The sequence below is a fragment of the Streptomyces sp. NPDC090083 genome (assembly GCF_044747445.1).
Lineage (GTDB): Bacteria > Actinomycetota > Actinomycetes > Streptomycetales > Streptomycetaceae > Streptomyces.
The window spans coordinates 1-113458 of sequence record NZ_JBIVED010000005.1 but is presented as its reverse complement, the minus strand read 5'-3'; the positions used below and the strand labels follow the sequence as shown (position 1 = coordinate 113458).

103 protein-coding genes and 5 pseudogenes are annotated in these 113458 nt (G+C 70.4%); 78 read left to right on the top strand and 30 right to left on the bottom strand.

Going from position 1 to position 113458, the window contains the following annotated elements:
- Positions 1–91: 91 nt before the first annotated feature.
- Positions 92–964: pseudogene (locus tag ACIPTO_RS19940) on the bottom strand (transposase); the annotation flags it as partial.
- Between the two features lie 485 nt (positions 965–1449).
- The gene (locus ACIPTO_RS19935) at positions 1450–1719 is read right to left on the bottom strand and encodes a hypothetical protein (RefSeq protein WP_401193908.1); all 270 of its coding nucleotides are present in this window, start codon (positions 1717–1719) and stop codon (positions 1450–1452) included.
- Between the two features lie 29 nt (positions 1720–1748).
- Here ACIPTO_RS19935 and ACIPTO_RS19930 point away from each other — a divergent pair, with 29 nt between their 5' ends.
- The gene (locus ACIPTO_RS19930) at positions 1749–1907 is read left to right on the top strand and encodes a hypothetical protein (RefSeq protein ID WP_401193905.1); all 159 of its coding nucleotides are present in this window, start codon (positions 1749–1751) and stop codon (positions 1905–1907) included.
- 336 nt (positions 1908–2243) lie between these two features.
- Here the strand turns inward: ACIPTO_RS19930 and ACIPTO_RS19925 are convergent, their stop codons facing one another.
- Positions 2244–2972 carry a TetR family transcriptional regulator gene (locus ACIPTO_RS19925; protein WP_401193902.1) on the bottom strand — a complete coding sequence of 243 codons (729 nt, stop codon included), beginning with the start codon at positions 2970–2972 and terminating at the stop codon, positions 2244–2246.
- 80 nt (positions 2973–3052) lie between these two features.
- Here ACIPTO_RS19925 and ACIPTO_RS19920 point away from each other — a divergent pair, with 80 nt between their 5' ends.
- Both ACIPTO_RS19920 and ACIPTO_RS19915 read left to right on the top strand, forming a co-directional pair.
- Positions 3053–4222 carry an acyl-CoA dehydrogenase gene (locus tag ACIPTO_RS19920; RefSeq protein WP_401193900.1) on the top strand — a complete coding sequence of 390 codons (1170 nt, stop codon included), beginning with the start codon at positions 3053–3055 and terminating at the stop codon, positions 4220–4222.
- On the top strand, positions 4219–5097 hold the full coding sequence (locus tag ACIPTO_RS19915) for a 3-hydroxybutyryl-CoA dehydrogenase (RefSeq protein ID WP_366325932.1): 879 nt from the start codon (positions 4219–4221) through the stop codon (positions 5095–5097). Before ACIPTO_RS19920 ends, ACIPTO_RS19915 begins: the two co-directional genes overlap by 4 nt.
- Positions 5098–5899: 802 nt before the next feature.
- Here ACIPTO_RS19915 and ACIPTO_RS19910 read toward each other — a convergent pair.
- The 3 genes from ACIPTO_RS19910 to ACIPTO_RS19900 form a co-directional block, all read right to left on the bottom strand.
- Positions 5900–6838 (bottom strand): LysR family transcriptional regulator, encoded by a 939-nt coding sequence (locus ACIPTO_RS19910; protein WP_401193898.1) that lies wholly within the window; start codon positions 6836–6838, stop codon positions 5900–5902.
- Between the two features lie 4 nt (positions 6839–6842).
- Entirely contained in the window at positions 6843–7931 is a 1089-nt protein-coding gene (locus ACIPTO_RS19905) for a YeiH family protein (RefSeq protein ID WP_401193895.1), read from the bottom strand.
- A gap of 94 nt (positions 7932–8025) precedes the next feature.
- Positions 8026–8646: a TetR/AcrR family transcriptional regulator gene (locus tag ACIPTO_RS19900; protein ID WP_401193892.1), complete on the bottom strand. Its 621-nt coding sequence runs from the start codon at positions 8644–8646 to the stop codon at positions 8026–8028.
- Between the two features lie 104 nt (positions 8647–8750).
- Between ACIPTO_RS19900 and ACIPTO_RS19895 the strand changes: the two genes are divergently transcribed.
- The 3 genes from ACIPTO_RS19895 to ACIPTO_RS19885 all read left to right on the top strand — a co-directional run bounded on the left by ACIPTO_RS19895 (position 8751) and on the right by ACIPTO_RS19885 (position 11733).
- Positions 8751–9110 (top strand): carboxymuconolactone decarboxylase family protein, encoded by a 360-nt coding sequence (locus ACIPTO_RS19895; protein ID WP_366325924.1) that lies wholly within the window; start codon positions 8751–8753, stop codon positions 9108–9110.
- Positions 9111–9203: 93 nt separating this feature from the next.
- Positions 9204–10652, top strand: a complete 1449-nt coding sequence (locus tag ACIPTO_RS19890) for an aldehyde dehydrogenase family protein (RefSeq protein ID WP_401193889.1) — start codon at positions 9204–9206, stop codon at positions 10650–10652.
- 10 nt (positions 10653–10662) lie between these two features.
- Positions 10663–11733 carry a zinc-binding dehydrogenase gene (locus ACIPTO_RS19885; protein WP_366325920.1) on the top strand — a complete coding sequence of 357 codons (1071 nt, stop codon included), beginning with the start codon at positions 10663–10665 and terminating at the stop codon, positions 11731–11733.
- Positions 11734–11984: 251 nt separating this feature from the next.
- Here ACIPTO_RS19885 and ACIPTO_RS19880 read toward each other — a convergent pair whose 3' ends face one another.
- The 10 genes from ACIPTO_RS19880 to ACIPTO_RS19835 form a co-directional block, all read right to left on the bottom strand.
- A complete protein-coding gene (locus ACIPTO_RS19880) occupies positions 11985–12575 on the bottom strand; it encodes a hypothetical protein (RefSeq protein WP_401193886.1) in 591 nt (196 codons plus the stop codon).
- Positions 12576–12579: 4 nt separating this feature from the next.
- Positions 12580–13344: an enoyl-CoA hydratase/isomerase family protein gene (locus tag ACIPTO_RS19875; RefSeq protein ID WP_401193883.1), complete on the bottom strand. Its 765-nt coding sequence runs from the start codon at positions 13342–13344 to the stop codon at positions 12580–12582.
- Positions 13341–14540: a CaiB/BaiF CoA transferase family protein gene (locus ACIPTO_RS19870; protein ID WP_401193881.1), complete on the bottom strand. Its 1200-nt coding sequence runs from the start codon at positions 14538–14540 to the stop codon at positions 13341–13343. Before ACIPTO_RS19870 ends, ACIPTO_RS19875 begins: the two co-directional genes overlap by 4 nt.
- Positions 14541–14550: 10 nt before the next feature.
- Positions 14551–15291 (bottom strand): enoyl-CoA hydratase/isomerase family protein, encoded by a 741-nt coding sequence (locus tag ACIPTO_RS19865; RefSeq protein WP_401193878.1) that lies wholly within the window; start codon positions 15289–15291, stop codon positions 14551–14553.
- Entirely contained in the window at positions 15288–16502 is a 1215-nt protein-coding gene (locus tag ACIPTO_RS19860) for a CaiB/BaiF CoA transferase family protein (RefSeq protein WP_401193876.1), read from the bottom strand. The genes ACIPTO_RS19865 and ACIPTO_RS19860 overlap by 4 nt, the downstream gene beginning before the upstream one ends.
- Positions 16499–17440 carry a CoA transferase gene (locus tag ACIPTO_RS19855; protein WP_401193874.1) on the bottom strand — a complete coding sequence of 314 codons (942 nt, stop codon included), beginning with the start codon at positions 17438–17440 and terminating at the stop codon, positions 16499–16501. The genes ACIPTO_RS19860 and ACIPTO_RS19855 overlap by 4 nt, the downstream gene beginning before the upstream one ends.
- On the bottom strand, positions 17437–18306 hold the full coding sequence (locus ACIPTO_RS19850) for an ABC transporter permease (protein WP_366325906.1): 870 nt from the start codon (positions 18304–18306) through the stop codon (positions 17437–17439). Before ACIPTO_RS19850 ends, ACIPTO_RS19855 begins: the two co-directional genes overlap by 4 nt.
- The gene (locus tag ACIPTO_RS19845; RefSeq protein ID WP_366325904.1) at positions 18303–19133 is read right to left on the bottom strand and encodes an ABC transporter ATP-binding protein; all 831 of its coding nucleotides are present in this window, start codon (positions 19131–19133) and stop codon (positions 18303–18305) included. Before ACIPTO_RS19845 ends, ACIPTO_RS19850 begins: the two co-directional genes overlap by 4 nt.
- Complete coding sequence (locus ACIPTO_RS19840; RefSeq protein ID WP_401193871.1) at positions 19130–19930, bottom strand: IclR family transcriptional regulator; 801 nt, start codon at positions 19928–19930, stop codon at positions 19130–19132. Before ACIPTO_RS19840 ends, ACIPTO_RS19845 begins: the two co-directional genes overlap by 4 nt.
- 109 nt (positions 19931–20039) lie before the next feature.
- Positions 20040–21113: an ABC transporter substrate-binding protein gene (locus tag ACIPTO_RS19835; protein ID WP_401193868.1), complete on the bottom strand. Its 1074-nt coding sequence runs from the start codon at positions 21111–21113 to the stop codon at positions 20040–20042.
- A gap of 185 nt (positions 21114–21298) precedes the next feature.
- On the opposite strand from ACIPTO_RS19835, the gene ACIPTO_RS19830 reads away from it, so the two are divergent.
- From ACIPTO_RS19830 to ACIPTO_RS19795, 8 genes are all read left to right on the top strand, one after another.
- The gene (locus tag ACIPTO_RS19830; RefSeq protein ID WP_401193865.1) at positions 21299–22915 is read left to right on the top strand and encodes a thiamine pyrophosphate-binding protein; all 1617 of its coding nucleotides are present in this window, start codon (positions 21299–21301) and stop codon (positions 22913–22915) included.
- Positions 22915–24270 (top strand): FAD-binding oxidoreductase, encoded by a 1356-nt coding sequence (locus ACIPTO_RS19825; protein WP_401193862.1) that lies wholly within the window; start codon positions 22915–22917, stop codon positions 24268–24270. The genes ACIPTO_RS19830 and ACIPTO_RS19825 overlap by 1 nt, the downstream gene beginning before the upstream one ends.
- Positions 24271–25246: 976 nt before the next feature.
- Positions 25247–26428 carry an ROK family protein gene (locus ACIPTO_RS19820; RefSeq protein WP_401193860.1) on the top strand — a complete coding sequence of 394 codons (1182 nt, stop codon included), beginning with the start codon at positions 25247–25249 and terminating at the stop codon, positions 26426–26428.
- Positions 26429–26772: 344 nt separating this feature from the next.
- Positions 26773–28296: a sugar ABC transporter ATP-binding protein gene (locus ACIPTO_RS19815; protein WP_401193858.1), complete on the top strand. Its 1524-nt coding sequence runs from the start codon at positions 26773–26775 to the stop codon at positions 28294–28296.
- The gene (locus ACIPTO_RS19810) at positions 28293–29330 is read left to right on the top strand and encodes an ABC transporter permease (protein ID WP_401193855.1); all 1038 of its coding nucleotides are present in this window, start codon (positions 28293–28295) and stop codon (positions 29328–29330) included. Before ACIPTO_RS19815 ends, ACIPTO_RS19810 begins: the two co-directional genes overlap by 4 nt.
- A gap of 144 nt (positions 29331–29474) precedes the next feature.
- Complete coding sequence (locus tag ACIPTO_RS19805) at positions 29475–30521, top strand: substrate-binding domain-containing protein (protein ID WP_401193853.1); 1047 nt, start codon at positions 29475–29477, stop codon at positions 30519–30521.
- A gap of 65 nt (positions 30522–30586) precedes the next feature.
- Positions 30587–31801, top strand: a complete 1215-nt coding sequence (locus ACIPTO_RS19800; RefSeq protein WP_401193851.1) for a Gfo/Idh/MocA family protein — start codon at positions 30587–30589, stop codon at positions 31799–31801.
- Positions 31802–31837: 36 nt separating this feature from the next.
- Complete coding sequence (locus ACIPTO_RS19795; RefSeq protein ID WP_401193848.1) at positions 31838–32845, top strand: sugar phosphate isomerase/epimerase family protein; 1008 nt, start codon at positions 31838–31840, stop codon at positions 32843–32845.
- 238 nt (positions 32846–33083) lie between these two features.
- On the opposite strand, the gene ACIPTO_RS19790 is transcribed toward ACIPTO_RS19795, so the two are convergent.
- Positions 33084–33218, bottom strand: a complete 135-nt coding sequence (locus ACIPTO_RS19790; RefSeq protein WP_401193845.1) for a hypothetical protein — start codon at positions 33216–33218, stop codon at positions 33084–33086.
- A gap of 98 nt (positions 33219–33316) precedes the next feature.
- On the opposite strand from ACIPTO_RS19790, the gene ACIPTO_RS19785 reads away from it, so the two are divergent.
- The 12 genes from ACIPTO_RS19785 (at position 33317) to ACIPTO_RS19730 (ending at position 46649) form a co-directional block, all read left to right on the top strand.
- Positions 33317–34468: an inositol-3-phosphate synthase gene (locus ACIPTO_RS19785; RefSeq protein WP_401193843.1), complete on the top strand. Its 1152-nt coding sequence runs from the start codon at positions 33317–33319 to the stop codon at positions 34466–34468.
- Positions 34465–35553, top strand: a complete 1089-nt coding sequence (locus ACIPTO_RS19780; protein WP_401193840.1) for an SCO3242 family prenyltransferase — start codon at positions 34465–34467, stop codon at positions 35551–35553. Before ACIPTO_RS19785 ends, ACIPTO_RS19780 begins: the two co-directional genes overlap by 4 nt.
- Entirely contained in the window at positions 35550–36428 is an 879-nt protein-coding gene (locus ACIPTO_RS19775; protein ID WP_401193837.1) for a sugar phosphate isomerase/epimerase family protein, read from the top strand. Before ACIPTO_RS19780 ends, ACIPTO_RS19775 begins: the two co-directional genes overlap by 4 nt.
- Positions 36425–37051: an EboA domain-containing protein gene (locus tag ACIPTO_RS19770; RefSeq protein WP_401193835.1), complete on the top strand. Its 627-nt coding sequence runs from the start codon at positions 36425–36427 to the stop codon at positions 37049–37051. Before ACIPTO_RS19775 ends, ACIPTO_RS19770 begins: the two co-directional genes overlap by 4 nt.
- Entirely contained in the window at positions 37051–37899 is an 849-nt protein-coding gene (locus tag ACIPTO_RS19765; RefSeq protein ID WP_401193833.1) for a TatD family hydrolase, read from the top strand. The genes ACIPTO_RS19770 and ACIPTO_RS19765 overlap by 1 nt, the downstream gene beginning before the upstream one ends.
- A 3-nt stretch (positions 37900–37902) precedes the next feature.
- Positions 37903–39072, top strand: a complete 1170-nt coding sequence (eboE, locus tag ACIPTO_RS19760) for a metabolite traffic protein EboE (protein ID WP_401193831.1) — start codon at positions 37903–37905, stop codon at positions 39070–39072.
- Positions 39069–40451: a nucleotide pyrophosphatase/phosphodiesterase family protein gene (locus ACIPTO_RS19755; protein ID WP_401193828.1), complete on the top strand. Its 1383-nt coding sequence runs from the start codon at positions 39069–39071 to the stop codon at positions 40449–40451. Before eboE ends, ACIPTO_RS19755 begins: the two co-directional genes overlap by 4 nt.
- Positions 40452–40504: 53 nt before the next feature.
- Positions 40505–41668, top strand: coding sequence for a sugar phosphate isomerase/epimerase family protein (locus tag ACIPTO_RS19750; RefSeq protein ID WP_401193825.1), 1164 nt, complete (start codon positions 40505–40507; stop codon positions 41666–41668).
- 205 nt (positions 41669–41873) lie between these two features.
- Positions 41874–43994, top strand: a complete 2121-nt coding sequence (locus tag ACIPTO_RS19745) for a PQQ-dependent sugar dehydrogenase (protein WP_401193822.1) — start codon at positions 41874–41876, stop codon at positions 43992–43994.
- A gap of 222 nt (positions 43995–44216) precedes the next feature.
- The gene (locus ACIPTO_RS19740) at positions 44217–45329 is read left to right on the top strand and encodes an ArsR/SmtB family transcription factor (protein WP_401193820.1); all 1113 of its coding nucleotides are present in this window, start codon (positions 44217–44219) and stop codon (positions 45327–45329) included.
- Between the two features lie 79 nt (positions 45330–45408).
- Positions 45409–45900 (top strand): hypothetical protein, encoded by a 492-nt coding sequence (locus ACIPTO_RS19735; RefSeq protein WP_366325864.1) that lies wholly within the window; start codon positions 45409–45411, stop codon positions 45898–45900.
- A gap of 185 nt (positions 45901–46085) precedes the next feature.
- Positions 46086–46649, top strand: coding sequence for a DinB family protein (locus ACIPTO_RS19730; RefSeq protein ID WP_401193817.1), 564 nt, complete (start codon positions 46086–46088; stop codon positions 46647–46649).
- Positions 46650–47184: 535 nt separating this feature from the next.
- On the opposite strand, the gene ACIPTO_RS19725 is transcribed toward ACIPTO_RS19730, so the two are convergent.
- A complete protein-coding gene (locus tag ACIPTO_RS19725) occupies positions 47185–48219 on the bottom strand; it encodes a Gfo/Idh/MocA family protein (RefSeq protein ID WP_401193814.1) in 1035 nt (344 codons plus the stop codon).
- Between the two features lie 690 nt (positions 48220–48909).
- On the opposite strand from ACIPTO_RS19725, the gene ACIPTO_RS19720 reads away from it, so the two are divergent.
- The gene (locus tag ACIPTO_RS19720; RefSeq protein WP_401193811.1) at positions 48910–49164 is read left to right on the top strand and encodes a hypothetical protein; all 255 of its coding nucleotides are present in this window, start codon (positions 48910–48912) and stop codon (positions 49162–49164) included.
- A gap of 152 nt (positions 49165–49316) precedes the next feature.
- Here ACIPTO_RS19720 and ACIPTO_RS19715 read toward each other — a convergent pair whose 3' ends face one another.
- The 5 genes from ACIPTO_RS19715 to ACIPTO_RS19695 form a co-directional block, all read right to left on the bottom strand.
- Positions 49317–49784, bottom strand: a complete 468-nt coding sequence (locus ACIPTO_RS19715) for a hypothetical protein (RefSeq protein ID WP_366325859.1) — start codon at positions 49782–49784, stop codon at positions 49317–49319.
- Positions 49785–50145: 361 nt separating this feature from the next.
- Positions 50146–50790 carry a glyoxalase gene (locus ACIPTO_RS19710; protein ID WP_401194716.1) on the bottom strand — a complete coding sequence of 215 codons (645 nt, stop codon included), beginning with the start codon at positions 50788–50790 and terminating at the stop codon, positions 50146–50148.
- 188 nt (positions 50791–50978) lie between these two features.
- The gene (locus ACIPTO_RS19705) at positions 50979–51599 is read right to left on the bottom strand and encodes a GNAT family N-acetyltransferase (protein WP_401193809.1); all 621 of its coding nucleotides are present in this window, start codon (positions 51597–51599) and stop codon (positions 50979–50981) included.
- A gap of 455 nt (positions 51600–52054) precedes the next feature.
- Entirely contained in the window at positions 52055–52888 is an 834-nt protein-coding gene (locus tag ACIPTO_RS19700; protein WP_401193807.1) for an NAD(P)H-binding protein, read from the bottom strand.
- Between the two features lie 473 nt (positions 52889–53361).
- On the bottom strand, positions 53362–53592 hold the full coding sequence (locus ACIPTO_RS19695; RefSeq protein ID WP_401193805.1) for a hypothetical protein: 231 nt from the start codon (positions 53590–53592) through the stop codon (positions 53362–53364).
- A gap of 215 nt (positions 53593–53807) precedes the next feature.
- Here ACIPTO_RS19695 and ACIPTO_RS19690 point away from each other — a divergent pair, with 215 nt between their 5' ends.
- The 24 genes and pseudogenes from ACIPTO_RS19690 to ACIPTO_RS19575 all read left to right on the top strand — a co-directional run bounded on the left by ACIPTO_RS19690 (position 53808) and on the right by ACIPTO_RS19575 (position 83224).
- The gene (locus ACIPTO_RS19690) at positions 53808–54698 is read left to right on the top strand and encodes a BTAD domain-containing putative transcriptional regulator (RefSeq protein WP_401193802.1); all 891 of its coding nucleotides are present in this window, start codon (positions 53808–53810) and stop codon (positions 54696–54698) included.
- A gap of 193 nt (positions 54699–54891) precedes the next feature.
- A complete protein-coding gene (locus ACIPTO_RS19685) occupies positions 54892–55863 on the top strand; it encodes a glycoside hydrolase family 25 protein (protein ID WP_401193800.1) in 972 nt (323 codons plus the stop codon).
- A 40-nt stretch (positions 55864–55903) separates the two neighbouring features.
- Complete coding sequence (locus ACIPTO_RS19680; protein ID WP_366325844.1) at positions 55904–56188, top strand: hypothetical protein; 285 nt, start codon at positions 55904–55906, stop codon at positions 56186–56188.
- A 713-nt stretch (positions 56189–56901) separates the two neighbouring features.
- A pseudogene (locus ACIPTO_RS19675) lies at positions 56902–57404 on the top strand (DJ-1/PfpI family protein); the annotation flags it as partial.
- 444 nt (positions 57405–57848) lie between these two features.
- Complete coding sequence (locus ACIPTO_RS19670) at positions 57849–58865, top strand: hypothetical protein (protein WP_401193797.1); 1017 nt, start codon at positions 57849–57851, stop codon at positions 58863–58865.
- Positions 58862–59068, top strand: coding sequence for a hypothetical protein (locus ACIPTO_RS19665; protein WP_366325838.1), 207 nt, complete (start codon positions 58862–58864; stop codon positions 59066–59068). Before ACIPTO_RS19670 ends, ACIPTO_RS19665 begins: the two co-directional genes overlap by 4 nt.
- 23 nt (positions 59069–59091) lie before the next feature.
- A complete protein-coding gene (locus tag ACIPTO_RS19660) occupies positions 59092–61197 on the top strand; it encodes a phage tail sheath C-terminal domain-containing protein (protein WP_401193795.1) in 2106 nt (701 codons plus the stop codon).
- Positions 61198–61252: 55 nt separating this feature from the next.
- Positions 61253–61723, top strand: a complete 471-nt coding sequence (locus ACIPTO_RS19655) for a phage tail protein (protein WP_261702309.1) — start codon at positions 61253–61255, stop codon at positions 61721–61723.
- Positions 61724–61733: 10 nt separating this feature from the next.
- Positions 61734–62528 (top strand): hypothetical protein, encoded by a 795-nt coding sequence (locus ACIPTO_RS19650; protein ID WP_401193793.1) that lies wholly within the window; start codon positions 61734–61736, stop codon positions 62526–62528.
- Positions 62525–62698: a hypothetical protein gene (locus ACIPTO_RS19645; protein WP_401193790.1), complete on the top strand. Its 174-nt coding sequence runs from the start codon at positions 62525–62527 to the stop codon at positions 62696–62698. The genes ACIPTO_RS19650 and ACIPTO_RS19645 overlap by 4 nt, the downstream gene beginning before the upstream one ends.
- Positions 62699–62726: 28 nt before the next feature.
- On the top strand, positions 62727–64325 hold the full coding sequence (locus ACIPTO_RS19640; RefSeq protein WP_401193787.1) for a hypothetical protein: 1599 nt from the start codon (positions 62727–62729) through the stop codon (positions 64323–64325).
- Positions 64326–64330: 5 nt separating this feature from the next.
- Positions 64331–66166 carry a hypothetical protein gene (locus ACIPTO_RS19635; protein WP_401193784.1) on the top strand — a complete coding sequence of 612 codons (1836 nt, stop codon included), beginning with the start codon at positions 64331–64333 and terminating at the stop codon, positions 66164–66166.
- On the top strand, positions 66166–67962 hold the full coding sequence (locus ACIPTO_RS19630) for a hypothetical protein (protein WP_401193782.1): 1797 nt from the start codon (positions 66166–66168) through the stop codon (positions 67960–67962). Before ACIPTO_RS19635 ends, ACIPTO_RS19630 begins: the two co-directional genes overlap by 1 nt.
- Before the next feature lie 8 nt (positions 67963–67970).
- The gene (locus tag ACIPTO_RS19625) at positions 67971–68720 is read left to right on the top strand and encodes a hypothetical protein (protein WP_401193780.1); all 750 of its coding nucleotides are present in this window, start codon (positions 67971–67973) and stop codon (positions 68718–68720) included.
- Between the two features lie 15 nt (positions 68721–68735).
- Positions 68736–69053 (top strand): hypothetical protein, encoded by a 318-nt coding sequence (locus tag ACIPTO_RS19620; protein ID WP_401193778.1) that lies wholly within the window; start codon positions 68736–68738, stop codon positions 69051–69053.
- A 1-nt stretch (position 69054) separates the two neighbouring features.
- Entirely contained in the window at positions 69055–70236 is a 1182-nt protein-coding gene (locus ACIPTO_RS19615) for a hypothetical protein (RefSeq protein ID WP_401193775.1), read from the top strand.
- Between the two features lie 13 nt (positions 70237–70249).
- On the top strand, positions 70250–70888 hold the full coding sequence (locus ACIPTO_RS19610; protein ID WP_366325821.1) for a phage baseplate assembly protein V: 639 nt from the start codon (positions 70250–70252) through the stop codon (positions 70886–70888).
- A 28-nt stretch (positions 70889–70916) separates the two neighbouring features.
- Positions 70917–71282: a GPW/gp25 family protein gene (locus tag ACIPTO_RS19605; RefSeq protein ID WP_352184113.1), complete on the top strand. Its 366-nt coding sequence runs from the start codon at positions 70917–70919 to the stop codon at positions 71280–71282.
- Positions 71283–71286: 4 nt separating this feature from the next.
- Positions 71287–72891: a baseplate J/gp47 family protein gene (locus tag ACIPTO_RS19600; protein WP_401193771.1), complete on the top strand. Its 1605-nt coding sequence runs from the start codon at positions 71287–71289 to the stop codon at positions 72889–72891.
- Positions 72888–76874 (top strand): hypothetical protein, encoded by a 3987-nt coding sequence (locus tag ACIPTO_RS19595; protein ID WP_401193769.1) that lies wholly within the window; start codon positions 72888–72890, stop codon positions 76872–76874. The genes ACIPTO_RS19600 and ACIPTO_RS19595 overlap by 4 nt, the downstream gene beginning before the upstream one ends.
- Before the next feature lie 12 nt (positions 76875–76886).
- Entirely contained in the window at positions 76887–77426 is a 540-nt protein-coding gene (locus ACIPTO_RS19590) for a hypothetical protein (protein ID WP_352184110.1), read from the top strand.
- A 13-nt stretch (positions 77427–77439) separates the two neighbouring features.
- Entirely contained in the window at positions 77440–79338 is a 1899-nt protein-coding gene (locus ACIPTO_RS19585) for a DUF6519 domain-containing protein (protein WP_401193766.1), read from the top strand.
- Positions 79339–79350: 12 nt separating this feature from the next.
- Positions 79351–81864, top strand: coding sequence for a VWA domain-containing protein (locus tag ACIPTO_RS19580; protein ID WP_401193763.1), 2514 nt, complete (start codon positions 79351–79353; stop codon positions 81862–81864).
- Between the two features lie 397 nt (positions 81865–82261).
- Positions 82262–83224 (top strand): PIN domain-containing protein, encoded by a 963-nt coding sequence (locus ACIPTO_RS19575; protein WP_401193760.1) that lies wholly within the window; start codon positions 82262–82264, stop codon positions 83222–83224.
- A gap of 765 nt (positions 83225–83989) precedes the next feature.
- Here ACIPTO_RS19575 and ACIPTO_RS19570 read toward each other — a convergent pair.
- A complete protein-coding gene (locus ACIPTO_RS19570; RefSeq protein WP_401193758.1) occupies positions 83990–84565 on the bottom strand; it encodes a TetR/AcrR family transcriptional regulator in 576 nt (191 codons plus the stop codon).
- Positions 84566–84651: 86 nt separating this feature from the next.
- On the opposite strand from ACIPTO_RS19570, the gene ACIPTO_RS19565 reads away from it, so the two are divergent.
- The 3 genes from ACIPTO_RS19565 (at position 84652) to ACIPTO_RS19555 (ending at position 86219) form a co-directional block, all read left to right on the top strand.
- Positions 84652–85521 (top strand): NAD-dependent epimerase/dehydratase family protein, encoded by an 870-nt coding sequence (locus ACIPTO_RS19565; protein WP_401193756.1) that lies wholly within the window; start codon positions 84652–84654, stop codon positions 85519–85521.
- Between the two features lie 252 nt (positions 85522–85773).
- On the top strand, positions 85774–86103 hold the full coding sequence (locus ACIPTO_RS19560) for a hypothetical protein (RefSeq protein WP_401193753.1): 330 nt from the start codon (positions 85774–85776) through the stop codon (positions 86101–86103).
- Positions 86097–86219, top strand: a complete 123-nt coding sequence (locus tag ACIPTO_RS19555) for a hypothetical protein (protein ID WP_401193751.1) — start codon at positions 86097–86099, stop codon at positions 86217–86219. The genes ACIPTO_RS19560 and ACIPTO_RS19555 overlap by 7 nt, the downstream gene beginning before the upstream one ends.
- A gap of 56 nt (positions 86220–86275) precedes the next feature.
- Here the strand turns inward: ACIPTO_RS19555 and ACIPTO_RS19550 are convergent, their stop codons facing one another.
- Positions 86276–88048, bottom strand: coding sequence for a PE-PGRS family protein (locus ACIPTO_RS19550; RefSeq protein WP_401193748.1), 1773 nt, complete (start codon positions 88046–88048; stop codon positions 86276–86278).
- A 201-nt stretch (positions 88049–88249) separates the two neighbouring features.
- Here ACIPTO_RS19550 and ACIPTO_RS19545 point away from each other — a divergent pair, with 201 nt between their 5' ends.
- Positions 88250–88591 (top strand): hypothetical protein, encoded by a 342-nt coding sequence (locus ACIPTO_RS19545; RefSeq protein ID WP_401193745.1) that lies wholly within the window; start codon positions 88250–88252, stop codon positions 88589–88591.
- A gap of 114 nt (positions 88592–88705) precedes the next feature.
- A complete protein-coding gene (locus tag ACIPTO_RS19540) occupies positions 88706–88954 on the top strand; it encodes a hypothetical protein (protein WP_401193743.1) in 249 nt (82 codons plus the stop codon).
- Positions 88955–89012: 58 nt separating this feature from the next.
- Here ACIPTO_RS19540 and ACIPTO_RS19535 read toward each other — a convergent pair whose 3' ends face one another.
- Positions 89013–89228 (bottom strand): heavy-metal-associated domain-containing protein, encoded by a 216-nt coding sequence (locus ACIPTO_RS19535; RefSeq protein WP_401193740.1) that lies wholly within the window; start codon positions 89226–89228, stop codon positions 89013–89015.
- 320 nt (positions 89229–89548) lie between these two features.
- Between ACIPTO_RS19535 and ACIPTO_RS19530 the strand changes: the two genes are divergently transcribed.
- The 14 genes from ACIPTO_RS19530 (at position 89549) to ACIPTO_RS19465 (ending at position 102489) form a co-directional block, all read left to right on the top strand.
- Positions 89549–89752, top strand: coding sequence for a hypothetical protein (locus tag ACIPTO_RS19530; protein WP_401193737.1), 204 nt, complete (start codon positions 89549–89551; stop codon positions 89750–89752).
- A 190-nt stretch (positions 89753–89942) separates the two neighbouring features.
- Complete coding sequence (locus ACIPTO_RS19525) at positions 89943–90218, top strand: hypothetical protein (protein WP_401193734.1); 276 nt, start codon at positions 89943–89945, stop codon at positions 90216–90218.
- A complete protein-coding gene (locus tag ACIPTO_RS19520; protein WP_401193731.1) occupies positions 90218–92518 on the top strand; it encodes a heavy metal translocating P-type ATPase in 2301 nt (766 codons plus the stop codon). The genes ACIPTO_RS19525 and ACIPTO_RS19520 overlap by 1 nt, the downstream gene beginning before the upstream one ends.
- Positions 92515–93060 carry a copper chaperone PCu(A)C gene (locus tag ACIPTO_RS19515; protein ID WP_401193728.1) on the top strand — a complete coding sequence of 182 codons (546 nt, stop codon included), beginning with the start codon at positions 92515–92517 and terminating at the stop codon, positions 93058–93060. Before ACIPTO_RS19520 ends, ACIPTO_RS19515 begins: the two co-directional genes overlap by 4 nt.
- 134 nt (positions 93061–93194) lie before the next feature.
- Positions 93195–93938 (top strand): hypothetical protein, encoded by a 744-nt coding sequence (locus ACIPTO_RS19510; protein ID WP_401193725.1) that lies wholly within the window; start codon positions 93195–93197, stop codon positions 93936–93938.
- A gap of 227 nt (positions 93939–94165) precedes the next feature.
- Complete coding sequence (locus ACIPTO_RS19505; protein ID WP_401193723.1) at positions 94166–94771, top strand: sigma-70 family RNA polymerase sigma factor; 606 nt, start codon at positions 94166–94168, stop codon at positions 94769–94771.
- A gap of 180 nt (positions 94772–94951) precedes the next feature.
- Positions 94952–95989: an ABC transporter substrate-binding protein gene (locus ACIPTO_RS19500; protein ID WP_401193721.1), complete on the top strand. Its 1038-nt coding sequence runs from the start codon at positions 94952–94954 to the stop codon at positions 95987–95989.
- A 56-nt stretch (positions 95990–96045) separates the two neighbouring features.
- Positions 96046–97008 (top strand): FecCD family ABC transporter permease, encoded by a 963-nt coding sequence (locus ACIPTO_RS19495; protein WP_401193718.1) that lies wholly within the window; start codon positions 96046–96048, stop codon positions 97006–97008.
- A gap of 4 nt (positions 97009–97012) precedes the next feature.
- A complete protein-coding gene (locus ACIPTO_RS19490; RefSeq protein WP_401193716.1) occupies positions 97013–97879 on the top strand; it encodes an ABC transporter ATP-binding protein in 867 nt (288 codons plus the stop codon).
- A 59-nt stretch (positions 97880–97938) separates the two neighbouring features.
- The gene (locus tag ACIPTO_RS19485; protein WP_401193714.1) at positions 97939–98772 is read left to right on the top strand and encodes a hypothetical protein; all 834 of its coding nucleotides are present in this window, start codon (positions 97939–97941) and stop codon (positions 98770–98772) included.
- Positions 98773–98933: 161 nt separating this feature from the next.
- The gene (locus ACIPTO_RS19480) at positions 98934–99572 is read left to right on the top strand and encodes a superoxide dismutase family protein (protein WP_401193711.1); all 639 of its coding nucleotides are present in this window, start codon (positions 98934–98936) and stop codon (positions 99570–99572) included.
- Positions 99551–100153 (top strand): copper resistance protein CopC, encoded by a 603-nt coding sequence (locus ACIPTO_RS19475; RefSeq protein ID WP_401193708.1) that lies wholly within the window; start codon positions 99551–99553, stop codon positions 100151–100153. Before ACIPTO_RS19480 ends, ACIPTO_RS19475 begins: the two co-directional genes overlap by 22 nt.
- Positions 100154–100372: 219 nt before the next feature.
- Positions 100373–101842 carry a PepSY-associated TM helix domain-containing protein gene (locus ACIPTO_RS19470; protein ID WP_401193705.1) on the top strand — a complete coding sequence of 490 codons (1470 nt, stop codon included), beginning with the start codon at positions 100373–100375 and terminating at the stop codon, positions 101840–101842.
- Entirely contained in the window at positions 101839–102489 is a 651-nt protein-coding gene (locus tag ACIPTO_RS19465) for a DUF5134 domain-containing protein (RefSeq protein ID WP_401193703.1), read from the top strand. The genes ACIPTO_RS19470 and ACIPTO_RS19465 overlap by 4 nt, the downstream gene beginning before the upstream one ends.
- A gap of 273 nt (positions 102490–102762) precedes the next feature.
- Here ACIPTO_RS19465 and ACIPTO_RS19460 read toward each other — a convergent pair whose 3' ends face one another.
- The 3 genes from ACIPTO_RS19460 to tsaD form a co-directional block, all read right to left on the bottom strand.
- A complete protein-coding gene (locus tag ACIPTO_RS19460) occupies positions 102763–103125 on the bottom strand; it encodes an antibiotic biosynthesis monooxygenase family protein (RefSeq protein WP_401193701.1) in 363 nt (120 codons plus the stop codon).
- A gap of 118 nt (positions 103126–103243) precedes the next feature.
- The gene (locus tag ACIPTO_RS19455) at positions 103244–103813 is read right to left on the bottom strand and encodes a GNAT family N-acetyltransferase (protein ID WP_401193699.1); all 570 of its coding nucleotides are present in this window, start codon (positions 103811–103813) and stop codon (positions 103244–103246) included.
- A complete protein-coding gene (tsaD, locus tag ACIPTO_RS19450) occupies positions 103813–104874 on the bottom strand; it encodes a tRNA (adenosine(37)-N6)-threonylcarbamoyltransferase complex transferase subunit TsaD (RefSeq protein ID WP_401193696.1) in 1062 nt (353 codons plus the stop codon). The genes ACIPTO_RS19455 and tsaD overlap by 1 nt, the downstream gene beginning before the upstream one ends.
- A 157-nt stretch (positions 104875–105031) precedes the next feature.
- Between tsaD and cbiE the strand changes: the two are divergent.
- Positions 105032–106305, top strand: a pseudogene (gene cbiE / locus ACIPTO_RS19445) (precorrin-6y C5,15-methyltransferase (decarboxylating) subunit CbiE).
- Positions 106302–106664 (top strand): annotated as a pseudogene (locus tag ACIPTO_RS19440) (SAM-dependent methyltransferase); the annotation flags it as partial. The pseudogenes cbiE and ACIPTO_RS19440, both read left to right, overlap by 4 nt.
- A gap of 160 nt (positions 106665–106824) precedes the next feature.
- Here the strand turns inward: ACIPTO_RS19440 and ACIPTO_RS19435 are convergent.
- Positions 106825–107428: pseudogene (locus ACIPTO_RS19435) on the bottom strand (TetR family transcriptional regulator).
- Positions 107429–107546: 118 nt separating this feature from the next.
- On the opposite strand from ACIPTO_RS19435, the gene ACIPTO_RS19430 reads away from it, so the two are divergent.
- The 6 genes from ACIPTO_RS19430 to ACIPTO_RS19405 all read left to right on the top strand — a co-directional run.
- On the top strand, positions 107547–108479 hold the full coding sequence (locus ACIPTO_RS19430) for an NADP-dependent oxidoreductase (protein ID WP_401193693.1): 933 nt from the start codon (positions 107547–107549) through the stop codon (positions 108477–108479).
- Positions 108480–108548: 69 nt separating this feature from the next.
- The gene (locus ACIPTO_RS19425; protein ID WP_401193690.1) at positions 108549–109616 is read left to right on the top strand and encodes a saccharopine dehydrogenase NADP-binding domain-containing protein; all 1068 of its coding nucleotides are present in this window, start codon (positions 108549–108551) and stop codon (positions 109614–109616) included.
- Between the two features lie 729 nt (positions 109617–110345).
- On the top strand, positions 110346–110681 hold the full coding sequence (locus tag ACIPTO_RS19420) for an ArsR/SmtB family transcription factor (protein WP_401193687.1): 336 nt from the start codon (positions 110346–110348) through the stop codon (positions 110679–110681).
- A complete protein-coding gene (locus tag ACIPTO_RS19415) occupies positions 110681–111400 on the top strand; it encodes a cation transporter (RefSeq protein WP_401193685.1) in 720 nt (239 codons plus the stop codon). Before ACIPTO_RS19420 ends, ACIPTO_RS19415 begins: the two co-directional genes overlap by 1 nt.
- A gap of 294 nt (positions 111401–111694) precedes the next feature.
- On the top strand, positions 111695–112558 hold the full coding sequence (locus tag ACIPTO_RS19410; protein ID WP_401193682.1) for a hypothetical protein: 864 nt from the start codon (positions 111695–111697) through the stop codon (positions 112556–112558).
- A gap of 665 nt (positions 112559–113223) precedes the next feature.
- The coding region (locus ACIPTO_RS19405) for a transposase (protein ID WP_401193680.1) at positions 113224–113458 on the top strand (235 nt) is incomplete at its 3' end.

Below are 113458 nucleotides of genomic sequence, written 5' to 3'. Positions count from 1 at the left end.
CCAGGGCCCGAGTGTCGCCTCGCGGTGGCGCCGGGTTCCAATGCTCCGAGTGTTGAGCAGTTGTAGCAGAGACGGGAATCCGTTGCTCAGCCGGGTTCGGCAGGAGTGCGAGCCGTTCAAGAGCTGTGGTGATGTGGCTGCACCAGGCCAGTGCCGGGCCAGGCGGAGGATTCGCCGTCGATCGGCGGTCGCGAGCTGTCCGGCCGTGGTGAACAGGCGGAGCTGCAGTCGGGCGGGGCTCCCAGAGCCTGGCCGTGCCGGTCAGGGCGAGCATCGTCATCCAGGCCGGCAGGTCCGGTGCGATCTGCGCGATCTCCAGCCAGATCTGGTTCTGGGCGGTGCGGTGCAGTCGGAGATTCGGCAGGCCGACGGCCCGGGCATCCCGAATGCTGTCCTCGGCCCGGGCCCGCAGCCGGTGACGGAGCTGGAGCTCGGCGATCGGTTGGCCCGAGGTGTCCGTGGCGAAACAGGTCAGCCGCATGCCCTTGGGCCAGCCGTTGAGGACAAAGCCGGTGGGCTCAGCGACCCAGGCACCGTCACGGATCTCGCCGTCCGTCTCGACGGCGGGTCTACGGGCCGATACCGGAACCTTCAGTACGTGCTGGTGGATTGTGTCCGTGATCACCACGTCGACCGAGTAGGACGGCCACCGTCCTGGCTGGGCGAGCCGGGCGACGAGGTCGTGGGTGCTGCCCGCGAAGTCGGTGCGTATAAGAGTCTGGCGTCCGCGCGGCTACCTCTTCGGCAGTTGAGCCAGGGTCAGTTGGGTGGCGGTGAAGTGGTCGGCATCCGTGTTCGATCCCGTGTTGCCCGGCCTGAGCAGGGCCCCGACGGGCTCACCCGTGCCGCCCGGTTCCTTCCACGTCGGCGCGGTGTCCTCCGTGTCCGTGTGCGCGATCACCAGCACCCCGTCGCGATCGACGGTCACCGCCCTGCCTGCATCGGGCGCTTTCCCGTCGGCCAGGCCAGTTCGTTTGGATCACTTCCGTCGGCCGAGGTTGTCCTTGATGATGTCTGTGTGACTCACCGCATCAGCGCTTTGATCTCGGCCTTCGGTGTCCTTGCCGGCGTCATGCTGGTTGTTGCGTGCGTTCGTGAGTACCGCACTGGCGCGTCGGTCCTCTGGCTCGTGGCTGGAGCCGCCATCTTTCTCAGCGCTTTGTACACGCTCGTGCGGGACGTGCGGCGGCTCCGCACTGGGCTTACCGACTGACGGCGGTGTCGTTCCAGTCAGCTCCGCCGGTCGCTGTTCGTATACGAGAAGACCATGGCCCTCCACCTGGCCGGACTCCTCATCATGGGCACCATCCTCTGGTCAGCCAGGTGATCCAAACGGCGCCGCTTAGCTCTGAACGGTGAAGACTTCACCGGAACATGCCAGTTACCCAGCAGTCCCAGCCTCCGCAGACCCGTGACCAGGTGCCGCATGACCTCGACATAGGGAGCCAGCTAAGACAACGCCAGCCCCAGAACGAAATACACCACCAACCGCAGGAAGCAGCCGTCTCCACTGTTCTGCATACCCGCCGTTTGGTCCATGTTGAACAGCGAGCGCAGGGCGACGAGTTGGTCGTGGCGCTGGTGGCTCTGCAGGGTCGGCCAGCTCGCTGCCCCAGCCGCGAACAGCGTCCCGATCTCCGGCTCACTCGGCTGGATGCGGAACTGGGCATCGTTGACCCCAGGCGGCTGGTTCATCTCGTCGATCAGGCACTCGACCACCCCGGCCCGTCACCCTATGGATCTCGACCTTGCGCTGCAGTTCCAGGAACAAGAAGTACGTGCTCAACGCCTGCGGCCGGCCCCGCCGGATGCCGCTGGGCGAGTGCCGCAGCACGTTCCCGACGTACACGTCCGCGTCAGCGGGCTCCATGTCCCACAGCGGCCGGCCGAACCAGGAACTGATCTGATCCAGGTGACCGACGTCCCCGCGGATGGTGCCGTCCGCCAGCCCGGCCGAGGCCCGCGGGAGAACATCACGGGTCAGCAGAGCACACCAAGGAGGAAGACCCCCTGACGGACAGGTCCTGAGAACAGCGGGGCTCAGGGGGACTCACGGGATGTCGCACAATTCCTCCGCGATTGCCCCTTGGTGGGTGGTCGGACTCGCGCATTCCGCGACGCCGACGCGCCGGGGGAGTCCATGCCGGGCCAGCTGGTGGTTGATGCCTGCGATGCGGCGACCATTGGTCGATTCTGGAGGGCTTCCTGTCTCCGAGGGTACTGAGTTCCCTCCTCCCGTCATGTCAGTACCCTGTGGTGCTGCTCTGGATCCCTTCCAACTGCTGAACGATCTGCCACACGGGGGTATCGGTCCTGGCGACCACGATCATGGTTTCTGCCGTGTTGCCCCAGGTCCGGTGCACGAGGTCGAGGGCTTGGTGGACAACGATGTTCGCGTCGCTGCCGGCGCCGGAGCTCAGCCAGGCGCGAAGACCGTAGTTGTGTGCGGCCACTACGCTCGCGGCGACGGTGTACGCCCGGAGGTCGCCATCCTGGAGGGTGGCGAATCGGCGCCTCAAGTAGGAGGCGAGGGCTCGTTCGTAGCGCCTGACCACGGACGTCTCGTGCGCTTTGAGTGCCGCGACCTTGCGGGTCAGGGCGTAGCGTTTCACCGAGAATTCGGCGTTTTCCGCGTACATCCGCATCACCAGGCGGGCCGCTCCGCAGGCGCGTCCGACCGGGTCCGGGTCTTGGGCGCCCTCCTCCAGGTAGCCGACCATCTCGGCGAGGGCTCGCTCGTGGTCGGGGAAGACGACCTCTTCTTTGGTGGGGAAGTACCTGAAGAAGGAGCGGCGGCCCACGCCGGCGCGACGGACGATGTCGTCGATGGTCGTGCCGTCGTAGCCGTGCTCAGTGAAGAGTTCGAACGCTGCGGACACGAGGAGATCCCGGATGGGCGTCTTTTCGGGCTCTTCCCGGCCAGTGGGCTCGCTTGGGCTGTTGTGGATCGCGTCGTCTGACGGCTCTGTCATGGCATGAAAGTACAGGGTCGCCCCCAGCGTGGCACTCGGTGTGCATAATGAGGGTACTGAGTGCCATCCGGGGAGATCGTATGCCTGATTTCGACCTGTACCGCCCGTCGGAGGAGCACGGCATGCTCCGCGACGCGATCCGCTCACTGGCCGAGGCGAAGATCGCGCCGTACGCCGCCGCGGTGGACGAGGAGTCCCGCTTCCCGCAGGAGGCACTGGACGCCCTCGTCGCGAACGACCTGCACGCCGTCCACGTGCCCGAGGAGTACGGCGGCACGGGCGCGGACGCTCTGGCCACGGTGATCGTCATCGAGGAGGTGGCCCGCGCGTGCGCGTCCTCCTCCCTGATCCCCGCGGTGAACAAGCTGGGCTCGCTCCCGGTGATCCTCTCGGGTTCCGAGGACCTCAAGAAGCGGTACATGACCCCGCTCGCCAAGGGCGACGCGATGTTCTCGTACGCCCTCTCCGAGCCGGACGCGGGCTCGGACGCGGCCGGCATGAAGACGAAGGCGGTCCGCGACGGCGACCACTACGTCCTGAACGGCGTGAAGCGCTGGATCACCAACGCGGGCGTCTCCGAGTACTACACGGTGACGGCGGTGACGGACCCCGACAAGCGCAGCAAGGGCATCAGCGCCTTCGTCGTCGAGAAGTCCGACGAGGGCGTCTCCTTCGGCGCCCCGGAGAAGAAGCTCGGCATCAAGGGCTCCCCGACCCGCGAGGTCTACCTCGACAACGTCCGCATCCCCGCCGACCGCATGATCGGCGCCGAGGGCACCGGCTTCGCCACCGCGATGAAGACCCTGGACCACACCCGCATCACCATCGCGGCCCAGGCCCTCGGCATCGCCCAGGGCGCCCTCGACTACGCCAAGGGCTACGTCCAGGAGCGCAAGCAGTTCGGCAAGCCGATCGCCGACTTCCAGGGCATCCAGTTCATGCTCGCCGACATGGCCATGAAGATCGAGGCCGCCCGCGCCCTCACCTACCAGGCCGCCGGCGCCTCGGAGCGCGGCGACAGGAACCTCACCTTCCAGGGCGCGGCGGCGAAGTGCTTCGCCTCGGACGTCGCGATGGAGGTCACCGTCGACGCGGTCCAGCTCCTCGGCGGCTACGGCTACACCCGCGACTACCCGGTCGAGCGCATGATGCGCGACGCCAAGATCACCCAGATCTACGAGGGCACCAACCAGGTCCAGCGCATCGTCATGGCACGCAACCTGCTTGCAGCCAAGGAGGGAACCCGATGAGTTCACCTGCCGAGGGAATACGGAACGTCGGAGTCGTCGGCTGTGGGCTGATGGGCTCCGGGATCGCCGAAGTCTGTGCCCGCAATGGCCTGGACACGCTTGTGTACGAGGTCAATGAAACGGCGTTGGAGCTCGGCAGAACCAGAATTGACCAGTCGCTCAACCGGGCCGTGGATCGGGGGAAGCTGACGGCAGAGGGGCGCGATGCGGTGCTGGGAGCCCTGAAGTTCACCGTCGATCTGGCCGACTTCGCCGACCGGGATCTCGCTGTAGAAGCGGTGCCTGAGGACGAGGAACTGAAGACCGGCATCTTTGCCACCCTTGACCGTGTCATGATCCGACCGGATGCTCTGCTTGCCTCCAACACCTCATCCATCCCCATCATGAAACTCGCCGCGGCTACCTCCTGCCCGGGCCGGGTCATGGGTCTGCACTTCTTCAATCCCGTTCCCGTGCTGGACCTCGTTGAGCTGGTTCCGTCGCTGGTCACGAGCGACGACGCCTGGTCGAGGATGCGTCAGTTCGTCACCGACGTCCTGGGGCGGCATGTCATTGTGTCCCAAGACCGGGCAGGCTTCGTCGTCAACTCTCTTCTGATTCCGTACCTTCTCTCGGCGATCCGAATGTTCGAGTCCGGTTTTGCGGTCGCCAGGGACATCGACGAAGGCATGGTGCGTGGGTGCGCCCATCCGATGGGTCCGCTGGCCCTTGCCGATCACATCGGTCTGGACACGACGTTGGCCGTGGCGGAATCGCTGTACAACGAGTTCAAGGAGCCGCTGTACGCACCACCGCCCCTGCTTGCCCGCATGGTGGTGGCCGGTCACCTCGGACGAAAGGCCGGCCAGGGGTTCTATTCGTATGCCTCAGCATGACTCACGCTCCGGCTGGTCTGTCGATTCCACCGTCACTCCAAACATCTTGGCCGAGTACACAAGGCCCACGCCTGGAGCGACGAGGGTGACCTGATCCTCGACGCACATCCTGCGGCTCGGCGCTCCGATCGTCTTGAACCGAGGCAGACTCAACAACCGTCCGACAGTGGAGCACCTTCCTGCCCAAGAGGGCGTCTCAACTGGCCTGATCGCTGAGCTGACGGCCTTGATGGCGATGACGGGATGTCTGGTGCCGGCCCGGATGTGATTTGTGCTTGCCTGTGGTCCCGGCTGCGCCGGTTGGCCCGCAGTGCGGTGGCCGTCGACGCCACGGCGGTCGCGCTGTGCCGACGGCGATCCTGTTCGTAGCCGCAACCGACTGTACTGACGACAACTACCGCCCGTCTTCAGCCCGCTCGTGCCGCCTGCTCGCACCGTGGACCGCGTCGACGAAAGCCTGCCGAGCTCCAGGGCGACAAGGGATGCGACAACGACCATCTGCGCCGGTGGCTGCACTCGCGGAACAACACGCCACCTATCGCACACAGGGGCGTCGAATCCTTCCAGCGGCTGGGCCGTCATCGCTGGACCGTGGTGCGGACGGCCGCCTGGCTTGCCGGATCCATCACGCAAGTCCCCACGGCCCTTTCCCAGGGAGCTGTGCGATGCCTGATGAGGCCTCGTCCGGTCCGCGCTCGAACCCTGATGCCAAGCCCGCGACTGCACCGCGGGTGCCACCTGTCCCACCCAGTGGCTGCCTGATCGACGGCCGGCGACGGAGGTGACAGATCAGGCAGGCTCCTCAGCGAGGCGCTGTGCCTGGTGTGTCGCGCAGTTGGTGGGCCAGCTCGACGAGGTGCATGGCTGATTCCGAGGGCGCCGCGCCCAGCCAGACGGCGTTGAGCGCACGGACCGGCCTCAGACCTGGGACGTCGAGCCGGACGAGGCTGCCGTTCTGTATGTCGGTCGATGCCGCTCGCGCGCTGATGACGCCGATTCCCCCGCCGGCGCGCGCGGTGGCGAGAATGGTGGTCGTCGAACCGAGTTCAATTGCGTACGGGAGGTTGGGCGCGCCGATTTTCAAGGCGCTGGCCAGCGCTGCCACGAACGTGTCCCGTGTGCCCGACCCGTGCTCGCGCAGCAGTGTCGGCTGGGTGAGCAAGTCGGCGGGCCGTAGAGGGAACGAGCGGCGTGATGCCGGATAGGTCGGCGCCGCGACCAGGACCAGCTCGTCGGTGTCGACCTGACGGTGGGACAGGCCCTGGGGAACGGTCGGCATCTCGACGAAGCCGATGTCGGCCTGCCCACTGCGCACCCGATCGCAGACGTCGTGCGAGTTGGCGACGACGGCGGAGACCTCGAGATGAGGATGGTCACGGCGCAGGACGAGAAGCCAACGAGGCATGAGGTACTCGGCGTTGGTGAGGCTCGCTGCGACGCGCAGCCGTGCTCCTCTGCTGTGGCGCAGGGCCTCGACATTGGTCGCCAGTACCTGCGCCGGCCGGAGGACATCGCGAGCCCACGCGGCGAATGCCTCGCCCGCGGGTGTCAATGTCGTACCGGTGGTCGTGCGTGTCAGCAGGGCGAGGCCTGTCCGGCGCTCGAGTCGGTTCAGCCGGTTGCTTGCCGCTGGTTGGCTCACGCCGTGCTCGTGGGCGGCCTTTCCGACGCTGCCGAGCTCCGCGACGCTCAGCAGCAGGTCGAGTGACCCGAGGTCCGGAATCCATGAAGGCAGCGGCATGACCTCACCCGACCACGAGTTGGAGGAGAAGACTGGTCGCGGCCACCGTCGCCCAGAGGATCATGCCCAGAACGACGGGCCGAGGTCCGGTGCGCCGCAACTCCGTGATGTTCGTCGACAGCCCGATGCCCGCGAGGGCGGTCGTGATCAGGAACAGTGCTGTGTGGGACAGCGCTGCGTGCGTCGTGTGGGGCAGCAGGCCGACGGTGTTGGCTGCTGCGGTGAGGAGAAAGCCGACGAGGAACCACGGCACGAGCTGGAACGGGTTGACCTTCCCGCCCGCGGTCGCCGGTTCGGTCCTCGTCTCACGGCGACGCACCAAGGCGGCCAGCGCGAGGCAGATCGGAATGATCATCAGCGACCGTACGAGTTTGACGACGACGGCATGGTCGGCGGCCGCGTGCCCGTAGGACGATGCTGCCGCCACGACCGAACTGGTGTCGTTGACGGCCGTGCCCGCGAAGAGGCCGAAGTCCGACTGGCTCATGCCGAGCAGGTGGCCCAGTGGGGGAAAAACGAGCACCGCGGCGACGTTGAAGAGGAAGATCGTCGACACCGCGTAGGCGATGTCGTTGCTCTTGGCCTTGATGACCGGGCTGACGGCCGCGATCGCGGATGCACCACAGATGGCGGTACCGACGCCGATGAGCGTGCGCAGGTCGGCGCCGATCCTCAGCCAGCGCCCCACCAGATACGCAACGCCCAGGCACGCGGCGAGCGTGCCGAGCATGACGGGCAATGAACTGGCTCCAACCTGTGCGATTTCGGCGAGTGACAGCTGTGTGCCGAGCAGTACGACGGCGAACTGCAGTACAAAGCCCTTGGCTCGGGCCACTCCGGGAAGCAGTACGGGTCTGATGCCCAGACGGACACGCCACAGTGTGCCGATCAGGATGCCGATGACCGGAGCCCCGACGAGCGGGGCGACCGTTCCCACTCCAGTCGCAACGGCCGCTATGGCCGCGCAGGCCGCGAGCCCGGGGACCAGCCGCAAGGCTTTCGTGCCCGGTGCGGCAAGGTGCCGCGGATCCGTGGCCGGCGTCTGTCGTGCAGGGGGAGTCGGGCCGCCGGGCCGACGCTGTGTACTGGTCATGCGGCCAGTCTTTGTGCGAGGTCAGCCTCCTGGTAGCGGTCACTTGGTTGGCACGCTCATAACGCATGGTTATGCCCGAAGGGGCGGAGTCCGGTCAGAGCAAGGCCGTGGTGATCAGCAGGCGTCCCGTCGCCCTCGCGGCTTCGAACGAGTCCTCCCCGGGGCGCAGGGCGGCGGAGAGCAGGGCTCCGTCGTAGAGCACCATCAGCGATTCCGCCGTGCGTTCGGGAGTGGCCACTTTGCCTGTCAGGACCTGCTTGAGCAGTGTCTTGATGGCTGTCTTGTGTGTTCGTGCCCAGTGCGCCGCGGGCCCGTCCGCCGCCGGCATCTCCGCGACGGCGAGCGCGAAGGCGCAGCCTCGGAACGATCCCTGCTGGGAACGGCTCTCGCCGACGTCGAGCAGGGCGTCGAAGACAGCGGCCGGGTTGTCGCTGTCCGTGTGCTCGATCGCGGCGGTGACGGCGGCGAGGGTGTCGGTGTGGCGTCGCTGCAGATAGGCGGCGATCAGGTCGTCCTTGCCGCCGAAGTTGCCGTACAGCGTGCCCCGGGCGACGTTGGACTGTTCCAGGATGCGCTGGATGCCGGTCTGCTGGATTCCTTCGGCATAGAGCAACTCGTCGGCGGTGGCGAGGAGTCGCTCGAGTCCTGGCTTGCGCCGATGCTGTCGCTCGACGCCGGTCTGTGGCGCGCTCTCCGCCTCGCCGGTCTGCGTCATGGGGCCGAGGATAGCACCGACATTGACTTTAACTAGACCGGCTGTTCTAGTTAGGACCGCGCCTGTGCAGTCGCGCAGTCGCCTCCTCCGAAAGGATCCGCGCCATGTGCTTTCACGAGCCTGCTGACCGCAAGTACGCCGCCAACCTGCGCCGGGCCGCACCGACGATGCAAGCGGCCTACGCCGCGTTCGGCGAAGCGGTGTTCAAGAGCGAGGACGCCGCACTGCCGCAGAAGGTCCGTGAGCTGATCGCTGTCGCCGTCGGCACCACCACCCAGTGTCCGTTCTGCATCGACAGCCACACCCGCGCTGCCGTGGCCGCAGGCGCGACACCAGAGGAACTCGCCGAGGCCGTGATGGTCTCCGCCGCGATCCGTGCCGGCGGCGGTATCACGCACGGCTTCCAGGTGATGAAGACCCAGGTGGAGGAGGCGCGGAAGGCAGAGACGGTCTCCTCCACCTGAGGACGCGTGGGCTGAGCACTCCGAACACACCCTGAGGACCCCTTCAACGCGCCAAGGCACCCGCACTTCCCATCATGACGAGGTAAAGACACGATGAGTTCCACGCTCGACGCCCCTGCCGCTCCCAGCGACTTCGTCGTCATCAACCCGACCTCCGGTGAGCAGGTCGGCACCTTCGCCAATGCCACCCAGGACGACATCGACTCTGCCGTACGGCGGGCGAAGACCGCCCAGAAGCAGTGGTGGGGCATGACCTCCGATGCCCGCAGCCGCGCGCTGTGGCGCTGGTCGGAGCTGATCGAGGAGCACCACGAAGAGCTCGCCACCCTCGACGCCCACTGCACGGGCAAGGTCATCCGCGACGGCCTGGCCGAAACCAAGAACGCCGCGCGCTACGCCCGCTGGTGGTCCGGGAAGACCGACAAGCTGTACGGCGAGCAACTCGCCGACGTTCCGGGCCGTATGTCGTACACCATCCGCGAGCCCCTGGGCGTGTTCGCCGTCGTCCTGCCGTGGAACGCACCGGCGCTGGGCAGCGTCTCGCGCACCCTGCCACCACTGGGCTGCGGCAACGCCGTCATCGTCAAGCCGTCCGAGTTCTCCCCGCTGTCCGCGCAGCGCATGGCCGAACTGACGGTCGAGGCGGGCATGCCCGAGGGCCTGTACCAGGTGCTCATCGGTACCGGGGCTGTCGGTGGCGCCCTCGTCGAACATCCGGGCATCGACGGCATCTCCTTCACCGGCTCCGTGCCGACCGGACAGAAGGTGAACCTCGCGGCCGCTGCCGGCTTCAAGAAGGCGACCCTCGAACTCGGCGGCAAGAGCCCGGTCGTCGTGTTCCCCGATGCGGACCTCGACGACGCCGCGCTCGGCGTACTCATCGGCATCCTGATGAACGCCGGCCAGATCTGTGCCGCCAACAGCCGCCTGCTCGTTCACGAGGACATCGCAGCGGCGTTCACCGAGAAGCTGGTGGAACGTGCCGCACGCGTGGTCGTCGGTGACCCGCTCGACCCGGGCACGCAGGTCGGCCCGCTGGTGTGCCAGCGGCAGTACGACAAGGTCATGGACTTCATCGCCGCGGCGGAGGCCGAGGGCGCCACCATCAGCGCAGGCGGTGGGAGGCCGGTCCACCTGGCCGAGGGCAAGGGGCTGTTCATCGCCCCGACGATCATCACCGATGTGCGCCCGGACATGAAGGTCAGCCGGGAAGAGGTCTTCGGACCGGTCCTGGGAATCACCACGTTCAGCACCGAGGAAGAGGCCGTCGCGCTGGCCAACGACAGCGAGTACGGCCTGTCCTCCTACGTGTGGACGTCCGACGCGGCCCGGCTCCACCGGATGGCCGAGAGCCTTGAGGCCGGTGTCGTCCACGGCAACACCTATCTGGTCATGGATGTGCAGCTTCCGTTCGGCGGCTTCAAGCAGAGCGGCGTCAACAACGCCTTCGGCAACGAGGCGGTCGAAGCGTGCACCCAGGTCAAGCGTGTCACCCTGCGCACGGGCGAAGGCCCGCTGCCCAGCCCGTGGCCCGGCGTCTGAAAGGGATCGCATGCCTACTACCACCAGGGCCTATTTCCAGCGGGAGCAGGACGGCCCCCTCGAGCTCGCCACAGTCACCCTCGCCGACCCCCGCCCCTATGACGTGCGCGTCAAGCTGATCGCGACGGGCGTCTGCCAGAGCCAGATCTACTGGATGCATCAGCCCAGGCCCAAGCCGCTTCTGTTCGGCCACGAGGGCTACGGAGTCGTCGAAGCCGTCGGGGACGCCGTCACACGTGTCACCGTGGGGGACACGGTCATGGTCACATGGCTGCCCAGTGCCGAGAGTGCCGAGCGCGCGCCCGGTCAGACGCTCGCGACGCTGCCCGACGGCACGGAGGCGTTCTGGACGAACGTCAGCACGTGGAACGAGCACACCATGGTCGACGAGCAGTACCTCGTCGTGCTCGGACCCCAACTGCGTGACCCCGCCCTCGCGCTCATCGGATGCGCCGTACCCACCGGCGCTGGCGCCGTCATCAACGCAGGCGCCGTCACCGCCGATGACACCGTGGCGGTCATCGGCCTCGGCGGGGTAGGCCTCTCCGCGGTCGCCGCGGCAGCGGCGCAGGGCGCCGCCGCGGTCATCGCCATCGACATCGCTGACGAGAAACTCGCCTTCGCCAAGCGGTTCGGGGCAACCCATGTCGTCAACTCCGCCACCCAGGACGCCGTGGCCGCGGTACGCGAGCTGGCACGCGGACGCAGCGGGAACCCCGGTGTGGACGCTGCGGTGGACTGCGTCGGCAACGCGACCACCATCACGCAGGCCGTGGCCATGGCGGCCGACGGGAAGGTCTCGCTGCACAGGGGTGGCAACGCCGTCGTGGTCGGCGTACCGAAGACATCACTGGACCTCGACCCGATCCAGTTGCTGACGAAGGAGAAGTCGCTGCTCGGCACCCTGGGCGGCGGCTGCGGCCACGACCAGCTCGGCCTGTTCTGCGACTGGACCCTGACCGGCACCCTCGATCTCGCCGCGATGGTGACCGAGCGGTTCGCCTTCGAGGACCTGCCGCTGGCTGTCGAGGCACTGCGCAAGGGAAGAATCCTCGGCCGATCCCTCGTAGAGATGGGCTGATCCGGCAGCAGTCCAGACAGCACCCCCGTACGCGAAGTGTGCGTACGGGGGTGCTGTCTGACGTACCGCCGGGCAGCACGGACCACGCCTCCGGAACCGGCCGCAGCGTGCGCCTTCGGCTGGTGCGATCCGACCCGAGAGGGCAGGGTGCCTCGGCCTCGTGCCCGCGCCACGGAGGTCAGGAGGCCGAAAGGCCGGTGGCGGCGCGACCTCGTCGTCGCGCCGCCACCGGCCTCTCGTGCGGACCTCGTCTACTCCGCGTGCGCCCAGGCGGAGACGAATGTCTTGCAGCTACCGTCCTCTTCGCTGTAGGAGCGGCGGGGCAGTGAGCCGATGTCTGCTCCGTACACGTGGATGCCGACACACGGCACGTCGCTCGCGGCGGCGACCGAGTGCACGTCCTGGTCGGTCGTGCAGCACACCTCGATGTCGCCAGGCTGGAGGTATCCCTCTCCGAGTTCACGCAGTCCGTTGGATCGTGAAGGGTCGACGACGAAGCGCCGTTCCCGCTCCCGGCCGGCGACGATGCCGATCACACCCCAGGTTCCGTGGTCGTGCACGGGTGTCTTCTGTCCGACGTTCCACACCGCGGAGGCGATGCTGAACGAGCTGTCCGGCGCCACGTACATGGGGTACATGACGTAGTGGTCCTCGTTCGGCCTGCGCAGTGGTTCGGGGATGGTGATTCCGGACTCGAACCAGGTCCGCAGGTGACGGGCGACCGCCTGTGTGACGGCCTGTTCGTCGGTACCGATGGTTTTGACCTCCATGTCGACTGCGCGGACGAAAGCGGCGAATGCCGCGTCGTCGCCGAGAGGAAGGCCGCAAGCGGACTCGGTCATGGAGCTACCTTTCGTCGTGCTGAGAACGTGTGGGCCCGGACAGCGAGCCGCGCGTGTAGTGCGCGAGGGAGTCGGCGAGATCGGGGGAGCGGGCCAGTGAGCGGGCGAGGTCGCCCAGGCCGGCGGGGTCCGGCTGCTGTGTCGCCTCCTTGAGCGCGGCCAGCACCGCGGGCGAGCGGCGGGCGGCATCGACGGTCTCGCGGACCGCTTCCTCCAGCCGGCCGTCTGCGACGACATCGGTGAGCAGACCGGCGGCCGATGCCGCGTGCGCATCGAGGACAGCCCCGGTGGCTCCGAGTTGCACGGCACGGGCGGGGCCCACCAGTTGTGCCAGCCGAGATACCCCGAGGACCACGCCGAAGGCGCTGCCCGGGAAACGGAAGCGGGCCCGTTCGGTGCCCAGTCGCACGTCGCAGGCGGCGACCAGGTCGGCTCCCGCACCGATGGCCGGGCCTTCGACGACGGCGATCGTCAGCATGCCGGCCGTCATGACGCGCTCCAGCAGCAGACCGATGCGCAGGAATCGTAGTGTCAGCACCGCTGACGCGGTCGGGTCCGACGTGTCCAGGCCGAGGTCGAAGCCGCCGCAGAACTGGCGCTCGGCCGAGCGGATCATGAGCACGGTGCACGCCGCGGCCCGCGCCGCCTCGATGCCGGAGAGCATCAGGTCGACCATGTCGGCGGTCAGTGCGTTCGCGCGTTCCCCGCGTTGCAGTGTCAGCGTCGCGAGAGTCCCCTCGGTCTGCAACTGCACCGGAGGCGCGGTCACCCGGTCCACTCGGTCACGACCTCGTCGTTGTGCTCTCCGAGCAGCGGCGGACGCCGCGCACCTGCCGCCTCGGTGCCGGAGATGCGAGCGGGGAACGCGATGTCAGGCACCTCGCCGAGGATCGGTGCGGTGAGCGACGTCAGCAGCCCGGTGGACGAGACATGCGGGTCGGCGAGGATCTCCTCGAACGTGTTGATCGGCCCGCAGGGTATGCCGTGGGCGGTCAGCGTAGTGACCCACTCGTGGGCGTCGCGCGTGCCGAACGTCTTCTCCAGCAGTGCGGCGAGCACCTCTTGGTGCGCCACGCGACCCTCCTGAGTCTCGAAACGCGGGTCGTCGAGCAGATCGGCGCGGTCGACCGATACGCAGACCGCGCGCCACAGAGCGTCTGTCCCGGCGGCAAGGGTGAAGTAACGGTCTCGTGCCTTGAACGCCTGGTAGGGGGCGTTGCGCGGGTGTGCGCTGCCCAGCGGGCTGGGTGTGCGCCCGGTGCCCCAGAACTCGCTGACCTGCAGTGCCGATGTGGCCAGCAGACAGTCCAGCATCGGTACGTCGATGTGTCGCGAGGTGCGCGGTGACGCCTTCTCGGTGAGCAGTGCCGCGACCGACATCGCCGCGTAGAGGCCCGTGATGAAGTCCGCCACCGGCACACCTGCCTTGACCGGCGGACCGCCGTCGGACCCGGTGACGCTCATCAGACCGCTCATGCCCTGGATGACGACGTCGTAGGCGCCGCGGTCGCGGTAGGGGCTTTCGAGTCCGTACCCGCTGATCGAACAGAAGATGATGCCGCTGTGCTCGGCGGCGATCGACTCGTATCCCAGCCCGAGCCGGTCGAGGACTCCGGGCCGGTAGTTCTGGACGACGACATCGGCCGAGAGCATGAGCGCCCGTACCGCGGCGTTCTGGGCCGGGTCCTTCAGGTCCGCCACGACCGAGCGCTTGTTCCGGTTGAGCGAGGTGAAGTTGTAGCTGAACCGGCGGCCTTCGGCATCCCCCTTGATCGGTGGCCATCCCCGCATCTGGTCACCGTTGGGGGGCTCGACCTTCACCACGTCGGCGCCGAGGTCGGCGAGAAGCATGCCCGCGAACGGACCGGCCGCGACATGCCCGAACTCCAGAACACGAATACCCGTCAGGGGCCGCGCTCGGGCAGCTGTCTGCGGCTGCTCGTCGTGGGCGAGCTGTACTGTCATTGTCTGTCTCCTATCGGCCGCGGAAATGCGGTTCGCGGCGCTCGCGGAAGGCAGCCAGGCCCTCTTGCAGGTCCTCGCTCGACGACACCCGCCCCAGCAGTCGGGCAGTGCGCACATGTTGTTCGACAGCGGCCTGGCCCACGTGCTGATCGACGAGTGCCTTGGCCGTCCGGATGACCAGCGGCGCGGACGCGGCCAGTTTCCGGGCCCAGTCCATCGCCTTGGCCACGTGGTCGCCGGGTGCGACGACCGCGTTGATCATTCCGACGTCGTAGGCGCGGGCCGCGGGGATCGGCTCGCCCAGCATCAGGAATTCCGCGGCCACCTTCTGCGGGACGCGTGCCACGATGCCCGACGCCAGGCCGCCGAACGCGCCCACCCGGCCCTCGGGATAGGCGAACTTCGCCGTCTCGGTGGCGACGATGAGGTCGCTGTACTGCGCCAGCACCCAGCCAGCTCCGATGCAGTGGCCGGACACCGCGGCGACCACCGGTTTGTCCAGGTCGACCGACAAGCCCGGTACACAGCGCCACATGTCGTGGGTGACATCGCCGAGGTCGATGCCCGCGCAGAAGCTGCGCTCTCCTTCGGAGGTCAGCACCGCCGCCCGTTCGCCTCCGTCGGCGAAGCGCTGCCAGATCTTCTGGAGATCGTCGACCATCTGTGGTGACAGCGCGTTCAGCTTGTCCGGGCGGCGTAGCGTCACGACCGCCACGTCGCCGTCGACCTCGTACGTGACGCTCCCGCTCATGAGGTTCCTCCTGTCGTCAGCCGCTCGTGCGGCAGTGCGCCGAGCACCTCGTCGGTGTGCTGGCCGAGCAGCGGCGCCGGCCGGTCCGGGACGGTGCGTGCGCCGTCGATGCGGATGGGCAGCCCGGGGTAGGGGTGTCGGCCCGCGCTGGGATGATCGAGTTCGGTGAAGAACCCGGAGCCGCGGAGCTGTTCGTCGGCGAAGAGGTCGGCGGGGCCGGCCACCCGGGCCGCAGGGACCTTGGCGGCCTGCAGAGCGGCCACGAGGGCGTCAGGATCCGCGATGCCGCTCAGCCATGCGGACACCGCCGCCTCGACACCTTCCAGGTCACCCGCCCGTCCGGCCACCGTTGCCCATCCGGGCTGCGGCGTGACACCGGCGCTGTCCATCACTGCGGCGACAGCCGCCCACTGCGCGTCGTCGTGGACACCCAGTGCCACCCACTGGCCGTTCGCCGTCGGGTAGATGCCGTGCGGTGCCCCGGTCGGGTCGCCGTTCATACGCAACTGCCCTGCCGCGCCCCGGGATTGGAGCACGTACTGTTCGCCGAACAGGGGCATCATCGCCTCGGACTGCGGGATCTCGACATGGCATCCGAGGCCCGTCCTGCGGCGCCGCTCAAGACCGGTCATCACGGCCGCGGCGGCGAACATGCCGCCGACCGGGTCGCCGATGGCGAAGCCGGTCAGCACCGGGCCGGACTTGTCGCCGGAGAGCCATGTGTTGCCGCTCGCCGCGTCGAACTGGGCGCCGAAGCCGGCGGCACGGGCCTGCGGGGACGTCGAGGGAAACGCGGTCATCTCCACCACGACGATGTCAGGGCGCAGGTCGCGCAACTGCTCGTAGCCGAAGCCCATGCGGGAGAGCACACCGGCGCGGTAGTTGGACATGACGACGTCGCAGGTCGCGGCGAGCTGCCGTGCCCGTTCGATGTCCTCGGGCGACTTCAGGTCCAGCCGGACGCTCTTCTTGCCGACGTTCTGCGTGTTGAACCAGGCGTTGCGGTTGCGCGGGTCGTCGCCGTAGTCGAGTTCCGGGTAGCGCAGGCGCAGGTCGTTGCCGTTGCCGCGCAGGATGTCGGGGCGAGCGGGGTTCTCGATCTTCAGGACCTCGGCGCCCAGAGCCGCGAGGATGCGGGTGCCCATCGGCCCCGACCACACGTGGGTCAGGTCGAACACGCGGATGCCGGCGAGAGGCAGGTCCTCGTTCACGTGCTCACTCCCTCGGTGACGAGCAGGTTCGGGATCGTCGGGGCGTGTCCGCCGCCTCGGACCTCGTGCCACACGCCGCGCGCGGAGAGGTCGGGATCGGCAAGTACCTGCTCCGGCGAGCGGACTTCGGCGGTGGCGACGTCGTGGGCGGCGCCGTCGGCGAGGGCTTGGGCGACGGTCCGTGTGGCGCCCCAGGCGTCGAACAGAAGCCCGAGCTGGGTGACATGGGCGAACCGGTCGCCGAGTTCCAGGAACCGTCGGTCCTCGTCGAGATCCGGGCGGTCCAGCATGCTGGTGATCGCGGTCCAGGCGAGGCCCGCGTAGACGACGACCCACCCGTCCGTGCAGGCGACGACGAACCGTGGGCCCGACTGTTCGAGGAGCGAGTCCGAGCCGTTGTAGGCGTACTGGGTGGTCGGGTACGGCAGCACGCTGGCGACCGTCTCCAGCAGCGATACGCGGACTTCATGGCTGCCCGGCCGCGCAGCCGAGAGTTCGGCGACGAGTGCGGTGAAGAGATAGAGCCCGGCGAGGTACTGGTAGCGCAGGCCGAAGCCGTAGACAGGGGTTCCGTCGCGGCCGACGGTGTACGCGGCCGCGCCGCCCATGGCGGCGAGGGTGACCTCGTCGGCAGCCCAGTCGGCGCGAGGGCCGGCAGGGCCGTAGGCGTCGATCACGCCCGTCAGGCGTGAGGCGGACTGCGCGGGGCTGGTCGCGTCCACGAGGATCACGTCCGGGGTGATGGACGGATCGGCGGCCGGTTCCTTCTCCGTGTCCAGGAAGTCCAGCGTGGCCTGGGTGAGTTGATTGCTCGGCTCGGCGCCGTGATCGAGGACGCGGGCGCCGTTCTGCACGAACAGCCAGCCGCAGTACCGTGAGGCGGCGCTGGTTCCCGCGTCGAGGACGGTGACGTGGCTCAGCCACGTGGTCCGGCTCATCGGCGCGGCACGATGCTCTGCGGCAGCAGCCGTCGGATGAGGACGATGATCGCCTGAAGGACGACTCCCAGCAGAGCCAGCACGATCAGGTCCGCGAAGATGGCCGGGGTGTCGCCCATCGCCTGCGCCTGCACGAGGATGTAGCCCAGCCCGTTCTGCGAGCCGACCAGTTCGGCCGCCACCGCGCCGAGCAGCGCCACGATCAGCGCGACGTCGAAGGACGGGAACAGGTAGGACATCGCGTTGGGAAGTCGCAGGTAGCGCATCTCCTGCCAGCGCGAGGCGTTGATGGAGCGCATGAAGTTGTGTTCGTCGGCGTCGATCTCGGTGAAGCCGGCGATGGCGGCGGTCATCACCGGGAAGTAGGCGAGTGAGGCCGCGACGGCGATCTTCGGCGACATGCCGTAGCCGAGAGCCACGACGAGCAGCGGTGCGACGGCGATCTTGGGGAACGCCTGGAGCGCGATCACGTACGGGTAGAACGCGATGCGGCTGATCGGGCTGTGCGCGAACAGGGCGCCGAGCAGCAGGCCGGCGACCACGCCGATGGCGAAGCCGATGACCATCTCCAGCAGCGTGGTGCTGATGTCGCCCCACCAGTCGCCGTCGATGAGTCCGGCTTGGAGTGCGTCCCAGGTCTTGTCCACCGGAGGGATCAGCAGGTCCGACACCAGATGCTTGGCCGAGATCAGCTCCCAGAGCAACAGGAGCACGATGCCGACGGCTGTGGGCAGACCGATGCGCAGTGCGAGCGAGGGCTTGCGTTCCTGCCGGTCGCCGCGAGGGCGACGGCCCTTCGTGGAGTCGGGGCCGGCGTCGGGGAGGGATACGGCTGTGTCGACCTGAGGTTCGGTTGTGGCGCTCACTCGTGTGCTCCCTGCTCCTGGTCGCCGATGAGGCCTCGTATCCGGCTGACGAGTTCGTAGAAGGCCGGATCGGTGCGCAGGTGTGGTGTGCGAGGGCGGGCCAACGGGATGTCGACGATCTCCTTCAACGTCCCCGGTCGGCTGGTCATGACGCCGACCCGGTCGGACAGGTAGACGGCCTCGGCGATGTTGTGTGTGATGAACACGACCGTCTTGGGGCGGTCGGTCCACAGCCGCATGAGCTCGTCCTGCAGGCCTTCACGGGTGAACTCGTCCAGCGCGCTGAACGGCTCGTCCATGAGGAGGACCTCGGGATCGCCGACGAGAGCGCGCACGATCGAGGCGCGCTGCTGCATGCCGCCGGAGAGTTCGTTCGGGTACCGGTGCCGGAAGTCGGCCAGCCCGGCAAGTTCGAGAAGATGGTCGGCTCGTTGCCGTGCGGCGGTATCGACGCGTTTGCCGACCTTGCACGGCAGCAGGACGTTGTCCTCGATCGTCAGCCAGCGCAGCAGCGTCGCCTTCTGGAAGACGATGCCCGTGGACGGGTCGGGCTCGCTGACCGCCCGGTCGCCGATGCGGACGGTTCCGGTCGACGAGGGGAGCAGTCCCGCGATGATGTTCAGCATCGTGGACTTGCCGCATCCGCTGGGCCCGACCAGCGACAGGAACTCCCCGCGGGCGATCGTCAGGTCGACCGAGGTCAGCGCGGTGACCGGCTGCTTGCCCCCTTTGACCGGGTAGGTTTTCGAGACGGATTCCAGGACGATTTCGCGCCCGACGCCTGTAGGTGCTGTTGGTGTCTGCTTGCCCATCGTTGCGGACTTCATAGGTCTTCCAGGTCCTTGTCGGGTGTCGCTGCGGCCGTGGGATGAATGAAGGGGGACTGGGCGACGGCTGTCCTTAACGCGCTGAGCAGCACATCGAATCGGCTGCTGATGCGGGCCTGCGGCCCGGAGAACCCGATCGCGACGCTTTCACCGGTCGGCCCGCTGACGACCATGACGGCGAGGCCGGCGACACCGGTGCGCCATTCGCTGTCGTTGACGGCGTATCCGCGCTCGCGTGTCTCGGCGAGTTCACGGCGAAGGACGTCGGCGTCGGTGACGGTCGCTTCGGTGTGTGCCTCCAGCGGCCCGGACAGCACCCTCGTGATCTCGCCCTCGGGCTGCATGGACAGCAGCATCTTGCCGGTCGCGACGCAGTATGCCGGGGCGGTGCCGCCGAGTTCGGTGTAGCTGCGGATCGGCTGCCAGCCGTCCGCCTTGTCGATGTAGGTGACCTGGCCTCGTTCGTAGGTCGCCAGGTGCACGGTCTCACCGTGTTCCTGGGCGAGACGGCGGACCATCGGGTAGAGCGTGTCGCGCACGTCCGACAGACGGAAGGACCTGCTGGCAATGCTCCACACGGTGGTCGTCAGCCGGTACGTGTCGTCGATCGGGTCCCGTTCGACCCAGCCCTGTGCGGTGAGGGTGCGCAGAAGTCGGTAGACCGTCTGCCTGGCCAGCCCCAGTTCCTGACTCAGGTGCCGGACGCTGGTGCGTCCCGCGGCGAGGCTCTCCAGGACCTGGAGGCCGTTGGCCAGGGTGGAGAGGATCTGGCCGTCGTTCTTGTCGGGGGAGGTCACGGTGGTGCTCCTTTCGCGGGCGACGGCGCCTTGGTCGGGCCCGTCGGCCGGGGGGTGGGGGGACACGGCCGGCCGGGGGTGGGTCGGCTGGCCGTGCGGGTGCGACGTCTCAGGGAGTTGCGGTCTGTGCCTTGAGGGAGGCGTCCCGGTCGTAGTTGTTCGCGGCCTTGGCCACCTTCAGGTCGAACGTCGAAGGGATGTCGATCTTCCCCTCGACGATGCCGGCGTCCTGGTGGAACTTGACGGCTGCCGCGATCTGCGCGTCGGAGAGCACTCCGTAGGAGCCTTCGGGACCCATGTTGGCGATCTTCGACCAGTACGCCTTGACGAGTGCCTCGGTCTGGGTGACGGCATCGGCGTCCGAGGCTCCGCGCGGCTTGGTGTCCGGATGGGCCGCGAACAGCTCCTTGATGATGGTCTGCGGCGAGGACTGCGCGACCAGTGATGTCTCGGACATGCCCTGGATGAATTTCACGATCTCGGCCCGGTGGGACTTCAGGGTGTCGGCGTTGACGATCCACGCGCCGGAGCCGTCGAGCTTGTCCAGCGGGGACGGCAGTATCCGCAGGCCGTCCTTCGTCAGTCCGCTGAGCACCTCATAGGGGCCGTCGTAGGTCGCGACCGCCGCCACCTGCTTGGAGTTCACGGCTTGGGCGGCTTGGGCTCCGGTGCCGATCGGCAGCCACTTGACGTCCTTGTCCGGGTTCATGCCGTCGAGTTGCAGCGCGGCGCGGTTGTAGAGGTACGAGCCGGTGTTGAGCGCCTGGACGCCGACGGTCTTGCCCTTGAGCTGGTTGATCGAGGTGATGGGGCTGTTCTTCGGCACGGCGAGGTGCCAGATGTTGCCACCGGTCACCGCGACGATCTTGACGTTCGGGCTCTGGGCGGCGACTGACAGTGCCGAACTGAGGCCGACGATGCTGACGTCGGCCTTCCCCGTGGCGACGAGCTGTGCGGACTGGGTTCCGCCCTGGACGAGTTGGATCTTGACGTTGATCCCGGCGGACTTCCACGCGTGCTTGGGGGCGTACACGTCGTAGGGCGCGTTGAATGCCGACAGAGTCTGTGCCCCGTCGACCAGAGTCAGCGTCTTGTAGCCGGACTTGCTCTTGGTCCCGCCGGAGTCGTTGCTGCCGCACGCCGTCAGGCCGATAAACAGCAGTCCGGCCGTAGCCGTCGCCATTACCGGCACGAACCGATGTCTGGGCTTCATTGCTCGCACAGGTCGCGCCTTCCATCTCGGGGGCCTCGTCACTATGTGAGGAGGCCTAGTCAAATTCTGCCGCGACTGTAGGATGTGGCTCAAATAACGTCAAGGGGTCATCAAACTACGTTCACGCCGACGTGGCGTGGCGGGATCGGATGCGGATGCGATACCACCAGGCACTCGCCCGTGCTCTGCACCAGGCCGACGTGGACACGGTCTTCGGCGTTCTCGGCGATGCGAACCTCTTCACCATGGACAGTTACGTCCGTGAACAGGGCGGACGCTTCCTCTCCTTCTCGCACGAGGGCGGCGCCGTGCTGGCCGCGGCCGGCTACACCGCCACGTCCGGAAAACTCGGCGTCGCGACGGTCACCCACGGCCCGGCGCTCACCAACACCGTCACGGCCCTGGTCGACGCCTCCCGCAGCCGTACCCCTCTTCTGCTGATCGCGGGCGACACGGCGGTCGCCGATCGGGACAACCTGCAGAACATCGACCAAGCGTCGATCGTCCTGCCGACCGGCGCGCTCTTCGAGACCGTCCGCTCGGCCGACACCGTCGCAGCGGACGTGTACGGCGCGATCAGCCGTGCCTGGTCCGCGCGCCTACCGGTCGTGCTCAACGTGCCGGTGGACCTGCAATGGGCCGAGGCCTGCGACACAGTCCCGCCCTTCATACCGACCGCGGTCCACTCGGCGACCGCGCCCGATCCGGCCGAGCTGGACGAAGCGCTGGGCCTTCTCGCCTCGGCCCGGCGGCCGATCGTTCTGGCCGGCAGAGGAGCCGCCGGAGCCAAGGACGCCCTGAGCGAGCTCGCCGCGGTACTCGGCGCGCCGGTCGCCACCAGCCTGCGCGGAAAGGGGCTGTTCGCCGGCCACCCGTACGACCTCGGTATCTACGGCACGCTCTCGCACGACATCGCCAGTGAAACGATCGCGCGCGCCGACTGCGTGCTGGCGGTCGGCGCAGCCCTGAACCCGTGGACCACATCGAAGGGCGAGCTCACCGCGGGCAAACGCGTCGTCCACATCGACAACGATCCGACCGCGCTCACCCGTGCGATCGGTGCGACTGTGTCGGTCCTCGGTGACGCGGAGGCCACCACGCGCGCGCTGACCCGTTCCTTGGCCGAGGCCGAAACGGAGCCCACCGGCTTTGCGTCCGACGAACTGGCCGCCGCGCTCAAGGAGTACCGCGACCGCGGCGCCAAGCCCGCGCCGCCCGACGGCATCGACGTCGAGCTCGCCCTCGCGCAGATCGACGCCGCTGTTCCCGCGGACCGGACCCTCGTGATCGACGACGGACGGTTCATCATCACCGCCTACCGCGAGCTCACGGTCCCGCACCCATCCGCCTATGTGCACACCTGCAGCTTCGCGTCCATCGGGCTCGCCGTCGCCAGCGCCGCCGGTGCCCACACAGGCCGCCCGGACAGGCCCGTGCTGGTCGTCTGCGGCGACGGCGGGTTCATGAGCGCCGGACTCACCGAGTTCTCCACGCTCGTTCGGCACGGCATCGACGCGGTCGTGGTCGTCATGAACGACTCCGCCTACGGCGCCGAGCACATGCAGTTCCGGGCCCGCGGCATGGACCCTGCGATCTCCACCTTCGACTGGCCCGACCTCGCACCGGTCGCCGAGGCACTGGGCGGCATCGGCCACACCGTCACTGACCACGCCGAACTGGCCGCCGCGCTGGCATCGCTGCCCAGCCGTGACCGGCCGGTCCTCATCGACGTGAAGATCGACCCGGACCGCGTTCCGACCCCGGGTTACTGATGAGCGCCCAGGTACGAGAACTCGCCGAAGCACTCCGTGACGGGCGGCTGCTCACCGCACCGGAGTCCATCCAGGCATACCGCCACGACTTCGTCCCGGACCCGTCGGCAGGAATGCCGTGTGCCGTCGCCCTCTGCGCCAGTACCGCCGATGTCCAGGCTTCGCTGCGCTGGGCGACCCGCCACCGTGTCCCCGTTGTCACCCGCGGCGCCGGCACTGGCCTGTCCGGCGGTGCCACAGCCGTCGACGGCTGCTTGGTCGTCTCGACCGCCGGTATGACCTCCGTCCAGGTCGACCCGGCCGCAAGGGTGGCCACATGCGGAGCCGGAGCGCTCAACGCTTCGGTGAAAGCCGCCGCAGCGCAGCACGGGCTGTTCTACCCACCCGACCCCGGGTCGTTTCAGATCTCCACCATCGGCGGCAACATCGCCACCAACGCCGGCGGGTTGTGCTGCGTGAAATACGGCGTCACCGCCGCCTACGTCCTGGGCATCGAGGTCGTCCTCGCCGACGGCACACTTCTGGAACTCGGTGGCCGGACGATCAAGAACGTCGCCGGACTGCCACTGCTGCCCCTGTTCGTCGGCAGCGAGGGCACACTCGGCGTCATCACCCGCGCCCACCTGCGACTCCTGCCCGCCCCGCCGCCCGCCTCGACCGTGGTCGCCGTCTTCCCCACGATGAGTCAAGCCGGCGAAGCAGTCGTTGCCATCGGTCGCACGGTGGTCACGTCGATGCTCGAACTGCTCGACAACCGCACGATCAACAACGTGGAGGACATGCGACCGAGCGGCCTCGATCGCACTGCGGCGGCGCTGCTCCTCGCCCAGACCGACGCGGCGGGATCAGGGCGCCTGGAAGACGCCGCGACCATCGGCCGCCTGTGCCGCGACAGCGGTGCCGGCGAGCTGTACACCACCGACGACCCGGCCGAGGGCGAGCTCTTCGTCGACATCAGACGCTCCACGGGACCGGCTGTGGAGAGACGTGGGGCACTCCTGCCGGAGGACATCGGAGTGCCCGTGGACCGCCTCCCGCACCTGCTCACCCACATCGAGCGGATCGCGGCGGAACTCGATGTCGAGATCCCCGTTGTCGCCCATGCCGGGGACGGAAACGTTCACCCCACGATCGTCTACGACTCCGAGTCCAAGGACCGGGCGCGGACTGCGTTCAACCGCATCCTGGAGACCGCGATCGACCTCGGCGGCACGATCACCGGTGAGCACGGGGTCGGGCGGGCAAAACGACCTGCGCTGGAATCCCAGATCGGTTCCGGGGCCCTGAAGGTCTCCCGCCTCATCAAAGACGCACTGGACCCGGACGGGCTCCTGAACCCCGGCGTGTTGTTGTGATCGTGCCGACTGCCGAAGCAGGTGACCAGGACCCCCTTCGGAACGGAACGCGGACGTCTGCTCACGACGGTCGTCAGCGCGAGGTATTTGTTGCCCCCGCGAGGCCGACGTTTCCACCGTGTGGGCCGAGCGGCACGCTGTGGCGAGTGCACCGGCGGTCCGGTGACCGACTGCATCAGATGGCTGGAATCGCGTCGTCATGAACTGACGGCTGGTACCACCAACACACGGTGGGTAAGCGGCGGACACCACGGCTGTCCGATCCGCAGGATCGTCGAGGATCCGGCGGCCGTGCTCGCCACCAACACCTGCCCACGACATGGTCGGCACTGCCGGTGGCCGTCCCGACCCGCATGACGCGGCGGGGCGACTTGGCATCGGGATTCTCCACGACGGCCTCGTCCACCAAGTGCCTGTCGGCGAGGTCGTCCAACCCGGGAACCAACTCCACGGGTGCGGGGAGCGGCGGAGCGGAGGGGAGCGGCAGGCCCGCAGGGAGGGGGGACCGCCAACCTGCGGTCGAGACAGGCGCCGTAGCCCGGCACGGTCAGGTGCCTTCGGTCGGCCGCCGTTGAACACTCCCTTCCCGCACTGCTGCGGCGAGGGGATGATCACCAGGTCAGGCGTACCGGGTGACCGGCCACTCGCGGTTGAGTTCGACGCCCTCGGCGTTCCCGCATGCCCCGCCCTGTCGCGGATTCACTCCACCCTCGGCCATGCCGATCGTGTGCTCGTACCTCGAGACCGCCGCGTAGCTCGGCTCGGCCGACGCCGACAGTACTGCTGCTCTGCGGCTCTGCACGAGGGTCCACACAGACTTTGTCCTCTAGGAAGAGAAAGATGGTCTCGTTTCGCTCCTAAGTTCTTCACGGTTTGGCAAATCGCTGCTACGTTCCTTCCCGAAGCCAGGGGACTCCGCCGACGAGGACGGAGCCCTGGGCCCAGCCTGGGACGAGGGGAGGGGCTCGTGAGACGTATGACTGCTCGACCCGAGAACGCGCATCAGGCGCGGCTGCTTCGCCTGCTGCGTGACGGCGGGTCCAACTCCCGTGCCCAACTGGGTGACCTGGTGGATCTGTCGCGTTCGAAGCTGGCTGTCGAGGTGGACCGGCTGCTCGCGACGGGGCTGGTCGTCGGGGACGGGTTCGCTCCCTCACGGGGCGGCCGGCGCTCGCACAACATCAGGCTCGCGCCGACGCTGCGCTTTCTCGGTGTCGACATCGGTGCCACGTCGATCGACGTGGCCGTGACGAACGCGGAGTTGGAGGTACTGGGCCACCTGAACCATCCGATGGACGTCCGTGACGGGCCGGTGGCGGTCTTCGAGCAGGTGCTGTCGATGGCTGCCAAGCTCAAGGCATCCGGTGTCGTGGAGGGTTTCGACGGCGCCGGCATCGGGGTCCCGGGGCCGGTCCGCTTCCCGGAAGGTGTGCCGGTCGCGCCTCCGATCATGCCGGGGTGGGACGGCTTCCCGGTGCGGGAGGCGCTCAGCCAGGAACTCGGCTGTCCGGTCATGGTCGACAACGACGTGAACCTGATGGCCGTAGGAGAGCAGCACGCAGGTGTGGCGCGATCCGCGCGTGACTTCCTGTGCATCAAGATCGGCACCGGCATCGGCTGCGGGATCGTGGTCGGTGGCGTGGTCTACAGGGGGGCGTCGGGCAGCGCCGGAGACATCGGGCACATCCCGGTGGAACCGGGAGGCCGTGCGTGTGTGTGCGGCAACCGAGGCTGCCTGGAGGCGTATTTCAGCGGTGCCGCGCTGGCCGGTGACGCGGAGGAGGCCGCGCGAGCGGGCCGGTCGCCGGAGCTTGCCGCCCGGCTGGAAGCGGTCGGGCGGCTGACCGGTGCGGACGTGTCGGCAGCCGCCGTGGCGGGCGACCAGGTGGCTCTCGAACTGATCAGGGAGGGCGGGAAGCGTCTGGGCCAGGTCATCGCCGGACTGGTCAGTTTCTTCAACCCCGGCCTGGTGGTGATCGGCGGTGGTGTGACCGGGCTCGGCCACACGCTGCTCGCCAGTGTCCGGACCCAGGTGTACCAGCAGTCCTTGCCGCTTGCCACCCGCAACTTGCCCATCGTGCTGGGGGAGTTGGGGCCGAACGCCGGAGTCATCGGTGCGGCCCGGCTCATCAGCGATCATGTCTTCTCGCCTGCCTGACCGGATACGGACCATCCCGAATGCCTCGGCGATCCGATGGCATCGCCGAAATGCCGTGGCATCGACGCAACCCCATGGCACGGCCGCAATCCCGGGCCGCTGCCTCAACCTCCTAGCGCCCTCAACCCCCTAGTGCCCTCAACCCCTAGTGCGCTGTACCACTGACTGACGTTTCGGTGACCTGGTCCGGCCGTCGCGTTGATCGCACGGCCGTCAAGCCCTCTCCGGCACCACCCGTACGCCCCGGCACGCACGACGCCTGGGGTTCCCCGGAGCTGCCCGCACACCCGAACTCCCTGTTCAGCCTGTCCACTCACGGCCCGCATCCGCCGAGGGGATCCTTCATGGCACCACTACCGCCCCTGCTCACCATGTCCGGCATCACCAAGTCCTTTCCCGGCGTCCGCGCCCTGGACGGTGTGGACTTCGACGTCCAGGCCGGTGAAGTCCACTGCCTCCTCGGCCAGAACGGCGCGGGCAAGTCCACCTTGATCAAAGTGCTCGCCGGAGCCCACCAGCCCGACAGCGGTGAGATCACCTGGCAGGGCGAGCCCGTGAACCTGGGATCGCCGATCGCCGCCATGCGTCTCGGCATCGCCACCATCTACCAGGAACTCGACCTGATCGAGGGCCTGTCCGTCGCGGAGAACGTCTTCCTCGGACACGAACCGACCTCCGCCGGCTTCGTCGTGCGCGGCTCGGCCGCCCGCACGGCGACCGCGGAACTGCTGAAGCGGCTCGGGCACTCGGAGATCGATCCCGCACGGCTCGTCGGTGAACTGTCCGCGGCGCAGCAGCAGATCGTCTCGATGGCCCGCGCGCTCTCCCACGACGTACGGCTGATCGTGATGGACGAGCCGTCGGCGGCGCTCGACCCCGAAGAGGTGGACAACCTGTTCAGGATCGTGGGCGATCTGACGGCCGAGGGTGTCGCCGTCGTCTACATCTCTCACCGCCTGGAGGAGATCCGGCGCATCGGAGAACGGGTCACGGTGCTGAAGGAGGGCCGGTCGGTCGCCGACGGTCTGCCCGCCAAGTCCACTCCGACCCATGACGTCGTGGCCCTGATGACCGGGCGGAATGTGGAGTACGTCTTTCCCGAGCGGCCCGAGGCCGGGTTCGCCGAGAGGAGGGAACCGGTACTGAGGGTCGAAGGACTCACCCGGCGAGGGGAGTTCGCGCCCGTCGACCTGGAGCTGCGGCCCGGTGAGATCGTCGGTCTGGCCGGACTCGTCGGCTCCGGGCGCAGCGAGATCCTGGAGACGGTCTACGGGGCACGCAAGCCCGACGGCGGTCGTGTCCTCGTGGACGGCGCGCCGCTGCGTCCCGGCAGCGTCCGGGCCGCCGTGCGCGCCGGCATCGGCCTCGCGCCCGAGGAACGCAAGGCCCAGGGCCTGCTGATGCTGGAGTCGGTCAGCAGCAACGTCTCGATCTCCACCCTGTCCCGGTTCGCCCGCGCGGGCTGGCTCGACCGGCGTAGCGAGCGGACGGCGGCGCACCAGGCGGTCCGGGAGCTGTCCTTGCGGCCCGACAATCCCGATGCCGCGATCAGGACGCTGTCCGGCGGCAACCAGCAGAAGGCGGTGCTCGCACGCTGGCTGTTGCGCGGCTGCAAGGTGCTGCTGCTGGACGAGCCCACCCGGGGTGTCGACATCGGTGCCCGGGCGGAGCTCTACACGGTGATCCGCCGCCTGGCCGACGAGGGTCTGGCCGTGCTGCTCGTGTCCAGCGAGGTGCCCGAGGTCCTGGGGCTCGCCGACCGGGTGCTGGTGCTCCGTGAAGGCACCGTCGTGCACACGGCGGACGCCCGGGAGCTCGACGAGCACCGTGTACTCGATCTTGTGATGGAAGGGAGCCCAACGTCATGACGCAGCCAGCCGCTCCAGCACACAAGGACGCGCCGACGTCCACGGCCAAGGCCGCGGCGGACAAGGAGCGTTCGGGAGCACGCCGGCCACTGGGCGGGTGGGGGGACGTGCGTACCCTCTCCCTGCTCGGTGTCCTCGCCGTGCTCGTCGCGGTCGGCGGGATCACCGCACCGGACGAATTCCTTAAGACGAGCAATCTGCAACTCGTCCTCACCCAGGCGTCGGTGATCGGCGTCGTCACCGTCGGCATGACGTTCGTCATCACCAGCGGCGGTATCGACCTGTCGGTCGGCGCGATGGTGGCGCTCGCCTCGGTGTGGGCGACGACGGTGGCCACACAGGACTTCGGCTTCGCGGGCATCCTCTTCACCGCCGTGATCGTCGGCGTGGGCTGCGGTCTCGTGAACGGCCTGCTGATCGCCTACGGCAGGATGGTGCCGTTCATCGCGACGCTGGCCATGCTCGCCTCCGCCCGGGGCCTGGCGCTGCAGATCACGGGTGGCACCACCCAGATCGTGAGCGTCCAGTCCGTGCTCGATCTCGGTGCCAGGGACTCCTACATCCTCGGCGTCCCACCGCTCGTTCTGATGTTCGCCGCGGTCACCGTCATCGGCTGGCTGCTGCTCAACCGCACCACCTTCGGCCGCCGCACCGTCGCGGTCGGCGGCAACGCGGAAGCGGCGCGCCTGGCAGGCATCGACGTCCGCCGCCAGCGTCTGTATCTGTACCTGTTGTCCGGACTGTGCTGCGGGATCGCCGCGTTCATGCTGATCGTGCTCGCCGGGTCGGGCCAGAACACCAACGGCAACCTCTACGAGCTGGATGCCATCGCCGCCGCGATCATCGGCGGCACCCTGCTCAGCGGCGGCCGCGGCACCATCGTCGGCTCCGTCCTCGGGGTGCTGGTCTTCACCACCATCACCAACATCTTCGCCCTGAACAACCTTGAGACCGCTGTCCAGCAGATCGCCAAGGGCGCCATCATCGTCGCCGCCGTCCTGGTCCAGCGCCGCTCGCCGCACGGCGACGCCTGACGCCTCGGCGCCCCACCCGACGCCCTGCCTCACACCGCCCGACGGCGGCCCCTGACACCGCCGTCCGGCACCCCCGTAGCCACCATCCGGCACCCCCACAGCCTTCATCCGACACACACCGCCCAGTCGAAGGGTCGATCCGCCATGCCCAGAACCCCTGCCACCAGCCGCAGAGCGCTGCTGTTCGGTACCGCGGCCGTGTCCGCCGGTGCGCTGATGACGGCCTGCACCAGCAATGACCCCAAGAACGAGGAAGCGGCCGCGGACAACGCGCCGGTGGCGGACGACAAGCCGGGCAAGGCCGTCACCATCGGCTTCGCCGGCCCGCAGGCCGACCACGGCTGGCTGAACGCCATCAACGACAACGCCAAGTCCCGTGCCGGCAAGTACTCCGACGTCACGCTGGAGATCACCGAGGGTTCCAACGACATCGCCCAGCAGATCGGCCAGATCCAGACGCTGATCAACAAGAAGGTCGACGTCCTGGTGATCCTGCCGGCCGACGGCAAGGCACTGACCCAGGTCGGTCTCCAGGCCATGAAGGCCGGTATCCCCGTCGTCAACCTGGACCGCGTCTTCGCCTCCCCGCAGGCGTACCGCTGCTGGATCGGCGGCGACAACTACGGCATGGGGCTCAACGCCGGCCACTACATCGGCGAACAGCTCAAGGGCAGGAAGAACGCCAAGGTCGTCGAACTCGCCGGCCTCGACAACCTCGAACTCACCCAGCGGCGCACCAAGGGCTTCGACGACGCGCTGAAGAACTACCCCAACATCCGCAAGGTGGCCCGCCAGGCGGCCGACTTCACGGTCGAGTCCGGCCAGGCCAAGATGGCGCAACTGCTGCAGGCCCAGCCGCAGTTCGACGCGCTGTGGAACCACGACGACGACCAGGGCGTGGGTGCGCTGCGGGCCATCGACCAGGCAGGCCGCGACGACTTCCTGATGGTCGGCGGCGCGGGGGCCAAGTCCGCGATGGACGCCATCAAGGCCGGAAAGGGGGTGCTCAAGGCGACCGTCCTGTACCCGCCGACGATGGCCGCGTCCGCCATCGACCTGGCGCGGGCGCTCGCCCAGGGCAAGGGTGTCGGCGGTCTCGCCGAGTTCGAGATCCCGTCCTCGGTGACGCTCTACTCGGCCGTGGTCACCAAGGACAACGTCGACCAGTACCTGCCGACCGGTTTCATCTGACCGGTCCGGGCCTCGGCCCCGCGAACACAGCGACGAGTCACTGACACTCCGACGAGGAGATCCGTATGGAACAGAGGGACAGTCGGACCGCTCCGCCGGCAATCGGCGTGGGCATGGTCGGCTACGCGTTCATGGGCGCCGCGCACTCACAGGGGTGGCGCACCGTGGGGCACGTGTTCGACCTGCCGCTGCGGCCGGTGCTGGCCGCGATCGCCGGCCGCGACGCGCACGCCGTGCGGGCGGCCGCGGACAAACACGGCTGGGCCGCGGCGGAGACCGACTGGCGCGCCCTCGTGGCCCGCGACGACGTGCAGCTCGTCGACATCTGCACACCGGGCGACAGCCATGCGGAGATCGCGATCGCCGCGCTGGAGGCGGGCAAGCACGTGCTGTGCGAGAAGCCGCTGGCCAACTCGGTCGCCGAGGCCGAGGCCATGGCGACGGCCGCCGAAGCGGCCCGCTCGCGCGGCCAGTTGGCGATGGTGGGCTTCAACTACCGGCGCGTGCCCGCCCTCGCCTACGCCCGCCGGCTCATCGCGGACGGCAGGCTGGGCACACTGCGCCATGTGCGGGTCCGCTACCTCCAGGACTGGCTCGTCGACCCCGACTTCCCGCTGACGTGGCGGCTGCAGCGGGACCACGCGGGGTCGGGGGCGCTGGGCGACCTCGGCGCGCACATCGTCGACCTCGCCCAGTACCTGGCGGGTGAGCCGCTGGTCGGGGTCTCCGCCCAGATGGAGACCTTCGTCAAGGAACGCCCCCACCTCGACGGTGTCTCCTCCGGCCTCACCGCTTCCGGTGGCACCCGGCGCGGGCCGGTCACGGTCGACGACGCGGTCGTGTTCACCGGCCGGCTCGCCTCGGGGGCGCTCGCCTCGTTCGAGGCGACCCGGATGGCATCGGGGCGCAAGAACGCCCTGAGCCTGGAGGTGAACGGCGAGTTCGGTTCGCTCGCCTTCGACCTCGAACGCCTCAACGAGCTGTCCTTCCACGACCACCGGGAGCCCGCCGCCACCGCGGGGTTCCGCAGGATCGTCGTCACCGAGCCCGAGCACCCGTACCTGGAGGGCTGGTGGCCGCCCGGCCACGTGCTCGGCTACGAGCACACCTTCGTCCACCAGGCCCGCGATCTGGTCGGGGCCATCGCCTCCGGCACCGATCCGATCCCGTCGTTCGCCGACGGTCTCCAGGTGCAGCGGGTACTCGCCGCGGTGGAGGAGAGCGCGCAGAAGAACGCCGTGTACACCCCTGTCCAGGCCGTCGTGGCCGAAGTCCGGTAGCGATCCGGCACGAACCCCGTCTCTCTTGGAGCCGCCATGCCCCGCCCGTTCACCCTGTTCACCGGTCAGTGGGCCGACCTGGCCTTGGAGGAGGTCTGCCGGCTGGCCCGCGACTTCGGCTACGACGGCCTCGAACTCGCCTGCTGGGGAGACCATTTCGAGGTCGACAAGGCGCTGACCGATCCGTCCTACCTCGCCGAACGGCACGCCCTGCTCGACAAGTACGGCCTGACATGCTGGGCGATCTCCAACCATCTCGTCGGCCAGGCCGTCTGCGACAACCCCATCGACGAACGGCACCAGGGCATCCTGCCCGCCCGCATCTGGGGCGACGGGGAGCCCGAGGGCGTACGGCAGCGGGCCGCGGCCGAGATCAAGGACACGGCTCGTGCCGCGGCGGCCTTCGGCGTCGACACGGTCGTCGGATTCACCGGGTCGTCGATCTGGCACCTGGTGGCGATGTTCCCGCCGGTGCCGGAGCGGATGATCGAACGCGGCTACGAGGACTTCGCGGAGCGCTGGAACCCGGTCCTGGACGTGTTCGACACCGAGGGCGTCCGCTTCGCCCACGAGGTCCACCCGAGCGAGATCGCCTACGACTACTGGACCACCCGACGCGCCCTGGATGCCGTGGACAACCGGCCCGCCTTCGGGCTCAACTTCGACCCCAGCCACTTCGTCTGGCAGGACCTGGACCCGGTCGGCTTCCTCTACGACTTCCGGGACCGCATCTACCACGTCGACTGCAAGGAGGCCCGCAAGCGCCTGGACGGGCGCAACGGGCGGCTCGGTTCCCACCTGCCATGGGGCGATCCGCGGCGCGGCTGGGACTTCGTCTCCGCCGGGCACGGGGACGTCCCCTGGGAGGACGTCTTCCGGATGCTGCGTTCGATCGGTTACGACGGTCCGGTCTCCGTGGAGTGGGAGGACGCCGGCATGGACCGCCTCACCGGCGCGCCGGAAGCGCTCGCCCATCTGAAGCGGTTCGACTTCGACCCGCCCTCCGCTTCCTTCGACGCCGCGTTCGGAGGAAGCGACAACTAGGGACCTCTGCTCAGGACGATCGCCCGCCGGATCCAGGCGGGCGAGGGCCCGGCGCCGGACGGCCGCCGGGCGGGTCCGGGCTGCCCGCACCCCTCTTTGTCCTGCCTCTGGAGAAAGTTCGACTTCTTTCTGCGCAAGGCCTTTCTGCGGAGGACGAACCGGGTTACGGTCCCGTCTCAGACACAGGCGCCACACAGTGGTCCGACAGCGACGGCGCACACCCCGCCGGCAGCACTGCTCACCGCTCCGTCCGCCGGACGACATCCGTGCACAGCACACGGCCGGCCGCCGCCCCGCATCCCGCACGACTCACCGCCGACTCGTTCGCCGTCACCGCGTCCGCCAGGGAGCCGCTCTCCCAGGCCGCGGCCAAGGCCCGCTCCTGTGCCGGCGGTGGGCGGGGAAACCGGCCCCGCACCCGCCCACCGTCCTCCAACCGCAACGGAACAACGACATGGCAGGGAGGCACCCGTGAACAACGACGGGAACGCATCGAAGCCCCGGACCGGCGGACAGACCGCACGCACCGGTGTCTGGTTCGTCGGCGCCCGCGGATCGGTGGCCACCACCGCCGTCGCCGGATGCGCGGCGGTCACCGCCGGACTGCACCGACCGACCGGCATGGTCACCGAGACACCACCGTTCGACGGCACCGGCCTGCCGTCCCTGTCCTCGCTCGTCTTCGGCGGCCACGACACCGCCCACAGCCCGCTGCCCAAACGGGCCGACCAGCTCACCGACGCAGGCGTCCTGCCGCACGGACTCGCCGCGGCCATGCACGCCGAACTCCGGTCCGCGGACGAGGAGATACGACCCGGTGGCCCGCTCCCCGGCGACACGCGCGACGACGAGGAACTCATCGCTGACTTCGCCGCCGACCTCACCTCGTTCCGTGCGCGCAACGCACTGGCACGGGTGGTCGTCGTCAACGTCTCCTCCACGGAACGGCCGCCCGCACCCGAAGACCCGCGGCTACGGCCCAGTTCCCTCTACGCGGCCGCCGCCCTGCGAGCCGGCTGCCCCTACGTCAACTTCACGCCGTCCACCGGGCTGCACACCCCGGCGCTCACAACAGCCGCCGAGGCCGCCGGACTTCCGCACGCGGGCCGTGACGGCAAGACCGGCCAGACACTGCTGCGGGCCGTGCTCGCCCCGATGTTCGTCCAGCGCGTCCTGACGGTACGGGCCTGGTCCGGCACCAACCTGCTGGGCGGCGGCGACGGGGCGGCGCTGGCCGACCCCGGCGCGGCCTCTGCGAAGAACGCCGGCAAGGAACGCGTCCTGACCGACATCCTCGGGCACCCCCCGCAGGGCGAGGTGCACATCGACGACGTACCGGTGCTCGGCGACTGGAAGACCGCCTGGGACCACATCGCCTTCGAAGGCTTCCTCGGCTCGCGCATGATCCTCCAGACCATCTGGCAGGGCTGCGACTCGGCCCTGGCGGCACCGCTCGTCCTGGACCTCGCGCGCCTGGTCGCCCGCTCCCACGAGGTGGGCCTGTCCGGCCCGCTCCCGGAACTCGGCTTCTACTTCAAGGACCCCGACGGGGGCCCGTCGGGACTCTCGGAGCAGTTCACCGCCCTGCTGTCGTTCGCCGACCGCCTGCGGGGGACGACGTGATCCGAACCGCTCCGCCCGCCCCGACCCCGCTCGCGCCCGCCGACCCACCGGAGTCCACCGCGGCCGGAGACGGCCAGGGACCCGTGGGCACCGCACCGCGGCGCGGCCCCCGGGCGCGGCTGCGGGACTGGGCCGAACTGCTCCGCGTCTCCGCGCTGTTCACCGTGCCGGGCGACGCCCTCGCCGGCGCCGCGGCCACCGGACGGCGGCCCAACCGGGGCACGGCGTACGCCGCGTGCGCCTCGCTCCTCCTCTACGAGGCGGGCATGGCACTCAACGACTGGGCCGACCGCGACGAGGACGCCCTCGACCGCCCCCACCGACCCGTTCCCTCCGGCCGTGTCTCCCCGACAGCGGCGCTGACAGCCGCCGGACTCCTGACCGCGGCGGGCCTGACCTCCGCCGCCCGCGCCGGCCGGCCCGCACTCGCGGTGGCGACCACCCTGACCGCCACGGTCTGGGCCTACGATCTCCGGTTGAAGCACACCCCCGCCGCCCCGGCGGCGATGGCCGCGGCCCGCGCCCTGGACCTCCTGCTCGGCGCTACGGCAACCCTCTCCGCGCCCACCACGACGCCGACCGCCCGCAGAGCCGCCGACCCACCACCGTCCGCGAGGCCCGGCCGGGGGAGAGGGCACAGGACAGAGCGGAGCGGGGGAGTACCTGCCACGCCCGGCACCGCCTTCCGTGCCGCGGCTCCGGCCGCCGCGCTGGCCGTCCACACCTACGCCGTCACCGCTGTATCACGGCACGAAGCACACGGCGGTTCGACGCGCACCCCCCTCGCCGCGCTCGGCCTGACCACCACGCTCGGTCTGCTGCTGTCCCGGACCGGCGCGACGGCGGGACCCGTCCCGGCGCTGTCGGCCGCCGCGTACGTCCGCACCGCCGCCGGTCCTTTCCTGCACGCCGTCCTCAACCCGTCCCCACCTCTCACGCAGCGCGCCGTCGGCGGCGGCATCCGCGCCATGATCCCGCTCCAGGCCGCGCTCGCCGCCCGGTCCGGAGCGAACGGCACCGCACTCGCCGTGCTCGGGCTCGCACCCGCGGCCCGTGCCCTCGCCCGGAAGGTGAGCCCCACATGAGCGGCCGGCAGCGACTGCGCCTCGGCTACGGCACCAACGGCCTCACCGACCTCCGTCTCGACGACGCCCTCGGCCTGCTCGCGGACCTGGGCTACGACGGCGTCGGACTCACGCTCGACCACATGCATCTCGACCCGCTGGCGGACGATCTCGCCGCCCGCACCTCCCGGGTCGGCCGCCGGCTCGGCGAACTCGGCCTCACCGCCACCGTCGAGACCGGCGCGCGTTACGTGCTCGACCCGCGCCGCAAGCACGGTCCGTCACTGCTCGACGCGGACACCGAGGGCCGTGCCGCCCGCACCCGGCTGCTGCTCACGGCGGTCCGGGTCGCGGCGGACCTCGGGGCCCACGCCGTGCACTGCTTCAGCGGCATCACCCCGCCCGGCACCGACGACGACACCGCGTGGCGCCGCCTCCGGGAGGCGCTGCTTCCCGTCCTCGACGCGGCGGCCGCCAGCGGCGTGCCGATCGCGATCGAACCCGAACCCGGACACCTCCTCGCCACCCTCGCCGACTTCCATCACCTGCGCACCGTCCTCGGCGACCCCGCTCCGCTCGGCCTGACCCTCGACATCGGCCACTGCCAGTGCCTGGAGCCGGCCCCGCCCGCCGAGTGCGTCCGGGAGGCGGCGCCCTGGCTGCGGCACGTGCAGATCGAGGACATGCGCCGCAGGGTGCACGAGCATCTGCCGCTGGGCGACGGCGAGATCGACTTTCCGCCCGTGCTGGACGCACTCGCCGACATCGGCTACCGGGGCCTGACCGTCGTCGAGTTGCCCCGGCACTCCCACGCGGGGCCGGAGCTGGCCCGGTCCTCCGCCGCGTTCCTGCGGACCATCGAGGCCACGACCGCGAAGGGAGTGCCCGTCACATGACGCACCCGCTTCCCCGGACCCGCGCCGATGTCGAGGACCTGCTGCCCGACGACGGAGCGCGCGCCTGGCTGACCGAGGCCCTGGCCGACGCCGCGTGTGCACAGACGGCGCCCGCCGTGTCCGCGCCCGCCACCTGGGAGCTGCGGTTCGCCGCCGCGGGACGGCACTGCGGCCATGACAACGCGGACGCCGTCCGCACGCTGCTGCTGACCGAGGCCCGGGCGGGACAGGAGACCCTGACCCGGCTCTACCGGCACGGCAGCGCCGCCGAACGCCGCGCCGTACTCCGGGCCCTTCCGGCGCTGGTCGACGGTCCGCACGCCGTGCACCTCGTCGAGGACGCCCTGCGCAGCAACGACACCCGGCTCGTCGCCGCGGCCGTCGGACCTTACACCGCCGCGCACCTCGCCCCGCACGCCTGGCGCCACGCCGTCCTGAAGTGCCTGTTCACCGGCGTCCCCCTCGACGCGGTCGCGAGCCTGGCGCACCGCGCGGCCGGCGACCGCGAACTGGCCCGCATGCTCACCGACTACGCCGCCGAGCGGACGGCCGCCGGCCGCGCCGTCCCCGGCGACCTCGGCCGCGTGCTGACCCTGACGGGCAAGGACCCCAAGGAGCTTTGATGCGCATCTTCGACCCGCACATCCACATGACGTCCCGTACCACCGACGACTACGAGGCGATGTACGCCGCCGGTGTACGCGCGGTCGTCGAACCGTCCTTCTGGCTCGGGCAGCCCCGCACCGCTCCGGCCAGCTTCTACGACTACTTCGACGCCCTCCTCGGCTGGGAACCCTTCCGCGCGGCCCAGTACGGCATAGCCCACCACTGCACCCTCGCGCTCAACCCCAAGGAGGCCAACGACCCGCGCTGCACGCCGGTCCTGGGCGCCCTGGCCCGCTACCTGGCCAAGGACGGCGTCGTCGCCGTCGGCGAGATCGGCTACGACTCCATGACACCGGCGGAGGACACCGCGCTGGCCGCCCAGCTTCAGCTCGCCGCCGACCACGGCCTGCCCGCCCTGGTCCACACGCCCCACCGGGACAAGCTCGCCGGACTGCACCGCACCGTCGACGTCGTGCGCGAGTCGAGTCTGCCGGTGGAGCGGGTGCTGCTGGACCACCTCAACGAGACGACGGTCGAGCACGCGAGGGACAGCGGCTGCTGGCTCGGCTTCTCCGTCTACCCGGACACCAAGATGGACGAGGACCGCATGGTCACGATCCTGAAGACGTACGGGACGGAGAAGGTCCTCGTCAACTCGGCCGCCGACTGGGGAAAGAGCGACCCGCTGAAGACCCGCAAGGTCGCCGACGCCATGCTTGCGGCCGGCTTCGGCGAGGACGACGTCGACCAGGTGCTGTGGCGCAACCCGGCGGCCTTCTACGGGCTCAGCGGCCGTCTCCGGCTGGACGTCCCGAAGCCGGAGGGCCTGCACGAGGGCAACTCCGTCCTGCGCGGCGGGGAGTGAGCCATGCGTTTCCGCCATGCCGACGGCTCGACGGTGCACCTCGCCTACTGCACCAACGTCCACCCCGCCGAGACCCTCGACGGTGTCCTCGCCCAGCTCCGCGACCACTGCGAGCCCGTCCGCAGAGCCCTAGGACGCGACCGCCTCGGCATCGGCCTGTGGCTCGCCGGCGACGCCGCACGCGCGCTGATCGCCGACCCGGCGGCGCTGCGGCGACTCCGGGCCGAGCTGAACCGGCGCGGCCTCGAAGTCGTCACCCTCAACGGATTCCCCTACGCGGGATTCGGCGCGGACGAGGTCAAGTACCGCGTCTACAAGCCCGACTGGGCCGACACCGAACGCCTCGCCTACACCACCGGCCTGGCCCGGCTCCTGACGGAGCTGCTGCCGGACGACGTCAGCGAGGGCACCATCTCCACCCTGCCGCTCGCCTGGCGGACCGACTACGACGAGCACGCCGCCGCCACCGCCGGTGCCGCGCTGACCACGTTGGCGGAGCGGCTCGACGCGCTGGAGCAACTGACCGGCAAATCGATCCGTATCGCCCTCGAACCGGAGCCCGGCTGCACGGTGGAGACGACCGCGGACGCGATCGGACCGCTCACCGCCCTGCCCGGCGACCGTATCGGCGTGTGCGTCGACACCTGCCATCTCGCCACCTCCTTCGAGGACCCGGCCACCGCACTGGCCGCGCTCGACGCAGCGGGCATCGGCGTTCCCAAGGCGCAGCTGTCGGCCGCCCTGCACGCCGAGGACCCCCGTCTGCCGGAGGTCCGCGACGCCCTCGCGGCCTTCGCCGAACCGCGCTTCCTGCACCAGACCCGCGCCCTCACACCGGCCGGCCTGCACGGCACCGACGACCTCGGCGAGGCACTGACGGGCGATGCCCTGCCCGACGACACCCCCTGGCGCGCCCACTTCCACGTCCCCCTGCACGCCCCGCCCGCCGCACCGCTCACCTCCACCCTGCACGTGCTCCAGGACGCCCTGGCCCTGCTGGTGGGCGGCACGGAGCCCCGCACCCGCCACCTCGAAGTCGAGACCTACACCTGGCAGGCCCTCCCGCCGAAGCTGCGCCCCCGCACCAGAACCCAGCTCGTGGAGGGCATCGCGGCCGAACTGGCCCTCGCCCGCGACCTGCTCACCGGCCTCGGCCTGAAGGAGCTGCCATGAGCAGCCACCCGACTCCGCTCCTGGTCCTCGACGTGGTCGGCCTCACCCCGCGGCTCCTCGACCACATGCCCCGCCTCAAGGCACTGGCCGCCTCCGGCTCGCGGGCGAACCTGTCCACCGTGCTCCCGGCCGTCACCTGCACCGCACAGTCCACCTTCCTCACCGGCGAACTTCCCGCCGAGCACGGCATCGTCGGCAACGGCTGGTACTTCCGCGAGCTCGGTGACGTACTGCTGTGGCGCCAGCACAACGGACTGGTCGCCGGCGACAAACTCTGGGACGCGGCGCGCCGCGCCCACCCCGGCTACACGGTCGCCAACATCTGCTGGTGGTACGCCATGGGCGCCGACACCGACATCACCGTCACCCCTCGTCCCGTCTACTACTCCGACGGACGCAAGGAACCCGACTGCTACACCCGCCCGGCAGCCCTGCACGACGAACTCACCGCGCAGTTCGGCACCTTCCCGCTCTTCCACTTCTGGGGACCGGGCGCGGACATCGTCTCCAGCCGGTGGATCGCAGACGCGACCCGCCACGTCATGCGCACCCGGCGGCCCGACCTGACCCTGTGCTATCTGCCCCATCTCGACTACGACCTCCAGCGATTCGGCCCCGACGATCCCCGCTCCCACCGCGCCGCCGCCGAACTCGACGCCGTCATCGGCCCCTTGCTCGACGACGCCCGTGCCGATGGCCGCACGGTCGTGGCCCTGTCCGAGTACGGCATCACGCCGGTCAGCCGCCCCGTCGACATCAACCGCGCCCTGCGGCGCGCCGGGCTGCTGGAGGTCCACACCCAGCACGGCATGGAGTACCTCGACCCGATGGCCTCCCGTGCCTTCGCCGTCGCCGACCACCAGCTGGCGCACGTCTACGTCCGCCGGCCCGAGGACCTGGCAGCCACCCGTGATGCGCTCCAGGGCCTCCCCGGCATCGAGGAGATCCTCGACGACGACGGCAAGAAGTCGAACGGACTCGACCACCCGCGCTCCGGCGAACTGGTGGCGGTCGCCGCCCCGGACGCCTGGTTCACCTACTACTACTGGCTCGACGACGCCCGCGCCCCCGACTTCGCCCAGCTCGTCGAGATCCACCGCAAACCCGGCTACGACCCCGTCGAGCTGTTCATGGACCCCGGTGACCCCTACGTGCGGCTCAAAGCCGCCAAGGCGGTGGCCCGCAAGAAGCTCGGCATGCGGTACCGGCTCGCCGTCGTACCCCTCGACCCCTCACCCATCCGCGGCAGCCACGGCCGCCGCCCCGCGAGCGACGAAGAAGGTCCGCTCGTCCTGGTCTCCACCCCCCGCGCAGTATCCGGCCGCGTTGCGGCCACCGATGTGAAGTCCCTTCTCCTGGGGCTCGCCGGCCTCTCCTGAGGCGGCGGCCGTCAGACACCCGCAGCACCGCGACGACGAAAGAGAGAACCACTGTGACCGCGTTCAACGACGAAGCCGTCACCGGCGACGCCCTGCGCCGAAGCCTCGGCGTCAGCCGCCGCCGTTTCCTCAGCACCTGCACGGTCGCCACCGCCGGGGCCATCGCCGCCCCCGTCTTCGGCGCCGCCCCTGCCCTGGCGCAGGGCAGATCCGAAGCCGCCGGCCACGACCGGGGCCGCGGCACCCTGGTTCCGCCGGACAAGCGCGGCATCATCCTCTACACCGTCCGCGACGCCACCGCTCGCGACCCGCTCGCCTCCGACCTGCCCTCCGGTTTCCGCGAGGTCTTCCGTCAGCTGTCGCGCTTCGGCTACCGCCAGGTGGAGTTCGCCGGCTACGGCCAGCACGCCAACGCGCCCGGCGGCGCCGACCTGGGCACCGTCCGGGGCGCGAGGCTGCTGCGCTCCTGGCTCGACGAGTACGGGCTGAGGGCGCAGGGCAGCCACGGCTTCATCCCGCCGTCCTGGCCGCTGACGCCGGCCGACGTGGAGGCCTTCAAGCGCTGGCTGGAGATCGCGAACATCCTCGGCATGGAGCACATGGGCACCGGCGCCGACCCCACCAGCACCCCCTACCGGGCCGACTGGGACGCCGCCGCGCAGAAGTGGAACACCCTGGGCGCCATCGCCCGCAGAGAGGGCATCAAGCTCTACACCCACAACCACGACAGCGCCTACGACTTCCTGCTCGACGGCGGTCCGCTCGACGCCCAGGGCCGTCCGACCCGCAGCTCCGGCACACGGAAGCTGGAGTACTTCCTGAAGACGACCGACCGCAAGAACGTCTACCTGGAACTGGACGTCTTCTGGGCACACGTCGCCCGGTACAAGTTCCACACGTACACCGCCCACGACGGCTCGCAGCGGAAGAACGTCTTCGACCCGGCGGCACTCGTGGTCCGCAACACCCAACGCTTCCCGCTCTTCCACGCCAAGGACGGCGTCGTGAACACCCAGAGCGGCCAGGGCTACGACATGGTGCCGTTCGGCACGGGCGACATCGACTACCGCAGGTTCTTCACCCGGGTGGGCGCGAAGAACTACCACAACCCGATGGTCGAGCAAGACAACGCCCCGAGCACGAGCGACCCCGGCCAGTCCCTGGCGTTCGCCCGGACCGGCTACGACAACCTCGCGGCCCTGCGCGCGTGTAACTGAGGGAGAACCACCCAGGAGTCCCGCCCGGTGCACCGACACCGGGCGGGTCCCAGGCATGCCGGAAATCATCCGTTATAGCTCTACAAACTTTCCTCAAAAAAGTTAAAACTTTGTCCTTGACGAGGCGAAAGTGGGCCCCCTAGCGTCCAACTCAGCTACTCTCCGCGGTTTTTGATCAGCCATCACCAGACCGAAGGAGTTCTGAGTGCGCAACAGACGGATCGTCACCCTCATAGGGGCGGCTGCGTTGGCCGGAGCCGTCGGGCTCCTGCCGCTCTCCCCGGCCCAGGCCTCCGGACCAGACCCCGCACCGCCGGCCTCGTCGGACTTCCAGAAGGTCACCCTCAACGACCGCCCGGGTGAGCCCATGGCCCTGGCCGTCCTGCCCGACCGGCGGGTCCTGCACACGGCGCGCACGGGAGAGGTCCGCATCCACGACCCCCGAAGCGGCGTGAACTTCCTGGCCGCAGACATGAAGAAGAGCCCCGCCGGGCTCTACCAGCACGACGAGGAAGGCGTACAGGGCATCGCCGTCGACCCCGGCTTCGCCAAGAACCACTGGGTCTACGTCTACTACTCGCCGCGCCTCGACACCCCCATGGACGACCCGGCCACCCCGGGTGTCAACGAAGGGGACGCACCGCAGTTCGGGACGGCCGCGGACTTCGCCCGGTACAAGGGGGTCACACGGCTGTCGCGGTTCAAACTGGCGGGCAACAAGCTGGACTTCGCCACCGAACAGAAGGTCATCGACGTCCCCGCCGACCGCGGCATCTGCTGTCACGTCGGCGGCAAGATCGACTTCGACCACAAGGGCAACCTGTTCCTGTCGACAGGCGACGACTCCAATCCGTTCTCCTCCGACGGCTACGCCCCCCTCGACGACCGCCCCGACCGCAACCCGGCCTACGACGCGCGGCGCACCGCGGCCAATACGAACGACCTGCGCGGCAAGGTCCTGCGCATCAAGCCCAAGAGCCACGGCGGTTACGCCGTCCCGAAGGGCAACCTATTCGCGCCGGGCACCCCGAAGACCCGTCCCGAGGTCTACGCCATGGGCCTGCGCAACCCGTTCCGCTTCGCCGTGGACGAGCGCTCCGGCAAGCTCTACGTCGGCGACTACTCACCCGACGCCAACAAGGCCGACCCCGGCCGCGGCCCCGCCGGCCAGGGACGCTGGATGGTCATCGACCGCCCCGCCAACTACGGATGGCCGATGTGCGTCACCCGGGACCAGCCCTACCAGGACTACGACTTCGCGACCCAGACCTCGGGCGGCGCGTTCGACTGCGCCAAGCCGGTCAACGACTCGCGCCACAACACCGGCCGCAGCCAGCTGCCACCGGTCACGGACGCGGAGATCGTCTACGGCTACGGAGCCTCCGACACGTTCCCCGAACTCGGCACGGGCGGCATCGGCCCCATGGGCGGACCGGTGTACCGGTACGACAAGCGGAACACGGCCCAGAACCGCTGGCCCCAGTACTTCGACGGCAAGCCGCTCTTCTACGAGTGGACCCGCGACCAGATGAAAGCCATCACCCTCGGCAAGAAGAACGAGGTCCGGAAGATCGAGGACGCCATCCCCACGATCACGACGGACGGCCCGATCGACGCCGAGTTCGGCCCGGACGGCGCGCTGTACGTCCTGGAGTACGGCACCGGGTACTTCGCGGAACTTCCCGAGGCCCAGCTCTCCCGCATCGACTTCACCCGCGGGAACCGCACCCCGGAGCCCAAGGTCGCCGCGGACGTGGTCAACGGCACCAGCCCGCTGACGGTCCAGTTCTCCAGCGCCGGCACGAAGGACGCCGACGGTGACGCCCTGCGCTACGCGTGGGACTTCGACGCCGACGGCACCGTGGACTCCAGGGAAGCCAACCCGAAGCATACGTTCGACGAGAACGGCGTCTACGACGCCACGCTGAAGGTCACCGACAGCACCGGACGTTCGGCCTCCGCGTCCGTTCCCGTCGTGGTCGGGAACAAGGCACCGGTGGTCTCGCTCACCACCGATCCGGCTCCGCACGGCGGTACGGCGTTCCACTGGGGTGACACGGTCACCTGGCAGGTCACCATCACCGACGACCAGCCCGTGGACTGCTCGAAGGTCACCGTCTCGTTCATCCTCGGCCATGACTCGCACGGCCACCCGTTGTCCTCGAGCAGCGGTTGCTCCGGATCGTTCGAAACCTTCGTGGACGGCGGACATGCCGGCGCGGACAACCTGAAGGCGGTGTTCAACGCCACCTACACGGACACCCCGCCGGCCGGCCTGCCGGCCCTCTCGGGCAGCGCCGAGGTCGCACTGACTCCAGCCGACTGACCTGACCGGGACACAGATGCGGGGCGTCACCCGAAGAGGGTGGCGCCCCGCCGCGCGACCGGGGCGCCGTTCATCCAGGTGTGCCGATGCCCGGCGGGCCCAAGCCAACTGAAAACACCCTTGTCCGTAGCCCATGGGACGGGTGACGCTCATGGAGCAATCCGATAGTCACGGCCATGACCACCACCCCCGATGACCGACCACCATCGGAGTGAACTCCCCATGTTGCGCGTGTACTTCACGCCTGACGACATCGCGCGGGTGCGTGTTGCCGCCGGGCCGGACCACCTATGGGAGATCGTCAACAGCTTCCAGGGCCTGTTCGAGGGCGGCGACACCGTGTCGTTCGGGCTGTGGCGGCAGCTGGTGCGGCCCCGCCTCGGCGGCCCGGCGGACCTGCTGCTGGCCGGACTGCTCCCCGGGCGCGGCTACTTCCCGGACTTCCTCACACCCACCCCGTGCAATGGCCGCGAACTGGCCGCCGCCCTCGACACCGTGCTCGGCACGTCCCACACTGCCCTGCACCGCGACCTCGCACTGCTCGCCGCCTCTCCGCACCGGCGCAGGCCGTTACCGGACCTGGCCCGGTCGCTCGCCGACGGCGAACCCGAGGCCATGTGCCGGCTGGGCACCGCCCTGCACGGCCACCACCGGCGGGCCATCGCCCCGTTCTGGCCACAGATCCGTGCCCAGGTCGACGCCGACCGGGCCGCCCGCGCCCGTGCCGTCCTGGCGGGCGGCACCGACGGGCTGCTGGCGAGCTTCCGTCCCGTGCTGCGCTGGCGTCCGCCGGTGCTGGAGGCCGACTACCCCGTCGACCGCGAAGTCCGCCTGGCGGGGCGTGGAGTGGTGCTGCAACCCTCCTTCTTCTGCACTCGCAGACCCATCACCCTGGCCTGTCCTGCGGCCGACTGGACGCCGGTGCTGGTCTACCCGATCGAGCACACCCCGGACTGGATGAGCAGCGGCAGCCGGCACGGTACGGAGCTGGGCGCGCTGCTCGGCCGGACCCGGGCCGCGATCCTGGAGGACGTCATCACCGGCCGGACCACCGGCGAGCTCGCCGCACGGTTCGGCATCTCCGGCGCCGCCGCCAGCCAGCACACCGCCGTGCTGCGCCGGGCCGGCCTGCTGCTCAGCGTCCGGCGCAGCAAGTACGTCCTCCACACCATCACCCAGGTCGGCATCGCCCTGCTCGAAGCCCGGCTCGGGCCGTCCGTCCAACGGGGCCCGCCGGAAGCAGGAAACGTCGCCTCCAGCGGGCAGGGCAGGTGTCCTTCACGTGCCGGACCACCGGCACGAAGAGCAACAGCCGACCCTGAAGCCACGGCTTAAACGTGTGGAGGGGCAACAGCGGACCCGGACAGTCTGATGGCGTCCAAGTCGCCGCTTTTCACAGGGGGTTGAAGACAGAATGCGCGACAAACGATCCATCATCGGGCTCCTCGGCGCGCTGGCTGTGGCGCTGGCGGCCCTGTTCGTCGCGGGCCCGGCCCAGGCCGCTCCGCAGCAGAGTGCGGCCAAGGGCGCCCACGTGCTGGTGCTGCCTGCGGCACCGGCCGGGGTGACGCCCAGGTCCGCCGCGGCGAGTTCGCCGACCACCTCGCCGGCTGCCAGCAGGGTCGTCCACGTGGCCAGCGGCAGCACGGTCAGCTGCACCAGCGGGAGCCTCTGCACCGCAGTGTGGGACCCCACGACGAGTGACTGGAAGGTCTTCTTCCTCTACAACTGCGCCCGGTACTCGCTGTCCTACTGGAACGGCAGCGGCTATTACGTCGACTCGCAGACCGGCGGGGTCACCTCGTACTTCTACGGTCAGAGCGGCAACGTGCTCAAGCAGTTCACGCCTGACAACACCGTGTACAGCTACGACTGGACGCCGGTCTGGTCCATCCGCAACTGCTGACCCACGGCTGAATACGCATGCGCCCCGGCCGCCCACGACGGCCGGGGCGCACGCATGTTCCTGAACGTTCCCGGCCCGAGCACTGCCCGCCGGGCCCCACGTCCTCCACCCACCACCTCACCGCGGACACTGACCTCGCCGTGGACAGGCTGCTGCTCTATTCGACGCGTCTGTAGTGTGCGGCGATGAGAAGAAGCGAGCGGCTCGCGGAGCAGTTGGACTGGTACTGGAGCAAGAACCTGCGGCCACGGCTGGACGGTCTCAGCGACGAGGAGTACTTCTGGGAGCCGGTGAGTGGCTGCTGGAGCATCCGCCGACGTGGCACGTCGGCCGCACCGATGTCGGCAGGTCCAGGGGAGTGGACGATGGACTTCGCGTCCCCTGCCCCGGAGCCGGCGCCGGTGACCACGATTGCCTGGCGGCTGGCACACGTCATCGTCTCGTGCCTGGCCTATCGGGTCGAGTGGTACTTCGACGGCCAGGACTTCGACGCCGAGGCGTTCGCCTACGCGGGGACCGCTGACGAGGCGCTAAAACAGCTCGATGAGATGTACGGGAGATGGAACGCGGGGGTCCGCGAACTCTCGGACGCCGACCTGGACAATCCGCCCGCGATGGGTCCCGAGCCGTTTCCCATGGAGAACAGGATCCTGCACGTCAACAGGGAGCTGATCCATCACGGCGCCGAAATCTCCCTGCTGCGAGACCTCTACCGCTGGCAAGGCGGAGCCGCACCGCACCGAATATGAGCAGGGTTCGGCGCCAAGCAACAGCCGGTCGGCTACCCCGCCACCGTTCGAAATTCCAGTTGGGCAAACGCCCTGACGCCGCAGGTAGTCATGTCCTGCACAGCTCAGAAATGGGAACTCGCCTTGTCGTTTGCGCCTGCGCCTCCGACGACCGATGCGGTGTGGAAGGTCCGAGGGTATGCCTGTTCCTCCACCTCGCCCACTGTGCCTCCGGCGCCGCGGGCAGCGGCATACAGAGCGGTGCGGAACGCCCGCGGGTCGGTCTTCGGGAGCGGGACCTCCGTCGGCCAGAAGAAACCTGTCGCCCCTCGTGGCAGCACGAATCTGATGTTCCCGTTCTTGCTCATGTCGCTCATTTTGCCTGGTGGGAGGTGCATCGCTTGTCGTAGGCGGCGCAGGAGTGAGTTTGTCCGGCGCTGAACACCAAGGTGACAGGCGCCAGGTGCCAGGCGAGTGCAGGATGCGGATCGCGCCCGCCCGGACAGTGAATTGGGCGGACGGCGAATCGGCGGGGCAGCGAATCGGTCGGACGGTTCTAGGAGGGGTCGGGCTCGCCGCGCGGTGGAAGACCGGCTGCGCGGTAGATGTCGTCGATGACGCCCATGGTCACGACGGCGTCCCTGGCCGAGGTGAGCACCGGACCGCCGTCGAGGACCGCCGCGGCGAACGCGGACAACTGGCAGGCGTAGCTGGACGGTTGCCTGTCCACCCGCTCGCGCCGGAGCGTGCGCCGACCGGCGTCGTGGGGGCCGCGGATCGTCAACCGGTGGTAGAGCTGCGGCATCAGGAAGTTGGTCACCTTCAGCTCGCCCGCCGACCCGATCGCACGCGCCCGGATCGACAGCACCCGCCGCGACCACATCGACGCGCGCAGCTGCCCGGTCGCCCCACGAGGAAAGACGAGGTCGGCCTCCATGGCCCGGTCGACGCGGGGGTCCTTGCGGAGGGTCAGCATGCGCGCGCCCGTCACCGCCGGGGTCTCGTCACCGAGGAGCCGGGCCACGTGCACGCCGTAGCAGCCCGCGTCCATGGTGGCGCCGCCCGCAAGGCCGTAGTCGTAGCGGATGTCGCTGAACAGGGGGAGCGGGAAGCACACCTCGGCTTCGACGCGGCGCAGTTCGCCCAACTCCCCGCTCCGCACGATCTCCTGCATCCGGGCGGCCAGGGCGTGGTGACGGTAGTGGAAGGCCTCCATCACCACCAGACCCGTGCGCTCGTACGCGGCGTCGGCCGCCTCGGCGACCCGCTCCGCCTCGGCGCGGTTGGCCGTGAACGGCTTCTCGCACAGCACGTGTTTGCCCGCGTCGATCGCCTTGAGCATCCAGTCCATGTGCAGGCCGTTCGGCAGCGGCACGTAGACGGCGTCGATCTGCGGATCGGCCAACAGGGCCTCGTAGGTGGGATGCACCACGGGAACGTCGTGCTTCCGCGCGAAGGCCTCGGCGCGTTGCCTGCTGCGGGCCGCGACAGCCGTCACCGTGACACGCGGTTGCTGCCGCGCCGGCTTGAGCAGGGCACTCGGCGCGATGGACGCGGCGCCGAGGATGCCGATACGGAGGTTGGTGGTCATGCGGGCGAGTGTGACGCACACCCGTGAAGTGCGCGTCGGCAGGCTCCAGTTGGTTACTGGGAGGCGGTGCGCCGTGGACGGTCTCCGGGGGAGCGGGAGACCTTCCACAGCGGCGGGGCCCGCGGGCCTGCGCTGTGATGCGCAGCGCGTCGACCATCCCGATCGGCGTGCTTCGGTTGACGATCCGGATGGTGTGCGTGCCTGGGTCAGACCGGACCGTTGCCACACCGTCTGTTGAACTTGGCGGGCGCCGGACATCTTCGGGTGGGCCGTCGCCATGACAGACCCGGCGTGGAGCAGGTGCCGCTCAGCGCCTTCTCGCCTGGTTGGTGGACCCGGACAGCCGTACGGAACCGTACGAGGACAGCGGCTTCGCGGTGCGTTCCACCACCTAGACCGGGCCGAACCGCGTCGGATACGGAAAGGGGCACCAGGTCGCACCTCACGCCACTGCCGGAGGTCCCAGTTGAGGCGAACTAGGCGCGGAACGAGGCGGCTTGGCGGCGCGCAGCCGCGCTCCCCGTGGTTCCGCTGAGCGAGATTTGTTAAGCACGGGGCAACGGCGTGATGGCCGCACGACGCGATCGGAGGATGCCGCCGGGGGTGCACGACACGGGTGGCCTCCCAAGGGCGCCTCGCGGTTGTCGAAGCGTGTGATCGTCGACGCCACGCTCAAGGTGATCGACGCCGATGGTCGAGCACCTGCTCGCCGGGGTGTCCCTTCCGCCCCGGACCGGTGTCCTGGGTGCCGACCTGCGCGCGATAGCCGAAGCCTTCCGCGTCCGCGCCCTGCTCCACCCTGACCCGCCAGCTCAACTCCTTCGAAGGCCGCGCCCCGGGCGAGGCGCTGTTGGCCGTACTGCGGTCGGCGGGATGCCGGTCGAGGAAGCGGTGACTCTGCTGCGCGAAGTCCAGGCCGGCCCCACCCTCGGCACCTCGGACTAGGCGGGAATCGCCGGACGGCAGACCCGTCGAGCCGTCATCGGATACGACAGGACCGCCACCCCTCACGAGGTGGCGGCCAGTCGTCTGTCATTCCCGCTGTGCGTGCTGCCCTTCCGGGGTCGGGTCTCCGTAGGTCAGGTGTCAGTCCGTTCTCATGGGCACGAGGTGTTCGACTGTCCCTGGATGTGCGCGTCCGCGTAGTCCGAGATCTTCACCCACTCCGCCGTCTTGCCCCGCCGGTCGTATGTGCGGGTGAAGTTGGTGATGCTGTCGAAGTAGACCTTGTAGCACCAGCCGGCGTCGATCTGCAGAACGTCCCAGTCCTGGGTCTCCGGAGTGTGCTCGTGACCGAGCAGCAGGTACTGCTTCTGGGCAGCCCCCTCGCTGCTGCAACTCGGCCGTGTCGTGGTGGTGTCGCCCGTGGAACCGCTCGCCGTGCACCAGTTGAAGAGGGCGGTTGCTGTCGCCCCGGTGTCGTTGTAGGTGGACGAGCATCCCGCGATGCTGCAGTTCGGACCGGCGTGCGCCGGAGTGAGACTCGTGACCCCGGCTATCGCGATCGCCGAGACGATCACCGCTGCCCGGTTCCGGTTGCGCTGGAAAACGTTGAGTGCGGTCATGCCTTGCCTTCCCCCTACGTCGATGTGACGGCCACATGGTAGAAGGCAACTCCTGCTGGTGGAGCGGTAGTTGACCATTTGCAGACCGTCACGGAATCGAGGGTGGACGGTCACCCTCCGCTGACGTTCGGGCGGAGGTCGAAGCCGCGAGAAGGGGGATGGCGACGAGCAAGCGGTGGGTCTCCGCCCGTGTCGGCCCGGTTGGACTAGCCGCGTGAGGAGTGGCGGGAGTGGCGGCATCGCAGGCTCGGTGAACGCGCTTCTCGGCAGGCGACCACGCGGTGGCTCGGCCGGCCTGGTGCGCGAGGCGGCTGGAGGGATGTGCGCGGGTACCGGCTTCAGGACGGTGCGGCACGGCAGGTCATACGGCGTTCTCCCAGACGAACCCGTCCGCGTCGGTGAACGAGCCGATCGTGCCGCCGAGCACGACGCGGTGCGAGCCGGTGCCCTCGACGGGGACCCCGAGGTCCTTGGCCAGACCTCGGCGCTTGTACAGGGCCAGCTTCACGCGGTCGGACTCGCCTGAGGTGAACTCGGCGTACTTGCCGCCGAAGCTCTTGCCCACCCTCAGGCCTCGCTCGACGTAGAACTCCTTGGTGGCTTTCACGTCCTCCACGCCGATCAGCAGGACGATCTCGTCGATCTCGCGGGTGTCCGGACCGGTGTCCTTCCTCGCCGACGTCGCGATCTTCCAGATCGTCCCGTCCGGCGCCTGCACGACGCCGCCGTAGCCCCACAGGGACTTCGCCGCCGGTTTCAGCACGGTGGCGCCGGCGTCCACGGCGGCACGGACGAAGCCGTCGACGGTGGCCGGCTGGGACACCGTCAGCGCCATGGTGAAGCCCCGGAATCCGGTGGACGGTGCGTCGGATGCCCGCAGGCCGATGTGGGCGTCCACGGCGAAGGCGGCGTAGAAGCGCCGGGCGGCTTCGGGGTCGGCCACCTCAAGGGTGACCGAGGCGAGGGAAGTGTGGGCTGCGGTGGAAGCGGTGGTTGCCATGACCATCACGCTACGGGCGGCCCCACATCCGGTGCTTCTCGAAAACTGACCGGTATGCCTTGACCTCGCCGGGAAGCTGACCGCGCATCGCGCCGTCGAGGATGACCTTGGCGGAGCCTCTGCGCACGGCCGGACCGTCTGACCGTGGGGTGCCGCGCTGCTCCCGCTCGGTGGCCGGGCCTACGAACGTGACACTACGGTGTGTTCCGACGTCCGGGCCGCCACATCGTGGTGACCACGTGACCGGTCGCGAAGGTGACCGTGTCGCGCACGGTGAATCCCACGCTCTGGTACCGGGCGAGGTTCGCGGGGTTCGACGACTCGAGGTAGGCGGGCGCGCCGAGCGTGTCGATGCGGGCGAGGCTCTCGGCGAGCAGGCCCATGCCGAGGCCCTTGCCCCGGTGGTCGTCGTGGACGCCGAGCAGGGAGAGATAGAAGCAGGGCTCGTCGGGGTGGACGAGGTCGAGCCGGCTGAAGATCGACCGAACGCCCTCGGCCACCTCCGGTTCGGCCGCCCGGCTCAGCAACGAGCCGAGGCCGTCGTGTTCCTGGGGTGTGAGCTCGGTACCGCCCGGCGGGATCCACACAGCTACCGCCTCCGCGTCGGGCGTCACCAGCGTCCACGGGTAGCGCAGTGCGGAGGTGACGCAGAGCCGCCACAGGGCGGAGGCCTGCGCGGCGCGCTTCCGCTTGTCGGGGAAGGCCGGACCCCAGAGCGGATCGTGGAAGAAGGCGGTGGTCAGGGTGTCGACGATGGGTTCGATGTCCGCGGCGGTGGCGGTGCGGGCCGGCACGGCTGAATGAATACGGCTCATCCGGCCACGGTATCCGTCATACGGCGATTAGAGATCGACGGATTTCGTCGTCTCGCAGGACCGATCCATCCGGTCCCGATGCCGATGCCGATGCCGGTGGAGGTGGAGGTGGAGGTGTCACCGGCTGGTTGACGGTGGTCTGCCTCAGTCGAGCCGGTGTGGCGCCGGTGAGGGTCCGGAAGGTGCGTCCGAAGGCGGACGGGGAGGGAGTCGAGCGACGGTTGCCGCCCAGGCGCCGTGGCGAAGGCGGTCATGGCGACAGGTTCGGAACGAGAACGGCGTCCCGTTCACGCACGCCGAGGCGGGGAGCGCGGCAACCCTGGCTCCGGCTCGGGCCGTCACCAGACGGAGATGCCGTTCTCGTACTTGAAGCAGCTGATGGTGTTGGGCCCCGACACCATGCGAAGGCGCGGCCTGAGCAGCGTTCATGTCGGGCGGGGCTGGGCCGTTTCCGGTCAGGAACGTGCGGGAGAGGCGACGAACCGGGCCACGGCCTGGTCCAGGGACGTGGGCGGATGGCCGAGGACATCCTGAAGGTCCCCGGTTTGCGACTCCAGGGCGCCGGACCGGACCAGTCCATGGAGCCAGCCCATCGCGCCGGGCGCCTGCTGCGACTCCTCGCGGAGGACGACCGCCACGCCGCGGACTCGCTCGATGGCGTCGGCCAGCTGGGGATACGTCCACAGGGGCCCCGTGAAGTCGTAGGTCCGTCCGAGGTGTTGGTCACCGCCGGTCAGTACCCGGGCGGCGGCCTCCGCGAGATCGGAGCGGAAAGCTGTGTTGAGACCCCGCCCACCGGAGGGGTCGGACAGGACGCCGGAGTCCACGGCGGACGCGAGTGCCGGCTCAAGGAACGCCTCGCAGTAGAAGGGATGGCGCAGCATCGTCCAGGGCAGACCGCTGCGCAGCAGCGCCTGTTCCGTGGCGTGGTGTGCCTCGGTCATACCGTCGGCGCCACGGTCCGCGCCCAGGAAGCTGGTGTAGGCGATGGCACCGACGCCGACGGTGTGACCCGCGTCCACGGCGGCCACGTGCTGCCGGACGCGGTCTGCGGGAGCCAGCACGGGGGAGGAGATGAGCAACAGTCGCCGGGCTCCGTCGAACGCCGTGCGCAGACTCGCGGGATCGTCGTAATCGCCCCGGCGTACGCCGACACCACGGTCGGCGAGATCGGCGACCGCCGCCGGGTCACGCACCGCGACGGTCACATGGTCGGCGGGCACCAGGGAGAGCAAATGGTCGACGACCAGCCGACCCAGGGAACCGGAAGCGGCCGATACGACGATCATCAAGAGACTCCTTGCGACAATGGGGAAGAGCGATACCGGTCAGCGACGCCGCCGCGCCACCCCGCGGGCGCCACGCACTGAACGGGTGCTGGGTCACCTGGGGCAACGTCAGTCCGTCCTGCGAACGACGGCATCCGCCGCGCGCGGACGCTACCAGGCGAGCCATCTCCGCAGCCTCTCAATTTCACGCGCTGCCGTCCGAAGCGAGTCCCCGTGTCCGGCCTTCTCGCGGACGAACGCGGATGGGCGTCCTTCCTCTGCGTCGTGCGGTCGGGTTGAGAGCGGCGACAGCGTCGGCGACGAGCGAGACGCCGTCGATCTTCGTCCGCGGCCTGCCCGTCCCGCCCCTGCACGATGTCACTCAGCCCGGCACGATCAGCCTCGACAACGAAGTCCACCGCCAGACCGGCAGCGATCTTCGACCGGCACGCGGACGCGTCCGATGTCCGCGGCTCCTACGAAGTATCGGGCGGTCAGGTCCAGTCGGCGCACCTCGGCCTCATCTCCTTCTTGCGGGACGTGCCCGGCCACAGCCGCGGCAACGCCCCCACCACGCCGCTCCCCACCTTCGTCCACGCGGCCTTCGACCAGCACTGGAAGGACTGGGCGAGCGCGCGACGCCTGGCAGGCGCACCCAGGTTACGGTCGGGGCGCCGTACGCCCACATGCTCGTGGCGGTCGACCGGATCCCCCTTCTCACTCACGCCACCCGGAACACCATCGCCCGGGTCATCCACCGTGAACTCTTCTACGACCTGTGCCTCGCGCCCGGCGGCCTTCTCACGCTGCCCTACCCCCACGTGCCGCCGAGCCCGTGACCGCGAAGGCACATCTGGTCCGATGAGCGGAACGGCCTATGACAGACCCCGTCCGGCCTCCTCACTCTGGTCACCTTGACACGGGGGAAACGGGGACGGCGATGGCCTGGAACGACCTGACTGCGGCACCACGCAGACTCGACACGACAGCACAGACACCGGCAGCACAGACACAGGCAGGACAAGCACCGGCAGGGCAGACACCGGCAGGACAAGCGCAGGCGGAACAGCCCCCGGCGCTCGCCAGGCTGCGTCTGTTCGGCGCCTTCCGGCTTGAGGGCGCGGAGGGCGGCATCGCCGTCACGGCGAACGAGCAGCGGCTGCTGGCCTACCTCGGGCTGCACCAACGCGCGCCCCGGTCCGTGGTCGCCGGAACCCTGTGGCCCGACGTCACCGAGGAGCACGCGCAAGGCAGCCTGCGGACGGCCCTTTGGCGGCTGCGCCGGGTGCGGTACCCGGCGGTCGGCAGCGACGGCGACACCCTGTACCTCGCGGACGGTGTGTCCGTCGACGTCGACGACTTCACCCAGGCCGCCCTGCGTCTGACCGGCTCCGCCCACGAGCCGACCGACGCCCTGCCGCCGCTCGCCCTGCTGGCGCGAGGTGAACTCCTCCCCGGCTGGGACGAGGAGTGGATCTGCTCCGAGCGGGAACGACTGCGGCAACTCCGCCTGCACGCATTGGAGTTGCTCAGCGCCCGGCACGCCCGGCGCGGCTGCCACGCACTCGCGCTGGAGGCCGCCCTCACCTGCGTCGCGATCGAACCCCTCCGCGAGAGCGCCCACTGCGCGGTGGTGACCGTCCACCTCGCCGAGAGCAATGTCGTGGAGGCGATCCGGCACTACGAGGCGTTCCGGCGGCTGCTCCGCGCGGAGTTGGGCATCGAACCCTCGGCACGCCTCGCCGGCATGATCCCGTACCGGGCCGGAGGCGCGGCGCGGACACCGTCGCCGTCGGCCGAGATACCTGAGCGGCACGACCGCTCCGCCTGACGAATCCGGGCCCGGCGACGTCGACCTCGCCGTGGATGCCGCCCGGCCCGAGGCCGTTGACACGACGGTGACGCCCTTGTCACGCGGCGTCTGTCATCGTCCCCGTGAGCAGGGCGCACGACGAGCGAACGCCCCTCCCGGAACCGCGCCCCGAACCGCGACCGGAACGACGACCCGAAAGGGGAATGCCGACATGGCCACCTGCCGTGGCGTCGACGTCTCCGTCTACCAGACGCCCCAGAACTGGACCGCCCGCAAGGCCGAGGGAGTCGTCTTCGCCTTCGCCAAGGCCAGCGAGGGCGAGCACACCCACGACACCCGCTTCGGCGCCCACATCACCGCAGTCATCGCCGCCGGACTCGTCCCCGGCGCCTACCACTTCGGCTGGCCGAACCAGAACGCCACCACCGAGGCGGCCAACTACGTGGCCGCCGTGAAACCCCACGCCCGCCCCGGCTTCGTCCACTGGCTCGACCTGGAACGCCGGTCCGACGGAGCGAACTACGCGGGCGTCACCGCGGCCGGGATCCTGTCCTACGCCAAGGCATGGATCAGAGCGGTCCAGGCCGCGTTCCCGGGCCAGCGCGTCGGTGTCTACACCTCGGGCAGCGATCTGACCGCGGGCCACGCTCCTACCGACGCTCCGCTGTGGTATCCGGCCTACCCCTGGTCCGGTGCCGCGACCTACGCGCAGGCAGAGGCTCACGCGCGACCTGCCCCGGCCGGCCGCACGCCGCTGTTCTGGCAGTTCACCTCGACCCCGCTCGACCGATCCATCTGCTACCTGAGCGAGTCCGCGCTGCGTACGTGGGCCGCCGGAACGGAGACCGACATGCCGCTGACCGCCGACGACATCGCCAAGATCGCCACCGCTTCGGCGAAGGCGGTGCTGACCATGGACGGTCTGATCGCCGCCCCGGCCGACGCCCCCGACGTGAAGACCAACCCGCACTGGGAGCTGCAGTCCTACATCAAGGACACCAACGTCCGGCTACGGGCCGTCCAGGCGACCGAGGCGGCGCAGAGCGCGGCCATCGCCCACCTCGCGTCCGCCATCGCGACGTTCGACAAGAACATCGACCCCGCCGCCCTGGTCTCGTCCATCACCGCGGCCATCGAGACGGCCGTGGGCAAAGTCGTCGTCCACCTCGACACCGCCCCTTGACGGCACCGGGACCCCGGGCCGCAGAAAGGCAGGACTCCCCGTGAACCTCTTCGTCAGCTTCATGCGCACGGTCGTACCTCTGGTCGCCGGACTCCTCCTGACCCTCCTGATCCACATCGGCGTCACCTTCGACTCGGCCTCCGTGGCCGGCGTTGTCACCACCGTCCTGACGGGTGCCTACTACACCGTGTTCCGCCTCCTGGAGACCCTCGCCGCGAAAATCCACAACCGTCCGCTCGCGACGGTCGCCGGCATCCTGCTGGGCTGGGCGACCCCGCCCGACTACCCGGCGACGGCCGGCGCGCCGGTCCACAGCGTGACGTGAGGCGCCTCGCCGAGTGGAGACGCGAGGGCTCCCTGCTGGTCGGCGACGGCGACGTGCACGGCTTCGGCCGTCGCGTCTCCGTCGCCGAACTGCCTTATGGAAGCTCCGAGTTGATGGAGGCGGAGACGGCTCGCGGACCCCTGCCGTCCGGCGGGGCCTCCGTCGTCTCAGCCAGCGACGGGCGCCGACACGATCGGCGCGAGAAGCCGTCAGGGCGTGTTGATCGCGCTGGAGACGGGACCGACGTCGATGCCCGCCGCCCGGAAGCCGGATCCCGGGTGCGATCCGGATGTCCGGCACGGGACAGCCGAACCGCACTCTCCGCAGCGTCCTTCGCGGCCATCCGGACCGCCCGCGGTCTGTACCCGTCCTGGCCGACCGTGATGGACTCCTTCAAGGCCGCCTCCCGGCAGATCGTCGAAGCACGGCCTACCGAGGCCGAGGTGCCGGGCCCCGACGAGATGCGGCGCGGACGTCCCCGCTGGCAACAGGATGCCGACAGCGGCAAGTGGCAGCCGACCAGGGATCGTTGGCACTCCGAGTTCGTCGACGCGCTCGGCTACCGTCGGCCTTCTCGACCGGATGGAGGTCCACACGGGCGCCGACGTCGCTCGCCGAAAACCTCATTCGGCCCGGTGGGAGCCCGTCGGTGAGGAGTTCGGCATCCAGGGGCGCAGGAGCCGCCGCGGCACAGTGGGCATGATGACCGGACCGTGAGCCACGTCGTCATCTTCCGGGTCCCAGGAGTCCACTTGCTGGACCTGGCAGGCCCCGCGCAGGTCTTCACCACGGCAGCGGACTTCGGGCACCCTGCACACTCTCCTACGGGCCCGCCATCGACACCGCGGTCCTTTATGTCCTGCGGGACCACTACGCCCGCGGCGGAACGGTCGCCAGTGTCTGCGCCGGGGCCGGCGCCCTCGGCCGGGCCTGACTTCTCGACGGCCGCCAGCGCACCACCCGCTACGACGTCCAGGACGAACTCGCCCTGCGCCACCCGAGGTGGACGGTCGTGCGGGACGACGTGTTCACCACCGACGACCGCGTCGTCACCTCGTCCGGCATGGCCAGCGGCATCGACCTCGCCCCGCCCCTGATCGCCACCCGGCATGGTCCCGCCGTGGGCGCCTAGATCGCTCGGGACATGGTCGTCTACGCCCGCCGCAACGGCCACGAACCACAGGCCATCGCGACGCTGCGGCACCGTTCCCGCCTACGCCCGCATGCTGCGGCGGTTGCGGGCCCGCGGCCAGTAGGGGAGAGGTGCGGGGGCACGAGTCGGCCCGGTACGCCGTCCGGCCGGGAGGGTGAGGGGTTCCCGGCCGGACGTCTGCCGTCGACCGCGCCACAGGCCAGGGGGGCTTCGGCCGGGACGCGTGGAGATGACGGCAGTACCGCGACGAGGGCGAACCGCGTGACCCCCGTGAGCGGCGACAGGTGACCGAACTGTCGCTCGCCGCCCGACAGCGTGCGTTCCCGGCCGTGTGCTGTCGCGGTCTGTTCCGCTCAGCGGACCTGCGGGCGTTTGTGACCTACGCGATGTGACGGGTCGTCAGGGAGGCGGGCGGGAGCACAGGTCGAGGGCGGTGACAGGGCCGTGACGGTGCGGTGACTGCGGTCCCTGCACAGTCTGCGGCATGCGACAGCACGGATGCAGGCAATGACCGCCCGGGTCATCGAAACCATGGGCGACGCGGCCCAGTGGGCGGCGGTGGAGCCGGACGGCACCACGCCCTCCACCGAGGTCGCCCTCGCCGACGAGACGGTCGTGGTCGGCTACGGCCCCGACCGGCGCGCCACGAAGGTCACCGCCACGCCGCTGGCCGCCGGCCACCTCGTGCGACGGGCTCTCGGACCGGTGGACCTGAGCGGGTTCACCGAACTCCGGCTGTCCGTCCGGGCCGATCGTCCGGCCGGTTCCGGCGGTCTCCCGTTCTTTCTCGAACTCCGGATCGGCACGACGGCGACGCCGGTCGACGACCCGGCGAACACCTGGCACCGCCTGCTGCCCGTGCGGGCCGCCGACCGCTGGGAGACCGTCCGGCTGAGCCTCGACGACCTCACCGCGGTCGGCGCCCTGACCGAACTCCAGCTGCGCTGCCTCGGCGGCACCGCGTTCACCGTCTATCTCGACGACGTGATCGCGGTCGCCCCGCAGCCGTTCGCCGACGCCGACCGTGCCCTCGCCGGGCGGCTGGCCGGCATCGAGATCGCCGGCGCCGCCGTACCGGTCACCGTACGGGCGGCCGGTGAACCCCTGTCGCCCGCGCCGGCCCTGGACGTCGTCCAGTTCGACGTGCGCTACGCCTACGACCGGGTCGTGGACGCGGTCGTCCCGCGTGACTTCACCGCCACCGGTGCGCGACCGGCGGTTCCCGGCGACCCCTACGACATCGACTACGCCGTCGCACCGGTCGCCGCCACCCGCGGTGAACAGACCGCCCTGCTCGAAGCGGTGCTGGACCGGCTGTCACCCGTGGACGAACTGGCGGCGGACGGCGAGCGGTTGCCGACCCGTCTCGTGTGGATCCCCGGTCCGAACCGGATCGGCGGCTTCCTCACCGATGTTCCCGTCCTCACCTACCGGGTGAGCGTCCGGCGCACTCCGCCGCCCGTCCCGCCGGTCCGCCCCGTCGACGACCTGGTCGTCGCCGCCGACTTCCTGGAGATCGCATGACGACGATCCTCGCCAACACCCGCAGCCGACCGGTCGAACTGCACCTCGGTTCCGGAGTGGTCGTCGTCGGACCGCTCGGCCGCGTGCCCTGCGACACCGAGGACCTCGACCTCGGCCAGGTCCGGGCGCTGTGCCGCACCGGCGTCCTGGTCGCCCACACCGAGTCCGACAAGCCGGTCCGCCGCCCCCGCAAGCGCGGCTGAGAACAAGGAAGGAGAACCCTGCGATGGCCTTCAACATCGGCGTCAACGTCATCGAGACCGACGGCACCGAGGCACCCACGGTCACGGGTGCCGCCGTCTCGGTCGGCGCGTTCAACGTGCTGACCCAGCGCGGCGTACCCAACACACCGGTACGGGTGACCAGTTTCGTGCAGTTCGTCGCCCAGTTCGGCAGCTACTTCACCGGCGGGCTCGGCGCCTACCTGGTGAAGGGGTTCTTCGACAACGGAGGCCAGACCGCCTACGTCAACCGGATCGTCGACCCCACGCTCAGCACCGCCGACGCCGTCGCGAGCCGTACCCTGCCCGACACCGGCGGCACCAACGCCACCCTGCGCGTCGAGGCCGGCTACCGCGGACAGGCCGATCCCGGCGTCTGGGGGCGCGGACTGTTCGTCCAGACCGCGCTGAGCGCCTCGGCGAGCAGCCGGCTGCGCGAGTCCGCACCCGCCACGATCACCGGCACCCCGCTCGCCGCGACCGTCAACATGTCCTCGCCGCCCACCCTGTCCGTCAAGGTGGACGGGGCGAGCACGCCGACCGTGATCACGTTCGTCGGCACCGACTTCGCCAACCCGGCAGCCGCCACCCGGCAGGAGATCCGCGACGCCATCAACCGCAGGACCGGGCTGCTGGTCGCCTCGCTCAGCGGCGGCAACGCGCTGGTGCTCACCTCCACCGGTGAGCGCGCGGCGGTCGGCGGCGGCTGGAGCGGGCTCCAGGTCACCGCGGACGCGGCGGCGCTCGGCCTCACCGCGACGGCCAACCCGGTGCAGGGCACCCCGGTCGCGCTCGGCGCCGGCGGCACCCAACTGGCCAGGCCCGACGGCTTCGACGTGGGCGACGCCCTGATCGTCACCGACGGCACCGCCACCGTCCGGGTCCGGCTGCTGTCCGTCGACCCGGTCGGCGGCGCCGTCACCTGGACACCGGATCTGCCCAACCCGGGCGCGTTCACCGACCTGCACGCGGTCACCGTCTCCACCGCCGAGTTCGACCTGACCGTCGCCCAGGGCGGCGGGGACACCGACCACACCGTCGAGACGTACACCGGACTGTCGATGGAGGCGGGCGTCGCCAACTACGCGCCCACCGTCCTCAACAACCCGCTGTCCGGGTCGCGGTACATCCGCCTGGTCGACGTCGGCACACCGAGCCCGGGAGTCGACCGGCCGGCCGCGACCAACGGCTTCCTCGCCCTCCAGGGCGGCGCCCAGGGCACACCCACCGCCACGCACTTCATCGGCGATCCCGCGGCTCACACCGGGTTCTCCGCCTTCGACCCCTTCGACGTCCAACTGCTGTGCTGCGAGCGCACCGACACCGCGATCGCACAGGCCGCACTCGCCTACTGCGCGGGCCGGGGCGACGCGGTGTTCGTCGGCGCGGTCCCCGAGGGATTCGTGGCCGCCGGCCAGGCCGTCGCCTACGGACAGGGCCTCCAGACCCGGAAGGCCTACGGCGCGCTCTACGGACCGTGGATCGTCGTGCCCGACCCCATCGGCACCGGCACCGCCCCGCAGATCACGCTCCCGCCCGTCGGACACGTGATGGGCGTGTACGCCCGGATCGAGGCGACCCGCGGAATCTGGAAGGCACCGGCCGGCGACGAGGCCAACCTGCTGGGCGTCCTGGACGTGGAGACCCGGCTCTCCGACGCCGACCACACCGATCTCGTGGTCAACGGCGCCGTCAACGGCATCCGGCCGGTGTCCCGGGCCGGGATCGTCGTGGACGCCTCCCGGACGCTCAGCTCCGACCCGCGCTGGCGCTACGTCAACGTGCGGCTGCTGTTCAACTTCGTCGAGAGCAGCCTGCGGACCGGACTGCGCTGGGCACGGCAGGAACCCAACCGCGAATCGCTGTGGAGCGCCGTCAAGTTCGGCACCGTCACCCCGTTCCTGATGGGGCTGCACCGGCTGGGCGCGTTCGGCACCGGCAGCCCGCAGGAGACCTTCACGGTCACCGTCGACGCCACCAACAACCCGCCCGACCAGGTCCAGCAGGGCCTGCTCCAGGTCCAGGTGCTGTTCTACCCGTCCCGGCCGGCCGAGACGATCGTGATCACCGTCGGCCAACAGGCGAGCGGCGCCACGACCAGTGAGGTCTGAACCCACCGGACGGTCCCGTCGGACCGTCCCACCGAAGGGAAAGTGAGGAGCGGTCATGCCCAGGGTCAACGACTTCGACGAGGGATACCGGGCCAACGAGTTCGTCCTCGTCATCGAGGGCGTCGAGAGCCCCAGCGTGAGCAAGGTGTCCGGACTCAGCGAAGGCGAGCTGGACACCATCGAGCAACCGGACGGCGGCAGCGGTCACGTCTACAAACTGGCCGCCGCGAAGATGAAGTTCGAGCCGCTGACCATCGAGCGGCGCGTCGACGGCAGCGCCGACGACAAACGGTTCCTGGACTGGTTCCAGCAGACGTTCCGCCTCAACGCACCACGGCAGGGCGGATCCTCGGTCCGCAAGAACGGAATGATCGTCAAGCGCCACTTCGGCGACGTCGTCCTCCAGTTCGCCTTCTACGGCGCATGGGTCAAGTCGTCCAAGTTCACCGACCTCGAAGCCGGGTCGACCAACCTCTTCCTTCAGACCATCGTGCTGGAGCACGAGGGCCTGGAACGCGTCTCCTAGGAGCCCGCCGATGACCCTCACCGATATCGCGCCCGGCCGGGCCGGCGCCCGCGAACTCGACGTCACCCTCCCGATCGGCTACGTCGACCACGACGGCCAGACGCACCGGCAGGTGACCCTGCGCAAGATGACCGGCCGCGAGGAGGCGCTCCTCGCCGACCCGGCCAACCAGCGCAACGGCGGCCGCCTGGTCACCGCGCTGCTGCACAGCTGCGTCGTGCGGCTCGGTGACCTCCAGCAGGTGCGCCGCGCCGACATCGACGCCATGTACTCGCTGGACCGCAACTTCCTGCTCATCCGGCTGCGCAGCTTCACGTTCGGGCCGGAGCTGCGGGCCGCCTACACCTGCCCGTCCTGCGGTGACCGCTTCGAACAGACCGAGGACCTGGACGCGCTGCCGGTGCGTCCGCTCCCCGACGGGGAACCGCCGCAGGACGTGGTCGTGGAGCTCCTCGACGGATACGTCGACCGCGACGGCTCGGTGCACACCGCGATGACCCTGCGGCTGGCCCGCGGCGACGACGAGGCCGCGGCGGCGCCGCAGTTGCGCAAGAACGCCTCGCTGGGCAAGAACGCGCTGCTCTCGCGCTGCCTGCGCTCGCTCGGTGATCTGCCCTCGCACCGGCTGGAGGCGCTGGGACCGAAGATCCTGGCCGATCTCACCCTGACCGACCGGCGGTTGATCGACCGCGCCTTCAACGACGGCGCACCCGGCATCGACCTGATCCGCGAGCTGGACTGCCCGGCCTGCGGTCACGAGATGCGGGCCACCTTGGACATGACGAATTTTTTAGTTCTGGAGTGAGTCTCGACCAGCTCCGCCGGGAGGTCTTCTTTCTCGGCTACCACCTGCACTGGTCCTACGGCGAGCTAATGGACATGGCCACCGGGGACCGGCGCGAGTTCGTCGATCTGCTCGTCGAACAGATCCAGCGGGAGAACGCCCAGGTGGAGGCGGCCCGCGACCGCGGCTGACCAGCCGACCGAGGGGAGGGCCGACGCCATGCCGGTGATGATGCTGCTGCGCGGCCTGACCGCGTCGCTGCGCGCGACGGTCCGCACCCTGACGCCGTGGCTGGAGATCGTCGACCACGAGTCGGCGGTCGTCGAACGGGCGCGGGCCGCGTTCCTCGTGCACTGGTGGGGGTTCGAGACCCCTCTCACCCGGCTCAACCTCAGCGGGTACATCGTCAACATCGCCGAGCTGGACCGGCAATTCCTCGCCGCCCAGGGCTCGGTGCCGGTGAGCCAGGGGGGCCCGAACGCGGCGGGGGCGCTGCTCGGATTCGTCGGCAAGGTCGTCGGCATGGCGCTCGACCCGCTGTACGCGCTGGCCGGGGTCTATCTGGTGACGCGGTTCACCGAGTTCAGCTGGAAGACACTGATCCTCTCGGTGCTGTGGCGGCTGGCCCCGTTCGTGCTGACTGTCGGCCTGGTGGTCGCGCCGGTCGGCACCGGCGTCCTCGTCGGGGGCGGACTGGCCGCAGCGGGCTTCGGCTATGGCCTGCTCGTGGCACTCGGCGACCGCCGTGACGTACGTGCCGCCTACGAGCTGTTCGGGTCTCTGACCCGGCTGTTCATCGCCGCCCGCGAGCTGATCGGCCAGGTGCTCGGCGACCGGATGCGCAACCCGCTCACCGCGGGTCTGGTGATCGCCGGGGCGCAGCTCGCGCGGCTGCTCGGCCAGGCACTGGGCGCCGTGGCCTTCCTCGTCGTCCGGGCAGGGCCGGCGCTCGCACCCGTCGCGGCCCTCCTGAACGGCCTCGCCACGCTCGCCGGCACGGCCGCCACCGCGATCACCGCGGTCGTCTCCGACACGACGTCCTACGCCGACGAAGCGCTCTCGGCCGGACGGCTCCTCGCCCGGGTGACCGGCGTCCTGCGTACCCAACTCACCACGGCGGGCAAGGCGTTCGCGGGCGGCCTCGGTGTCCTGGAGTCCGCGCTGTCGACGCTGGGCGGCAAACTCGCCGTAGGCACGCTGCCCACCGAACTCCACACGTTCGTGGGGGAGTTGGTGAGCGGCCACCCGACCGTCCGGGTCCTCACCGCGCTCCGCGCCGAACTCGGCGTTTTCACGGCCGCCGTGGCCGAGGCCCCGGAGAAGCCCGACGAGCCGTCGACCGGACCGAGCGCGCTCGCACCGCTGTTCGCCGCGCTGCCCGAACTGCCGTCCGTCTCCGCCACCTTCACCTTCCCCGTGCCACCCGCCCTGCCCCACATCACGGTGGCGCCTCCCGCCCCCGTGGCCGTACCGCCGCTCGTGACCCCGGTCCCGACGGTCCCGGTGCCGACTGTGACCGGCCCGAAGGTGCCCGAGCTGCCCCGCCTCCTGAGCGCGCCGGTCGATCCCGCGCCGCTGATCGCGATCGTCGACCATTTGCTGCCGCCCGTGCTGCGCGGCCCGCTGCGCGAGAAGCTCGACGAACTGCTGACCCGGTTCCCGGTCGCCGAACTGCCGCCGAGCGATGTGCTCCGGCCGGTCGTGCACACACTGCGCCTGCGGGTCCCCGACGCCGACCCGGACGACGTACGCCGCTTCCAGGACGGACTCCTGGCCCGGCTGCGTGACCAGCCCTACCTCACCGGCGCGGGCGGGTGACGACGATGCCGATCGACTTCGCCGCGGCCGCCGCCCGGTTCGCCCCGGCCTTCGCCTCCCAGGAACACGCCCTGCGCGTCGCCCGCCGGGCCGTACGCCCCGTGCTGGAACGCCGACTGCTGGCCGGACGGCAGGCCGACCGCGCGACCGTACGCTTCCCGGCGCTCCGGTTCGTCGACGGCGCCGTGACCCTGCGCGTCGTACCGGCGCAGCGCCGGACGCTCACCAGGACCGCGCCCGTACCGAGCCTGGCGGACGCAGGTCTCGCGTTCCTCGCCGGACTGACCCGGCCGCTGCGACTCGACGAGGCCGAGGCGATACCCGGTCTGCTGGACCAACTCCTGTCCGTCGCCGCCGCGTTGGACACCTCGGTGTCCGCGGCGGCCCCGAAGCCGGCCATGTTCGACAGCTCGGACCTCGTCGGAGTCGCGGTACTGGCGTTGCGGGCCCTCTCCGAGGCCAGTGCCAGGGGCGGTGAGATCGACCGGTTCGCCGCCCAGCTCAAGCCTTTCGTGCCCGTTCCGCGGACCGAGACGTCCCCGATTCCCGCGACACCACCGTCCCCCGCCCTGGACGGCATCGCGACGGGCATCGCCACCGGTGTCGCGTTCGTCGTGCTGTTGCCCGCCGCGGCCGAATCCCTGCTCGGCATCGTCGGCAGGGCGACCCGGCGCGGGCTTCAGCAGCAGCTCCAGGACGTGCTCGACCTCAGGCGCCATGCGCTGGGCACCGCCTTCGCGGGCTTCGCCGGACTGACCGGCACCACGACCCGGACGGCCCGGGGGGTCGCCGGACTGCTCGGCGCGCACCTCGACTTCACGGTGCGCTTCTGGCAGGCGTTCGGCTCCGCCCTCGGCGTCGGCATCCGTGACTTCCTCGGCGCACTCGGTCACTCCCTGCGCGGTGTGGTCCGGTTCCTGCGCGTGGCGCTGTTCGTCGTCACCACCGCGTTCGACTTCAACCTGGCCCGCCTGATCCCCAAGATCGGCGACACGGCGGTCACCGACGTGCTCGCCTTCTCGCTCAACGACCTCCTCGACGAACCGGGCACCGGACTCAACCAGGCCCTGTACGGCACCCTTTCGGACATTCTGGAGTGGGTCGGGAAAAAGGTGCGCCGCAGCCCCCTGCGGCTGTGGCCCTACGCGAACCGTCAACTCCGCCGCGCCCGGCGGCTGTTGGACGCGCTGTTCGACACGCACGGCCCGATCCGCATGCTCCTGCCCGCGTTTCCCGAAGCCCCGCCCCTCGCCTTCCACTCCGACTTCCCCCGCCTGCTCGACCCGGCCCTCGCTCCCGCCCTGACCGGCGCGGTCGATGCCCTCGGCGACGGGCTGCGCACCGCCGTCCGGACCGCACTCACCAGCACCGCCACCGGTCTGGACGGCCTGGCCGACGCGAGCCTCGCCGCCGAGCGCGACGCCGGCCGGCTGCCCGGACTGGACGCGGTCGGCGACCGCTCCGCCGCACTCGCCGACCGCCTGTTCGGCGACGAGATCCGCCGGCAGAGCGCGGCCCCGCCCCCCGACCAGCTGGCGCGGATCTTCGAGTCGTGGCTGGCGGACGGCGGATTCGTGGTGGTCGGCGCCGTCGTCGACGGATACGTCGGCGCACTGGTCGGGCGCGCGGGCGAACCGCCGCCCACCTCGCCCCGGATCCTGCGCCGGGCCGCGCTCGGCCGGGTCGTCCTGCCCCGGCTCACCCTGCGCGTCCGCGCCGGCCGCGCACTCGACGAGAGCCTCGCCGACGCGGTGGCCGCCGCCTTCGCGGGCGCCGTCCGCGACGCCTTCCGCACCGGTGAACGACGGCTGCGCATTCTCACCGAGGGGGTGCGGGTCTGATGGACGAGACCGGCGAACTCATCACCCAGCTCGGCCTGTTGCTCACCCAGACCCGGTTCGGACGCCGCGCCCTGGAGGACATCGAACGCGCCACCTCCACCTACGGCACCTTCGCCTTCACCTCCGTCATCACCGCCGGACCCGCCTTCGGCGCTCCCCCCATGGTCGACGGCGCCCTCAAGGTGTACGTCGTCAACATCAACGACCTCGCGCCGGGCGGCGGGTTCGGCGACTTCCTCTCCGGACTGCTCGGGGGCATCGGCGGGTTCGTCGGCAACCTGATCGGCGGCGCCGCCGGCGGCGCCGTCTCACAGTTCCGCCTGGTGTGGTCGCTCCAGGACCTCGCGAAACTGGCCGAGCACATCGACCACATCCTCACCGTGATCGGCGGCCCCGCGGTCACGCCCGGGGCCACGCCCGGACCGCAGGCCACGGCTCCCACCACTCCGGCGACCGGCCTCCTCGCCCAGCTCGACGGCATCAGGACCGCCGTCGACTCGCTCACCGGACTGTTCCGGGCCGGCGGCAGCACACCCGTGGGACCACAGCCCGTCGTCGATCAACTGGGCAGCGCCACAACGGCGTTGAACTCCGTCGCGAAGGTCGTCGACGGCCTCGTCCTCGCCCTGCCCATCGCTGTCGGCACGTTCGCGGTACTGATCAGCCGGCTGGGTGACATCCGGCTCGGATTCGCCGAGACACTCCGCTTCGGACTGCGGGTCGTCCTGCTGCTGCGCGGCGCCCTGCTGGTCCTCGCGCTCGACACGGCGGTCGTCGTGGCCCGCGTCGGCGCCGCCGTCGTAGGCGTCCTCGCCTCCACCGTGGACGGGATCATCGGAGGCGTCCTCGACGGCGTCCGGCAGGCGCTCCTCGCGGTGCTGCGGATCGGCGCCGTACTGGGCGACGCGGTCAGGGCCACCGTGGACGGACTGCTCAACTGGCTGATCCCCACGATCGACGCGGTCCTGCGCAACCTCGGCGACCTGAGGGCGTTCCGGCTCGTCACCCATCTGGTGCGGATCCTGCCCGCGGTGCTCCCGCTGGTCTTCGAGCTGAAGACCGACACCCGGATCTCCGCCGAGCAGCAGGGCGCGCTCACCGACGCGGCCAAGCTCGGCATGGTGTCCGCCTCGTTCGACAACGGCGGCCAGGTGGCCGTGCGGCCCGCGCCGCCGAACTTCGGCGCGGCCTTCTCCGACAAGGCGTTCATCCAGAACCTGACCGACTCGCTCGGCCAGGTCCGCAAGGCCGGCACGGACGCGATCGCCCTCGGCGGCGGACAGCTCTCCGACGGACTGCGCACCGTCGGCTCCACCCTGGAGGCCGCCGCGCGGACCGCGACCCAGCAGTCCGACGCACGGCTCGGCCGCGCCCTGGACGAGGTCAGCACCCAGTCGGCGCGGCTGGCCGACCGGCTCGTCGTCGGCGAGGCAGCCACCCCGCAGACCGGCCTCACGGCGGTCGCCAACGCCTACGAGTCCTGGCTGACCCACGGCGGACTCGACGGCCTGCTGTCCTCCATCACCGGTCACTTCGCGAGCCCGGCCGGCCAGGACGGCATCCCGCGCAGGGCAGCCGAGTCGGCGGGCCGGACCCGGGCCACCATCCAGATCGACGAGGTGGTCGTCGACGTGGACAGCGCCGCCCCCGGACCGCTCGCGCTGCCGCCGGTCACCTGGACCACCACCGAACCCGCCCCGTCCACGAGCCCGTCCGACGACATCGAACGGCACGCCCGGATGTGGTTCGACTACGACCAGCGCGGCGGCGGCAGCCGACTGCCCCACCCGATCTAGGAGTCGCCATGGCACGCACCGCCGGCTACCTCGCCAACCTCATCGCCGTACCTCCGCTGATCTTCCGGTTCCAGTTCAACCCCGAACTGCTCTCGGAGAAGAAGAGCTTCGCCTACCGGGAGACCACCAGCCTCGGCAACTGGGCCTTCGACCAGACCAAGGCGTCCAAGGGCTTCGGGAACATCAGCGGGATCGCCACCGACCTGAAGGAGATCGGCAGTTCACTGGTCGGGACCAAGGCGCTGGAGGCCGACTTCGGCAAACCCCGCTCGTTCGCCCTGGACTTCGCCCTCGACGCCCGGTCCCTCCCCGACATCCCGGCCCAGCAGGGCGGGGACGGCTCGGCGACGGACGACGCGCGGTTCGGCGGCCGGATCGAGCCCAGCCTCGCGGTCCTCCGCTCGTTCATCAACCCGGCCTGGGACCCCGTCAACGACGTACTCGCCTGGTTCAGCGGCGCCAAGACGTTCTGCCCGCCCGCCCAGCCACCGGTGTGCACGCTCAAGCTCGGCGGCATCGACCTCGACTGTGTGATGACCGACCTCAACATCAAGATCACCAAGTTCAAGCCCGACCTCACACCGGAACGCGCCGAGGTCAGCCTGACCCTCAACGAACAGACCGCGTCCATCACCACCAGCCTCGACGTGCTCGACCGGCTGGTCGAGGTCGGCAAGTCCTACGGCCAGCTCGACCTCCAGGACTGGGTGCAGGCCGTGCCCGGCGCCGGCCTGGTCCAGAACATCTTCGAACTCTGAAGGGAGCCCACGACCATGTCCGTCTCGATCAGCTCGCGCTACCAACAGGCCGCGGTGTACCCGGCCGTCGACGCCACCGGCACCTCCCGGCCCACCGTCGCGATCCGCCGCTACGCACCGCCCGCCGCCGACGCCGTCGACTACGAACACCGGGTCACCGGCGTCGAGGACATCGAGTACCTGTCCTGGCGCTACTTCGGCGACAGCCAGGTGTGGTGGCGCATCGCCGACGCCAACCCGGTCGCGTTCCCGCTCGACCTGCGGCCCGGCGCCGCCCTCGCGGTGCCGGCCTCCCAGGACGTCGGCCTGGTCAGCAGGGACCGGGTGTTCTGAGATGTCCCTGGCGACCCCGCCCCCGACGGGCGGCGACAACCGGCCCGCGTTCGCGACCGTGCAGGTCGGCACAGGCCCGGACGACCTGGGCGATGTCACCGTGCCGGTGCGCTCGGTCGCCGTCGAGGACCACGACCGCCTCACCGACGAGGCGAAGGTGGTCTTCGACGACCCCACCGGCGTCCTCGCGCACGCCTCGTTCGAGGGCCTCGTCATCCGCCTCACCCTCGGCCGGCGGATGCAGCACGCGGCGCTCTTCGAAGGCGTCGTCGTCAGCACCCAGGTCCTGGCGGGCCCCGAGGGCCAGCGCGTGGAACTGACCGCCCGGGACTACAGCCACCGGCTCGCCCAGACCCCGTTCGACCCGCAGACCTGGAACACCGGCGAACCACTCAGCGCCCTGCTCACCAAACTGGTCACCGCCTCCGGCACCGGCATCACGGTGGGCACGATCGCACCGGTCGACGACACCGCGCCCGACGCCCGCAACGCCGGACGCTATGTCGCCACCTCCGTCTGGGAGTTCATCCTCGACCAGGCCCGCAGCCAGGGCTGTCTCGCCTTCGTCGAACTCACCGACAAGCTGAAGTCCGAGTTCTCCTTCCGCTCCGTCGAGTCCATCGCCCAGACCGAACCGGTCGGCACCCTGCGCTACTGCCGGGTGGGCAGCGACCTCGTCACCTTCGCCTACGAGCGGATCGGCTCCGGTGCCCTCCCGGCCCGCTCGGCCAGCACCGTCGACCCCGACACCGGCCACCTCGTCGACCAGCCGGCGCCCGTCACCCCACCCCGGCCCCCGCTCGCCGCACCCCAGCCCGCCCGCGACCCCACCCTCACCGACCCGATGCGCGCGGCGATCACCGCACTCACCGGCAAGGCCGCCGCCGCACAGGCCCAGCTCACCGCCCCGGCCGAACGCGTCGTCGGCAAGGCCGCCGGCACCGCCCGGGACGCGAGGAACCGCGTGGTCACGGACCCGACCCGCATCGTCGGGATGAGCGGCCGAGGCAAGGCCGTGGGGAACGTCCTGCTGCGCGCGAAGGCGATGCTGCGGATCACCGGACTCGCGCCCTGGGCCGAGGGGGCCTGGTACCTGACCAAGGTCAACCACGTGTACACCCGCGACCTGGTCGGCGACCGCCAGGAGTCCAGCTACTTCACCCACATCACCGCGACCCGCTGAGCGGAGACCCGACATGCTGTCCGACGAACTCACCCGGCACACCGGCAACTTCTACGGCAAGTACCGCGGCATCGTGAAGGACAACGCCGACGACGGCAAGCGCGGCCGGCTCCAGGTGCTCGTCCCGGACATCTTCGGACCGGACGCCCTCGTCACCGCCGAGCCCTGCTTCCCGCACGGACACTTCTTCGTACCGCCCAACGAAGCCAACGTATGGGTGGAGTTCGCGGCCGGCGACACCCGGGCCCCGATCTGGGTGGGCGTCTGGTACCCGGCGGACGCCGTCCCGCCCGAGGCACAGGTCACCCCGCCCGAACACCAGGTCATCAGGACCGCCGCCGGGCACACCGTCGACCTCACCGACACCGCCGGCGGGGAACGCGTCCTCGTCCGGCACGGCGGCGGCTCCTTCGTCTCGATCGAGTCGGACGGCAGCGTCCACATCAGAGCCGACCACATCGTGCTCGACGGATCCAAGGTCGAGGTGGGCAGCGGCGCGAGCGAACCCACCCTCCTCGGCAACGGCTTCAGCCAGCTCTGGAGCCAGCTCCTCAGCCATGTCCACGGACCGCCCGGCTCACCGTCGCCCCAGCTCGCACCGCTCGTCCTCCAGCCCGGTGTGCACCTCAGCCAGTCCGCCGTCGTGAAGTGAAGCGAAGAAAGCGAAGAAGGAGATTCCCATGGCCGACGCCCGCGGAGCGGCGTTCCCGTTCCGGATCGACCCGCACTCCGGCGGCATCGCCTGGACCGAGGGCACCCAGAAGATCCGCGACGATCTGCGGATCCTGCTCGGCACCCGGCTCGGCGAGCGGCCCATGCTGCGCGACTTCGGCACCCGGGTGCACACTCTGGTCCACGAACCCGACGACGACGTCACCGCCGACCTGCTGCGCAAGCAGGCCCACGAAGCGGTCGTCCGCTGGGAGCGGCGCGTCGTCGTCACCCGCGCCCGGCTGTCCCGGTCCGACGGCGAACTGCGGCTGACGCTGAGCTACGTGCACAGCGACAAGCCCGTGTCCGCCGAGATGATCGTCCCCCTGGTGTAGGACGATGACGACACCGGCGCCCGCGATCGACTACACCGACAAGGACTTCGCGTCCCTGCGCACGGCGATGCTCCGGCTGGCCCAGCAGCGCCTGCCCGAATGGACCGACCAGAGCCCGGCCGACCTCGGCATGCTGCTGGTCGACCTGTTCGCCTACGTCGGCGACATCATGCTCTATTACCAGGACCGCATCGCCAGCGAACTGTTCCCCGGCACCGCCACCGAGCGGGCCAGCATCGTCGACCTGCTGCGGCTGATCGGCTACGAACTCACCCCGGCCGCACCGGCGATGGCCGACCTGCTGCTCACGTTCCCGCGCCCGGCCGGCCCGCGCACGGTGACCGTCCCGAGCGGCGCCCAGTTCGCGGCCCGGCCACCGGGCGCCGCCGCGATCGAGTTCACCTACCTCGGTCCCGACCTGGACCTGGTGCTGCTCTCCGACCAACTGCGCCCGGGCACCGGACCGGACGGCAGACCGGTGGTGACCTACGACGGACTCCCCGTCGAGCAGAGCCGCGCCGTCGGGCCGGTCCTGATCGGCTCGTCCACCGGCGAGGACAGCCAGTCCTTCGCGCTGCCCGACGCGTCCGTGGTCGTCTCGTCCGTGGTCGTCGAGGTCAACGAGGGCGCGGGCTGGGTGACATGGGACCGCCGCGACAGTCTCCTCTTCGACATCGCCGCGGACGGCCGCGCGGTGTTCTCGCACCCCGAGGCCCGCTACTACCAACTGCTCTTCGACGCCGACGGGATCGGCCACGCCGTGTTCGGCGCGGGCCGGGTACCACCGGCCGGCCTCAACAACGTCCGTGCCTCCTACCGCGTCTGCCAGGGCACCGCGGGAAACCTCGCCGCCGGTACCGTCACCACCGCCCTCACCACCATCGACACCCTCCAGTCCGTGACGAACCGGGCCGCGGCGGGCGGCGGCAGCGACGCCGAACGCTCCGACCACGCCGCGCGCTACGCGCCCTTCGCGTTCCGGTCGACCAATCGCGCAGTCACCGCCGGCGACTACGAAGCACTCGCCCACAGCACCGGCACGGTCGCCAAGGTCCGGGCCCGCAGCGTCTCCTGGAACCAGATCGACCTCTTCGTCGCCCCCGCCGGGGACACCCTCGTCCCGGTACCGGAGGCGCTGCGCAACCGGCTCGTCGGCTACTTCGAGGACAAGCGGATGGCCGGCTGCCTGGTCCGGGTACTGGACGCGCAGCCCGTCGCCGTCGACATCGGCGTCGAACTCCTCGTCGACGAGCGGTTCGTCACCGACGCGGTGGCCGGGCAGGTGGAGGCCGCGATCACCGCCCTGCTGTCGTTCGCCCGCGTCGACTTCGGTCAGTCCCTGTTCCAGAGCGAGGTGTTCGCCGCCGCCGAGTCCGTCCCCGGCGTCCTCGCGGCGACCGTCACCGGGCTGCGCCGGCACGACCGGCCCGCACCCGACGTCGACGCCGAACTCGCCCGCCACAACCTGCCGCCGCTCGCCGAACTGCCCGCCTTCCTCCGCGACGCCGTCACCCTCGACGTCGCCGCCGACGGCCGCATCGACGTCGGCGAGTTCGAGATCGCCGTCCTCGGCACCCTCGACGTGACGGTACGGACGACCCTGCCATGAGAATCGACACGTTCACCGCAAGCGCCGACCTGATCGGCCGCCGGATCTGGGTCCGCTGGGCCTTCACGCCCGACACCGGCGAGACCGTGCTCGACGCACCACCGGTCACCGTCCGGCGCAAGACCCGCGACTTCGCCTTCCCGGACACCGGCGCCCCCTGGGTGCTCTACGACAGCTCCGCGTTCCCGCCCGCCCCGGTGCCCGGCGCGCTCACCGTGACCGACCTGCCGGACCGCGACACGTCCACCGGCGCCGGGCGGCTCCGGGAGCGGACCGTCACCGTGACCGAGACGGCGACCGCCGTGTCCCGGGAGGTGCTCCGGCTCGTCACCCGCACCGTCTTCGGCGCCGACCGCGCCGTACTGCGCCTCGAAGTCGACCTCCTCGACGTGGGCGGCGTCGGCGGCGAACTGGACGCCGGCACGCCCTACTACTACGAACTGGACAGCCCGGCCCTGGCCCGTCCGATGCGGGCCGTCGCCACCCCGGGCGACGTGCACGGCGCGCACCGCACCCTGTACGAGCTGATCCCCGAGGTGTACCGGCGCCACGACACCGTCACCCGGACGCCCGACGCCGGCACCGGCCTGCTGCCCGAAGCCGGCGTGGGCGGCGGGCAGTTGAGGCGCTTCGTGGACGTCTACGGTGCCGCCGTCGACACGATCCGCAGCTCCGCCGACAACCTGCGCGGACTGCGCGCCGTGTCCGACGTCGACAGCCGGTTCCTGCCGCTGCTGTCGCAGTGGGTCGGCTGGGACCTCACCGCCGACACCGATCTGGCCCGCCAGCGCAACGAGATCCGCACCGCCCCGAGGCTCTACGACGCGGTCGGCACCGTGCCCGGACTGCGCAGCCTCGTGGACTTCTACACCGGCTGGTCGACGCGCGTCGCCGAGTTCTCCCAGCACGTCACCCGCGCCGGGATCGCACCGCAGCGCAACCTCTTCGCCGCCATCTCGCGCGACGGGCAGTGGTGGGGCGCCGACGAGGCGTCCGCCGTCCTCGGCCTCACCGCACCGCACGACATCGCGACCGGCTCCGCCACGACCCAGGCCGTACTGACCGGCGCGGCCACCGAACCCTTCGCACTGCGCGCCGGGACGACCGTCACCATCGCGCCGGACGGCGGACTGCCGGTCACCATCACCTTCGGTCCTGCGGACTTCGCCGACCTCGGCGCGGCGACCGCCGCCGAGGTCGCGGCGATCGTCAACCGGGACATCGGCGAACTGCGCGCGGACACGGTCGGTGGCGCGGTGCGGCTGATCTCCCGGCTCACCGGCGAGGCGTCCCGGATCGAGGTGCGCACCGCGACCGCCGGGCTGGTCTCGCTGGACGGCGCGGCCCGCGGCCGGCTCGCCACCGTCACCGACGCGACGGGCAGGCTGTGGCTGGCGCACGCCTCCACCGTCGGCGCCGGCGGTGTCGTCCCCCGGCTGCATCTCAAGGCCTACTTCCGGGGTGCCTGGGCCGACACGCGGGTGGTCGAGGCCCAGCCGGTCGCCCCGCAGGCCGATCCGGCGCCGGTCGCGCTGCCGGACGGACGGCTCGGCCTGGCCTGGGTCGAGCACCCCGACACCGGTGCCGCGCGGCTGCGCTGGCGGCTGGCCACCCCGGCCGCACCCACCCCGGCCCGGCTGCGCGGCGACACGCAGGCACCGTACGCGCTGACCGCCGGCACGGTGCTCACCCTCACCGGGTTCGGCGCCACCGAACAGTTCACCGTACGGGCCGCCGACTACGCCGACCCCTCCGCGGCCCGCGCCGACGAGGTCACCGCCGCGTTCAACGCCCAACTCACCGGCGTCACCGCCTCCGTGGCCGGGGACGGCTCCCTGGCACTGGCCACCACCGCGAGCGGACCGGGCATCGCCCTGCGCGCCGACCTGGCCGCCTCGACCGCGGCCCGGGCCCTGGGCTTCGGCGACCGCGCGCTGACCGGACGGGGCGACTGGCAGCCCGACATCGACTGGGCCCCGGCCACCGACATCCCCGCGATACCGGCCGGCCGGCACACCGACTGCACCGCCGTACTCGACCCGGAGGGCGCGGTCCGGCTGTGCTGGGCGAGCCGCACCGACGGCTGGCAGCTGTACCGGCTGCGGTGGGACGGCCGGATCCGGCTGGCGACCACGAACGGGGTACGGGTCCTGACCGGGGACGGCGCGCTCACCCCGCTCACCGGGCTGCCGTCGACGGACGTACGCGGCATCGCGGTCGACGCCGACGGGTCGAGCTGGTTCGCCACCGCCGCCGGGGGCGCGGTACGCCGGCCGGACGGCACGACGACCGTGTTCACGCCCGGCAACACCGGTGGAAGCCTTGCCACCACCGATGTGCGGACCGTCGCCGTCGACCCGTCCGGCACCGCATGGTTCGGTCACGGCGCGGGCGCCGCCGCCCGCGCCGTGGACGGCACCTGGCAGACCGTCACGGCGACGGCGGGCGGCCTCGTGAGCGACGACGTCCGGCACATCGCCGCCGACGCGACCGGTGCCGTGTGGTTCGCCACCGGCGGGGGCCTGTCCCGCCTCGACCCGGCGGGCACCTGGACCACCTTCCTCACCGGCACCGAGACCAGGCACGCGGCACCCGCACAGGACGGTTCCCTGTGGACCGCGCTCGCCCAGGGCGTCGCCCGCGTCGGCGCCGACGCGTCGGTCCGCACCGTGGACCTCGGCGCCGACGTACGGCAGGTCGCGCCCGCGCCCCCGGCGCCGAACCCCCAGCCTCAGCCGGACGACGGGGGAGTGGTGTGGGCCGCCACGGCCGCCGGGCCGGCCGAGATCCGGTCGGTGCGCGACATCCGCGTGCACACCCCCGCCGAAGGACTGCCCAGCGCCGACTGCCGGACGGTCCTCGTCGACCAGGGCACCGTCTGGGCCGGCACCGCCGCCGGACTCTCCTTCCTGGACGGTTCGGGAGCGTGGCGGACCGTGTCCGGATCGACCACCCCGGTCCTCGCACTGAGCGGCTCCTGGTCCGCGCCGGCCCGCTTCGCCACCGACGGCCCCGGCGAACGCGACCCGCACCTCACGGCCGACGGCGACCGGCTCTGGCTGACCTCGGCCGTCCGGCAGGCCCACGCCGACCAGGACGACCGGTGGCGCATCGTCGTACGGCATCTCGACTTCCCGTCCGCCGGCTGGTCGGCGCCGTCCGACGTCACCGACGCGACCGCCACCGACCGGGAACCGGCCCTCGTCCCGCTGCCGGGCGGCGCGGCGCGCGTCCACTTCCGCTCCGACCGCGGAGGCGGCCCCCGCCTGTGGTCCGCCGACCTCGACACCGCGGGCAGCCCGGCGCCGCCCGTGGCCGTCACCGGCGGACTCGCGTCGGACACGAACCCCGCCCCGGTCACCTTTCCCGACGGCGCGACCTGGCTGCTCTTCCGCAGCGACCGCAACGTCGCGCTCGGCCGGCTCGGCGGCGGAGTGCCCGGCCCCGGCCCGGACCAGTCCAGCCGGCGCGCGCCCGAGGAGGCGTCCGTGCGCCGGTTCGCCGGCACCGTCACCGCGACCCTCGCCGACCTCGACCGCAACCGCGGCACCCGGCAGTTCGGCGACCTGCTCGGCTACACCCCGCAACGCCCCGACGGCGGCGCACTCGCCGCCGACGAGGTCTACACGCCGTCCACCATCGGGCTCTACGTCGAACGCGGGCCCACCGGACGGCCGCTCGTCCAGCGCGACGCCGACCGCCTGCGCCAACTCCTGGAGCGGTTCCTGCCGGTCAACCTCCGTGCCGTCGTGGTGCTCGGCTCAGGACCCCTGGAGGAGCTGCTCTTCCCGGCGGGACACGAACTCGCCGACGCGTTCAACGACGACTACCCGCTCGCCGAAGTGCTCCGCATCGCCGAGGAGACCGGCGTCGACCTGCCCGGCTGGCAGGTGTTCCTGTCCACCGACGGTACGAGCGTCACCGTCGACCCCACCCAGCCCACCACCCTGCGCCGACGCAGCTGGTGGCCACCGTTCCGCTAGGAGGAACCGCTCATGTCCGCGAACGAGTACCCGGCCGGGATGCTGCACGGCCGGTACCGCGACGTCCTGTTCGACCCGGCGGGCCGAGTGGTCTGGGACCACGGCTGGCGGAACAACACCATCGTCGGTGACTGCCGCCGGCTGCTGGCCACCATGCTGCGCGGGACCCCTGGCTCGTCCGGGCTGCTCGGCCTGCGGGTCGGCGCCGGGCTGAGCACCTGGGACGGCACCGGTCCGCCGCCGGCCGGTGCCGCGCAGACCGCGCTGGTCGACCCGCACCCCTACACCGTGCCCACAGCGAACCTGCGCATGGACTTCCTCGACACGGCCACCGTGTCCGCGACGCCCACCAACCGGCTCCAGATCCAGGCGACCCTCGGGCCCAGCGTGCCGAACTGGCCGGACGCGAACCACATCAGCGGCAATCTGCGCGAGTTCGGCCTGATCGCGAGCCTGGACGGGACCACCGTCCTGGTCAATTACGTCACCCACCCCGTCATCGCCAAGGACCCCGCGAGCACGTTGCAGCGGACCGTCTGGCTGACGTTCTGAGCAGGAGTCACCCATGGCCTCGATGACCTCCAGCACGTTCCACCCGCTGCTGCGGTACGTGAACGTGCGGCTGCAACAGGGCGTACCGATCGTCGACTCGGACGTCAACGAACTCGACGACGTCCGCAAGTTCGAGCTCCGGGCGTTCCTCAAGTGGTACGTCGGCGACGGTGTGCCCGAGGGCACCAACGGCTTCCAGATCACCGGTGGCCTCAGCAACGACTTCACCATCGGCGCGGGCGCCCCGGCCGGCAGCGGCAGCACCGAACTGGACACCGCGCTCGCGCACACCGGCCGGATCATCGTCGACGGCCTGGACGTCATGATCACGGCCGACGTGGCGTTCTCCGCGCAGCCGCTGCACGCCTCGCAGACCGGCTCCACGGCCCTCGCGGCCAAGCTCGGCGTCCCCGTCGTACCGGCCCTGACCATGACGGGCTCCGCCACGACCCTGGTCGCCTACCTGGATGTCTGGGAGCACCTGGTCACACCCGACGACGACCCGAACCTGATCCTGCCCGGTCTCGGCGTCGAGTCCTGCGCCCGGATCAAACGCGAATGGGTCGTCCGCACCGGCGCCGCCGTGCCCGTCTCCGGGGCATCGGACTTCCTTGCCGGACACTCCTACACCGCGCTCGCCGTCCTCAACAGGCCCGCCTCCAGCACCCTCATCGCCCCGGCGAACATCGTGGACAAGCGCCAGCGGCGACTGCTGCTGCCGCCGGCTCACCTGGTGCTCGACACCGTGGGCGTCGACCCGGCCGACTACCGCAGCGGCACCAACCGTCCGCTGATCAGCCTGCGCGCCGCGATCAACTCCCTGCTGGCCGGACAACTGCCCACCACCGGCGAGGTCGCCGTCGCCAACGGTCCCGGTCCCGACCTCCTCGGCAAGGCGGTGTTCCTCGACAACGCGAACGGACTGGTGATCGTCTGGCAGTCCAGCCAGTCCGGTACCAGCCAGGTGGCCCTGGCCCGGATCGACCTGACCAACCCGGGCATCACGAGCGTTCCGGCGACCACGCTGACCAGCGCCGGCGTGCACGCGGCACCGGCCGCGCTGATGCTGCCCAACGGCGACTACTTGGTCGCCTACCAGACCGCGGCGACCGAGGACCCGAACTCCGACCTGAAGCTGAAGCGCGGGCCGCTCGGCTCACTGGCCGGCGCGGGTGAGGTGACGGTCTCGGACACGGCGTCCGTCGCCGACCAGAAGGTCCAGGCGGTCCTTGCGGGCGACTTCGTCGTCTTCGTCTTCGACCAGCAGGGCGCAAGCACCGACAAGTGGTCCTACCGCCGCTACAAGCACACCGACAACTCCTTCCCGGACACCTCGCCGGTGCAGCTGGCGACGAACTCCGGCAGCCGGGCCATGCACACGGCGTCGGCCGGCGGACTGGTGTTCATCGCCTTCCACGACGGTACCAAGCTCACCGCGAGCATCCTGAACCCGGTCACCAACACGGTCGCCAACAGCCCGCAGAGCGCCGGGCCCGCGACCGACATCCATGTCCTGGCACTCAGCGCGACCTCGGCGCTGGTGTTCTACAGCACCGGCAGCGGCCTGTCCGTGCTCACCCTCAACGGGACCACGTGGAGCGGCCCGGCAGCCATCGCGGGCACCGACGTCAACGACAGCCAGCCGAACGCGGTCCAGGACGCCGACGGCACCATCTGGCTGCTCTCCACCCGGAAGTTCTCCGACAACACCAACCACGTCGTCGTACGCCGCCGCAACGCGGCCAGCGGCGACTGGACCGCACCCCAGCGGCTGGCCCCGAGCCCGGGCAACGACGGCTTCCCGGCCGGGGTTCCCGTGCCCGGCCAGGGCCTGTGGGCCGTCTGGGCCAACGACCGCAACGGAACCACCAACACCGACCTGTTCGCACGACGGGTCATCACCGCCATCTGAGAAGGGCGTTCCATGCCACAGCCACACATCACCGCGTCCACCGATCCCGCCATCAACTCCTACACGGTCGACACCTCCAAAGCGTTCGTGCTGGCCTTCCACCAGGCCATCGACGCCGGAGTCACCAAGGCGGTCAACATCACCTACGGGCAGCCCGCCGCCGGCGGCCCCGACCCCCTCCTCGAACTCACGCTCACCGGCAACGCCCCGATCAACCTCCTGACCGTCCCGCCGGGCCAGGAAGTCACGGTCGGCGACTTCACGGTGGCCGTCACGCGGAACCCCCCGGACAACGGAAGCGTCCTGGTCAACTGCCGGATCACCAACCAGACGCTCGGTTCCCTCGGCTCCCCGTGGACCCTGCGCGGCAGCCGCCCCGCCGCGGACCGGTGGGTCGTCCGGTTCTCCGACGCCTCGGCCAAGCTCGACTACGCGATCTGCGACCCGCGCGCGGTCGTACAGGACCCCGGGACAGCGCTGGAACAGGACCACGTCACCCTGGGGGCCGACGACGCGCGGGGCCCGGCCACCGAGCCGACCGTGCTCGGCACCCTGCCGGACGGCGCGTTCGCCCCGAGATACCTCTGGCACCAGGACGCCGGCATCGCGATCCTGCCCATGGACGAGACCACCGACGAGCCGACGCTGGACGTGGAACTTCCCGGTGTGTACGCGACGATCGACGCCCCGCTGACGGTCACCAGCTTCTTCGGCACGGACGGCTTCCTCACCAACGTCAGCGAGACCAAACACCTGACGATCAGTCACCGGCCGCAGGACATCGTGCTCGTGCTGGACCGGTCCGGCAGCATGGGCAGCGAGGACAAGTGGACCAACGCGGTCATCGCCACCAGGTCCCTCGTCCACCTCATCGCCGACGCCCGAGCGGGGGTCAACGACCAGGACCGGATCGGCATCGTCACCTTCACCGACCCGGGCACCTGGCACGCACTGCCGTTCTCGGACGAGGTCGAGACCGTGCTTCCGCTGACCCCGCTGGAGGACGCGCGCGTCGCCATCAACACCCTCGACCTCGGGCAGCCGGCCGACAACACCAACATCGGCGACGGCATCGTCACCGCCCTGGACCTGCTCGCCGGCGCCGGCCCCATCGCCGACCGGCGCTTCACGATGGTCGTGATGACCGACGGGATCCAGAACTCCGGGCACTACTACATCGGCGACACGCTGCCGGACGGCGCACCGCAGGGCACCGTGGAGGCGCTCAGCGACATCACCGGAGACCGGCTGCTGATCCTGGCCGCCGCGCGCAAGTACGTCATCGGCCTCGGCTCGACCATCGACATCGACGTGCTCCAGAAGCTCACCGACACCGGGTTCAAGCACGTCGTCAACCCGGCCGAGCTGCCCGGGGTGTTCACCGACATGCTGCACTTCTCCCAGGAGGTCAACCGTCCCGTCCCGTCCGCCACGGCACCCGGCACCATCCCCACCGAGCCCGACCGGGTCTACGTCACGACGACGGACGCCGACCGCATCGTCCTCTCGGTGATCAGCCCGCCGACGGCCGGAACCATCGCGCTCGACCTGTGGGACGGCACCCGCTTCACCCCGCCCACCCCGGTGCCCGCCCCCAACATCTCCGTGACGGACCAGGCTCTCTCGGCCGGCGCGCCGAACAAGCTCCCCGAGGGGGAGGTCGTGTGGCGGGTGAGCCTGCTCAACAACACCACCAAGGAGCCGGAGCCTTTGTCGCCGGACCAGGTGCTGCTCTACGAGGACCTGCACCTCAAGGCCGATCTGTCGCTGGACCGGCAGACCTACCTGACCGGTGACGACATGGTCCTGACCGTCCGGATCCGGCACGACTCGACACCCGTCCTCGGCGCGGTGGTCCGGGCCGAACTCGACGCCCCGGCCGCCGGGTTGGGCGAGGAGATGGCGGCGGCGGCTCCGTCGCTGGCCACCTCGGTGGCGGACCCTTCCGGCAAGGACGTCCCGCCGCCGGCCGAGCAGCGCATCATCGACGTGATGCGGCACAACGGCTGGAGCCAGTGGCCCCGCCACCGGGCGCCGGGCCTGTTCGCTGACGGCACCGACACGCTGCACGACCCGGACGGCAACGGGAACTACACCAACACCTTCCGGCGCGTGTTCAAGGCAGGCTCGTACAGCTGGAAGGTCTTCGTCGACGGCCAGGACCCGGACGGCAACACGTTCAGCCGTCAGCTCGCCGTCACCACGGTCGCCGGCGTGAAGGTCGACGCGCGCACCACGAAGGTGGTGACCCAGCGCATACCCAAACACCCCAGTGGCCTGCAGGCGACACGGATCATCATCACCCCGCAGGACGTCCGGCACGAGCGTCTGGGCCCCGGCCACGACGACGTGGTCGTCTTCGCCCTGAAGGACGGCATGTACGAGCACATCGCCAACCACCAGCCGGCGCCGGTGTTCACGGACGGGACCTACCAGCGGGTGATCCTCTACAAGGGCAACCAGCACCCGGTCGTCACGGTCCTCGCCGCTGACACCCTGCTCAAGCCGATCGACGCCAGGAGCTGACCCGCCGGCGGCCACGCGACCCGGGCACCCCTCGGACCGCGTGGCCGCCGACTGCCCTGCCCTCGTTGACCAGTGCTCACGTGGCCGCCCTGCAGCGACGCGCCGCCAGTTCATTGGTTTCGCCTCTTCGGGAAAATCTAACGATCGGTATCTCATGTCGGAGAGGCTCTCGGTAATCGGCTCTGGCAGTGTCCATGCCGTGTCGTGTTCTGGAGGGGGACGTGGCTGTGTATGCGGTTCAACGATGCTGATGGCAATCTCCTGGATCCGTGGTCACGGCTGAGCCCGGGGCCCGGGCTCAGGTGTGCCGACGCTGTGCGTGTAGTGGTTACCAGGTGAGGTGGACGGCTCCGTTGTGGCCGGCGTGGCAGGGAAGGGGATCTGATCGATGGGACGCATGACCAACTCGTACCTGCCTGACACGGACCGAGGAGCGCTGATCGTCCTCGACAGTGACCAGCTTGAACTGGCCGGCTTCCCTGACGGGGGCGTGTTCAGGATGCTGCACACGGCGGCCGACCTGCACGGGGACACCCTCGCGGTGCCTCAGGCGGTGGCGGACGAGCAGCTTGCGCAGCATCACTTCGAGGCACAGGAGCTGACAGGGCGTTCACCGGAAGACGCTGTCCGCCGCCGACGCGAGGCTCTCCACGCGTTCTGCACGATCCTGCCGACGCCCGAAGGCGCCGTGGAGGAGGCCTTGGACCGAGTGGCGAAACGCCGTCTTCCCGCCCGGGCCGCATCGGCCGACGCAGCTGTCGGCAAGGCCGATGCCCACGGCATTCGGGACACCGTGGTCTGGCTGACCCTGCTCGCCGCTTTCGAAGACCGGAACCAGATGCTCTGGTTTCTCTCCGGCAACCAGGACTTCGCCGCGCGCTCCGCGTTTCACCCCGATCTGCGCGCAGAAGCCGAACAGCGTCTGGGCACGGACAGATCACTTTTCCTGGGCCTGATCAAGGACGGCATTCCCGCGCTGTTGAAGCGATGGGGTACCAAAGTGACGCTAAGCGCCCAGGACTTGAACCTTCTGGTGCGGTCGGAGTCGGTTGCGCAGCAGGTACGGGCCGTGATCACGGGGCCAGCGCGACCCTTCGCGCCGGACTTTCCCGTGCCTGGCACGGGCCTCCTGGCTTTTGACGGCCGGCTCAGCAGACCTGTGGCCTATCAGGTCGAGGACAGGCTGTGGGTGCCGACCAGAATCCGCTGGAGGGTTCACGGGGAGGAACACACGTGTTCCGGCTCCTCGTTCATCATGACGCGGGTGCTGCTGGAGGTCAGCGTCGAGCCGATGCTCGTGCTGGGCGTGACGGTTCTGGACGTCAGCACAGCCGAACCACTCGCTGCGCGAGAACGGTGAGACCTGATACGCGAGATGACACCCGCCGCGGGCCCTCACGGAAGGCTGCCTGAACCTGCCCAGCCGTATCATCCGCCTGGCGCGAGCGGCGCGCAGCGCGCGGGTGGTCTTCCCAGCGGCGCCGCATGCTACTCGTCCTTGCTGCGGACGGCCTGTGCAAGGTGGCGCCGCTTCCGGTGCGCGTGGCCGAGCGAGTTCGTGCTGACGTCCTCGCCGAACGTACTGGCGACTTCCCAGGGGCCGGGTGCCGGTTCCGGGCCGGAGCCCGGGAACGAGGTGGTGCAAGCGGTGGGTTCAGTCAGCCGGCGGGGATGACGTAGGCGCGCCCCTGTCCTCGTTGGAGGGCGCACAGATCGGGCCGCCGCGTCGGACCGGAACGGGACGCGGGCGTACGGGAGTTCAGCCGCAGGCCGGGAGCCCGCGCGCCCTCGCCGACCCGTCGCGGGGCGGGTCGGGTCGGGGAGAGCGGCTTCCTGCGGCGGGGCGGACAGGGAGAGCAGCCGCGTCGGTTCGGACCTGCGCGGCGGCTGCTGCTCGCCGTCGTGGTGGTCAGGCAGTGTGGGCGCCGGACGTGGGCGGTCGTGCCGGGACGGAGGCGCCGACCGGCGCCCGGGGTGCAGGGGCAGTGGCTCGGTGGTTACCGGGCGGCAGGCCCAGATGATGCTGCTTCCGGCGATGCAGGTCGCGACGATCGCGGCGGTCGCCCGAGCCAGCGCCGCGTGCGGCGCCGCGGAGCCGGACAGCGCCGCATCCTGGCCGGGCGGGCTATTCGAGCACGGACATGGCCGTCTTCAGCTCGCCGAACACTTCTCGCGCGTACTCGACGAGAGTCCGCGGATCCGGTGCCGACGTCCACCGGTCGAACGCGCCGTAGAACGCACGCGTGCCCAGTTCGGCGGCGAGATCGGCGACGAGTTCCGATACGCCGCGCGTGCGGAGCGCCTGCGCCGTCGCCTCGGTGAGCGCAGCACGCTTGGAGGCGGAGCGCTCCTGTAGTTCCGCGCTGTTCGCGATGACTGCCCGAAGCCGCCGACCGATGTCCCGCCGGTCCTCGGTGAACGAGGATGCGAGTCCCTCCAGCGCCAGGCCGACCATGTCCAGCGGCGTAGCCGTTTCGGGCGCCTCGGCGATCGCCTCGGCCACTATCCGGTTGTGGATCTCCTGCCCGGCGAACAGTACTTCGCGCTTGTCGGAGAAGTGCCGGAAGAACGTGGTCTTGGTCAGCCCTCCAGCCCGCTCCGCGATCTCGTTGACCGTCGTCGTCTCGTATCCCTGCTCCGCGAACAGTTCGACCGCGGCGCGGACCAGCCGTTCTCGTGCGTTCGGTTCCCATCGAGCCATGGGGACAATTCTAGGTGATGTGACTTGGTAACATCACCATGCTACGGTGATGTTACCAAGTCACATCACCTATCGAGGAGATCCTCGTGCGCATCTTCGTCACCGGAGCCAGCGGCCACATCGGCTCCGCAGTCGTCCCTGAACTCATTCACGCAGGTCACGACGTCGTCGGCCTCGCCCGTTCCGACGAGGCGGCCGCGACCGTCAGGGCGATGGGCGCCGAGGCCCGCCACGGCAACCTGACCGACCTCGACGGCCTGCGCGAGGCCGCCCGCAACGTCGACGCGGTCGTTCACCTCGGGTTCCAGCACGAGGGCATCGCGTCCGGCCGTTTCGCCGAGGTCGCCGCGCAGGACGAAAAGGTCGTCCACGCGATCTGCGGCGAACTCGTCGACACCGGCAAGGCCTTCCTCGGCATCGGCATGGGCCGCGTCGAGGACCTCGTCAACCACCGGAATCCCCGCGCCAAGGTCGCACTCGCCCTGCACGGGTACACCGAGCGCGGCGTGCGCACCGTCCTGGTCGCGGTCCCGAACGTCACGCACAGCGAGCGCGACCGGAATGGGTTCATCCCGCAGTACCTGCGGATCGCCCGCCAGAGCGGCGTCGCCGGTTACGTCGGTGACGGCGCCAACACCTGGGCCGCGGGCCACACCCTCGACGTCGCGCGTGTCTGGGCGCTCGCGGTGGAGAAGGCCCCGGCCGGTTCGCAGGTGACCGGCGCCACTGAGTCCGGCGTCCCGGTCGTCGACATCGCCGAGTCCGTGGCCCGCCACCTGGGCATCGAAGCGGTCAGTATGTCGGCGGAGCAGGCAGCCGAGCACTTCAAGGCATTCCCCTTCATCGGCATCGACGTGAAGATGCCGAACGAGGCGACACGCGAACTGCTCGGCTGGGAGCCGACCCACCCCACTCTGCTCGCCGACCTCGACGCAGGCTTCTACTTGAATCGCTGAGGCGCCGGGAGGCTGTTGGAAGCATTCGCCGGAACTTCCGTGATGTTCCTGTCGGCCTCTTGAGGGGTTCGACTCGTCAGCGTGGGCCTCACTCCTGAGAGCGAGGGGCGCGGCTGACGGAATTCAGCCGAGCGAAAGCCGCCTCGGCTCGACGGGATTCCACGAAGGGGCCGAGCGAACGTCGGGGTAGGTGAGTCCCGGACACGGCCACACCCTCGCCGACCTGTTGCGTCGGGCAGCCTGAATCCTGCAGTGGGCACCGCCGTCGCGCACGCTCTGCTCACCCGTGACACCGGCCCCCTCACCGTCGTCGACCGGCTGACGGACCGAGCCGAGGCCCTCGCGGGATCCCTGAACCGGCAATTCGGCAACGGCCGGGCGAGCGCCTCGGCTCCGGACGGCCTCCCGACCGCGACCCCCGGAGCCGACGGCCTCGTCCACACCAGCCCCGCCGGCGTGGTCGCGCACCACGGCCTTCCTCTCCCTGCCGACCTGGCGCGCCTCGGCTCGTGGGTCGTCGACGTGATCTATCAGCCGTTCGAGCCGAGCTGCTGGCGCGCGCCCGGGGGCGCACCGTGCTGAACGGTGGCGGCCTGCTCGTGTTCCAGGCGGCCGACGCCTTCCGGCTCTTCACCGGACGACAAGGGGACCGCACCCGCATGCTCGCTCACACCGCCGAGCTGGCCGCATCGGAGTGAGCGCCTGGGCAACGGGAGATGGCGACGCCGCGCGAACGCGAGATGCGCACGACCCGTCAGATCTGGCGGGGGCCGACCAACTCCCGGTACAGCGCTTCGCGTTCCTTGCTGCCGTCCTCGGTCTTGGCGAGCTTCTGCACCCACTCCTGGTTGAGTTCGTCGAGGAACGCGCGCCAGTTTCCGCCGCTGTGCTTCTGCGTGAAGTCGGAGAGCTCGACCAGGCGGGAATTGTCCTTCAGCTTGCCGCCACCGACCTTGTCACCCTTGTGGCCGTGCAGGACGGACTCGTCGTTGGCGGTGGCCTCGCTGGAAGTGGCCTTGTGCTCGTAGCCGACCGGGCTCTTGGCGTGCGGGGCGAGGGTCTCTATGCCGACCAGGAGGGAACCCTTCGTCTTGGCGGTCGGCTGCTGGAAGACCAGCAGCATGTGACCCCAGGAACCGTTGGGCAGGATCACGTCGCCGTTCCAGTCGGAGCCACCGAGACCGCCGCCCGCGATGTCCATACCCATGAGCAGCGGCGGCTTCGAGCCCGCCTTGGAGAAGAAGTTCTTCACGGCGGCCGGGAGTTCGCCCTCCTCCTGGAACTTTCCCGGCTTCCCGTCCTTGTCCTCGGTGATCTTCGTGCGGTGCGTCGCGAAGTCGCGGGGGGTCACCGAGGGGCCGGGCTGACGGGCCTGATCCTGGCCTGCCGTGTCCTGGCGTTCCGGGACCGGCTGGGTGACGCCCAGGAAGTCGGTGAGGTCGTACGGCGACTGCCCGTCGGTCAGGGCGGGAATGTCGATGACGACCCGGCCGCCGTGGGCCAGCGCACGGATGACGTCCTGCCCGTGGTCGTCCATGTGGGCCTTGCGGCCGGCGTCGTAGAGCTTCAGGCCGTTCCGGAGGATCAGCAGCACCTTCGTGAGCATCTCCCGGGCGTCCTTGTCATGGGACGCCCACTTCTGGGTGGACTCCTTGTCCGCGTCGGGGTGCCGGCGGTCGGCCGGGATACCGGCCGGGTGAAGGGTGTCGACGGCGGTCTGCCGGATCTGTTCGTAGGCTTCCCGCTTCATCTCCTCCTTCACGTCGTCCGGGATGTTGGGGGACTTGGTCGTCATGAACCTGCCGAGGGTGTAGTCCGGGTGGCTCGGGGGAGCGGCCATCGCCTGCACCATGTGCGGATGCTGCCTCTGGAAAGCCAGAGTGGCGGTGAGCACCCGTTTGCCGGAGGGCAGCTTCATCCAGTCGTCGAACCGGCCCCCCACATATGCGTCGGCGTCCTCGTACGTGCCGATGCCGACCCTCTGGAGCCACTTCGGGTTGACGCTCGAAAGGTGCTTGATGTCCGCGAGCTCCTGGTCGGTGAACGGCTCTCCGAGCTTCACCCGGCGGTCCAGGGTGCGCCGCAGTTTGGGCTCCCCCTCGACCATCCACTCCTCGGGCCACCAGGTGTTGGGGGCGAGCCAGCCGACCTTGATCTTCTGCAGGACCGTGTGGTCGGGGATCGACTTCATCAGGCGCCGGATCTGCTGCGCACCGTGCTTGTCTGCACTGGCGGCCTCCGGCGCGGGCGCCTCCTGCTCCTGGGCGGACTGCGCCGGGGCATCCCCACCGACGCGCTGGACCGCCACCCCGGCCCCGCCCCGGCCGTGGACATGCCCGTGACCTACGGCCCCCGCGTCCTGGCCCGTACCCTCGCGATGCTGTCCCGCACCCACGTCCCCCGACGCCACCCGTTGCAGGTGGGTCAGCCACGGGCCGGTGAGGGGGGCGGCCGGCGTGGTGGTCCGGGACGGGCCACCACGTCTCTGCCCGGTCTCCGGGCTGTGCTGCCGCTGGTGGGAGTGCACGCGGATTCCCCCTCGCTGACCTGGGCGGTTGCTGGTCGGCTCCGTTCTACGCCGCACCGCGCCACGAGGGAAGGTCCGCCCGGGCAGAGTCCGTTGCCCCGATTTGCGCGTGAGCGGCGTACGACCGCGCACGCACGTGGTCATGCGCGGGGAGGCGCCTCGACCTGCGGCGGAGGCCGCTTTGCTTCCTATACTCCTGGTGTGTCCGAGACATCGAGCTTCTTCCATGTGTCGTCCGTGCTCAATAGGCGGTCGATCGCGCGGCATGGCCTGGACTGGTCCCGGATGAGCGGCGCACGGGGAATCGCAGGCAGCCGCCGCCCTGAGGCGGAGGGGATCTTCGTCTGCCGGGGCGAGGAGGAGGCAGGGTTCTTCTTTCGGATCAACAACACTGGTGGGCCGGTTGATCTGTGGTCGGTGGACGGAATCGACGAGGGGCTGCTCGTCGACAACGGCAACGGATTCGTTTACCTGCCCGGTCGCATACCGGCCGCGCGAGTCCGCCTCGTGCGAGCAGACGTTCCTTCTGAGTCTGGTTGGTGACTCCGCGCGGTCCTGGGGCTGCGGGCAGGCATACCAGGACATCCGGCTGCGACGGCGGGGACGTCGACCGTGCCCCTCAGGCGGGTTCGCGCGTCCGGCAGCCCTTGACGAGGAGTGAGAAGTCATCTCGTCGACGGTTGCATCCTGGCCGCCGCCGACATCATGGCCGCCCTCGACCCCGAGGCGGCGCCGCCTCACTCATCTCATGACGCGGGTGGCTGCGCGATCGGCACGATCCGTTCCCGGGTGGCCCGGGCCCGCGCGTCCCTGACCGACCTGCTGGACCAGGCGGAGGCGACGGGAGAGTCCGCGCCGCGGCGGTCCGGCGATGTGCCGGGTGCCGCGGTCGGCGTGCGCGGTTGACGGCGAAGGCCGGACACGACCGCCGACGTGTCCGGCCCGCCCGGCGCTGCCGTTGTCCTCAGGCGGCGACCGTGTCGGCGATGCCGTACCCGGCCTCTACGATCGCGGCGCGGAGCCGTCCGTCGTCGAGGTCGGTTCCGTGCACGGTGACGGACTTGGCGGCGACGTCCACCACGACCTCGCTCACCCCCGCGACCTCGGACACCTCTTCCCTGATGCTGGCCGCGCAGTGCTCGCAGCTCATGCCGGTGACGTCGTACTGCTTCTGTGCCATGGCGCAACTCCTGGTAGCCGAAGGGGCTTTGCGTGACTTACGGGTATACGGGGTCGGATGTTCAGTGCGTTCCCGTCACCACAACAGTCGGCTGGACACAGGCGGAAGTTCCGAAGGAGGGCAGGCCGGTTCCGGGGTGGAGCGCGGGGGAAGGACTCCTCCGCGGCGCCGGGCCGGAGGCAGAGGGGGTGGCCTGAGTGGCGGACTGTCGGCACGAGCGGTATCGCGGCACGGCGTACCCCACGTGGCCCTGGGAGCCCGAGTCGACGGAGGTCCGGGGACGACGCACGCGTATCACCGGGGGAGCCTGGCCGCTGCACGTGGCGACCCTTCTCGTTCTCGCCGGGGGCTACGGCTGGCTGGGCTTCGCCGCCGACGGCGGGCTCGGTGCGCTGGTCGGATGCGCCGCCGGGCTCGTGACCGGCGCCCTGCTGCACTTCCTGGTGAACTCGGCCGTATCGGGCACCTCGATGCGTCGGCGCCCGCGTCGTAGCCGCAGGACGTCACCCCGCCCGGTACGGTGACCGGCCGCTCTGCACCCGCGTAGGCCCCGGCGCCTTGCCGCGCACCACGACCGGGGACGTCTCTCCCCGGTGTGCCGTACGTCATTTCCCGCCACGGGAACTCGGTGTTCTGTCCGGCCGACTACTGGAGCGTCACGGCTTCAACTGCCGACGCCCGTACGACGGTTCGACACCACTAGGAAGGCCGAGCATGGCCGAGATCATCCCACCGCCCCACCCCGCCGGCGTGATCGCCCGCAGGCTGTTCGTGCCGCCTCCCGCGTTGTGCGGCTTCCTGATGCTGCTCGTCCTGGTGTTCTCGGCGTCGTACGCCGTCGGATCGTCCGCCGGGCCGGTGGCGCCCGGGATGCACGGGACCCGGGGCGGGGCAGGCGGAGGAGCGGGCGACGACAGTGGCGACGGAAGCGGCGGCGGCATGCAGGACATGCATGACATGCCGGGCACGACCGACGGGAGCGGGCGGTGATGGCCGGCGAAGCGGTGACCGGCCTTGTGGTCACGGACCTCGCCGTCGGCGGGATGACCTGCGCGGCCTGCGTACGGCGGGTGGAGAAGAAGCTTGCCAAGCTGGAGGGCGTCACGGCCACCGTGAACCTGGCCACCGGGATGGCCCGGGTCAGTCATCCGGCGGACGTCGCACCGCGGGAACTCGTCACGGCGGTCGAACAGGCCGGATATCAGGCCGAGTTGCCCGCTCCGCCCGCTCGGAAGGACGTGCCGGCGGCTGCCACCGATCCGGACGGTGTCGAGGCCGCCGCTCGTCAGGACCGCGAGCGGCTGCTCGTCACCGCGCTGCTCGCCGTTCCCGTTCTGGTGCTGTCGATGGTGCCGGCCCTGCAGTTCCGCAACTGGCAGTGGCTCTGTTTCGCGTTGGCGGCGCCGGTGGCGGTGTGGAGTGCCCGCCCCTTCCACGAGCGTGCGCTGCGTGGGCTGCGGCACTCGGCGGCCACCATGGACACCCTGGTGTCGCTGGGTGTGGTGGCGTCCTTCTCCTGGTCGGCGTACGCGTTGTTCCTCGGGGGCGCGGGCGGGCCGGGGATGCGGATGCCGTTCAGCCTGCTGCCGTCCGCCTCGGACGGCACCGCGCACGTCTATCTGGAAGCGGTGGTGAGCGTGCCGCTGTTCGTGCTGACCGGACGGTATCTGGAGGCGCGGGCACGCCGGGGGACGGGGGAGGCGCTGCGGGCGCTGGCGGACCTGGGGGCCAAGGAGGTGTCCGTCCGCGAGGGGCACAGCGAACGGGCCATTCCCATCGAGGAGTTGACGGTCGGGCAGGTCTTCGTCGTGCGGCCGGGCGAGCGGGTCGCCACCGACGGCCTGGTGACGGAGGGGAGTTCGGCCGTGGACCTGTCCCTGGTCACCGGTGAGAGCGAGCCCGCGGAGGTGAGTCCCGGCTCGGCACTGGTCGGCGGGGCCGTCAACGCCGGCGGACTGCTCCTCGTGCGGGCGACGGCGGTCGGCGCGGACACCCAACTCGCTCGCATCACAAGAATGGTGACGGAGGCTCAGGCGGGCAAGGCGCGGGCGCAGCGGCTGGCCGACGCGGTGGCGGGCGTGTTCGTCCCCGTCGTGCTGGCCATCGCGGTGGCCGTCCTCGGGTTCTGGCTCGGGGCCGGTGCCGACCCGCAGGCGGCGCTCACCGCCTGCGTCGCCGTCCTCGTCGTGGCCTGCCCGTGTGCGCTGGGGCTCGCCACCCCGACCGCCCTGATGGCCGCGACCGGGCGTGGGGCACAACTGGGTGTGTTGGTGAGCGGGTCGCAGACGCTGGAGGCGCTCCAGCACGTCGACACGGTCGTCCTGGACAAGACCGGGACCCTGACCTCCGGTCACATGACCGTGGCGCGGGTGACCGTCGTGCCCGACGGCCCGGCCCGGGAGGAACTGGTCTGCCTGGCCGGAGCGGTGGAGCAGGGCTCCGAGCATCCGATCGGGCGGGCCGTCACCGCGTACGCACGCCGCTCGGCGGACCAGGAGCCGCTGCCGGAGGTGACCGGCTTCGCCGCCACGGCGGGGCGGGGTGTCACGGGGCGTGTGGCCGGTCGTACGGTCGAAGTGGCCGTTCCGGAAGGCGAGTTGCCGCCCGTGCTGGCCCAGGCTCTGGCCGCCGCGGAGGAGGAGGCGTACACATCCGTGGTCGTCCGCGTGGAGGGGGAGGCCCTGGCGCTGATCGCCGTGGGCGACCTTGTGCGGCCCGGCAGCTATCGAGCCGTGGACCGGTTGCGGCGGCTGGGAATCCGCCCGGTGCTGGCCACCGGGGACCGTGCGGCTCCCGCGCGGGCGGTGGCGGCGGCCCTCGGCATCGACGAGGTGCATGCCCGCTGTTCTCCGCAGGACAAGGCCGATCTGGTCCGGCGGTTGCGGGAGGAGGGCGGGCGGGTCGCCGTCGTCGGTGACGGGGTGAACGACGCCGCCGCGCTCGCCGGTGCCGATCTGGGCATCGCCATGGGCAGCGGTACGGACGTGGCCATCGGCGCCGCCGACCTGACCCTGGTGCGCGGCGACATCGAGGCCCTCGTGGACGCCGTCCGGCTGGCCCGGCGCACGCTGGGCACGATCCGCGCCAACCTGGTGTGGGCCTTCGGCTACAACGTCGTCACCGTGCCGCTCGCGATGGTGGGACTGCTCAACCCCATGCTCGCCGCCGCCGCGATGTCGGTGAGTTCGGTGCTGGTGGTCGCCAACAGCCTGCGGCTGCGCGGCTGGCAGCCGACACCCGCCGGCGGGCGGGCACATGGAACGCGAGCCGGGAAGGCGGCCGTTCGATGAGGAACCCGATGCGGCAGTGGACGATCCGGGCCCTCGCCGACCGGCGGCGGCTGAGGGACGGCGCTCTCGCCGCGCTCGTTCCCGTCGCCGCGTGCAGTGTGGCCCTGGCGGGCCTGACCGCCTGGGCCGGTGCCGGCCGGGCGGGCACCCCGGCGCGCATCCGTGTCACCGAGGGACGTGTCCTCCTGCCGTCGGTCCGGGGCGCGGAGACGGCGGCGTTCCTCGACATCGCCAACCACGGCGGCTCGGCCGACAGCCTGATCCGGGTGACGTCACGCGATGTCCCCGGCGGGATCACGCTCGCCCGGCACCGCATGAACGCGGGGAACGCTGGCTACCGGGCCACGATCGACTCCGTCGGGATACCCGCTGGCGGGCGTCTGGCGATGTCGCCCGAGGGCGTGGACCTGACGGTGTCCGCTCCGGCCGGGAAGACCTGGACCTCGGGCGATCTGGTCCCCCTCACCCTGGAGTTCCGGCGCAGTGGACGGGTCGACATCCTCGCGGTGGTGGTGCGTCCGGGAAGTGTCTCGTTCCAGTAGTCGTGCCGTCCGGCCGTCGAGTTCCCGGCGGAAGGGCGTGATGTGGGTCACCGCCTGCTCGGTGAGTCGGGGGGCGGGTGTCCGCACGTACCCCCTGCCGACGAGCAGACGCCGGGTGCGAGGATGAGCGGGCTATGACTGTCCGAGGGTGGTGCCGTGCGCTGCGGGCCGGTGTTTTCGCCGCCGCCTGCGTGCTGCTCGCCGCTCTCGGCCACGTGATCATGTCGGGGACGTCCGTCCCGTGGTGGGCCATGGCCGTCGGCGGCGCCGGAACCGGCATCGCGGGCTGGCTGCTGGCCGGCCGCGAGCGCGGCCGGACGCTGGTCGTCACGGTCGTGACAGCCGCGCAGGCCGTGCTCCACGAGGGGTTCTCCCTGGCGCAGACGCTCACCCGGCCGGGGATGCCCGGACAAGGCGCCCTGTCAGGTACCTCGGGCTCGATGACGGACATGAGCGGCATGGACATGGGCTCCATGCACATGGGCTCCTCCCACATGGACTCGACGCACATGGGCTCCTCTCCCATGGACCCGATGGACATGGGGTCCATGGCGCACACCATGTCCGGTGTTCACCACGCGCACGGTATGGGCGGCATGAGCGGCTCCGCCATGTACGGCATGTTCGCCGCGCACCTCCTGGCCGCGGTCCTGTGCGGGCTGTGGCTCGCGTACGGCGAGCGCGCGGTCTTCCGCGTGCTGCGGGCGGCAGCCGTCCGCCTGGTCGCACCCCTGCGGATGCTGCTGGCCGGACCCGTGCCGCTCCCGCGTCCGCTCGCGGACCGGCGCCGTACCACCGACGTGCCGTCTCCGGTGCGTCTCCTCCTGTGTTCCTCCCTCGCTTCCCGGGCCCCGCCCACGGGTGTCGCTGTCGCCTGAGACAGCCGGAACCACCGGGGCCTCACGTCTCGACCACCGTCCTGCCGCTGTCGCGCGCAGTTCCTTCCCGTCGGCTCGGCACCCGGCACCTCGCGTGCCGCCGTGCGCCGACGCGTCCTGACGGGCCCCGGGCACCGCCGTACCACCGCGTACGGCTGCCGCACCCCAAGTCCCGGTGCGCTGCCCCCTGTTCGGGCGGGCCCCGGACGACCCGAGAGGGACATCACGTGACTGTTTCCGTCCTGCCCGCTCCCCGGAGCCGACGCGCCTCGGCGGACGCGGCGGCGACCGCCTGGGCGCTGGCCGCCCGCGGCGGCGATCCAAACGCGGCCGAGCACTTCGTCCGCGCGCTGCACAACGACGTGCTCCGCTACGTCGCTCACCTCAGCGGCGATCCCCAGGCCGCCCACGACCTGACCCAGGACACCTTCGCGCGGGCCTTCGGCAGCCTGCACCGCTACGAGGGAAGGGCCTCGGCCCGCACCTGGCTGCTGTCGATCGCCCGCCGCGCGGTGGTCGACAGCTTCCGCCACGCCGCCGCCAGGCCGCGCATCGCAGACACCCCCGACTGGCAGACGGCCGTCGAACGCACCCTGCCGCGCGGCCTGCCGGGCTTCGACGACGGCGTGGCGCTGCTGGACCTGCTGGCAGCGCTGCCCGCCGAACGCCGTGAGGCGTTCGTCCTCACCCAGGTCGTCGGACTGCCCTACGAGGAGGCGGCGGGCTTCATCGGCTGCCCCATCGGCACCGTCCGCTCCCGGGTCTCCCGGGCCCGGGCGACCCTGGAACGGCAGCTGGCGGAGGCCGAAGCGCCGGCCGCGCTGGCGAGCTGAGGCGAGGGGTGGGCGCTCCCGGCAGGGAGCGCCCACCCCTTTGTGCTTGCTGCGGGCGCCAACTGCTGTGCCCGGTGCGGCTGATGGCCGCAGATCGCGGGAACTCGCGCACGCCGTGCCCCGACTACTGCACCAGAACTCCTCGGAGCACCAGCACACCTCGCACACACAGGAGCACGTATGTCCACCAACCGGCCGGCCGCCACCGCCCTGGCCGCAGCCCTCTGCCTGCTGACGGCGGCATGCGGCTCGTCGTCCGACGACAGGGCGGGCGACGGCACCGCCCAGGCCGCTGCCTCGAAGACCGGATATCCGGTGACCCTGGACAACTGCGGCCGGAAGGAGACCTTCGAGAAGACCCCCGGGCGGGTCGTCGTCATGAACGGTGCCTCGGTCGCCGAGGTCTCCACCCTCCTCGCCCTCGGTCAGGGAAGCCGGATCGTCGCCAACCAGCAGGGTTACGGCATGTCCGAGGTGCCCGGCCGGGCCGCCGCCATCAAGAAACTGCCCACCGGAGGCGTCAAACTCAACGAGGCGTACGACATCCCGCGCGAGGCGATGCTCGGCCTGCGCCCCGATCTCGTCCTGTCCGTCACCACGTACGGCTTCGCCCAGCAGAACGGCTTCGCCACCCGCGACCAGTTGGGGCAGGCCGGTGCCAACAGCTATGTGTCCCCGCAGGGTTGCGACGACGACCCCTCCAGGATGACCGTCGCCGACAGCTACCGGCTGCTGCGTGACATGGGCAAGGTCTTCGACGTCCGTGACCGGGCCGAGCAGTTGATCACCGCCTCCGAGAAGAACATCGCGGCCGTCGCGGACAAGGTGAAAGGCGAGAAGAAGCCCAAGGTCATGGTGCTCTTCTCCAACATGACCATGGGCAGCAACGACTTCAGCTCGGTCCTCGCCAACGGCATCGTCAACGACATCCTCGCCAAGTCCGGTGCGGCCAACGCCTTCTCGAACACCACCAAGGCCACGTTCGCCGACCTGAGCAAGGAGAAGGTGGCCGCCACCGACGTCGACGCCGTCGTCGTCATCAGCTACAACGACCCTGATCCGGCGGCGTACGCCAAGAAACTGCTCAAGGAGTTCCCCCAGTGGCCAGCCGCCAGGAACAACACGTACGTGACGCTGTCCGACTCGATGTACCTCGGCCCGAGCAACGACCTGGCGGTGCGGAAGATCGCCGAACTACTGCATCCCGACGCCTTCTGAGCCGCCTCGGCATCCCCCTGGCCTTCACGCTCCTGCCGGTCGCGCTCATCGCCACGATGATCGTGGCGATCAGCATCGGCGCGGTCGACGTCCCGGTCGGTGACGTGTGGGGGATCGTCCTCCACCACGTCACCGGCGCGGGCGCGGCGCCGTCGGATCCGGCACTCGACCAGATCGTCTGGAACTTCCGCACCCCGAGAGTGGTCCTGGCGGCCCTGGTCGGCGCGGGCCTCGCCGTCGCCGGCGCGGTCCTCCAGACCGTGGTGTCCAACCCGCTCGCCGACCCCACCGTGCTCGGCGTCTCCTACGGCGCCACCCTCGGCGCCGTCCTCGTCATCACCCTGGGCGGCGCCGCGTTCGCCGGACTCGGGGTGTCGGCAGCCGCCTTCCTCGGCGCGGTCGCCGCCGGGATCCTGGTGTTCGCGCTCGGGCAGCGGCGCGGGCGGATGGCCCCGACCCGGCTCGTGCTCGCGGGCGTCGCCGTCGGATACGTCTTCCTGTCGGCCACCAGCTTCGTCCAACTCCAGGCCACACCGGCCGAGTTGCGAACGGTGATGTTCTGGATGCTGGGCAGCGTCGCCGGCGCCCAGTGGGACCAGCTCCCCACGGTCGCCGTGGTCGTCCTCGGCACGACCACGCTCCTGTCGCTCTTCGGCCGACGCCTCAACGTCCTGCTCGCCGGGGACGAGTCCGCCACCGCGCTCGGCGTGGACGTCAACAGACTGCGGGCCGTCCTCCTCGTACTCAGCGCACTGCTCACCGGCACGGTCATCGCCGTCGCCGGCAGCATCGGCTTCGTCGGCCTGATGATCCCGCACCTGGTACGCCTCACCACCGGCGCCGACCACCGGCGACTGCTTCCCCTGACCGCTCTGCTGGGCGCCGTCTACCTGGTCCTCGTCGACCTGCTCTCCCGCACCCTCGACCGCCCCAACGAACTGCCCCTGGGCATCCTCACCGCACTCCTCGGAGCCCCCTTCTTCCTATGGCTGCTGCGCCGCAACAAGGGGCTGGACTGACCTCATGAAACTGACCGTCGACCAACTCCGCATCACCCTGGACCGCAACCCGATCCTGCACGGCGTGAGCCTCGAATCCCGCAAGGGCGACATCGTCGGACTCGTCGGCCCCAACGGCAGCGGCAAGTCCACCCTGCTGCGCGCCGTCTACCGCTCCCTGCGCCCGGCCGACGGCGCCGTCCGGGTCGGCGAGGACGACGTCTGGACCCTGTCCTCCCGGGCCGCCGCCCGCCGTACCGCCGCGGTCCTCCAGGACACGGGCGGCAACACCACCGGCCTGACCGTCACCGAGATCGTCGCCCTCGGCCGCGCCCCCCACCACGGACTGCTGGGCCGCGACGGGGCCGAGGACCACCAGGCCGTGGCCGACGCCGTCGACCGCTGCGGCGTACGGCCCTTCGCGGACCGCGACTACGCCTCCCTCTCCGGCGGCGAACGCCAACGTGTCCTGCTGGCACGCGCGTTGGCCCAGCGTCCCCAGCTCCTGGTCCTGGACGAACTCACCAACCACCTCGACATCCGCGCCCGGTTCGAACTGCTGGACCTCATCCGGACCACGGGGATCACCACCCTCGCCGTCCTCCATGACCTCGACCTCGCCGCCCGCCTCTGCGACCACCTGGTCGTCCTGCACGAGGGAACCGTGGTGGCGGCCGGACCTGTCCTGGAGGTACTCACCCCGCGGACCCTCGCCGACGTCTTCGGCGTCAGCGCGCGCACCGACCGGCACCCCGACGGCGTCATCCGCATCACCTACGCGGCCCGGCCCCTCGCGACCGAAAAGCCCGAGAAGCCCGCCAAGACCGAGAAGGACGAGAGGACCGAGACGGAGTCCGTGCCGCGCATCCCGGATCGCACGACGGGAGCGTGAACGCGAGGACGTTCCTGTCCGTAGGACACAACGAACCCATGGGTAGGAGGAGTTGACCGGTGTCCCTCACGAGCCGCGGCGACGGCGCGCCCCGCCGGGCGTCACGCGCCACGGCGGTCGCGGTGAAGGGCGTCGGCCTGCGTCCGCTGCGGGCGGGCGTTTTCGCGGCCGTCTGCGTGGTCACGACAGCACTGGGACACTCCCTGATGTCCGGCGACCTGCTGCCCTGGTGGGCTCTGGCCGTCGCGTTCGCCGGGACGGCCACGGCCGCCTGGTGGCTGACCGGGCGTGAACGCGGTGCCCCGACCGTGGTCGGTGTCACGACGGTCGCCCAGGGGCTGCTCCACCTGTGGTTCGACCTCGCCCACATGCTCGTCCGGACACCGGTCGACGGGTCAGGACGGGCGGCTGGATCCGCCATGGACCACGCCATGTCGTTCTCCGGTTCCGGAATGACCATGCCCATGGGGAACATGGCCCACTCGGGCATGGCGATGGCGCACGCCGGAACGGCGGGCGCCGCGACCTCCATGACCGCGGAGTCCGTCCTGATGCATCAGGGCTCGGCCGGAATGGTCCTGGCGCACCTGCTGGCCGCCGTCGTGTGCGGTCTGTGGTTGTGGCGGGGCGAGACGGCGGCCCACCGGTTGGGCCGGGCCCTCGCCGTCACCCTGCTGGCGCCCCTCCGACGCGTCCGCCGCCTGCTGGCGGGCCAGGCATCCGATCGCCGCGTGCGGGCCGCCCGCCCGGCCCGGGCCGCCGCGCCTCCGCCGTCGTCAGCCACCTCCGTCACGCTGCGGCACGCCGTGATCCGACGAGGACCGCCATGGGCCGGTCCAGCAGTCCTCCGTCTGCCGACACCGACCGGTCAGCTGTCCGCCGTACTCCACTGAAGTCCCTTTCGGGCTGCGGGAGATGGGCCAGGGGCCGGTCCACACCCCAGGACCGGTACGCGCTTCGCCGCCCGCCGGTCCTTCCACCCGGCCCGGCCTCCGCCCGTCCTCCTGCACGCAGGCGACGGTGCGCGCTGCCCTGCTCCTCGATCGGGAGTTCCATGTACCACCGCACCTCCGCCCGTCTCTCCGCGCCCGGCACTCCGCCGACGACCGCCTCCCCGTACCGCGCGTCCCGGCTCGTCCCCGCGATCGCACTCGCCGCGGCTCTCCTCGCCGGCTGCGGAGGCGGATCGGCCCACCACGCCGCGGCCAAACCGCAAGGGTCCGCCTCCGCACACGACATGGACAGCATGTCCGGCATGGCGATGGGCGATCCGTCGGCCACTCCCGCCGACAAGATCCCCAACTCCACAGTGGTGGAAGGCACGTTCAAGCTCCTGGACACCCGGCCTCCCGGACTCGACCACGTCAAGGGCACCGCCTGGCTCGCACAGGGCCCCCAAGGCACCACCGTCACGGTGAAACTGACGGGCCTTCAGCCCGGCGCCTCCTACATGGCGCATCTGCACGCCCAGCACTGCTCGGCCGACAACGGCGGCGAGCACTTCCAGTTCGTCAAGGGCGGCCCCGCCATGCCGCCCAACGAAGTGCACCTCATGTTCACGGCCGACAAGGCGGGCATGGGGATGACCACGGTGAACAACACCCGCAAGACGGGCAAGGGTGCCGTCGCGATCGTGGTCCACCCCAGCGACGCCCTGGACAACCGCATCGCATGCGCGGACTTCGACTTCTGAGGGCACCGGCCGTGCTCTGCGCGGCCGTGTGCGCACTGCTGTCCGCCGGCGGCACGCCGGCCCACGCCCACACCGCCCTCCAGGAGGCGTCCCCCGCTCCCGGAGCCAAGGTGGGGCCGGACACCCAGGTCATCGCGTTGACGTTCGGCAGCCTGCTGCCGGGGACCGTGCCGAAGGTCTCCGCCGCCGGACCCGACGGCGAAGCCGTTCCCGTAGGGGAACCCGTCAGGGTGGCGGGCTCGACCGTGTGCGCGGCCGTGCGGGGGCTCCCGACCGGCGTCGACTCCATCACCTACACGGTGTTGGCGGCCGACGGTGACGCGCAGACCAACCGCTTCCTGTTCCAGGTGGCCAAGGACGCGAAGGCGGCGCCGGTTCCCGCCGCGTGCCGGGGCCGACGGCTGCCGAGCCCGCCGGCCCAGCGGGCGAGCGGCCTTCTGGAGGGGCAGGGGCCCGCTGTCGTCGGTGCCTCGGTCGCAACCGCTGTGCTGGCAGCGGTGGTTGGGGCCCTCGTCATCCGCAGGAAGAGGGGAGTCCGTACGGCTGTGGTAGGTGGTCGTACCGACTCCGAGGAGGGGTGACCCCGTCGCGGGGCCGCGAAGACCGTGCGGGGAGATAGGCGGCGGAAACCTCGAACGAGCCGGGAACTCGGGCAGTTCCCGGTCCGACTCTTCTAGGGCAGCGGCCGAAAGCGGTCGGGCGCGGGCGACTTCACAGCCGGACACCGGCCGGTCGTCGCCCGCCCTGCACGGTGACGGCGCCCGGTCCGATGCGCCGCAGAGACAGCGCGAGGTCCGCCCATGTCCGTCAGCTCCGACGCCCCCGACGTGCCCGAACCAGGCCCTTCCGGTACCGCGACCGCAGCCGGTGTCGCGAGCATCGAGAAACCCCGGGCCGTACCCGAACCGTCCATACAAGCCAGGCGCACCGGAGGCTTCGGCGCCCTGCTGACCCGACTGCACTTCTACGCCGGTGTCCTGGTCGCGCCGTTCCTGCTCGTCGCCGCGGTGACCGGCCTGCTCTACACGTTCACACCGCAGTTCGACCACCTCGTCTACGGCAAGGAACTCACGGTCGCGCACACCGGGGACAGTGCGCGCCCCCTGGCCCAGCAGGTGGCCGCCGCACGGGCCGAACACCCGACGGGCACCCTGATCGCCGTACGCCCGGGGAGCGGTGACGGGACGACACAGGTCGACTTCTCGTTGCCCGAACTCGGCGAGAAGACGCACACGGTGTACGTCGACCCGTACACCGGCAAGGTGAGAGGGCAGTTGACCACCTGGTACGCGGAGACCCCGCTGACGACCTGGCTGGACGCCCTGCACCGCAACCTGAACCTGGGCGTGCCCGGCCGGTACTACTCGGAGTTCGCGGCCAGTTGGCTGTGGGTGCTGGTCCTGGGCGGAGTCGCCCTGTGGTGGCGCAGGCAGCGTGGCACCCGGACCGGCCGCCGTCTGCTCCTGCCCGACCGGGCGGCGAAGAAGGGCGTACGGCGCACCCGGAGCTGGCACGCGGTCACCGGCCTGTGGCTCGCGGCCGGACTGCTCGTCCTCTCCGCGACCGGCATGACCTGGTCGCGCTACGCGGGCGCCCACTTCGGCGAGGCCCTCGACGCCCTCAGCTCCCACACCCCCTCGGTCTCCACCTCCCTGAGCACCGACTCCGGTGCCACGAAGGCCGCTTCGGGCACGGGCAAGAGCGTCGACCCGAACGAGATCGACGGTGTACTCAAGGCGGCCCGCGCGGACAACCTGTCCGGTCCGGTGGAGATCGCCGTCCCGGCCGACGGCACCACCGCCTGGACCGTCACGCAGACCCGCAACCTGTGGCCGGTCGGCCGCGACAGCCTCGCCGTCGACGCGACCACGGACACCGTGGTCGACCGGGTCGACTTCGCCGACTGGCCCCTGCTGTCCAAGCTGACCCGCTGGGGCATCAACGCGCACATGGGCACCCTGTTCGGCCTCGCCAACCAGCTCGTCCTCGCCACGCTCGCCACCGGCCTGATCTGCGTGATCGTCTGGGGCTACCGCATGTGGTGGCAGCGGCGCCCCACCCGCGCCGACCGCCGCGCCCCGCTCGGGGCGCCCCCGGTGCGCGGCGCCTGGCGGGGCATGCCCTCCTGGGGACTGGCCGCGGGCGTCCTCGCCCTGATCGCGGTCGGCTGGGCACTGCCCCTGTTCGGCATCCCGCTGGCCGTCTTCCTGGCCGTGGACATCGCCGTCGGGGCTGTTCGCCGACGCCGTACAGTCACCCCGGCCTCGTGATCGCCGCGAGCGGGCTGCGCTGGATCTTCACACTGGTCTTCGCGCTGACGGCGGCGCACGGGAGCCTGCGTGGCGTGCGACCCGGCGCCGTGCTGCCCGACCGTGTGGACCACGCGCTGCACGCCGTCATGGGGCTGTCCATGATCGCGATGGTCTGGCCGTGGGGCATGGACGTGCCGGCCCTTCCGCAGGTTCTCGTCTTCACCGCGGGCGCCGTGTGGTTCGTGGTCTCCGTGCCGTTCCGCGCCGACGGGGGGTTCCGCCCCAGGAAGTTGCTGGGCACGCTGCTGCACGCCGTGATGATGGCGGCCATGGCCTGGATGGTCGCCGTGATGGATTCCGGGGGCATGGCCGCGGGGCACGGCGGCGGCTCCGGACACTCCATGGCCGGAATGGACATGTCGGGGGGTTCGGGGCTTTCCGCGATGAGCCTCGTCGGCACTGGCCGGAAGGCGACGGCGGGTGTCCTGGCCCTCGTCCTGCTCGCTTTTGCCCTGAGCTGGCTGGCCCGTGCCTTCGACGCCGCCCGTATCGAGCCGGCGGGAGCACCGGGGGAGGCGCCGACCGTGCAGGCCGACGCGCTGTCACCGGCCTGTCATGCGGCGATGGCTCTGGGGATGGCCGTGATGTTCGTGCTGCTTCTCTGAGCGCGGGAGGCGGAGGCTTCTCGGTGAACTGCCGTGCCAGCGGGGCGACATGGCCGTAGAGGCTGTAGTGCTCATGCGGGCACGGCAGGTGTCCTGCGTGTTCGGTGACGGCGTACCGCGTCGCGGTCCTGCGGCGTGGTGAGCGGCAGCGCCGTCGGCCCGCGCGCTCCCCGTCCGGCGAGGTGCGGTGCGGTGCCCGTCGGGATCAGGCCGGAGGGCGGGAGGACGAGGTGGGGACGGCGGTTCCTCCGGTCGCCTTCGCGTATCCGCTCCTCACCGGTCGTGGACGTTTCCTCGGGCGGTGCTCTTGCCGTGCGTCGACCGCACCCGGAACAGCCGTGGCTGCACGTCGGTCGCGATCGTCGCCGCCTGGTCCATGTGGACGCGGGCCTCGGGGCTGGCGAGCATCGTCCGGTAGTGCTCCTCGGACTCCCACTGGGCGTAGTTGATGACGCGTTCGCCGTCCTGGGAGGCGTGGAAGTTGGCGCAGATGAAGCCCGGTTGGTGCTTCATGGTCTGTTCCGTTGCTTCGGCGAGCAGGGTGATGAGTTCGGTCTGCCGGTCGGGGGTGACGGTGAAGACGTTGATGAGGGTCGCCACAGGGCGGGTCGTGTCGATGTGCGCGGTAACGGTCATGGGGCTTTTCCTCCCCTTACGGAGGGGTGGGGAGAGCGAGTGCGCGCCTTGATTCCCCCGATCGGACGCGGCCTGTGTGCCACCGACTGCCCTTGAGTGGAACCTTTCTGACGCCGCGTCACAGAGGTGGGGCGGTCAGGAAGCGAGCGGGATGGCAGGGGCCGAGAAAGACGACCGTGCCGCTGCCCTCGGGTGAGGGGTGGGTGGCCTGGGCCCAGCCCTGACCGCGATAGAACGCCATGGCCCGGGGCGACCGCACGGACGTGAGCAGCCAGGAACGGCCGCCGGGGGCGTCCTGGCAGACCGCTTCCAGCAGTTCGGCGGCGAGGCCCGAGCCCCGGGCGGTGGGCCGGACGGCGAGTTCGTCGATCTCGCGGGCGCCGCACAGCCGGTCGGCGGTGCGGTCGGGGCCGAGACCGGCGGCGGCCTGAGGGTAGCAGCGGTCGGTGGGGAAGGGGGAGAGGGTGGTCCAGGCGGTGGCGAAACCCGTGACCTCCTCCTGACCGGCGAAGGCGAGTGCGGCGATGAAGCCCGGACGGCGCGCGTTGCCCGGCAGACGGCCGACGAACTCGACGGCCCGCTCCGTGTCCTCGTTCCAGGGCGGTGCGCAGAAGGCGTCGAGGTAGACGGAGTGCAATGTGGAGGTGTGAGCGAGGAAGTCGGTGCCTGTGAAGACCCGGATGCCCATCAGGCCGCACCCGCCAGGGATGCCGCCGGGTGCAGTGCCGCGTACTCCAGTGGCGCCGACGGATCGATCGACAGGTCGAGCGGTGCGGGTGCGGCCCCGGCGCGCACGAGAAGGTCGCCGACCGCCGCGATCATCGCGCCGTTGTCGGTGCACAGCCCGAGCGGAGGCACTCGAAGCCCGATGCCCGCGGACCGGCACCGCTCCTCGGCCAGCGACCGCACACGCGAGTTCGCGGCGACCCCGCCGACCACGACGAGGGTGCGGACGCTGTGCTTGATGCAGGCGGCCACCGCCTTGCGGGTGAGAACGTCCGCGACCGCTTCCTGGAGCGACGCCGCGCCGTCCGCCACCGGCAGTTCGCGGCCCGCGTGGCCCTCGGCCCAGCGGGCGGCTGCTGTCTTCAGCCCGGAGAAGGAGAAGTCGTACCCGTGGCCGGGCGAAGCGGTGAGCGGCCGGGGAAAGGAGACGGCGCGCGGATTCCCCGCGCGCGCCGCCCGGTCGATGGCGGGGCCGCCGGGATACGGCAGCCCGAAGACCCGCGCGACCTTGTCGAAGCACTCCCCGGCCGCGTCGTCGAGGGTGTCGCCGAGGTGCAGGATCGGATCGCGGGCCAGGTCGCGCACGAGGAGCAGTGAGGTGTGGCCGCCGGAGACGATCAGCACCATGCAGGGATCGGGCAGCGGTCCGTGCTCCAGGGTGTCGGCGGCGACGTGACCGGCGAGGTGGTGGACGCCGTAGAGGGGGAGGCCCAGGGAGTAGGCGATCGTCTTCGCCCCGGCCAGACCCACCTGGAGTGCGCCCGCGAGCCCCGGGCCGGTGGTGACGGCGACCGCGCCGATGTCGGACAGTCGCAGACCCGCCTCGTCCAGTGCCCGCTGGATCACGGGGCGCACGGCGTGCACGTGCGCGCGGGCCGCGATCTCCGGCACCACACCGCCGTAACGGGCGTGCTCGTCCATGCTCGACGCCACCGCGTGCCCCAGCAGACGGCCGTCCCGCACCAGCCCCGCACCGGTCTCGTTGCACGACGACTCGATGCCGAGCACGATCGAAGAGCCCATGCCCACCCTCTCCTGCCCCTAACAAGTTATTGCGAGTAGTGTGCAATAAGAGAGATGGTGATGTGTACCCGAACGCGGATGTGCGGGTCGCCGCCCAAGAGAGTGCGCCCCTGGTTCCCACAGGGATCCGTCCCGAACCCCGAGGAACCGAGCAGTGATGCCCGCACGACCAGGCCCGCCCCCTGCCGTCACTGTCACCGTGGTCGGGATCGGGGCCGATGGCTGGCAGGGACTCCCGGATCCCTCCCGCACGGCACTGCGCGACGCCGAGGTTTTGATCGGCGGCCCGCGTCAACTGGATCTGCTGTCACCGGACTGCCTCGGCGCACGCGTCGCCTGGCCCTCGCCCCTGCGCCCCGCCGTCCCCGGCCTGCTCGCCGCACACGCCGGCCGCCGCATCGCCGTATTGGCCAGCGGCGACCCGATGTTCTACGGCATTGGGCGCGCCCTCACCGACGTGCTGGGCCCCGGCGCGCTGCGTGTCCTGCCCCACCCCTTGTCCGTCTCGCACGCCGCCGCGCGTCTTGGTTGGCCCCTGGAGGATGCGGAAGTCGTCACGCTCGTCGGCCGCCCACCGCTCGCCTCGCCGCCGCCCTGCACGAGGGTCGACGACTGCTCATCCTCAGCGCGGACGCCGGCACGCCCGGCCAGGTCGCCGCCCTGCTGCGCGACCGCGGCTTCGGGCCGAGCCGGATACGGGTGCTGGAACAACTCGGCGCGGACAACGAACGAGTGACCGCCGAGTCCGCGGCTGCCGACTGGGCGAAGTCGCCCGGCGCCCCCCTCAACATCATCGCCGTCCAATGCCGCCGCGCCCCGGACACGCTACGGCTCGGAGCCGTACCAGGACTTCCGGAAGAGGCGTTCGAGCACGACGGACAGCTCACCAAACGGCGTGTCCGCGCCGCCACTCTCGGTGCGCTCGCCCCGGCGCCCGGCGAACTGCTGTGGGACATCGGCGGCGGCTCCGGCTCGATCGCCGTCGAGTGGATGCGCACCCACCCCTCCTGCCGGGCGGTCACCGTCGAACGCGATCCGCTGCGGGCCGGCCGCATCACCCGCAACGCCGACCGCCTCGGTGTGCCCGGGCTGCGGGTGGTCACCGGTGCCGCGCCCGCCGTCCTGGCCGAACTCCCGCCGCCCGACGCGGTGTTCATCGGAGGTGGCCTCACCGCTCCCGGCCTCCACTCCACCTGCTGGGAGGCGCTGCCTGCCGGTGGACGCCTCGTCGCCAACACCGTGACGCTCGAATCCGAGGCCCTGCTCGCCGACGCCTACCGCCGGCTCGGCGGGGAGTTGGTGCGGCCTGCGGTGGCGCACGCCGTGCCTGTGGGCGGCTTCACCGGGTGGCGACAGGCGATGCCGGTGACCCAGTGGGTCGTGGAGAAGGCAGACGAGTCCCTCAACCCCCTTGCAGAAGAAGACAGATGACCGTGTACTTCATCGGCGCCGGACCCGGTGCCGCCGACCTGATCACCGTGCGCGGCGCCCGTATGCTCGCCGCCTGCGAGGTCTGTCTGTACGCGGGCAGTCTGGTTCCGCGCGAGTTGCTGGCTGAATGCCCGCCGGACGCACGGCTGGTGGACACCGCGCAGCTCAACCTGGACGAGATCACCGCCGGGTTGGTCCGTGCGCACGAGGAAGGGCATGACGTGGCCCGGCTGCACTCCGGGGACCCGTCAGTGTTCAGCGCCGTAGGTGAGCAGATGCGGCGGCTGGACGCGGCGGGGGTGCCGTACGAAGTCGTCCCGGGTGTCCCGGCCTTCGCCGCCGCCGCGGCTTCGCTGAAGGCTCCGCGAGGTTGAACGCCCCCACGGCACCGCCAGGGGCCTCACCCGGGAACCGCCCGACAACGCGGACGATGAACGCCTGCGAGGCCGTGTCCAGACGATGCGCAGCCGTACGGCACAACCTGATCAGGTCCCGTCCGCCGTCGTCGAGGAAACGGAACTACTTCCGCGCCGGACGCGTGGGCACCTCGGTGGATGTCCCGTCCGTGGCCAGGGCCCGTAGTCGGTCCAGCGTCTCGCGAATGACGTCCTGCAGGGTTTGGTCCTGGGTGGCGGTGACCCATTGCGAGAAGGCGACGCGGAACACGGTGATGCTGGTCTCGGCGGCCAGGCTGGCCTCGATGTCGCCGACGCCTCGCTGCCGCAGCCTGTCGGCCAGGGCGGCGGACAGAGACGTGAGCTTGATCAACTCGCGTTCGCGCAGATCGGCGTTGGCCATGATCACCGCCTGTCGCTCCCGGGCGAGTTCGCGGTTGCCCCCCCACCATCTCGGCCACGCTCTCCAGTACGGCCGCGACGGCATCCAGTGCCGACATCGTGGCCGGCACTCCGTCGAGAGCGGCCAGTGACTTTTCCTCCAAGGCGGAGGAGTCGTCGAAGAGGACCTCACGTTTGTCGGCGAAGTACCGGAAGAACGTGCGGGCGGTGACACCCGCCCGTTCGGCGATGTCCGCCACCGTCGTCTGCTCGAAGCCGCGCTCCAGATAGAGCGACAGTGCGGCCTCCCGCATCCGGTCACCGGTCCCAGGCTTCCACCGTCCCATGCCGAGAGTGTAGGTGATGTCACCTCGTGACACTTGGCTCCGTCCGAGGTCATGTCACTCCATGACATCACCATGCTAGAGTCATGTCATTCAATGACATCACTCCTTGGAGACACCGATGCGGCGCATCCAGTACCACCAGTACGGCGGACCCGAAGTCATGCGGCTGGAGGAATTCGAGCCGGCCAGACCTGGGGCCGGCGACGTCCTGGTTCGCGTACGGGCAGCCGCGGCCAATCCGATGGACTGGGGCATTCGCGGCGGCGCCATGAAGATGGTGACCGGGCGGAAGTTCCCCCGCGGACTGGGCTACGACTTCGCGGGCGTCGTCGAGGCGGTCGGCGAGGGCGTCACTCGGCTCGCCGTCGGTGACGAAGTGCTCGGCGGTGCGTCGATCAAGGCGTCGGGAGCTTTCGCCGACATGGTCCTGGCCGCAGAGAAAGGCGTGGTGAAGAAGCCCGCGGAACTCTCCTTCGAGGAGGCCGCCGCCATCCCGACCGTCGGGCTCACCGCCTTCCAGGCCCTCACCAAGAAAGGCAACCTACAGGCTGGGCACACAGTGTTCATCAACGGATGCCTCGGCGGAGTCGGCCGTGCTGCCGCCCAGTTCGCCTTGGCGCGCGGCGCCTCGGTGGGAGGCAGTTGCCGCGCCACCGTCATGCAGGACGCCCGCGACCTCGGCATCGACCCGACCGTCGAGTTCGGCTTCGACCCGGAGACACTCAGCGGCCGATTCGACATCGTCCTCGACACCGCCCACACACTGTCCGACAAAGCGGCGAAGCACCTGCTCAAGCCGGGCGGGCGCATCGTCGGCCTTCACCCCACGCCTGCCACGTTCGCCAAAGCAGCTCTTCCAGGCCCCTATCGCGTCCTCGTCGCCCAGGCTTCGCCAGAGGATCTCGAGGAGGTGGCGCGCGTCGCCGCACTGGGCGCACTGCGGGTGCCGATCGGCCGCACGGTGCCGCTCACGGACGCCATCGAGGCGCTCACCGAACTCGAGCGCGACGGCACACCCAAGGGCGGCAAGCTCATCATCACCACTGCCTGACGGCTCACCTCCGATTGATGCCTCACCTCCGGCCGGCCCTCGGCTTCATCCCGTACAGGAGCTCTTCGAATGAGTGCACAGACCTGGCTACTTGGCGGCACCGGGCGCAGCGGCCGTAGCATCGCCGCGCAGCTCGCCCAGCGCGGCCTGACGGCCGTTCTTGTCGGCCGGGACGCGGACCGTCTGCACGCCGCAGCGGAGCAGTCCGCCGCCGAAACACTGCTGGCTTCCTCCCTTGGCGCCGCCGCCTTCGAAATCCGGCGGCAACGACCTGGCGTGGTCATCAACACGGTCGGACCGTTCACTACGACGGCCCCTGCGATCGTTGACGCCTGCCGTTCCGTCGGCTGCCACTACATCGACCTGGCGAACGATGTCGCCGCGCTCTCCGCCGCGTTCGAGATGCACGACGCGGCCACTCGGGCGGGGCACACGCTGGTCACCGGGGCCGGGTTCGGCGTGACTGCCACGGAGAGTGTCGTGGTGAAGCTGTGTGAGGGCCGTCCCGTACCCGTCCGGGTCCGGGTCGACATGGTGCCCTCGTTGGCGATCGAGGAAGGCACCGCTGGTGAAGCCTTGATCGGCACCCTGTTGGGCAGTCTCGAAGGCCGTCAGATCACTGATGGTCGTCTGACATCAGCCCTGATCTTCGGCGATGCGTTGCGTCTCACGCTGCCGGACGGATCGCAGGTGACCACGGCGAGCATGCCCTTGGGTGAACTTCTCGCGGCTCACCGGGCGAGCGGTGCCGGCCATGTCCTTTCGGCCTCCAGTGAGGCACCGTCCTCGTTCGCCATCCGGGCGATGATGCCGGCAGTGAGCACGCTCATGCGGTGGGGGCGACTGCGGTCGTTCACCGTACGACGCCTCGCACAGGTACGTGTCAAGGCGAAGGAACGGCCACGTGATCACTCCTGGGGGCACGCCACCGTCACCTGGGCGGACGGCGAGACCCGAGAGGGCTGGCTGCGTCTGGGCGACGCCCAGGCGTACACCGGTGCGGTGCCCGCAGAGATCGCCCGACGGCTGCTGGCCGGTGAGGGCTCACCTGGCGCGTACACCCCGGCAGCCCTTTTCGGCCCTGCCCTCGCCGAAGCGTGCGGTGCTGAATACCTGTTGCCCAAGCCCACCCGGTGACGACCCGCACCTGATCCGACCCGGCTCGCGGCGAACCGGCTGGCCGCCCGGACCGGACCGGACAACGACGGGACCGTCGGCATTTGCTCGGGAGGGAATGTAACTCAGCCAGACGATGAACAAGCCGAGGTCGCGAGCGGCCTTATTCCGGCCGCGGCCAGTTGCACCGCACCAACGAAGGTAGAGCGCCGTGCCCCCGGCGTTCGTCTTGGTCTTGAGTCCGGCTCGGCTACGGCCAAAGCGCTGGTATCGCCCCCAGCTGTCGGCGGCCACTTCCGGCGCGTGTTGCGCCCCGGCGGACCACGAATGCTCAGCGTTCACGTCGGGGGCGAGCCAACGCTGAAGACGCAGGGCTACGGCGGCCACCCGGTGAACGTCTAAGTTCACCGACGCCAGCATGGCCAAGTGGCGACCTGCCTATACGTTGCCGGGTTCACTGTTGAGACCCGAATGCTGCGCCCAGGTCCGCATAGCCGGCAACCACGCCCAACACGATCCCCTGGGTCCGCCCCGCCCTGAGCCGGAAGCAGATCGACTTGCCCGGCTCCGGCCGGGCCTCCCGAACGACATACCGGCTCGGTAGCCACTCCTGTGCGCTCCTCTCGCGTCGATACAGGTGACTCTGCAGTCTTGGCCGCTTAACGCTGGTCGGTGGGCAGAGCGTAGGCGGAGGCGTGAACTTCAGTGTTCAGGATTCACTGAATTCAGGATTCGCTGTACTCTCCAGGTGTGCTGACCGTTGCCTCCGACATCGAGGTGCTGGCCCGTTTCGGCCGCGCGCTCGCCGATCCGATCCGCTGCCGGATCCTCCTTGCCCTGTGCCAGGCGCCGGCCTACCCCGCCGACCTCGCCGATGCGCTCGGCGTCTCCCGCACCCGCCTGTCCAACCATCTGGCGTGTCTGCGGGACTGCGGCCTGGTCGTCGCCGTCCCCGACGGCCGGCGCACCGGCTATGAGCTGGCCGACGAACGCCTCGGCCACGCCCTGAACCACCTCCTGGCATCGGTGATCGCGGTCGAGTCGGACCAGACGTGCCCGGACGCTGCCGAGAAGGGCTGCTGCTGATGACCGTGATGTCCCTGGCGCCTTCCCCGGCCCGCCGCGAGGTTCTCACCCGGCGTATACGGCTCCTGGTCGCCACGACGATCACCTACAACGTCATCGAGGCGGTTGTCGCGATCACCGCCGGCTCGATCGCTTCCTCGACCGCGCTGATCGGCTTCGGCCTGGACTCCGTCATCGAGGTGTCCTCCGCCGCGGCGGTCGCCTGGCAGTTCTCCGCCCGTGACCACGGCGTCCGTGAAGCGCGTGAGCGGCGCACCCTGCGGATCATCGCCGTCTCGTTCTTCGCGCTCGCCGCGTATGTGAGTGTTGACGCCGTTCGCGCGCTGTCCGGTACAGGCGAGGCCGGCCGTTCGATCCCCGGCATCGTCATCGCCGCACTCTCCCTGGCGATCATGCCGTTCCTGTCCGCCGCCCAGCGCCGGGCCGGGCACGAACTCGGCTCCGCCTCCGCGGTCGCGGACTCCTTGCAGACCCTGCTGTGCACCTACCTGTCCGCCGTCCTCCTGGTCGGCCTGCTCCTCAACGCCACCCTCGGCTGGTCCTGGGCCGACCCCATCGCCGCTCTCGTCATCGCCATCATCGCCGTCAAGGAAGGCCGCGACGCCTGGCACGGCACGGGATGCTGCGCTCCGGCCGTCCGCCCGGCGGCCCCCGCTGAGGTCGCCGCGGCCCCGGCGGACGGGTGCGGTTGCACGCCGGACTGCGCCTGCTGCACGTGAACATCTCGGTGCAAGCCTCCTCCCACCCTCACCCGGCCCCCGATGCTGGCCGGGCGGCCCGAACGGGGCGGGAGCGGCGGTGGAGCAGACGATCTGGGCCGGGTTCACGGACAGCCTGTTGATCGCGACGGTGACCGCGCCGGTCGGTGTCTCGGGGGGTGTTCCTTCTTCCGGTCCAGTTCACCGTCCTGGGCACAGCGATTCCTCCACGAAGGCGAGGCAACTCGTAGGTGTGCCGGTGTGCAACAGGCCTGCCCTGGATCCGGTGTTGGGCCGTCTGGGAGGATGGCGTGCATGCGCGCAGCATTCGCCCGTACGGTCTGGCAGGTCCTGGAACCCCTCCACGCGGTCACGTACTTCGCGCCTGAGAGCCGCGAGGCCAACCACGCGGTCGGCATGCGCGGATTTTGGATGGGCTACTTCGCAACCCGGGCCGCGCCGCTGGGAGCGGTAGCGGCGGGTGTGGTGGAGGCGGCCTTCTTCAACTTCCACCCCGCCATGGTGCGACGCGCCATCCCCGACGCATGGAGCTTCGCCACACCCGAGGCCGTGCTCCGCGCTCGCGCTGAGGCGGCCACCGCAGCCCTGCGCCGAGTAGCGCCGTCGGCGGCGGACGCGGCGGCGAAGCTCGTCCCGCTGCTGGAACGGACGGTTACCGTGGCGGACGGTGCGGGGCGCCCGTTGTTCGCCGCCAACCGCGGCCTGCCCACGCCCGAGGACCCGGTCGGCGCCCTCTGGCAGGCGGCCACGGCGCTGCGCGAGCACCGCGGTGACGGCCACGTGGCAGTGCTGACCGCCGAGGGCCTGGACGGCTGCGAGGCCCACGCACTCTTCGCCGCATGCGAGGGCGTGCCCACGGCGATCCTGCGGGACAATCGTGGCTGGTCCGAGGCGGATTGGCGGGCGGCTACGGACCGCCTCACCACACGGGGACTGCTGGAAAGCAGCGGTCACCCGACCGCGGAAGGGCGCGGTCTGCGTGCCCACATCGAGGCCCGCACCGATGCCCTCGCCGTTTGGCCTTACCACGCCCTCACACAGCGCGAGGCCGCCCAAATCCCCGTCCTGCTCAGCCCGCTGGCCGACGAGGTCCTCACCTCCGGCACCATCCCCTTCCCCAACCCCATGGGCCTTCCGGCCCGCCCCACACAAACCTGACGCGCTGCCTGACGATTGACCGCGAGCGGCCAGGCCAGGCGGACAGGGGGCGTCGCAGCTCCGACACCCCTCATGTACCGAGGAAGCCCCAGCGAATGAGGACTTCGACCGAGCCTTGACGCCGAGAGCTCCTGCAAGCGCTCTGGATCCTCCAGTGAGCTACGCCCGACCAGCTGTGGAAGCTGACCCGCCCCGGAAATCGGCACGACCAACTGACGCGGGACAACCTCCTGGATCTGGAGGACCACCAGTTGGTGCGGATCGAGTCGGTGCAGGAGGAGCAGCGGCAGGTGTGTGGGTGCTGACCGCTGCCGACACCTCCCGGTCAGCACGACCGGCCACAGACCACTGCCAACGTGTACCTGCGCCATGGCCAGGAACTGCAAGCCGATTCCCGCACCCGCCACCAGGGCACCGGACACGCTGTCGGACAACTCGCCGTGAGGCTCCCGGGCCGTGTCCGGCGCGGTCGGTGAAAACAAGCCAGAGCGCTGGCAGCGCGGCGGCGACGCCCACCCGCGTCGGCGCGACAAACGCGCCCGCCACTACCAATCCCTGGTGACCATCGCCTGCCTGCGACTCTGGCTCACCTGACATTGCGGACACGACCTAGTAGTGCTTCGTTAGGTCTGTGCGTTTGTGCTGATCAAGAGCATCTTGAGGGTGTGGACAGGCATGAAGTGAACCGATTACGGGCGTCGTTGGGGTTGTTCGTGGCGGATGTGTTCGCCTCGGTGCCGCGGAGGGATCAGCGGGCCAGGGGCGAGTGCTATCTGCGGGGGCTGATGCTGGATGGCCGGCGCAAGTCGATCCAGCCGATGGCTGAGCGTCTACCGGACGGGAACATGCAGGCCCTGCAGCAGTTCGTGAACCAGTCGCCGTGGGATCCGCTGCCGGTGC

Bases quoted from the DNA above. Each gene is read 5' to 3' on its own strand.
- ACIPTO_RS19925 (WP_401193902.1), bottom strand. From the start codon at position 2,972: ATGACAGAGCCGTCAGACGACGCGATCCACAACAGCCCAAGCGAGCCC.
- ACIPTO_RS19920 (WP_401193900.1), top strand. From the start codon at position 3,053: ATGCCTGATTTCGACCTGTACCGCCCGTCGGAGGAGCACGGCATGCTC.
- ACIPTO_RS19915 (WP_366325932.1), top strand. From the start codon at position 4,219: ATGAGTTCACCTGCCGAGGGAATACGGAACGTCGGAGTCGTCGGCTGT.
- ACIPTO_RS19910 (WP_401193898.1), bottom strand. From the start codon at position 6,838: ATGCCGCTGCCTTCATGGATTCCGGACCTCGGGTCACTCGACCTGCTG.
- ACIPTO_RS19905 (WP_401193895.1), bottom strand. From the start codon at position 7,931: ATGACCAGTACACAGCGTCGGCCCGGCGGCCCGACTCCCCCTGCACGA.
- ACIPTO_RS19900 (WP_401193892.1), bottom strand. From the start codon at position 8,646: ATGACGCAGACCGGCGAGGCGGAGAGCGCGCCACAGACCGGCGTCGAG.
- ACIPTO_RS19895 (WP_366325924.1), top strand. From the start codon at position 8,751: ATGTGCTTTCACGAGCCTGCTGACCGCAAGTACGCCGCCAACCTGCGC.
- ACIPTO_RS19890 (WP_401193889.1), top strand. From the start codon at position 9,204: ATGAGTTCCACGCTCGACGCCCCTGCCGCTCCCAGCGACTTCGTCGTC.
- ACIPTO_RS19885 (WP_366325920.1), top strand. From the start codon at position 10,663: ATGCCTACTACCACCAGGGCCTATTTCCAGCGGGAGCAGGACGGCCCC.
- ACIPTO_RS19880 (WP_401193886.1), bottom strand. From the start codon at position 12,575: ATGACCGAGTCCGCTTGCGGCCTTCCTCTCGGCGACGACGCGGCATTC.
- ACIPTO_RS19870 (WP_401193881.1), bottom strand. From the start codon at position 14,540: ATGACAGTACAGCTCGCCCACGACGAGCAGCCGCAGACAGCTGCCCGA.
- ACIPTO_RS19865 (WP_401193878.1), bottom strand. From the start codon at position 15,291: ATGAGCGGGAGCGTCACGTACGAGGTCGACGGCGACGTGGCGGTCGTG.
- ACIPTO_RS19855 (WP_401193874.1), bottom strand. From the start codon at position 17,440: ATGAGCCGGACCACGTGGCTGAGCCACGTCACCGTCCTCGACGCGGGA.
- ACIPTO_RS19845 (WP_366325904.1), bottom strand. From the start codon at position 19,133: ATGAAGTCCGCAACGATGGGCAAGCAGACACCAACAGCACCTACAGGC.
- ACIPTO_RS19835 (WP_401193868.1), bottom strand. From the start codon at position 21,113: ATGGCGACGGCTACGGCCGGACTGCTGTTTATCGGCCTGACGGCGTGC.
- ACIPTO_RS19830 (WP_401193865.1), top strand. From the start codon at position 21,299: ATGCGATACCACCAGGCACTCGCCCGTGCTCTGCACCAGGCCGACGTG.
- ACIPTO_RS19825 (WP_401193862.1), top strand. From the start codon at position 22,915: ATGAGCGCCCAGGTACGAGAACTCGCCGAAGCACTCCGTGACGGGCGG.
- ACIPTO_RS19820 (WP_401193860.1), top strand. From the start codon at position 25,247: ATGACTGCTCGACCCGAGAACGCGCATCAGGCGCGGCTGCTTCGCCTG.
- ACIPTO_RS19815 (WP_401193858.1), top strand. From the start codon at position 26,773: ATGGCACCACTACCGCCCCTGCTCACCATGTCCGGCATCACCAAGTCC.
- ACIPTO_RS19810 (WP_401193855.1), top strand. From the start codon at position 28,293: ATGACGCAGCCAGCCGCTCCAGCACACAAGGACGCGCCGACGTCCACG.
- ACIPTO_RS19805 (WP_401193853.1), top strand. From the start codon at position 29,475: ATGCCCAGAACCCCTGCCACCAGCCGCAGAGCGCTGCTGTTCGGTACC.
- ACIPTO_RS19800 (WP_401193851.1), top strand. From the start codon at position 30,587: ATGGAACAGAGGGACAGTCGGACCGCTCCGCCGGCAATCGGCGTGGGC.
- ACIPTO_RS19795 (WP_401193848.1), top strand. From the start codon at position 31,838: ATGCCCCGCCCGTTCACCCTGTTCACCGGTCAGTGGGCCGACCTGGCC.
- ACIPTO_RS19775 (WP_401193837.1), top strand. From the start codon at position 35,550: ATGAGCGGCCGGCAGCGACTGCGCCTCGGCTACGGCACCAACGGCCTC.
- ACIPTO_RS19770 (WP_401193835.1), top strand. From the start codon at position 36,425: ATGACGCACCCGCTTCCCCGGACCCGCGCCGATGTCGAGGACCTGCTG.
- ACIPTO_RS19765 (WP_401193833.1), top strand. From the start codon at position 37,051: ATGCGCATCTTCGACCCGCACATCCACATGACGTCCCGTACCACCGAC.
- eboE (WP_401193831.1), top strand. From the start codon at position 37,903: ATGCGTTTCCGCCATGCCGACGGCTCGACGGTGCACCTCGCCTACTGC.
- ACIPTO_RS19755 (WP_401193828.1), top strand. From the start codon at position 39,069: ATGAGCAGCCACCCGACTCCGCTCCTGGTCCTCGACGTGGTCGGCCTC.
- ACIPTO_RS19740 (WP_401193820.1), top strand. From the start codon at position 44,217: ATGTTGCGCGTGTACTTCACGCCTGACGACATCGCGCGGGTGCGTGTT.
- ACIPTO_RS19735 (WP_366325864.1), top strand. From the start codon at position 45,409: ATGCGCGACAAACGATCCATCATCGGGCTCCTCGGCGCGCTGGCTGTG.
- ACIPTO_RS19730 (WP_401193817.1), top strand. From the start codon at position 46,086: ATGAGAAGAAGCGAGCGGCTCGCGGAGCAGTTGGACTGGTACTGGAGC.
- ACIPTO_RS19725 (WP_401193814.1), bottom strand. From the start codon at position 48,219: ATGACCACCAACCTCCGTATCGGCATCCTCGGCGCCGCGTCCATCGCG.
- ACIPTO_RS19720 (WP_401193811.1), top strand. From the start codon at position 48,910: ATGGTCGAGCACCTGCTCGCCGGGGTGTCCCTTCCGCCCCGGACCGGT.
- ACIPTO_RS19715 (WP_366325859.1), bottom strand. From the start codon at position 49,784: ATGACCGCACTCAACGTTTTCCAGCGCAACCGGAACCGGGCAGCGGTG.
- ACIPTO_RS19710 (WP_401194716.1), bottom strand. From the start codon at position 50,790: ATGGTCATGGCAACCACCGCTTCCACCGCAGCCCACACTTCCCTCGCC.
- ACIPTO_RS19705 (WP_401193809.1), bottom strand. From the start codon at position 51,599: ATGAGCCGTATTCATTCAGCCGTGCCGGCCCGCACCGCCACCGCCGCG.
- ACIPTO_RS19700 (WP_401193807.1), bottom strand. From the start codon at position 52,888: ATGATCGTCGTATCGGCCGCTTCCGGTTCCCTGGGTCGGCTGGTCGTC.
- ACIPTO_RS19690 (WP_401193802.1), top strand. From the start codon at position 53,808: ATGGCCTGGAACGACCTGACTGCGGCACCACGCAGACTCGACACGACA.
- ACIPTO_RS19685 (WP_401193800.1), top strand. From the start codon at position 54,892: ATGGCCACCTGCCGTGGCGTCGACGTCTCCGTCTACCAGACGCCCCAG.
- ACIPTO_RS19670 (WP_401193797.1), top strand. From the start codon at position 57,849: ATGACCGCCCGGGTCATCGAAACCATGGGCGACGCGGCCCAGTGGGCG.
- ACIPTO_RS19665 (WP_366325838.1), top strand. From the start codon at position 58,862: ATGACGACGATCCTCGCCAACACCCGCAGCCGACCGGTCGAACTGCAC.
- ACIPTO_RS19660 (WP_401193795.1), top strand. From the start codon at position 59,092: ATGGCCTTCAACATCGGCGTCAACGTCATCGAGACCGACGGCACCGAG.
- ACIPTO_RS19655 (WP_261702309.1), top strand. From the start codon at position 61,253: ATGCCCAGGGTCAACGACTTCGACGAGGGATACCGGGCCAACGAGTTC.
- ACIPTO_RS19650 (WP_401193793.1), top strand. From the start codon at position 61,734: ATGACCCTCACCGATATCGCGCCCGGCCGGGCCGGCGCCCGCGAACTC.
- ACIPTO_RS19640 (WP_401193787.1), top strand. From the start codon at position 62,727: ATGCCGGTGATGATGCTGCTGCGCGGCCTGACCGCGTCGCTGCGCGCG.
- ACIPTO_RS19635 (WP_401193784.1), top strand. From the start codon at position 64,331: ATGCCGATCGACTTCGCCGCGGCCGCCGCCCGGTTCGCCCCGGCCTTC.
- ACIPTO_RS19630 (WP_401193782.1), top strand. From the start codon at position 66,166: ATGGACGAGACCGGCGAACTCATCACCCAGCTCGGCCTGTTGCTCACC.
- ACIPTO_RS19625 (WP_401193780.1), top strand. From the start codon at position 67,971: ATGGCACGCACCGCCGGCTACCTCGCCAACCTCATCGCCGTACCTCCG.
- ACIPTO_RS19620 (WP_401193778.1), top strand. From the start codon at position 68,736: ATGTCCGTCTCGATCAGCTCGCGCTACCAACAGGCCGCGGTGTACCCG.
- ACIPTO_RS19615 (WP_401193775.1), top strand. From the start codon at position 69,055: ATGTCCCTGGCGACCCCGCCCCCGACGGGCGGCGACAACCGGCCCGCG.
- ACIPTO_RS19610 (WP_366325821.1), top strand. From the start codon at position 70,250: ATGCTGTCCGACGAACTCACCCGGCACACCGGCAACTTCTACGGCAAG.
- ACIPTO_RS19605 (WP_352184113.1), top strand. From the start codon at position 70,917: ATGGCCGACGCCCGCGGAGCGGCGTTCCCGTTCCGGATCGACCCGCAC.
- ACIPTO_RS19600 (WP_401193771.1), top strand. From the start codon at position 71,287: ATGACGACACCGGCGCCCGCGATCGACTACACCGACAAGGACTTCGCG.
- ACIPTO_RS19595 (WP_401193769.1), top strand. From the start codon at position 72,888: ATGAGAATCGACACGTTCACCGCAAGCGCCGACCTGATCGGCCGCCGG.
- ACIPTO_RS19590 (WP_352184110.1), top strand. From the start codon at position 76,887: ATGTCCGCGAACGAGTACCCGGCCGGGATGCTGCACGGCCGGTACCGC.
- ACIPTO_RS19585 (WP_401193766.1), top strand. From the start codon at position 77,440: ATGGCCTCGATGACCTCCAGCACGTTCCACCCGCTGCTGCGGTACGTG.
- ACIPTO_RS19580 (WP_401193763.1), top strand. From the start codon at position 79,351: ATGCCACAGCCACACATCACCGCGTCCACCGATCCCGCCATCAACTCC.
- ACIPTO_RS19575 (WP_401193760.1), top strand. From the start codon at position 82,262: ATGACCAACTCGTACCTGCCTGACACGGACCGAGGAGCGCTGATCGTC.
- ACIPTO_RS19570 (WP_401193758.1), bottom strand. From the start codon at position 84,565: ATGGCTCGATGGGAACCGAACGCACGAGAACGGCTGGTCCGCGCCGCG.
- ACIPTO_RS19535 (WP_401193740.1), bottom strand. From the start codon at position 89,228: ATGGCACAGAAGCAGTACGACGTCACCGGCATGAGCTGCGAGCACTGC.
- ACIPTO_RS19525 (WP_401193734.1), top strand. From the start codon at position 89,943: ATGGCCGAGATCATCCCACCGCCCCACCCCGCCGGCGTGATCGCCCGC.
- ACIPTO_RS19520 (WP_401193731.1), top strand. From the start codon at position 90,218: ATGGCCGGCGAAGCGGTGACCGGCCTTGTGGTCACGGACCTCGCCGTC.
- ACIPTO_RS19515 (WP_401193728.1), top strand. From the start codon at position 92,515: ATGAGGAACCCGATGCGGCAGTGGACGATCCGGGCCCTCGCCGACCGG.
- ACIPTO_RS19510 (WP_401193725.1), top strand. From the start codon at position 93,195: ATGACTGTCCGAGGGTGGTGCCGTGCGCTGCGGGCCGGTGTTTTCGCC.
- ACIPTO_RS19500 (WP_401193721.1), top strand. From the start codon at position 94,952: ATGTCCACCAACCGGCCGGCCGCCACCGCCCTGGCCGCAGCCCTCTGC.
- ACIPTO_RS19495 (WP_401193718.1), top strand. From the start codon at position 96,046: ATGATCGTGGCGATCAGCATCGGCGCGGTCGACGTCCCGGTCGGTGAC.
- ACIPTO_RS19490 (WP_401193716.1), top strand. From the start codon at position 97,013: ATGAAACTGACCGTCGACCAACTCCGCATCACCCTGGACCGCAACCCG.
- ACIPTO_RS19480 (WP_401193711.1), top strand. From the start codon at position 98,934: ATGTACCACCGCACCTCCGCCCGTCTCTCCGCGCCCGGCACTCCGCCG.
- ACIPTO_RS19475 (WP_401193708.1), top strand. From the start codon at position 99,551: ATGCGCGGACTTCGACTTCTGAGGGCACCGGCCGTGCTCTGCGCGGCC.
- ACIPTO_RS19470 (WP_401193705.1), top strand. From the start codon at position 100,373: ATGTCCGTCAGCTCCGACGCCCCCGACGTGCCCGAACCAGGCCCTTCC.
- ACIPTO_RS19460 (WP_401193701.1), bottom strand. From the start codon at position 103,125: ATGACCGTTACCGCGCACATCGACACGACCCGCCCTGTGGCGACCCTC.
- ACIPTO_RS19455 (WP_401193699.1), bottom strand. From the start codon at position 103,813: ATGGGCATCCGGGTCTTCACAGGCACCGACTTCCTCGCTCACACCTCC.
- tsaD (WP_401193696.1), bottom strand. From the start codon at position 104,874: ATGGGCTCTTCGATCGTGCTCGGCATCGAGTCGTCGTGCAACGAGACC.
- ACIPTO_RS19430 (WP_401193693.1), top strand. From the start codon at position 107,547: ATGCGGCGCATCCAGTACCACCAGTACGGCGGACCCGAAGTCATGCGG.
- ACIPTO_RS19425 (WP_401193690.1), top strand. From the start codon at position 108,549: ATGAGTGCACAGACCTGGCTACTTGGCGGCACCGGGCGCAGCGGCCGT.
- ACIPTO_RS19415 (WP_401193685.1), top strand. From the start codon at position 110,681: ATGACCGTGATGTCCCTGGCGCCTTCCCCGGCCCGCCGCGAGGTTCTC.
- ACIPTO_RS19410 (WP_401193682.1), top strand. From the start codon at position 111,695: ATGCGCGCAGCATTCGCCCGTACGGTCTGGCAGGTCCTGGAACCCCTC.